101 protein-coding genes, 5 tRNA genes and 1 other annotated feature (2 of these 107 cut by a window edge) are annotated in these 115,343 nt (G+C 62.5%); of the genes, 91 read left to right on the plus strand and 15 right to left on the minus strand.

Going from position 1 to position 115,343, the window contains the following annotated elements; all coding sequences use genetic code 11:
- The 8 genes from mobF to Bravens_RS10845 all read left to right on the plus strand — a co-directional run.
- Positions 1-2,729 carry the 3' portion of a MobF family relaxase gene (gene mobF, locus Bravens_RS05280; protein WP_062022261.1) on the plus strand. The gene continues 817 nt to the left of window position 1, outside the view, so 2,729 of the gene's 3,546 nt are visible here — the last part of the coding sequence; its start codon lies off the left edge, out of view; its stop codon occupies positions 2,727-2,729.
- Between the two features lie 251 nt (positions 2,730-2,980).
- On the plus strand, positions 2,981-3,724 hold the full coding sequence (locus tag Bravens_RS05285; RefSeq protein ID WP_062021011.1) for a hypothetical protein: 744 nt from the start codon (positions 2,981-2,983) through the stop codon (positions 3,722-3,724).
- Positions 3,725-3,726: 2 nt separating this feature from the next.
- The gene (locus Bravens_RS05290; RefSeq protein WP_062021014.1) at positions 3,727-4,908 is read left to right on the plus strand and encodes a helix-turn-helix domain-containing protein; all 1,182 of its coding nucleotides are present in this window, start codon (positions 3,727-3,729) and stop codon (positions 4,906-4,908) included.
- An 18-nt stretch (positions 4,909-4,926) separates the two neighbouring features.
- On the plus strand, positions 4,927-5,166 hold the full coding sequence (locus Bravens_RS10905; protein WP_062021017.1) for a DUF2188 domain-containing protein: 240 nt from the start codon (positions 4,927-4,929) through the stop codon (positions 5,164-5,166).
- Positions 5,167-5,241: 75 nt separating this feature from the next.
- Complete coding sequence (locus Bravens_RS05300; RefSeq protein ID WP_062021020.1) at positions 5,242-6,852, plus strand: DUF6119 family protein; 1,611 nt, start codon at positions 5,242-5,244, stop codon at positions 6,850-6,852.
- A gap of 506 nt (positions 6,853-7,358) precedes the next feature.
- Entirely contained in the window at positions 7,359-8,114 is a 756-nt protein-coding gene (locus tag Bravens_RS10910) for a transposase (RefSeq protein WP_425304150.1), read from the plus strand.
- Positions 8,075-8,191: a sequence feature (AL1L pseudoknot), on the plus strand. Its footprint overlaps the gene before it by 40 nt.
- Positions 8,111-9,034, plus strand: coding sequence for an IS3 family transposase (locus Bravens_RS05315; protein WP_062021026.1), 924 nt, complete (start codon positions 8,111-8,113; stop codon positions 9,032-9,034). It overlaps the preceding feature by 81 nt. Before Bravens_RS10910 ends, Bravens_RS05315 begins: the two co-directional genes overlap by 4 nt.
- Before the next feature lie 63 nt (positions 9,035-9,097).
- A complete protein-coding gene (locus Bravens_RS10845) occupies positions 9,098-9,220 on the plus strand; it encodes a hypothetical protein (protein WP_280512871.1) in 123 nt (40 codons plus the stop codon).
- A 34-nt stretch (positions 9,221-9,254) separates the two neighbouring features.
- On the opposite strand, the gene Bravens_RS05320 is transcribed toward Bravens_RS10845, so the two are convergent.
- Complete coding sequence (locus Bravens_RS05320) at positions 9,255-10,718, minus strand: tryptophan-rich sensory protein (protein WP_062021029.1); 1,464 nt, start codon at positions 10,716-10,718, stop codon at positions 9,255-9,257.
- Positions 10,719-10,825: 107 nt separating this feature from the next.
- Between Bravens_RS05320 and Bravens_RS05325 the strand changes: the two genes are divergently transcribed.
- A complete protein-coding gene (locus Bravens_RS05325; RefSeq protein ID WP_082791049.1) occupies positions 10,826-11,485 on the plus strand; it encodes a CPBP family intramembrane glutamic endopeptidase in 660 nt (219 codons plus the stop codon).
- 342 nt (positions 11,486-11,827) lie between these two features.
- Here the strand turns inward: Bravens_RS05325 and Bravens_RS05330 are convergent, their stop codons facing one another.
- The gene (locus tag Bravens_RS05330) at positions 11,828-12,112 is read right to left on the minus strand and encodes a hypothetical protein (RefSeq protein ID WP_062021033.1); all 285 of its coding nucleotides are present in this window, start codon (positions 12,110-12,112) and stop codon (positions 11,828-11,830) included.
- Between the two features lie 117 nt (positions 12,113-12,229).
- On the opposite strand from Bravens_RS05330, the gene Bravens_RS05335 reads away from it, so the two are divergent.
- On the plus strand, positions 12,230-12,757 hold the full coding sequence (locus Bravens_RS05335; RefSeq protein ID WP_062021036.1) for a GNAT family N-acetyltransferase: 528 nt from the start codon (positions 12,230-12,232) through the stop codon (positions 12,755-12,757).
- 22 nt (positions 12,758-12,779) lie between these two features.
- On the opposite strand, the gene Bravens_RS05340 is transcribed toward Bravens_RS05335, so the two are convergent.
- The 3 genes from Bravens_RS05340 to Bravens_RS05350 all read right to left on the minus strand — a co-directional run bounded on the left by Bravens_RS05340 (position 12,780) and on the right by Bravens_RS05350 (position 15,863).
- Positions 12,780-14,051, minus strand: coding sequence for an ATP-binding protein (locus tag Bravens_RS05340; RefSeq protein WP_061943109.1), 1,272 nt, complete (start codon positions 14,049-14,051; stop codon positions 12,780-12,782).
- Positions 14,052-14,190: 139 nt separating this feature from the next.
- A complete protein-coding gene (locus Bravens_RS05345) occupies positions 14,191-15,195 on the minus strand; it encodes an isopenicillin N synthase family dioxygenase (protein WP_062021038.1) in 1,005 nt (334 codons plus the stop codon).
- A gap of 188 nt (positions 15,196-15,383) precedes the next feature.
- Complete coding sequence (locus Bravens_RS05350) at positions 15,384-15,863, minus strand: hypothetical protein (protein WP_062021041.1); 480 nt, start codon at positions 15,861-15,863, stop codon at positions 15,384-15,386.
- Positions 15,864-16,163: 300 nt separating this feature from the next.
- Between Bravens_RS05350 and Bravens_RS05355 the strand changes: the two genes are divergently transcribed.
- On the plus strand, positions 16,164-19,967 hold the full coding sequence (locus Bravens_RS05355) for a phosphodiester glycosidase family protein (RefSeq protein WP_062021044.1): 3,804 nt from the start codon (positions 16,164-16,166) through the stop codon (positions 19,965-19,967).
- 79 nt (positions 19,968-20,046) lie between these two features.
- Here the strand turns inward: Bravens_RS05355 and Bravens_RS05360 are convergent, their stop codons facing one another.
- From Bravens_RS05360 to Bravens_RS05370, 3 genes are all read right to left on the minus strand, one after another.
- Complete coding sequence (locus tag Bravens_RS05360; protein WP_062021047.1) at positions 20,047-20,586, minus strand: GNAT family N-acetyltransferase; 540 nt, start codon at positions 20,584-20,586, stop codon at positions 20,047-20,049.
- A 120-nt stretch (positions 20,587-20,706) separates the two neighbouring features.
- Positions 20,707-23,280: a hypothetical protein gene (locus Bravens_RS05365; RefSeq protein WP_062021050.1), complete on the minus strand. Its 2,574-nt coding sequence runs from the start codon at positions 23,278-23,280 to the stop codon at positions 20,707-20,709.
- 200 nt (positions 23,281-23,480) lie between these two features.
- Positions 23,481-24,329, minus strand: a complete 849-nt coding sequence (locus tag Bravens_RS05370; protein ID WP_062022264.1) for a DUF3097 domain-containing protein — start codon at positions 24,327-24,329, stop codon at positions 23,481-23,483.
- A 200-nt stretch (positions 24,330-24,529) separates the two neighbouring features.
- Here Bravens_RS05370 and hrcA point away from each other — a divergent pair, with 200 nt between their 5' ends.
- The 25 genes from hrcA to Bravens_RS05495 all read left to right on the plus strand — a co-directional run bounded on the left by hrcA (position 24,530) and on the right by Bravens_RS05495 (position 47,062).
- Positions 24,530-25,534, plus strand: coding sequence for a heat-inducible transcriptional repressor HrcA (hrcA, locus tag Bravens_RS05375; protein ID WP_062021052.1), 1,005 nt, complete (start codon positions 24,530-24,532; stop codon positions 25,532-25,534).
- A 96-nt stretch (positions 25,535-25,630) separates the two neighbouring features.
- Positions 25,631-26,737: a molecular chaperone DnaJ gene (dnaJ, locus tag Bravens_RS05380; RefSeq protein ID WP_062021055.1), complete on the plus strand. Its 1,107-nt coding sequence runs from the start codon at positions 25,631-25,633 to the stop codon at positions 26,735-26,737.
- Positions 26,734-27,507, plus strand: a complete 774-nt coding sequence (locus Bravens_RS05385) for a 16S rRNA (uracil(1498)-N(3))-methyltransferase (protein ID WP_062021058.1) — start codon at positions 26,734-26,736, stop codon at positions 27,505-27,507. The genes dnaJ and Bravens_RS05385 overlap by 4 nt, the downstream gene beginning before the upstream one ends.
- A gap of 34 nt (positions 27,508-27,541) precedes the next feature.
- Entirely contained in the window at positions 27,542-28,492 is a 951-nt protein-coding gene (locus tag Bravens_RS05390) for a PhoH family protein (RefSeq protein WP_239232623.1), read from the plus strand.
- Between the two features lie 13 nt (positions 28,493-28,505).
- On the plus strand, positions 28,506-28,982 hold the full coding sequence (gene ybeY, locus Bravens_RS05395; RefSeq protein ID WP_019175157.1) for an rRNA maturation RNase YbeY: 477 nt from the start codon (positions 28,506-28,508) through the stop codon (positions 28,980-28,982).
- Positions 28,983-30,242, plus strand: coding sequence for a hemolysin family protein (locus Bravens_RS05400; protein WP_062021063.1), 1,260 nt, complete (start codon positions 28,983-28,985; stop codon positions 30,240-30,242).
- On the plus strand, positions 30,239-31,174 hold the full coding sequence (era, locus tag Bravens_RS05405) for a GTPase Era (RefSeq protein ID WP_019175155.1): 936 nt from the start codon (positions 30,239-30,241) through the stop codon (positions 31,172-31,174). Before Bravens_RS05400 ends, era begins: the two co-directional genes overlap by 4 nt.
- Positions 31,175-31,230: 56 nt before the next feature.
- Positions 31,231-32,277 (plus strand): cell division protein ZapE, encoded by a 1,047-nt coding sequence (zapE, locus tag Bravens_RS05410; protein ID WP_062021066.1) that lies wholly within the window; start codon positions 31,231-31,233, stop codon positions 32,275-32,277.
- 138 nt (positions 32,278-32,415) lie between these two features.
- Positions 32,416-32,488 (plus strand) — tRNA-Gly (locus Bravens_RS05415).
- A gap of 29 nt (positions 32,489-32,517) precedes the next feature.
- Positions 32,518-32,588 (plus strand) — tRNA-Cys (locus tag Bravens_RS05420).
- 12 nt (positions 32,589-32,600) lie between these two features.
- Positions 32,601-32,672 (plus strand) — tRNA-Val (locus Bravens_RS05425).
- A gap of 34 nt (positions 32,673-32,706) precedes the next feature.
- Positions 32,707-32,778 (plus strand) — tRNA-Val (locus tag Bravens_RS05430).
- A 200-nt stretch (positions 32,779-32,978) separates the two neighbouring features.
- Positions 32,979-34,124: a DUF4190 domain-containing protein gene (locus tag Bravens_RS05435; protein ID WP_062021068.1), complete on the plus strand. Its 1,146-nt coding sequence runs from the start codon at positions 32,979-32,981 to the stop codon at positions 34,122-34,124.
- 249 nt (positions 34,125-34,373) lie between these two features.
- Positions 34,374-36,326 carry a threonine--tRNA ligase gene (thrS, locus tag Bravens_RS05440; RefSeq protein ID WP_425304154.1) on the plus strand — a complete coding sequence of 651 codons (1,953 nt, stop codon included), beginning with the start codon at positions 34,374-34,376 and terminating at the stop codon, positions 36,324-36,326.
- Complete coding sequence (locus Bravens_RS05445; protein WP_062021074.1) at positions 36,326-36,907, plus strand: HIT family protein; 582 nt, start codon at positions 36,326-36,328, stop codon at positions 36,905-36,907. Before thrS ends, Bravens_RS05445 begins: the two co-directional genes overlap by 1 nt.
- The gene (gene pgsA, locus Bravens_RS05450; protein WP_062022266.1) at positions 36,894-37,508 is read left to right on the plus strand and encodes a phosphatidylinositol phosphate synthase; all 615 of its coding nucleotides are present in this window, start codon (positions 36,894-36,896) and stop codon (positions 37,506-37,508) included. Before Bravens_RS05445 ends, pgsA begins: the two co-directional genes overlap by 14 nt.
- Positions 37,505-38,002 carry an NUDIX hydrolase gene (locus Bravens_RS05455; RefSeq protein ID WP_062021077.1) on the plus strand — a complete coding sequence of 166 codons (498 nt, stop codon included), beginning with the start codon at positions 37,505-37,507 and terminating at the stop codon, positions 38,000-38,002. The genes pgsA and Bravens_RS05455 overlap by 4 nt, the downstream gene beginning before the upstream one ends.
- Before the next feature lie 74 nt (positions 38,003-38,076).
- Positions 38,077-38,832, plus strand: a complete 756-nt coding sequence (locus tag Bravens_RS05460; protein ID WP_062021080.1) for a YebC/PmpR family DNA-binding transcriptional regulator — start codon at positions 38,077-38,079, stop codon at positions 38,830-38,832.
- Position 38,833: 1 nt separating this feature from the next.
- Positions 38,834-39,436, plus strand: coding sequence for a crossover junction endodeoxyribonuclease RuvC (ruvC, locus tag Bravens_RS05465; protein WP_019175146.1), 603 nt, complete (start codon positions 38,834-38,836; stop codon positions 39,434-39,436).
- Positions 39,437-39,488: 52 nt separating this feature from the next.
- Positions 39,489-40,088 (plus strand): Holliday junction branch migration protein RuvA, encoded by a 600-nt coding sequence (gene ruvA / locus Bravens_RS05470; protein WP_062021082.1) that lies wholly within the window; start codon positions 39,489-39,491, stop codon positions 40,086-40,088.
- Complete coding sequence (gene ruvB, locus Bravens_RS05475; RefSeq protein WP_062021084.1) at positions 40,085-41,155, plus strand: Holliday junction branch migration DNA helicase RuvB; 1,071 nt, start codon at positions 40,085-40,087, stop codon at positions 41,153-41,155. Before ruvA ends, ruvB begins: the two co-directional genes overlap by 4 nt.
- Before the next feature lie 105 nt (positions 41,156-41,260).
- The gene (gene yajC / locus Bravens_RS05480; protein ID WP_062021087.1) at positions 41,261-41,704 is read left to right on the plus strand and encodes a preprotein translocase subunit YajC; all 444 of its coding nucleotides are present in this window, start codon (positions 41,261-41,263) and stop codon (positions 41,702-41,704) included.
- A 20-nt stretch (positions 41,705-41,724) separates the two neighbouring features.
- A complete protein-coding gene (gene secD / locus Bravens_RS05485) occupies positions 41,725-43,647 on the plus strand; it encodes a protein translocase subunit SecD (protein ID WP_062021090.1) in 1,923 nt (640 codons plus the stop codon).
- The gene (secF, locus tag Bravens_RS05490; RefSeq protein ID WP_062021092.1) at positions 43,647-44,666 is read left to right on the plus strand and encodes a protein translocase subunit SecF; all 1,020 of its coding nucleotides are present in this window, start codon (positions 43,647-43,649) and stop codon (positions 44,664-44,666) included. The genes secD and secF overlap by 1 nt, the downstream gene beginning before the upstream one ends.
- A gap of 89 nt (positions 44,667-44,755) precedes the next feature.
- Positions 44,756-47,062 carry a RelA/SpoT family protein gene (locus Bravens_RS05495; RefSeq protein WP_062021095.1) on the plus strand — a complete coding sequence of 769 codons (2,307 nt, stop codon included), beginning with the start codon at positions 44,756-44,758 and terminating at the stop codon, positions 47,060-47,062.
- A 38-nt stretch (positions 47,063-47,100) separates the two neighbouring features.
- Here Bravens_RS05495 and Bravens_RS05500 read toward each other — a convergent pair whose 3' ends face one another.
- Both Bravens_RS05500 and Bravens_RS05505 read right to left on the minus strand, forming a co-directional pair.
- Positions 47,101-47,670 (minus strand): hypothetical protein, encoded by a 570-nt coding sequence (locus Bravens_RS05500; RefSeq protein WP_062021098.1) that lies wholly within the window; start codon positions 47,668-47,670, stop codon positions 47,101-47,103.
- Between the two features lie 101 nt (positions 47,671-47,771).
- On the minus strand, positions 47,772-49,118 hold the full coding sequence (locus Bravens_RS05505; RefSeq protein ID WP_062021101.1) for a DUF349 domain-containing protein: 1,347 nt from the start codon (positions 49,116-49,118) through the stop codon (positions 47,772-47,774).
- 221 nt (positions 49,119-49,339) lie between these two features.
- On the opposite strand from Bravens_RS05505, the gene Bravens_RS05510 reads away from it, so the two are divergent.
- From Bravens_RS05510 to pyk, 46 genes are all read left to right on the plus strand, one after another.
- Positions 49,340-49,990 carry an MBL fold metallo-hydrolase gene (locus Bravens_RS05510; protein WP_062021104.1) on the plus strand — a complete coding sequence of 217 codons (651 nt, stop codon included), beginning with the start codon at positions 49,340-49,342 and terminating at the stop codon, positions 49,988-49,990.
- 47 nt (positions 49,991-50,037) lie between these two features.
- Positions 50,038-51,381, plus strand: a complete 1,344-nt coding sequence (gene hisS, locus Bravens_RS05515; RefSeq protein WP_062021107.1) for a histidine--tRNA ligase — start codon at positions 50,038-50,040, stop codon at positions 51,379-51,381.
- A 64-nt stretch (positions 51,382-51,445) separates the two neighbouring features.
- Complete coding sequence (gene aspS / locus Bravens_RS05520; RefSeq protein WP_062021109.1) at positions 51,446-53,227, plus strand: aspartate--tRNA ligase; 1,782 nt, start codon at positions 51,446-51,448, stop codon at positions 53,225-53,227.
- A complete protein-coding gene (locus Bravens_RS05525; RefSeq protein ID WP_062021112.1) occupies positions 53,228-54,652 on the plus strand; it encodes a replication-associated recombination protein A in 1,425 nt (474 codons plus the stop codon). It abuts the gene before it with no gap.
- 225 nt (positions 54,653-54,877) lie between these two features.
- On the plus strand, positions 54,878-55,501 hold the full coding sequence (gene rpsD / locus Bravens_RS05530; RefSeq protein ID WP_019175133.1) for a 30S ribosomal protein S4: 624 nt from the start codon (positions 54,878-54,880) through the stop codon (positions 55,499-55,501).
- Between the two features lie 123 nt (positions 55,502-55,624).
- The gene (gene alaS / locus Bravens_RS05535) at positions 55,625-58,282 is read left to right on the plus strand and encodes an alanine--tRNA ligase (protein WP_062021115.1); all 2,658 of its coding nucleotides are present in this window, start codon (positions 55,625-55,627) and stop codon (positions 58,280-58,282) included.
- A complete protein-coding gene (gene ruvX / locus Bravens_RS05540; protein ID WP_019175131.1) occupies positions 58,279-58,755 on the plus strand; it encodes a Holliday junction resolvase RuvX in 477 nt (158 codons plus the stop codon). The genes alaS and ruvX overlap by 4 nt, the downstream gene beginning before the upstream one ends.
- Positions 58,752-59,885, plus strand: a complete 1,134-nt coding sequence (mltG, locus tag Bravens_RS05545) for an endolytic transglycosylase MltG (protein WP_062021118.1) — start codon at positions 58,752-58,754, stop codon at positions 59,883-59,885. Before ruvX ends, mltG begins: the two co-directional genes overlap by 4 nt.
- On the plus strand, positions 59,878-60,723 hold the full coding sequence (locus tag Bravens_RS05550; protein WP_062021121.1) for a shikimate dehydrogenase family protein: 846 nt from the start codon (positions 59,878-59,880) through the stop codon (positions 60,721-60,723). Before mltG ends, Bravens_RS05550 begins: the two co-directional genes overlap by 8 nt.
- Positions 60,720-61,469: an A24 family peptidase gene (locus Bravens_RS05555; protein ID WP_062021123.1), complete on the plus strand. Its 750-nt coding sequence runs from the start codon at positions 60,720-60,722 to the stop codon at positions 61,467-61,469. The genes Bravens_RS05550 and Bravens_RS05555 overlap by 4 nt, the downstream gene beginning before the upstream one ends.
- 10 nt (positions 61,470-61,479) lie before the next feature.
- On the plus strand, positions 61,480-62,664 hold the full coding sequence (gene aroC, locus Bravens_RS05560; RefSeq protein ID WP_062021126.1) for a chorismate synthase: 1,185 nt from the start codon (positions 61,480-61,482) through the stop codon (positions 62,662-62,664).
- Entirely contained in the window at positions 62,661-63,293 is a 633-nt protein-coding gene (locus tag Bravens_RS05565; RefSeq protein WP_019175126.1) for a shikimate kinase, read from the plus strand. Before aroC ends, Bravens_RS05565 begins: the two co-directional genes overlap by 4 nt.
- The gene (gene aroB / locus Bravens_RS05570; protein WP_062021129.1) at positions 63,290-64,393 is read left to right on the plus strand and encodes a 3-dehydroquinate synthase; all 1,104 of its coding nucleotides are present in this window, start codon (positions 63,290-63,292) and stop codon (positions 64,391-64,393) included. Before Bravens_RS05565 ends, aroB begins: the two co-directional genes overlap by 4 nt.
- A gap of 52 nt (positions 64,394-64,445) precedes the next feature.
- On the plus strand, positions 64,446-65,009 hold the full coding sequence (gene efp, locus Bravens_RS05575) for an elongation factor P (RefSeq protein WP_061943046.1): 564 nt from the start codon (positions 64,446-64,448) through the stop codon (positions 65,007-65,009).
- Positions 65,006-65,485 (plus strand): transcription antitermination factor NusB, encoded by a 480-nt coding sequence (gene nusB, locus Bravens_RS05580; protein WP_062021132.1) that lies wholly within the window; start codon positions 65,006-65,008, stop codon positions 65,483-65,485. Before efp ends, nusB begins: the two co-directional genes overlap by 4 nt.
- Before the next feature lie 70 nt (positions 65,486-65,555).
- Positions 65,556-66,116, plus strand: a complete 561-nt coding sequence (pyrR, locus tag Bravens_RS05585) for a bifunctional pyr operon transcriptional regulator/uracil phosphoribosyltransferase PyrR (RefSeq protein WP_061943042.1) — start codon at positions 65,556-65,558, stop codon at positions 66,114-66,116.
- Positions 66,116-67,096 (plus strand): aspartate carbamoyltransferase catalytic subunit, encoded by a 981-nt coding sequence (locus Bravens_RS05590; protein WP_062021136.1) that lies wholly within the window; start codon positions 66,116-66,118, stop codon positions 67,094-67,096. The genes pyrR and Bravens_RS05590 overlap by 1 nt, the downstream gene beginning before the upstream one ends.
- The gene (locus Bravens_RS05595) at positions 67,093-68,397 is read left to right on the plus strand and encodes a dihydroorotase (protein WP_062021139.1); all 1,305 of its coding nucleotides are present in this window, start codon (positions 67,093-67,095) and stop codon (positions 68,395-68,397) included. Before Bravens_RS05590 ends, Bravens_RS05595 begins: the two co-directional genes overlap by 4 nt.
- Positions 68,385-68,867: a PH-like domain-containing protein gene (locus Bravens_RS05600; protein ID WP_062021141.1), complete on the plus strand. Its 483-nt coding sequence runs from the start codon at positions 68,385-68,387 to the stop codon at positions 68,865-68,867. Before Bravens_RS05595 ends, Bravens_RS05600 begins: the two co-directional genes overlap by 13 nt.
- Positions 68,864-70,009, plus strand: a complete 1,146-nt coding sequence (gene carA / locus Bravens_RS05605) for a glutamine-hydrolyzing carbamoyl-phosphate synthase small subunit (protein ID WP_062021144.1) — start codon at positions 68,864-68,866, stop codon at positions 70,007-70,009. Before Bravens_RS05600 ends, carA begins: the two co-directional genes overlap by 4 nt.
- A complete protein-coding gene (gene carB / locus Bravens_RS05610) occupies positions 70,009-73,281 on the plus strand; it encodes a carbamoyl-phosphate synthase large subunit (RefSeq protein WP_062021147.1) in 3,273 nt (1,090 codons plus the stop codon). Before carA ends, carB begins: the two co-directional genes overlap by 1 nt.
- Positions 73,278-74,114, plus strand: a complete 837-nt coding sequence (gene pyrF, locus Bravens_RS05615) for an orotidine-5'-phosphate decarboxylase (RefSeq protein ID WP_062021150.1) — start codon at positions 73,278-73,280, stop codon at positions 74,112-74,114. Before carB ends, pyrF begins: the two co-directional genes overlap by 4 nt.
- 47 nt (positions 74,115-74,161) lie before the next feature.
- A complete protein-coding gene (gene mihF, locus Bravens_RS05620; RefSeq protein WP_062021152.1) occupies positions 74,162-74,473 on the plus strand; it encodes an integration host factor, actinobacterial type in 312 nt (103 codons plus the stop codon).
- Complete coding sequence (gene gmk, locus Bravens_RS05625) at positions 74,466-75,038, plus strand: guanylate kinase (protein WP_062021154.1); 573 nt, start codon at positions 74,466-74,468, stop codon at positions 75,036-75,038. The genes mihF and gmk overlap by 8 nt, the downstream gene beginning before the upstream one ends.
- A 15-nt stretch (positions 75,039-75,053) precedes the next feature.
- Positions 75,054-75,374, plus strand: a complete 321-nt coding sequence (rpoZ, locus tag Bravens_RS05630; RefSeq protein WP_082784754.1) for a DNA-directed RNA polymerase subunit omega — start codon at positions 75,054-75,056, stop codon at positions 75,372-75,374.
- Entirely contained in the window at positions 75,371-76,612 is a 1,242-nt protein-coding gene (coaBC, locus tag Bravens_RS05635) for a bifunctional phosphopantothenoylcysteine decarboxylase/phosphopantothenate--cysteine ligase CoaBC (protein WP_062021155.1), read from the plus strand. Before rpoZ ends, coaBC begins: the two co-directional genes overlap by 4 nt.
- 9 nt (positions 76,613-76,621) lie before the next feature.
- Positions 76,622-77,809, plus strand: a complete 1,188-nt coding sequence (metK, locus tag Bravens_RS05640; protein ID WP_062021158.1) for a methionine adenosyltransferase — start codon at positions 76,622-76,624, stop codon at positions 77,807-77,809.
- A gap of 5 nt (positions 77,810-77,814) precedes the next feature.
- Positions 77,815-79,920, plus strand: a complete 2,106-nt coding sequence (locus tag Bravens_RS05645; protein WP_062021160.1) for a primosomal protein N' family DNA-binding protein — start codon at positions 77,815-77,817, stop codon at positions 79,918-79,920.
- A gap of 27 nt (positions 79,921-79,947) precedes the next feature.
- Positions 79,948-80,862, plus strand: coding sequence for a methionyl-tRNA formyltransferase (locus Bravens_RS05650; protein ID WP_062021162.1), 915 nt, complete (start codon positions 79,948-79,950; stop codon positions 80,860-80,862).
- Entirely contained in the window at positions 80,859-82,268 is a 1,410-nt protein-coding gene (locus tag Bravens_RS05655) for an RsmB/NOP family class I SAM-dependent RNA methyltransferase (protein ID WP_062021165.1), read from the plus strand. The genes Bravens_RS05650 and Bravens_RS05655 overlap by 4 nt, the downstream gene beginning before the upstream one ends.
- A gap of 10 nt (positions 82,269-82,278) precedes the next feature.
- A complete protein-coding gene (gene rpe / locus Bravens_RS05660; protein ID WP_062021169.1) occupies positions 82,279-82,941 on the plus strand; it encodes a ribulose-phosphate 3-epimerase in 663 nt (220 codons plus the stop codon).
- Positions 82,935-83,606, plus strand: a complete 672-nt coding sequence (gene pnuC, locus Bravens_RS05665; protein WP_062021172.1) for a nicotinamide riboside transporter PnuC — start codon at positions 82,935-82,937, stop codon at positions 83,604-83,606. Before rpe ends, pnuC begins: the two co-directional genes overlap by 7 nt.
- A gap of 88 nt (positions 83,607-83,694) precedes the next feature.
- Complete coding sequence (locus Bravens_RS05670; protein ID WP_019175105.1) at positions 83,695-83,958, plus strand: phosphoribosyl-ATP diphosphatase; 264 nt, start codon at positions 83,695-83,697, stop codon at positions 83,956-83,958.
- An 11-nt stretch (positions 83,959-83,969) separates the two neighbouring features.
- Entirely contained in the window at positions 83,970-84,839 is an 870-nt protein-coding gene (hisG, locus tag Bravens_RS05675; RefSeq protein ID WP_062021174.1) for an ATP phosphoribosyltransferase, read from the plus strand.
- A gap of 51 nt (positions 84,840-84,890) precedes the next feature.
- Positions 84,891-86,084, plus strand: a complete 1,194-nt coding sequence (locus Bravens_RS05680) for a CaiB/BaiF CoA transferase family protein (RefSeq protein ID WP_062021177.1) — start codon at positions 84,891-84,893, stop codon at positions 86,082-86,084.
- Entirely contained in the window at positions 86,081-87,586 is a 1,506-nt protein-coding gene (locus Bravens_RS05685; RefSeq protein WP_062021180.1) for a carboxyl transferase domain-containing protein, read from the plus strand. The genes Bravens_RS05680 and Bravens_RS05685 overlap by 4 nt, the downstream gene beginning before the upstream one ends.
- Complete coding sequence (gene hisF, locus Bravens_RS05690) at positions 87,586-88,341, plus strand: imidazole glycerol phosphate synthase subunit HisF (RefSeq protein ID WP_062021183.1); 756 nt, start codon at positions 87,586-87,588, stop codon at positions 88,339-88,341. Before Bravens_RS05685 ends, hisF begins: the two co-directional genes overlap by 1 nt.
- Entirely contained in the window at positions 88,338-88,685 is a 348-nt protein-coding gene (gene hisI, locus Bravens_RS05695; RefSeq protein ID WP_061943002.1) for a phosphoribosyl-AMP cyclohydrolase, read from the plus strand. Before hisF ends, hisI begins: the two co-directional genes overlap by 4 nt.
- Positions 88,666-90,204, plus strand: coding sequence for an anthranilate synthase component I (locus Bravens_RS05700; RefSeq protein WP_062021186.1), 1,539 nt, complete (start codon positions 88,666-88,668; stop codon positions 90,202-90,204). Before hisI ends, Bravens_RS05700 begins: the two co-directional genes overlap by 20 nt.
- Positions 90,201-90,716: a Trp biosynthesis-associated membrane protein gene (locus Bravens_RS05705; RefSeq protein WP_061942998.1), complete on the plus strand. Its 516-nt coding sequence runs from the start codon at positions 90,201-90,203 to the stop codon at positions 90,714-90,716. Before Bravens_RS05700 ends, Bravens_RS05705 begins: the two co-directional genes overlap by 4 nt.
- 78 nt (positions 90,717-90,794) lie before the next feature.
- Positions 90,795-91,085, plus strand: a complete 291-nt coding sequence (locus Bravens_RS05710) for an HGxxPAAW family protein (protein ID WP_061942996.1) — start codon at positions 90,795-90,797, stop codon at positions 91,083-91,085.
- On the plus strand, positions 91,082-91,864 hold the full coding sequence (gene trpC, locus Bravens_RS05715; protein WP_062021189.1) for an indole-3-glycerol phosphate synthase TrpC: 783 nt from the start codon (positions 91,082-91,084) through the stop codon (positions 91,862-91,864). Before Bravens_RS05710 ends, trpC begins: the two co-directional genes overlap by 4 nt.
- 94 nt (positions 91,865-91,958) lie before the next feature.
- Positions 91,959-93,176 carry a tryptophan synthase subunit beta gene (trpB, locus tag Bravens_RS05720; protein ID WP_062021193.1) on the plus strand — a complete coding sequence of 406 codons (1,218 nt, stop codon included), beginning with the start codon at positions 91,959-91,961 and terminating at the stop codon, positions 93,174-93,176.
- Positions 93,173-93,952: a tryptophan synthase subunit alpha gene (gene trpA, locus Bravens_RS05725; RefSeq protein WP_062021220.1), complete on the plus strand. Its 780-nt coding sequence runs from the start codon at positions 93,173-93,175 to the stop codon at positions 93,950-93,952. Before trpB ends, trpA begins: the two co-directional genes overlap by 4 nt.
- Entirely contained in the window at positions 93,949-95,049 is a 1,101-nt protein-coding gene (lgt, locus tag Bravens_RS05730) for a prolipoprotein diacylglyceryl transferase (protein WP_062021223.1), read from the plus strand. The genes trpA and lgt overlap by 4 nt, the downstream gene beginning before the upstream one ends.
- Positions 95,050-95,101: 52 nt before the next feature.
- On the plus strand, positions 95,102-96,607 hold the full coding sequence (gene pyk, locus Bravens_RS05735) for a pyruvate kinase (protein WP_062021226.1): 1,506 nt from the start codon (positions 95,102-95,104) through the stop codon (positions 96,605-96,607).
- A 135-nt stretch (positions 96,608-96,742) separates the two neighbouring features.
- Here pyk and Bravens_RS05740 read toward each other — a convergent pair.
- Positions 96,743-96,824, minus strand: a tRNA-Leu gene (locus Bravens_RS05740).
- A gap of 29 nt (positions 96,825-96,853) precedes the next feature.
- Between Bravens_RS05740 and Bravens_RS05745 the strand changes: the two genes are divergently transcribed.
- On the plus strand, positions 96,854-97,549 hold the full coding sequence (locus Bravens_RS05745) for an ANTAR domain-containing response regulator (RefSeq protein WP_239232483.1): 696 nt from the start codon (positions 96,854-96,856) through the stop codon (positions 97,547-97,549).
- 101 nt (positions 97,550-97,650) lie between these two features.
- Here the strand turns inward: Bravens_RS05745 and Bravens_RS05750 are convergent, their stop codons facing one another.
- Positions 97,651-98,097 (minus strand): PaaI family thioesterase, encoded by a 447-nt coding sequence (locus Bravens_RS05750; RefSeq protein ID WP_062021228.1) that lies wholly within the window; start codon positions 98,095-98,097, stop codon positions 97,651-97,653.
- 75 nt (positions 98,098-98,172) lie between these two features.
- On the opposite strand from Bravens_RS05750, the gene polA reads away from it, so the two are divergent.
- Entirely contained in the window at positions 98,173-100,800 is a 2,628-nt protein-coding gene (polA, locus tag Bravens_RS05755) for a DNA polymerase I (protein ID WP_062021231.1), read from the plus strand.
- Between the two features lie 56 nt (positions 100,801-100,856).
- On the opposite strand, the gene Bravens_RS05760 is transcribed toward polA, so the two are convergent.
- A complete protein-coding gene (locus tag Bravens_RS05760) occupies positions 100,857-101,693 on the minus strand; it encodes a class I SAM-dependent methyltransferase (protein WP_061942970.1) in 837 nt (278 codons plus the stop codon).
- Positions 101,694-101,882: 189 nt separating this feature from the next.
- Here Bravens_RS05760 and rpsA point away from each other — a divergent pair, with 189 nt between their 5' ends.
- The 3 genes from rpsA to coaE all read left to right on the plus strand — a co-directional run bounded on the left by rpsA (position 101,883) and on the right by coaE (position 105,746).
- On the plus strand, positions 101,883-103,361 hold the full coding sequence (gene rpsA, locus Bravens_RS05765) for a 30S ribosomal protein S1 (protein WP_019175083.1): 1,479 nt from the start codon (positions 101,883-101,885) through the stop codon (positions 103,359-103,361).
- Between the two features lie 61 nt (positions 103,362-103,422).
- Positions 103,423-105,150: a hypothetical protein gene (locus Bravens_RS05770; protein WP_157452711.1), complete on the plus strand. Its 1,728-nt coding sequence runs from the start codon at positions 103,423-103,425 to the stop codon at positions 105,148-105,150.
- On the plus strand, positions 105,144-105,746 hold the full coding sequence (coaE, locus tag Bravens_RS05775; RefSeq protein ID WP_062021237.1) for a dephospho-CoA kinase: 603 nt from the start codon (positions 105,144-105,146) through the stop codon (positions 105,744-105,746). Before Bravens_RS05770 ends, coaE begins: the two co-directional genes overlap by 7 nt.
- 127 nt (positions 105,747-105,873) lie before the next feature.
- Here the strand turns inward: coaE and Bravens_RS05780 are convergent, their stop codons facing one another.
- On the minus strand, positions 105,874-106,302 hold the full coding sequence (locus Bravens_RS05780) for an OsmC family peroxiredoxin (protein WP_019175080.1): 429 nt from the start codon (positions 106,300-106,302) through the stop codon (positions 105,874-105,876).
- A gap of 92 nt (positions 106,303-106,394) precedes the next feature.
- Between Bravens_RS05780 and uvrB the strand changes: the two genes are divergently transcribed.
- Positions 106,395-108,539: an excinuclease ABC subunit UvrB gene (gene uvrB / locus Bravens_RS05785; RefSeq protein ID WP_062021240.1), complete on the plus strand. Its 2,145-nt coding sequence runs from the start codon at positions 106,395-106,397 to the stop codon at positions 108,537-108,539.
- A gap of 180 nt (positions 108,540-108,719) precedes the next feature.
- Positions 108,720-109,706, plus strand: a complete 987-nt coding sequence (locus Bravens_RS05790) for a TerC/Alx family metal homeostasis membrane protein (protein ID WP_062021242.1) — start codon at positions 108,720-108,722, stop codon at positions 109,704-109,706.
- A gap of 68 nt (positions 109,707-109,774) precedes the next feature.
- Here Bravens_RS05790 and Bravens_RS05795 read toward each other — a convergent pair whose 3' ends face one another.
- Positions 109,775-110,068 (minus strand): YciI family protein, encoded by a 294-nt coding sequence (locus Bravens_RS05795; RefSeq protein ID WP_062021245.1) that lies wholly within the window; start codon positions 110,066-110,068, stop codon positions 109,775-109,777.
- 52 nt (positions 110,069-110,120) lie between these two features.
- Between Bravens_RS05795 and Bravens_RS05800 the strand changes: the two genes are divergently transcribed.
- Together Bravens_RS05800 and uvrA are read left to right on the plus strand one after the other, a co-directional pair.
- Positions 110,121-112,649 (plus strand): DEAD/DEAH box helicase, encoded by a 2,529-nt coding sequence (locus Bravens_RS05800; RefSeq protein WP_062021247.1) that lies wholly within the window; start codon positions 110,121-110,123, stop codon positions 112,647-112,649.
- A gap of 3 nt (positions 112,650-112,652) precedes the next feature.
- A protein-coding gene (gene uvrA / locus Bravens_RS05805; protein WP_062021250.1) for an excinuclease ABC subunit UvrA crosses the window boundary here: on the plus strand, positions 112,653-115,343 show its 5' portion. The gene runs 207 nt beyond the window's last position; 2,691 of the gene's 2,898 nt are visible here — the first part of the coding sequence; the start codon lies at positions 112,653-112,655; the stop codon falls past the right edge of the window.

Consider the following 115,343-nt stretch of genomic DNA (forward strand, 5'->3'; position numbering starts at 1 on the left):
GGGAGCCGCGGGAGATGGGTCGGGACCGGAACCCGTCATGGGCGATCACTGACGTCCCCGAGGAACTGGTGGCGGAGTTCTCCACCCGGGCGCGACAGATCGAGGTGGAGAAGGACCAGCTGGTAGCTGAGTACGTGGCTACCCACGGACAGCAGCCATCGGATGCCACCGTGATCCGGTTGCGCGCCCAAGCCACGCTCGCGACCCGTCCAGAGAAGCAGGTCCGCTCGTTGACGGAGCTAACAGCCGAGTGGCGCACCCGCGCCAGCCAGCAGCTCGGCACGGATGCCACCGCGTGGGCGCGGACCGTCACTGCCGGGGAACGGCAGATGCTGTTGCGGGCTGATGATGTGCCGTTAGACCTGATCGAGCAGGTCGGGCGCTCGGTGGTCGAGGTGGTCGGTGAGAAGCGCTCGACGTGGCGGCGCTGGAACCTGATGGCCGAAGCCGCCCGCCAAACGATGGGGTGGCGGTTCGCCACCGTTGAGGACCGTGAAGCCATCACCGCCATGGTCGCCGACGCTGCCGAACACGCGTCCCTGCGCCTGACCCCACCCGAGCTAGCGGTGAGTCCGGTGGAGTTTCGCCGCCCGGACGGAACCAGCGTGTTCCGCCCGAAGCACTCGACCGTGTTCTCGTCCGACACCCTCCTCGCCGCAGAGGACCGCCTCCTGCAACGGGCCCGTGCCACGACTGGCCCGAGTATCGACCTGGCCACCGTCGAAACGATCACGAGCAAGCCTGACGCCGAGGGGCGGGTGCTCGGTCCCGACCAGGCTGAAGCCTTGGCGTCGGTTGCCGTCTCGGGCCGGGTGGTGGATGTGTTGGTGGGGCCGGCGGGTGCCGGCAAGACGACGGCAATGAATGCGCTGCGCCGGGCGTGGGAGACCTCGCATGGTGCTGGGTCGGTGGTGGGGTTGGCCCCGTCGGCGGTGGCGGCGCAAGTGCTGGCCGACGATCTGGGCATTCAGACGGAGAACACGGCGAAGTGGTGGACCACCCACCAACACACCGGCGCCACCTTCCAGCCCTGGCAGCTGGTCATCATCGACGAAGCCTCCTTCGCAGGCACCCTCTCCTTGGACCGGATCACGCAGGCAGCCGAGGAAGCGGGGGTGAAGGTGCTGCTGGTCGGTGACTACGCACAGCTCCAGTCTGTCGATGCCGGTGGTGCGTTCAGCCTGTTGATTCACGACCGCGACGATGCTCCCGAGCTGGTCGACGTCCACCGCTTCACCCACGACTGGGAGAAGACCGCATCCCTGGAACTGCGGCACGGCCGCACCCCAGTCATCGACACGTACCTGGCACATGACCGCATCCATGACGGTGACGCCGAGGCCATGACCGATGCCGCCTACACCGCCTGGCGCCACGACCGACAGTCGGGGTTGGTGTCGGTGCTGATCGCTGAAACCCGCGAGAACGTCACCGCCCTCAACGTCCGAGCCCGCGCCGACCTCATCCTCGACGGCACGCTGAAGCCCGGCCCCGAAATCACTCTGTCCGACGGATCGGCAGCGGGCGTGGGTGACACGATCATCACCCGCCGCAATGACCGTCGGCTGCGGAACCGGCACGGCTGGGTCCGCAACGGCCAAACTTGGACCATCACCGCCGTGCACGGCGATGGGTCGGTCACGATCCGACCTCCCGGTGCCCGGTTCGGCAACAGCATCGTCCTGCCCGCTGACTACGTGGCTGAGCACGTCGACCTCGGCTACGCCGTCACCGCCCACCGCGCCCAAGGCCTCACCACCGACTCCGCCCATGTGCTGGTGGAGCCCACCACCACTCGGGAGAACCTGTATGTCGCGATGACCCGCGGACGCGCATCGAATCAGGCCTACGTGATCCTTGACCGTTCCGACGACCACGCTGAGCCGCATCCGGGCGACAATCCCGATGCCACCGCCCGTACGGTCCTCTATGGCGTGCTCCAACACAGCGGTGCTGAGCTGTCGGCGCACGAGACCATCACCGCCGAACAGGAGCAGTGGGGCTCGATCGCCCAACTCGCCGCCGAATACGAAACCATCGCCGCTGCAGCCCAGCACGACCGCTGGACCACCTTGGTCCGCGGCTCCGGGCTCACCGACGAGCAAGCGCAAGCGGTCATCGACTCCGACGCCTTCGGCGCATTGACCGCGGAACTGCGCCGGGCCGAAGCCAACCACCACCACATCGACACCCTCCTACCACGCCTCATCAAGGCTCGCGGGTTCGCCGACGCCGACGACATCCCCTCCGTCATCCACCACCGCCTCACCCACGCCACCACCCGACCCGCCGGCTCCGGCCGCACCCGCCAGGCACCGCGTCTCATCGCCGGGCTGATCCCCGAAGCCACCGGCCCCATGACCCCCGACATGCAACAGGCCCTGACCGAGCGCCGCCACCTCATCGAAACCCGAGCAGAAGCAGTCCTCGACACCGCCCTGCAGACGCAAGAACCATGGGCTATGGCACTCGGTCCGATACCCGCCGGCGGTCGGGAGCGGCAGCAGTGGCGACGCCGCGCCCTGGTTGTAGCCGCTTACCGTGACCGGTACCAGATCAGCGACCCGGCCCCGCTCGGCGCCCAGCCCGAGGGCACGACGCAGAAGATCGACCGCGCCCGCGCGCGGGTCGCTGCGGAACGAGCGCAGGCGGCGGTGCCTCCGCGCAGCTCCAATACCGCTCCAAGATCAGTGACCGTCGAGAGGAAGCCCGTAGGTCCGACAATGTGATCGGCATCTCCGGCCGGGCTGCATGTCACGTGACCTGTTCTGGCCGCGGAGTCGAGCTGTACCCCGAGAACGCGGAGTCGGGCTCACTGGCGGCGCCCCAGGCGACACGAACGTGGAGCGAATTGACCTCGGGAGGTACGAAGCTCCTGCATTTACGAGCGATCAGATGGTCACGACACGCGTGAGAATGACGGATCTGTGCGCAAGGCTGAAGTTTGGGGTAGTCTGAACTCGCCATCGAGAGGAGTCCCATGACCGGGCAGCGCGAACGCCAGGACTGGCGCGGCGAGTTCACACGAGAGGAACTATGTGCAATCCGCCGGGATGTTCCGCATGCGATCCAGAGGAGTCAGGAGCGTTCCGCCCGAGCCCACACGGAGTACGACGACCCTGATGGCGACCAAGACGTGTACGGCGCCGGTATGTCCCGTGGTGTGCAGAAGGAACTCCGCACTCTTCTCGCCAACTTCTTCTCCTACCGCGAGGTGCAGATACCCAGGAGTCGCCGCACGCTGACTTTCCTCGGCAATGCACTGATTTTCCCGCTCCGGGTGGGCAAGCAGATGCCTCGAAACCACCGCCGCATCAGACTTAACTACCTCCCGGAGTCGCGTCGCGAACTCTTGGAGCAGACCAGCAACACCAAGTACGTCGACGCCGGACTGTTCGAGCTTGACGAGGCTTTCGGTGTCGAGCAGCCCGCCCGACTCAGCGACGCGCTCACCGTCCTCAGTGAAGGTGACACGCGCGCAACACTGTTCGTGCCGTACTACAGCAGCTCGCCCCAGGGGGTCGGCACGATTTACTTCGCTCCGGCACAGCTCAACGGCCGCTACCTGGGGTTCACCGACCCCGAACGCCTCACTTATCAGGTGCCTGTTGCGGGCGAGGCGCCCGCAGCCGTGCTCGCGCCTGTTGGCAGCTTCGCGGATGGTGATCGCCCCCGCACTACCGTGAGGCTTCGCCCTCGCCCGGCCGAGAAGGAAGGCAGTTAACGATGGGCGCCCCCCGTAGTCAGTCCACAGACGCGGCTGATGTTGCGAGACTTTTCGACCCCGCCCGACTTACCCAAGCTCGACGCATCAACAAGATGTCCAAGGCAGAGCTCCACCGCAAAGTCGGCGTCTCCGCCGCCGCTATCGGACAATACGAACGTGGGGAGGTTCGCCCTCGGGCCGAAACTGTAGCCGCGCTGGCCGACGCCCTTCGCGTTCCGCCGGGTTTCTTCGCCCTTGGGCGACCTCGCGCCCAGGTCGACATCGCTGAGGCTTCCTTCCGGCGTCTCCGCTCTACCAGCGTCGCTCAACAACAGCAGGCCACTGCTTACGTCGAGCAAGCCTGGGAACTGGCGTGCTACCTCGAAGAGAGCGTCGAGTTTCCGGAAGTCGACCTTCCGGAGTGGGCCAGCGTTGACTCCGCCGATGTTCCGGACCCCGTGACTGCGGCACAAGCCGTTCGGCGACACTGGTCCTTGGGGAACGAACCCATCCGGCATCTTGTGTACCAGATCGAACAGCACGGAATCCTGACGGTCTTCTTCTCCATGAAGCAGGACGACAGCTTGGACGAGAAGAGCCGCATTGACGCGTTCTCGACCACGGCACTCCCTCGCCCGATGATCGTGCTCACACCTGACAAGGCGAACGACGTGATGCGGCACCGCTTTTCAGCAGCGCACGAACTGGGGCACATCGTGCTACATCACGGTCGACATGGGACCGACAGTCAGTTGGAACGTCAAGCAGACATGTTCGCCGCCGAGTTCCTAACCCCGCGCGACGTGATCGCCAACGAGCTACCGAGGCGGGTCAACTTCAACCGCTACGAACAGATCAGCCAGCGGTGGGGTGTCTCAGTGGCATCGCTGCTCTATCGATCCCGTGAACTTGATCTCCTCTCCGAGTCCACGGTTCGCCGCGGCTACATCACGCTGAACAGCCTTCCGCGACGGCCGATGCCTATTGGTGACTTTCCTGGAGAGCGTCCGGAGCTGCTGAAGTCAGCGATCGACCTTCTTGATGGCTCTGGGACCAGCCTCGCCAAGATCGCAGCCGACCTTCAGATGACCCCCCGTCACGTGCGACGCCTGGCAGGCATTGACGATCCGCAGCCGAAATTGACTCTCGTGCCGAATCGGCCGAATGACCCGAACTCGGCACTCCCGCACGAGTTCATGTAGAAGAAGGGGAAGAGCATCATGGGAAAGCCCAACAAGCGCGTGGTGCAACAACGCGACAACGGCGACTGGGAGGTCCGGAAGCCAGGCGCTTCGCGGGCAAGTGCGGTCACGCCAACGCAGGCCGCCGGCATTGGCAGGGCGCGCACCATCCTCGGCAACGACGGGGGCGGCGAGCTACAGGTGCGTTCCAAGAAGGGGACCATCCGTGCACAGGACACTATCGCCCCTGGCAGCGATCCACGGTCTTCAAAGGGATGATTGCCGTGCCTGTCCGCGGAGCCCAATAGGCGATCTGGCTCCGCGGACAGCCCCGTCACCGCCGACAGGAGCATCATGAAATCGAGACGACTCACGTTCTACCTCCTACGAGAGGACATCGCCGACTTCGACGATGCTCTCGACCCGGACAAGCCAAGTGTGACCGTCGAGATCGACCCATCCACCGGTATCGACGGCCGTTTCTTCTACGTCAAGCCCCAGCCATCCGTGCCGGCATGGGTTAGCTTCGTGCAACCTCTACTGACGGACCAACTCAGTGGCATCCGCTCAGCTTCCACATCGGGACTGTTGCTCCTCCGGACGAGCGGCCGGATCTTCGCGCTCACCTTCGGATATGGACGATCATTGCTTGACCTCTCCAAGATCGAGTACCAATTCGGTCTACGCGTCGCGCTCAACCGCATCGATCCTCGTCAGATCCGCAGCCTCGACACCAAGACGTTCGAGGATCTTGTCGTGTCAACCAACACTCAAGTGAGCAAGAGTGCTGAGCTGCCGACCTTTGGTGTCGACATCTCCCGAGACATTCTGCGCGCGGTAACCGGCGAACCCCGCGACCAAACATTCTCCAAGAGAATCGCTGGAGCGGACTCACTGGTCATGGGTGTCACGACCCCATCGTTGGAACTTCCTGCCATCTGCGACGACCTTTTGACTGCTTTCGACGCAGACGACTACAAGACGGACTTCGGCTGGATCGACCAGCTCTCACTCGTGCGGGATGACGCGACCGTCGAAGCACTCAACAATCTTCTTGTAGCGCAGCTGCGGACTGGGTCAACTGGGGCGACACACCTCGCCATGCCAGAGACGATCGACTGGGAGGACATCGACGGATTCACGATCGCCGGAACTCGCAGCCACGTCTACGAAGACCTGGACCTCGATGATTATCTGAGCCGACTTGGTGACGACCGCGCCACAATCACGCTGAAGAACCTTAAGACTAGGTCTGTCTCCGTCCGGTTCGGGCGCTCGGGGAACTTCGACAAGCGGTGGAACCTCTATCAGTGCATCGTGACCGAACAGCGGCTCGATAGCCGCCTTCATGTCCTCATCGAAGGACGCTGGTTCGCTGTCAGCTCCACGCTCGTCGAGGAGGTAGACGCGTTTGCTGCTGGCCTACCAGACACGCACGTGGCCCTTCCGCCGGCACGTTCAGGTGAAATCGAAGCCGACTACAACACTCGCCTGGCGGCGTCCTCGCCACAGCACCTGCTGAAATTGGACGCACGCATCAAACGACCTGGCGGTGCTAGCAGTGGCATAGAGTTCTGTGACGTCCTCTCCGACCAGGGTGACCTGATCCACGTCAAACGGAAGTCCCGCTCCGCAACATTGAGCCACCTATTCGCGCAAGGAAGCGTCTCCGCCTCCACCTTCATCAACGACGGCGCGTTCCGAACCCAAGTCCGCCAGCTGATTGAAGACGAGGTCGCGGCGGAGTCACGCGAGACCTGGCTCCGGCTCGTGCCGAGAGTCGACGAGACGGTAGATAGATCGCGGTACCGCGTCACGTACGCAGTTATCGCGAACTCGACTCGCGAGGGACGCGACTGGCTCCCGTTCTTCAGCAAGCTGAACCTGATGCAGCAAGGCCGTCAACTCGTCACCATGGGGTTCAGCGTCGCCGTGGCCCGTGTACCGATCACTGACTCCGAGTAGAGCGACACTCGGGGTCCCTCTCCAACGCACTATTTCCTTCATCGATCACGGGCCTGCGAGCCCCGCAGAGTCACGCCGACCGCGAGCAAGTGGTTCCGAATCGTGCCAGCTGAGTACCCCAAGTCGTCACCAATGCGTTTTAGTGATTCGCCGGCCCGGTAGAGCCGGGCCATCTCTCGAACCTCTGCGGAAGAAGGAGACGCTCCGCGGATGCGGACGCCTCGCCCCCGAAGCAGTGACGCCAGTCGGTGACGGCTCAGCCCGACATCGTTCGCGATCGCGCGGAGCGCCTCGCCATCGTGATACCGCCGTTCCAGAGAGTCGAGTGCCTCGCTACCGATGCTGCGGTGCGGACTTACCGGTTCTGGCTCACGTTGGGTAGGCCGCTCCGCGCGACTGCGGATCGTTCGGTGCAGTGATCTCATGTAACCCACCGGTGGGGCGAGTTTCGACAAGCCTTCTGCTAGGTCCACGGAAGATGATAAGACCGAAACTCGCCCCGCCTGATGGCGGGGCAGTTTTGTTTCTGCGGTGATGTGCGCCGGGGTGTCGATGCTGGTGTGGGCGAGGACTTTCGCGGTGGTCTGCTCGGGTGTGTAGGTGGCGTTCTCTTCGTCGTCGATGGTGATGCGGGTGAACAGGGCGCGGTTGAGGGTGCGTCGTTTGGCTGGTTCGCGCTTGCTGTAGAGGTCGTTGAGGTCGACCAGGAGATCGGTGAGCTGGTCCAAGCCTGTTCGGGCCTCGGCGTAGGTGTCGGTGAGGTTGTCGAGTCGGGTGGTGATCTGGTCGAGGCTGGCGCGGATGCGGTCTTGTTCGCTTTTGAGGAGGTCGAGTGGTATCGCGTCGGCGTAGTGGGCTTGGACGAGTTTGAGGCGTTCGGCTTCGAGCTTGTCGCGCTGGGTGGTCAGGAGCTTGCGTTCGTCCTCGCTGGATCCTTCGAGCTGATCGAACACGTCGTTGAGGACCTTTCGGACGTGCTCCGCCTGGGCGTGGCTGAGGGAGTTGCGCTGGTAGGTGCGTTCGATCTCGGCTTCGGCGGGATCGGTCGTGTGGCAGCTGAGCTTGGTGTGAACAAAGAGACCTTGCGGGTGTGGGTGCGTAAGTACAAAGCCTCGGGTCGTAGCACGCCAGCAGAATCGATCGATTTTGAGACAGAGAACCGCAGGCTTCGGGCCGAGCTGGCCGAAGCTAAGAGGGCCAATGAGATCCTGCGCCGGGCTTCGGCTTTCTTCGCGGCGGAGCTCGACCACCCATCAAAGTGATCGTCACCTTCATTGATGAGAACAAACACGAGTTTGGAGTCGAGCCAATCGTGCGTGCCCTGAAAGGGATTGCTGCACGGATTGCTGTGAGCTCGTATTACGCTTACAAGAAGCGTCAGCCATCGGCCCGGGCCCGTCGGGACCAGGCGCTCATGGCCTGTATCCGGGACGTTTATGAGGCTAACTACTCCTGCTACGGGGTACGCAAGATGTGGCGGGCGATCAACCGCGAGCACGCCGACCAGTTCGGTCCTGTGGCTCGATGCACGGTGGAGCGGTGGATGCGCCAGTTAGGCATCGACGGGCTCCGGCGCAAGCGCAAGCGCCCCAAGACAGCCTCCGCCAGAGCTGAAGAATGCCCGGATGACCTGGTCGAACGCGAGTTCAAGGCACCGGCTCCAAACCGCTTGTGGGTGGCCGACATCACCTATGTGCCTACGCGGGCTGGGTGGGTATACACGACGTTCATTCTCGATGTGTTCAACCGCCAGATCGTTGGTTGGCAGGCGACGAACCATCTGCGTGAGTCCCTGGCCAGGGATGCTCTGACGATGGCTTTGGCGGCAAAGTATCGGGCTGGCGAAGACGTCCCGGGACTTGTCCACCACAGCGATCGCGCCGTTCAATTTCGGTCAATTCGCTATGGCCAAACCCTCGCAGAATCACAGATCATCGCGTCGGTCGGATCACGCGGGGACTCATACGATAACGCCATGGCCGAGGCTCTGAACTCAGTTTATAAAGCCGAACTAATAGACGGTCACGTCTGGTCAGGTTTGATCCAGGCGATAGCAGAAACCTCTCAATGGGTGGCCTGGTACAACCAAAGGCGGCTACATTCGGCAATCGACTACCGACCACCTAACGAGTTCCATTCAGCATGGATCAACCAGGCCACGCCACAACCCGCGGCAGCATAAAAAACCAACAATAACAGCCTCTACCAAACCCGGAGCTGAACAGGCCAGAATGCCCCGATCGCGGTGAACACCGTCCCCGCAACCCTGCCCACCCGCATGGCACCCGACGGAGTCAACGTTGCCTGGGGCTCTCAGTCAGAGGAGTTCTGGAAACTCTACCGGGAAGGCATCGACCTGCCCCGATAGGTCCTCTCAGGTCAAGAACCTGAGTGACCGGCCCCTACCTATTTTGCCTGCGAATTGCTCCGCTGAGAACCGTGGCGAAGGAAGTCCATGCGGCATAGGGAGCCAGAACGGCTCCGCGCTGCGGGGCGGATTTCCATGCTCGGCGTACCAAGTCAGCGGAGCTTAGGGCCAGGGCGCCAGACCACACTGTGGCCAGCCCCTTCTTCTTCGATCGGAAGAACACCCCGGGCCAGCCGGCATTTAGCAGAAGGTTGATTCCCAGTGCCACGCTGTTGCGGCGCTGGGCATTCTTATCGTTTTTATCGTCGGATTCCAGGTTGTCGGACAGGACTAACGAGTTCACCACAGCAATATCGGCGTACAACGCAGTCCAGACGACCGGGAAAATCCACGCCGGGGGCTGCCACGACGGCAGGTTCAAGCGGTGATATTCCTTGTTATTCGGATCGGCAAGGACGCTGCCCACGGTCGCGCATGCGGTAACCGCAGCTCCCACCGTTGCGAAAGTACGCAGCCAGCGACGCGTATCTACATGCTCCGTAGCAGCCAGGACAGCTTCTTCAAAGGACTGATTACCGCCCTCCGGAGTGCCGATGTAGGACTCCAGGTCGCGCTCCTTGACCACCGTGTCATGCATCAAACTCCCAATAAGAGGCTTCGCAATCTGAGCGTCAACGGGTGTGACCAGAGAGATCCAGTGCGCAGCGAGCTCGGGTGTTGCCACGGGAGCAGAGAAAATCACCCTCGGGCCAAGTCGGAGCGTAGCCGCGTATTCCTTCATCATGTCCGCATACCTGTGAGTATCCGGGCCTCCGACGTCGAAGGTGCGGTTGACCTCCTCGGGCAAGTCTGCGGCACCGGCGAGGTAGAAGACGACGTCTCGGACGGAAATAGGCGTGATTTTGTTTTGAATCCACTTAGGACCGATGGCACCCGGGAGGCGTTCGGAAAGATGCCTGAGCATCTCGAAAGATATCGACCCCGCACCGAGCACTACACCCGCCTGGAGCGCAGCCGTGGGAACGTCAGAGTTGAGGAATACCTCGCCAACTTTCACCCGGGAATCCAAATGCTCGGATAGTTCCTCACCGTCGGGGTGCAGACCGCCCAGGTAGACAATTCGTCCCACCTCGTGCTTCTCTGCGGCCTTGGCGAAATCCCTAGCCATGGCGACCTCTGTGTCTTTGAAATCGTCATCGCTGGACATAGAATGCACCAGATACCAGGCCACATCGATGTCCCTTAGGGCCTGGTCGAGGTCCTCGGGCCGCGATGCGTCACCTTCAAAGACCTCAACCTGGCCGGCACCAGCGGTGTCCCCCTCGTCAACGATATGGTCACCCCACTCCATGGACAGGGCCTTGTCACGGCTACGAGACAAGGTGCGCACGGCCCACCCCCTATCAATTAGCTCACGGGTGACGTTCCCACCGACGTAACCGGTAGCTCCGGTGACCAGGGCCAGACGTGGGGTGGATGTGGTGTTGTCTGTGTCCATGACAGACTTGTCCTCTCGTTGGCGATTGCCAAATACGCTATGTGGTCCCAGCATACGTACCCTTGCCAATTCGGCCACAGGTGTGCTTCTCGTGCCAGACTGGTCTTATGCCATCTTCAGTCCCCAACACTCTCATTGCACCAGCGATGGGCCGGATTGCCTTCAGGGTCCTTCTTCCTGCTGCGCTGGGGGCAATCGGCTTATTCGTCTCGGCCATTTCGGGAGCCGGGTCGGTCGGTTTCTATGCGGCGACATTTTTCACGGCAGCAGTATGGCTCGTCTCATGGCTACTGGCGGGGCAACGCGACGCGTTTACCGGCAACTACCTGCGGGAATCGGCTAGAGGCATGGCGCTGGGGCTCGGTCTCGTCGCCGTGTTCATCGTTGGCGCGATGGGAGTCCGTTTCGTCCCGACTTTGGCAGTCCCCGTCGCTGAGCTGCTCGCGAACATGGCAACCAGCACGGTGTGGCTGACACTCGTCACGTTGGTCGTCAACGGCATCGGTGAGGAAATGTTTTTCAGGGGCGTCGCCCAGAGCGAATTTGACCGAAGTTTGAAACCTTCGATGGCGATCATCTCTCAAATAGCTCTCTACATTGCAGTCACCGCGACGATGGGAGTCCCCCTTCTTTTCGTCGCCGCCCTCCTCATCGGAGGATTCGCGACTATGGAAGTAAAGAGGTCGAACAGACTAATCTCGGCAGCTGTAATGCATCTCACCTGGGGCGTAGGCATGGCGTTTCTGCTGCCGGTATTCATCCACTGAAAAATAATTCGCTAGATTCCCCAAGAAGCTGTCCAGGCAGAACTGGCTCGCCGCGCAGACCGGGGAACCTCCACCAGCCATCCGTTCGCGAACAAGATTAAATGCGCCGATTGCGGCGGCTGGTTCGGCCGGAAAGTCTGGCACTCCACCGCAGCATCCACCGCCCAGGGACACGCTAGGCTGATCAACCATTTGCACCCCCGCCGCAAATGCACTCACCCAGCGGCTTGTATCAAAATGAACGTGTAAGTAACGTTTCAGCCGCGGCATTGAATACATGCCGCGGCTGAAAAAAGGGGCCGAGGGGCGGAATCCGGTTAAACCCAACCCCGGGCACTTCCGTCAGTCGTCGTCTTCTTCGGACAGCGTGAGCGAAAGCCAGTCGGCAATTTCGTCGCTTAGCTGCTCATCAGTCGGCAGCGGGCCAAAGAGCATCAGCTTCAGCGTTTCGATCCAATAGGTGAATCTGCTGTTCGCCGCGACGTATGCACCCGAAGAGTACCCGCTGGGGAACTCTTCACTCGGGCAGGTCAGCCAATCCACGTGCTGTGTCCGTGGGGTAGCGACGACACGAAAGTGGTGCCCCTCGACTTCGAGGTAGGTGGTGCGGCGTCTGCGGAGCTTCATGGATCACGTTGTATCACAGGTGTCCAAAACGCGATAGATTCCAATCCTGGCTTTGATGCGGCGCAAAACGCACGAAGAAAACAGCACCCGGAACCAAGCCGCGAAAGGAAACTCGCGTTGACACCGATCCTCCGCCGACTGCGCACTTCCGATGTGACCGCTGTTTTGGACGCATTCTTGTCCGCCCCGGATATGGCCCGGCAAGGCGATGTGACAACCCTTGCGGATGCTGAGCGCTATGTCGGCAAACTGTGCGAAGCTTCTTCCCCCCACCGGCCGTGGGCAGTCTGCGACAGCGAGTCTCTTGTCGGTGTGGTCTGTGTGACCGTCGACGAAGAGAACCGTTCTGGCTGGTTCTGGTACTGGATGACTGCACGGGCCCGCGGCCGAGGCTGGACAAGCAGGGCAGCAGCCACCGAGGCAGATTGGGCACTCGACCACGAAGGCTTGGAACGGCTTGAACTCGGCCACCGGGTGAACAACCCTGCATCCGGACATGTGGCGCGATCCGCTGGCTTCATCAAAGAGGGCACCGAGCGAGCAAAGTTCCTCATTGACGGCCAGCGGATCGACGTTGACACCTACGGGAGGCTGACGACCGACCCGCACCCGACATACGACAGCATCCCTATGCGGATTGAATAATGACGGCTGTGAACCTGTGCCTTCAACACAGCAGTGCGAGTGGGACAACGGCCACACCGTCCGGTCTTCGGTAAGCATCTGTGCCCGTTGTGACCACGACCTTGTCCGCCAAGCGCGGACCGATGTGATCGCCCAACCAATGCAGGTGGCGAACGTCCCTGTCCGTGGGTGTTGGCTTCAACTTCACTTCGAAGGCAACGACCCTGCCGTCGTACCGTTCAAGAATCAGGTCGATCTCCTGTGCTCCGCCTTGTGTGCGCAGATGTGAGACCTTCGCCTCGGAAGCCTGTCCAGCCGCGCGAACAGTGAGAGTGACCAGCGATTCGAAGAGCTGGCCAAACAGCTCCCACGAGCCGGGCTCGCCGGAGGTAAGGATGTTCGGCGTAAGACCGAGCAGAGCGGCCGCAATGCCGGGATCAAATATCTGATGCTTCGGGGCAGCAGTGAGCTTTTTGAATGGGGAGGGGTTGGGGAACCATGCCGGTACCGGATCCAACAGCCATAGTTTGCTGAGGATGTCGCGGTAACCCAGAGCCGAATCTTTGGAGATTTTGGCAGCGTCACCCGGAGAGGCGGCGTTCAGAATTTTGGTGTACGAGGTGGTGGTTGAGGATGCCGCTGCGTATGCCGCCCACCATGCACGCAGCGATTCTGGTTTGCGCACCAGGAGTCCCTGCTCTGGAACGTCGCGGTCGATAACGCGCTGAACATAGGCGTCGATGAGCTGGCGACGAAGCCGGGCTGGCTGTCGGCAGACGCCCGGCAGTCCGGTAGCGGACAGTGCTTCAGCATAGTCTGTCAGCGAATAGTCTGTGTGGCCGGAGATTGTGGCTGTGCCTGTGAAGAGCTCAGCGATTTTGACCGTTGGTGAGGTGTCAGCGCGCTCAGACAGGGCGAGTGGTCGCATCCGTAGGCTGATCACACGTCCGGCGCCTGAGTGCGTATCGACGCCCTGCTTGGGTGTGGCGCTTCCGGTCAGCAGGTAGCGCGTGGTTACCTGCTTGTCTACATTCCTCCTCACCGCATCCCAAACTTGAGGCAAGTGCTGCCATTCATCGATGCACAGTGTGTCTTCGGCAACCAATAGGGCGTCCATGTCAGCTCGAAGGAGCTCCCGTTCGCTGTCACGGTCGAGGAAGTATGTTCGATTCGCTCGCCTTGTGGCCGTCTCGGACTTGCCCACTGCTTTTGGTCCGTCGATGGCGATGGCAGATGCCCCCGTCAGCTCGTCCAATTCAAGGTCGATGTAGCGCGGGAGATACGAGGGGCTGTCAGTCGGGTAGTCGATGGCCATAGTCTGAACAATAGCAGGCTAACCGCCGATTTATCGAGGAGATAACCGCCAACTTATCGCCTCGTTACCAGGCAGTTTATCGGCCTGTTAGCCGCTAATTTATCGGCCCGGTGCCTGAACAGACACTTCACCGCGCCCCTCACTGTGCTCCGGCGAGGTGGGGGTAGTGCTTCTCGGTCACATTGGGGTGGCTGCGCAGGCGGGAAGCGAAGGCGTTGTCGCCGTAGACGGTGTGCAGGACATCGAGTTCGTCGACCGAGACCCCGCGCGCCTTCGAGGCAAGCCCCGGCGGGAGAGTCACTGCCGGCAGCTGCGCGCTCAGTGCTGGGTTGTAGAAGAACGGCACCGAGATCCTGTCTTCACCGGGCTTAGTCGGCAGCACACGGTGGAGAGTGGCTTTGAGGTAGCCGTCGGTTGCGACTTCCAGCAGTTTGCCGATGTTGACGATGAAAGTGTTCTCAATCGGGTCAGCATCGATCCACCCGTCGGCTGTCAGCACCTGCAGTCCCGAAGTTCCCGGCTGTGGGTACAGCAGTGTGAGTGTTCCGGAGTCGCGGTGTTCGCCCACGCCCTGCGTGACCGAGTCATCCTCGGCTGCGGGGTAGCGGACGATCTTGATGAACGATTCGGGCTCATTCGCAAATGCGGGTGCGAAGTGATCAGCCGGCTGGCCCAGGCTCAGCGCCCATTCGCTCAGCAGCTTGTCGCCGACTTCTGTGAGCTGCTTAAACCAGCTGTCGGTGATGGTTTTGAGCTCCGGGAGTGACTCCGGGTACTGATTGGGGCCGCGTAGGTTGTCGTAATCGTGTTCCGGTTCGGCAATCGCGGGCCGGTCAGCACCGATGTCGATCTGTTCGCGCCAGTCGACAACACCTCGCGTGTGTTCGCCGCCGGTGCGGGTGTATCCGCGGAAGTGCTTGGAGTGAGTGTTCTCAATTGCGAGTTTCTCTTCTTCCGGCAGGTCGAAGAACTTCTGCGAGACTTCGAGAATCTGTGCGAAATCCTCAGCGGGAATTCCGTGACCTGTCAGGTAGAAGAACCCGATTTCGTGTGTCACCCGGCGCAGCTCTTCGCGGAACTGCTCGGCGGTTGCCGGGTCGTCGGCCAGGCTGAGATCAAGGATGGGCAGCTGTTTCGCGGTCATGGGCGCCTCTGCATTCTTCGGTGGAATTGCTCAACACCGCCGACGCTAGGCACGCACGAGGCGCCCTCGCGGCTCCACTGTCACGGCCGGAAAGATTCCGTCATCTTGGGGTGGTTTCTTTGACGCTCTGTGACAGACGATGACTGAAATGCCAGACCGGCTCCAGCCTTCAACCTCGGAGCCTGCGCTCAGAGCCCGCCGAAGGAAACCCCCGGCTCGGGGTGAGAAGTCACGAGGTGCGGAATCTGGGGGAGCGCTCCGTCATCGCGGATGAAGGTGCACAGCACTAGGGCGGCGTCATCGAGTCCCGCCTCTTCGCTGTTGCGGCCCTTCTTTGTGGGAAGCCCGTAGATGAGCGGTTCACTGTCAGTGAGCACTTCAGCCTGATAGCAGCGCTCACCCTTGTACAGCGCCTGAGCGCTCAACGCTGGGTCACCAGACTTCTGAACTGCGGCGAACGCCCATTCCTCCAGTCCCGCAAGTGCCGAGCGCACCTGGTCGAAGGATCCGATCGCAGTGGGATTCTCACCATCGATGAGCAGCTCCCAACCGTCAGGCGCCTGCGCCGCGAAATTAAAATCCACTGCGGGTACCGGGCTCGCGTCAGGGGAATCGCCAAGCGGAGCCGCCGCCGGCTCGCTGTGCTTCTTCTTGAAAAAGGAGAACATCGTGACCTCTCTGTCGTTAGGCAACCAGTGTTACATCGGCTAAGCCTTTGAGCAGGTGGTTTGGTCGCGCTTCCTCTCCTCCTTCACGGGGAGTTCACCTCGATATCACTCACGAGGTGCCGCCGGCACCCTTTCTCTGCCCGGTTTGCCGGGTGCTCACCTGGGTTCTCCTGCCATCATCGTTGCTGGTCAGATAGGCCGTGAGTGGTTACGCGATATTCATCTGCGAGTGATCTGAGTGACGCTTCGCCCTTTTACGGTTTCAGAGCACCCACACATTGTTTTCCCAGGAAGGCTTTGATGCGCTCTCCAGCTGCTGAGCACACAGACACTGCCCATCTCGGCTCTCTGAAGCACCAAACGATCCGCGCTCGCATTTTTGCGCTGCTTGCGGTCTTTGCGCTTCTCACACCGGGGCTGACCGCACTCGAAACATGGCAGGCCGCACCTGCTGCCGCAGAGGTCACCGACGAACAGCTGTCCAAGGGCGGCGTACTGCGGACCTCGGAAACCCAGCCGGTTGCTCCCGGCCTGGACCTGACCACTTTCTCCCGCCTCGAACAGCCCGGCTGGAACGAAGGCAGCGTTCTCACCGCTGATCTGGGCGAGTCGACACTTTCAACTGACCTGCGCGACACCGGGACGGTAACGGGACGCGCACCGCTGGACGATGTGATGCACCAGGGTCCGCGTGGAAAAGAAGCTGTTGCCGCAGTCAACGGCACCTTCTTCGACATCAACCACTCCGACGCCCCGATCTACACCTCGGTGAGCAGCGACGGCCTGCGTGCAGGAAATGCGAAGCCTCAGCCGTCCCTGACGATCGATCAGGGCCGTGCAGCAGTCCAGCAGCTTTCCGCGACGGGGACTGCAACACTGCCTGAAGGCAAGAAGCACGAACTTGCCGGCATGAACACCCCGCAGCTGGCCGTGGATGGAATCGGCGTCTACACCTCGGCGTGGGGTGACTATACCCTCGACCGCCCGGTGGGAGCGCCGGACAAGAAGGCTAAGAAGATCGCCGCGGCCGTTATCGAAGACGGCACCGTCACGGAAACCACCGACATTGTCGACAGCTTCGGCAAGCGCCGCGTGGCCGATGGCACCCAGGTGCTCATCGGCCGTGAAGCAGGCGCCGAGACCATCGCCCAGCTGGAAGAGGGCGACAAGGTTGAAATCGAAGTGGGACCGTCTGAAGACGTCGACCTCGGCATCGCAGGATCACACCAGATTCTCACCAACGGCACAGTGCCGAAGATGACCGACAGCCTGGCAACGGGCACCCACCCGCGCACCGCCGTCGGCATCAGCAAAGATGGAACCGAACTGTACGTCATGGTCCTCGACGGCCGCTCAAACAAGTCACGCGGTATGAACCTCACCGAAATCGGTGAGCTGCTGCGCGACATGGGTGCGCACAACGCGCTCAACCTCGACGGCGGTGGATCGTCCGCCATGTCCGCCCGCGTAGCAGGTGATGACGGTCCCAAGATCTGGAACACCCCCTCGGATGGACAGGTGCGCGAGGTGCCCAACGCCCTCGTCTTCTACTCCTCCGCAAAGTCCGACGACACCTCGGGCGTTCAGCTGAGCCTCGGTCTGAAAGGCGAGGGCGCGGTGTTCCCCGGCCTGACCCGCACCGTGAAGGGCACGGGACTGTCCTCCAACCTCTCCCCGGCTGAAGCCGCAGGAAAGTTCAGCGCAGACGCGCCCCTGAAGGTCGCGTCGACTGATAAGAACACAGCCCGCATTACCGGTGAAGAACGCGGAACCGGCACGGTCACCTACAGCGCGGGCGACAATAGCGACGAAACGAAGCTGCGGGTGCTCGGCAAAGCCATCGCCCTGCGCGCCTCGGAGAAGTCACTCAGCCTGCCCGATGCAGACGCCAGCGCGAAGATCACCCTCACCGGTCTTGACGCTGACGGCCAGCGGGCGCGCATCGAAACCTCCGACGTCAAGGTCAGCACCACCGGGGGAGTAGAAGTCGAAGACGACGGACTGGGCACCTGGACCGTTAAGGCGACAGGCGAAACACCCACGGGCAAGATCACCTTCACCGTCGGCGACCTCAGCACCACTGTGACAGTCGCCTACGGAACCAAGGACACTGCCGTGTGGGACTTCTCGGACCCCGAGAACTTCGAAACCGCGAATGCACGCGCGTCCGGCGAGATCGCCAAAGCAGAAGGCCGGGACGGCAAGCCTGCCATCGGCATGAAGTACGACTTCACCACCTCGGCAGCCACCCGCGGCTTCTACCTGGGCTCGAAGGAAACCGAACCCGTCGACGGCACAGCCATCGGCTTCAGCCTCGACGTGAAAAGTGATGGCACAGGCGCGTGGCCCCGTCTGCAGGTGACCGACGCCAATGGCACAGTTGCCAACCTCGACGGGGACCACCTCGAAGAAGAAGGCTGGCAGAAGGTCAGGTTCGCCGTCCCGAACGGCCTGGCGCAGCCTCTGACAGTTGACCGCATCCGCATCATGGAAACCCGACCGGAAGCCCAGTACAAGGGCGACATCGCGGTCTCCAACCTCCAGGTGACAACAGTGCCGACTGCGGAAGGCGAAAAGGACTCCGCAATCCACGACCCGGCACTGCTTGCCCACGGGACCACAGCAGACCGCCCCCAGCGGATCGCCGTGATGAGCGATGCGCAGTTCATCGCCGCTAAGCCAGACTCCGCCGCCGTTGAAGGCGCTCGCCGCACTTTGCGTGAAATCCGCGAAGCTAAGCCTGACCTGCTCATCATCGACGGTGACTTCGTGGACGAAGGGTCGAAGGAGGACTTCGCTCTTGCAAAGAAGATCCTCGACGAAGAGTGGGATAAGAGCATTCCGCACATCTACGTGCCCGGCAACCACGAAATCATGGGCAGCAAAGACATCGGCGTGTTCGAAAAGGAGATCGGCCCGGCAACAACTTCGCAGGACCTCGATGGCACCCGCGTGATCACGCTCAACACCGCTGGCGGTTCGCTGCGCAGTGGTGGAATCGACCAGATCGAAAAGCTTGAAAAGCAGATGGACGAAGTCGCGGCTGATGACAAGCTGACGGGTGTCACGGTGTTCTTCCACCACCCGCCGAACGATCCGCTGCCCACCAAGAGCAGCCAGCTGTCGGATCAGCGTGAAGCTCGTGCTTTTGAGAAGCTCATGGCTGATTTCAAGCGATCCTCGGGTAAGTCGGCTGCGGTCATCAACGGTCACGTCGGTGCTTTCCACGGTTCGGCTGTTGAGGGTGTGACCTATCTGATCAACGGAAACTCGGGTAAGAACCCGGCGGGAACACCGGAAACCGGCGGCTTCACCGGCTGGACGATGCTCGGAATCGACCCGGCCAAGGGCAAGGTCGGAAAGAACCCGTCACCTCAGGACCGCGTGAACTGGCTGGCCGCTGAAACCCGGCCCTGGGTTGACGAGGTGTCTCTCGAGGCCGCCGGTGTTGTTCCGCTCGGTGAGAGCAGCTCGGCTACCGCATCCTTTACGCAGGACGGCCGTACTGTTCCGGTGGCTTGGCCTGTTACCGCTCAGTGGGGCGGCGACGGCGTGCAGGTCGTCGATGGCGGCCAGCAGTTCGAGCGTGCGGCAGCTCAGGACGCTGTCATTCGATTCAATCCGTCCACCGGCGAGATCACAGCTCTTCGCCCGGGAACGGCAAAGCTGAGCGTGACAGTCAATGGCCGTACTGCCACCCAGCAGGTGACAGTTCCTGCAGCTGATAACGAACAGCCGGAGCCGGAAGCGCCGGAGAACCCTGATGAAGGTGACGGTGAAGAACCCGGTGAAGGTGAAGAACCGGGTGAGTCAGAGCCGGGCGGCTCGGACTCAGACGGTTCGGAAGGTGGAGAACCGGGTGACGCCGGCGATGGTCAGTCGGGTGGCGGCACCTCGGAAGACTCGACCGGCAGCGACACCGCAGAAGACAGCGGTTCCGGCAGCGGCACCTCGGCAGAGGGCGCGTCAGCTGGTTCAGGTTCGCAGTCTGGTGCGCTTCCGCGTACGGGAACCGAAGCGGCCGCGCTGGTCGTGCTTGCCCTGGTGGGCATCGGCACGGGCAGTGTGCTGCTGATGGGAACGAGGCGCAAAGCTAAGCACTGACGTGTGTGCCGATAGGCGCCCCTAATGGCAGGGCAGTCACCGCTGACGGTGACTGCCCTGCTGCATTGTGCGGTTGCGTTCAGGCTTCTTCTGGAACCGCGGAGTAAACCGCGAGGTCGCGAACATCGCCGCGAAGCACTTCGCCGTTGCGGCGGATGCCCTCGAATGTGAACCCCGCTTTCTCAGCAACTTTGCGTGACGCTGCATTGTCGGGGTGGACGCAGATTTCAACCCGCTGTGCGCCGCGCCCAAAGGCGAAATCCGTCACGGCTCGCACGGCCGCTGTCATGAGTCCTTTTCCGCGTGCCCACGGGGCGGACATGTAGCCCAACGACACGTAATGGTCGGCGTGGACGCGCACTTCAATCTGCCCCATGTAGCGGTCAGCGTGTTCTGTTGTCGGGGCGGTGATGACCCATGAAGGTTTTGGTGGGTTTGTGCACCAGTCAAGCGCCATGTCGCGGGTGTAGTGCTGGGGGACCCGCGTCCATTCGAGCACCGAGGGGTCGGTGCAGGTGGCCACGAGGTCGTCTGCGTCCTCCAGCCGGTACGGGCGGAGAGTCACAGTGCCGTCAGACAGTTCACTGGAATTGAGGAAAGGGTTCTCGCTGGGCGTCATCGGTCTAGAGTGCGGGGCGCGCTTGTAGAAGTCAATCGTGTACCTGCGGTTCGGAGCAAAGAGTTGGGGCCGCCACCATCGAAGGTGACGGCCCCATCATCGTTGCGGCTCAGTCTAGAATCAGCCCTTCATGCGGCGCACGCGCACCATCACGGCACCTGCCGCGACGAGAGCCGCACCTATGAGTGCGAGCGGAACAGCGGCCGCACCGGTTACCGGCATCGACTGCTTGCCCTTGCTCTTCGCCTTGTCTGCAGCGGAACCGTTGGTGTCGGAACCGGACGAGGTGCCAGTCGACGACCCGCCGGGACCGGACTGGCCGCCCTTATCGCCACCCTTGTCACCGCCGTCGGTGTCACCACCTTCTGAAGGCTGGCCGCTGTTGTCACCGTCGTTGTCGTTGCCCTTGTCGCCAGGGGTTTCCGGCTCTTCTTCGCTCGGTGCCGTGGCGGCGTCGAGAGCCTTCTGGGCATCACGGACAGCGTCCTTGGCCTTGTTCACCTCGGCCAGAGCGTCTTCGTAGGCCTTGGCGGGGGCCTTGAGACCATCGCGGGCAGCTTCAGCCCCTGCGAGAGCCTTCTTCGCATCCTCGAGAGCCTTTTCAGCATCCTCAACAGCCTGGGCCGCCCCCTCGGCCTTACCGTCAGCCTCAGCAAGAGCCGTCTTAGCAGCAGCAACCGCCGCGTCTGCCTTGTCAGCCTTGTCCTGTGCAGCGTCGGCAGCCTTCTTCAGGTCGTCAAGCTGCGGAGTGGCCTCAGCAAGGGCCTTCTGCGCGTCGCCAAGCTCAGACTGTGCCGTCGTCACAGCGCCATCGGCTTTGTCAGCGTCAGCCTGGGCTGTGTCAACTGCAGCGTCCTCGTCAGCCTTGGCCTTCTGAGCTTCCTCTGCTTCCTTCTTCGCTTCGTCGCTCTTGGCCGCGGCATCCTCAGCGGCCTTCGCAGCTGTTTCAGCGTTCGCCTTTTCGGAATCAAGGTCCTTCTGAGCTGCGGTCAGAGCGTCCTGAGCCTTCGTAAGTTCAGCCTCTGCGGTCTGGCATTCCTTAGAAGCAGAAGCCTGTGCGTTCTTCAGGGCCTGCTCGGCTGCCGTGACTTCAGCCTTAGCTTCGTTCAGCGCCTTCTGGGCTTCGTCGACTTCCTTCTTGCCTTCATCGAGGTACTTCTCGTGTTCGGAGATCAGCGCACTGTAGTCCGCAGTAGTGTACGAGGGGGCACTGCTGTCGGTGTACATGGGTGATTTGCGGTCAAACACCTGGCCATGGGCGATGCCATAAATGGTGTCGGATTTGTTGACGACAGCAAAGCCGGTCAGCTCAAAGTCGTCGTTCACTATGTTCTTGTAATGACCGGTGCCCTCCTTATGGCCAACGGGTTCCTGCTCGTAGAGAGCCTTTTCTCTTGTGTACCAACCATCAAATGGGTTGGTGCGACCCCAGGCAAGGTTTTCGTTGCCGACGATGTGCGTACGGTGAGCAAGCACTGTACTCGATGCGTTGGTCTGAATCTGTGAGGCCGCCATGAGCAGTGAATTGACCTTCAAGTCCGTTCGGCTTGGGAAGTGCTCGTCGTTCCCGCGCAGCTCATTGCCCTTGTCGATGTGTCCCAGCGATGCCTTGAAGTTCTTCAGCGTTGTGGCATCGCCTTCTTTGTTGAGCTGAGTTTGGGCAAAGAAATCGCCGTCTTCGTCCGTGAGCGTGCTGATGTCCTTCGTCTGGCCGTTTGAATCCGTGTATTTTCCGGTGGTCAGAAGGTTAAAGGCGCGCTTCGCATCGGCGTCGTTCTTTTCCTCGCCGAGCCAGCGGAAGAAGCCGGCAGTGCCCTGCTGTTCGTCCTTGAGGACCTGCTCGGCCTTCTTCTCAGCGTTGTCCAGCGCAGTCTGCTGTGCAGTCTGGTTCTTCCGGGCATTGTCGAGCTTCTGCTGCGCTTCCTTGACAGCAGGAGTGTCTTCAACAGCGGCGCACGCGGCGTCACGCTTTTCTTTCGCTGTGTTCAGAGCCTGCTGGGCCTTATCTACAGCCGTCTGCGCTTCGTCGCGCTTCTTTTCAGCCGCTGTCTTCTCGCCTGCTGCGTCGTCAGCGGCTTTTTTGGCGTCGTCAGCTTTCTTCTGTGCTGCGTCGGCAGCGGTTTTTGCTTCCGAAGCATCCTTCTTTGCCTCGTTGAGAGCATTCGCAGCGGTCTTTGCCTTGTCCTTAGCCGAGTCGAGAGCTTCCTGCTTTTTCTCGACATCGGCTTTCAGCTTGGCGATTTCTTCGTCGCTCGCGGCTTCTTCGACGGCATCGTCGTAGGCCTTCTGCGCGGCATCGCGCTCCTTTGCGGCCTTGTCGGCTGCGGCCTGCTTGTTGTCAAGGTCCTTCTGGGCCTTGTCCTGCGCCGACTTCGCCGCTTCGTTGGTCTTCTTCGCGTCGTCAAGAGCCTTCTGCGCGGCGTCAGCGTCAGCCTGAGCTGCGTCAACGTCCTTCTGTGCAGCCTCTAGAGCAGCTGGAGCGTCCGGGTCCTGCGCGGCGAGTTCTTCTTCCGCTTTTGCCAGCGCGTCCTTGGCCTTAGCCAGGTCTTCCTCGAGCTGATCAATATCGGACTTCTGCGTATCTGCGGCGGGCGCAGTATCAGCTGGGGCGGCAACTGCAATGCCGCCGAAGGTCATACCGCCAATGAGTGCACCGGCAGTGACAGCAGTCGCAAGACGTCGAACAATGGCCACGGTGGTTCCCTTCCGAGATGCTCGCATCGCCACCCGCTGAGTGCAGCAGATGGCGATGTTCAAACAGACAATGCCCTCCCAAAGACCTGTGCGCAGGGATTTCTGAAGAGCAACTCAGGACTTTACCAGATTCGCATGAATATAGGTACTTATTTCGAAAAAATGACTAGGTGTATCTCACGTGCAGATTACTGGTGCCATCAGTGCCTGCCTACGGTCACGAAGTCAATGAGCTCTTCTACCCGGCCCGACAGGGTCCAGTCGACATCCCCAATGGACTTCACTGAACCCAGAATCCGCTGCCAGGCTCTCGCCGTGTCGGTGTGGTCGGTGTGCGGCCAGCCGATTCGGCGCAAAACGCCCAGCTTCCAGTCTTCGCCGCGCGGCACCTGTGGCCATTCGGCAATCCCAACAACAGAGGGCTTCACTGCCTGCCAAATGTCGACGTACGGATGTCCCGTAACGCGCACGTGCTCAGCCCACGGCTGCCTGGCGACTTCGCTGACGATCCGCGTTTCCTTCGTGCCTTCAATCAGGTGGTCGGCAAGAACACCCACCCGGTGTTCGGCGTCCGGCTGAAATTCGACGAGTGCTTCCATGAGGTCATCCAGGCCGCCCAAGGGTTCGACGACAACGCCTTCGACCCGCAGGTCGTCACCCCAGATCTTCTCGACCAGCTCTGCATCGTGCTTTCCCTCAACCCAGATGCGGCTGCCCCGGGCAACCCGCGCCTTGGTCTGCACGGCACGGCTTCCCGAGGCGGTGCGCCCTGGCTGTTTCTGTGCTGCTGGCCGTGGGCGCACGAGCTCTACCGACTTGCCTTCTAACAGGTAGCCGAAGCCCAGGGGGAAGGCCTGCGTGCGACCGTGCCGGTCTTCAAGGTGGATGAGGAAACCGCCGTTGGTCTTCTCAAGCTTGACGATCGCCCCGACGTAGCCGGTCTCTACCTCTTCAACGACCATTCCGCGTTTGACCTCCACCTGCTGGGTCTTGGGTCGTTGGTGGGTGCGGCCAGAAGAGAGGACATCGCGTCCGTAGCGGTCAGACATGACGACCACGATAACCGCGTGCCAGTGCCGTCGGTCGCATTGTCGTGCGTGGTGTTGCTCGCAGAGCCGACATTCGCAGAGGCAGGGGGGTTTGTATAGATGTGCGCGCATCACTAGAATTGGCACTCTAAGACTGAGAGTGCCAAGACGGCGGAGCTGACACACACCGTCCGGTTGGGTGCAGATGGGAGCGATGCGGGATGAACGACGAGCGGCGCAGCAGAGTTCTGCGGGCCATCGTCGAAGACTATGTGGCCACCAACGAGCCGGTCGGCTCAAAAGCCCTTGTCGAACGCCACAAGCTCGGCGTTTCCTCGGCCACTATCCGCAACGACATGGCGGCACTTGAACAAGAAGGCCTCATCGCACAGCCCCACACGTCAGCCGGCCGCATCCCAACCGATGCGGGATATCGCGCTTTTGTGGACCGCATTGACGACGTCAAACCGCTCTCCAGTGCAGAAAAGCGGGCCATCTCGCAGATTCTGTCCAGCACCCAGAGCATTGACGACACTCTCGCGCAGACAGTCCGACTGCTCTCACGGCTGACTCACCAAGTGGCCCTCATTCAGTACCCGGTGCGAACACAGACCACCATCCGGCGCATCGAGTTGGTCCAGCTGAGCCCTGAGCGGATCCTTGTCATTCTCATCACCGACACCGGCGAAGTCGAACAGCGCATAGTCGAAGTGCTCGACCCGGTTGACGAAGACGATGTCCGGGGCATGCGGCGCGCCTTCAACGAGGTGCTGGAAGATACGCGGCTGGATGCTGTCGAAGACACCCTCAGCGGACTCGCGGTGCCCGCCGCACTCGCGCAGACAGCAACCGCAATCGCTGAACGGCTGGTGGAACTTGCCCGCAGCAAGAGGCAGGACCGGCTGATCATGGCAGGCGCCGCCAACCTCGCCCGAGCAGGCAGTGAGTTCGGCACCCACATGGGTCCGCTGCTCGAAGCAATCGAAGAACAGGTTGTGCTGCTGAAACTGCTCGCGGATATGCAGGCCGACGGAATTGCCGTGCAGATCGGCAGTGAGAACCGCTTCGAAGCCCTGGCCGGAGCATCCCTTATTGCAACCGGCTACGGAACAGAAGACACAACCGCCTCACTGGCAGTTCTTGGCCCCACCCGCATGGACTACCCAACAACAATGGCCGCCGTCAGAGCTGTAGCGAAATACGTGTCAACCATCCTGTCGGACTGACGGGCGCTCTGACCGGCTGATCGTCCGACCGAAGACCGCAAGCACACAACCGAACCCCGAACTTTTCACAGACGCATCCGAACGAAAGAAGAAGCAGTGAGCGATCACTACGAAACACTTGGCGTTGAACGCGACGCTTCCGCAGACGACATCAAAAAGGCCTACCGGAAGCTCGCCCGCAAGTACCACCCGGACGTCAATCCCGGCCACGAAGACGAATTCAAAAAAGTCTCCGTCGCCTACGAAACACTGTCCGACCCGGATAAGCGACGCCAGTACGACATGGGCGGATCCACTGGCGGTGCAGGCGGATTCGGCGGCTTCTCTGACCTGTTCGACACGTTCTTCGGCGGGGGAGGACCTCGCCATGCTGGCCCGCCGAACCAGCGCGTGCGCCCCGGCCGCGATGCCCTCGTGGAACTCACCATCGACCTCGAAACCGCTGTCTTCGGCGGAAAAGAGGACATTCGCGTGCAGACGGCCGTCACGTGCGAAACCTGCCACGGCGGCGGTGCCCGCGAAGGCACCAAACCCGAAACCTGCAGCCTGTGCCACGGAGCGGGCACCATTTCGGCTGTTCAGCGGACCATCCTGGGTGACATGCGCACCCAGCAGGTGTGCGGTAACTGCTCCGGCTACGGCGATGTCATCAAAGACCCCTGCAACAGCTGTGGCGGTGAAGGCCGCGTGCGCGAAGAGAAGACCCTCGCCGTCAAGATTCCCGCCGGTGTGCACGACGGCACCCGCATCCTCCTGTCCGGCCACGGTGAGGTCGGCCCCGGCGGCGGCCCGGCTGGTGACCTCCACATCGAAATCACCGTCCGCGAGCACGACGTCTTCACTCGTGACGGCGACAACCTGCGAGCTGAACTGTCTGTGCCCATGACCACCGCGGCTCTCGGCAGCACCGTCACACTCGAAACCTTCGACGGTCCGCGTGAACTCACGATCGAACCGGGCACCCAGACCGGCACCGTGGAAACACTGTCCGGACTCGGTGCGGGCCGCCTGCGCCGTGAAAGCCGCGGCGACCTGCTGGTGACGGTCGTCGTGCAGACGCCCACCAAACTCAGCGGTGAACAGAAGAAGCTCCTGCAGCAGCTCTCAGAAATGCGCGGCGAAGACTCTGCCGACCACGGTCTGCAGAAGAAGTCCAAGAGCCCCTTCAGCCGCTTCCGCGAAAGGTTCGCACACAGGTCGTGACTCTTCCGGTCTTCTACACTGACGCCCCGCTGGCGAATGCCAGCCCCGGCCAGAGCCTGCCGATCACCGGCCAGGCACACCACCACGCCGTGATCGTGCGGCGGATGAAAGCCGGCGAAGCCCTGGAGCTCACCGACGGGGCTGGCCTGCGGGTGCGCGGGGTTCTCGAATCGGCTTCTAAAGAAGCCGCTACCCTCATCATTCACGAGGTGGAGCGCGAGCATCCGCAGACCCCTCGGCTTGGTCTGATCCAGGCTTTGGCTAAGGGCGATCGCGATCTGGCGGCAGTGGAAACCGCGGTTGAAGTCGGCGTCGACGTGGTTGTTCCGTGGCAGGCGCAGCGCTCAATCGTGCAGTGGAAAGGTTCGAAGGCAGCCAAAGCACACGACAAATGGGCCAACCTCATCCAGGCGGCAGCCCTCCAGTCCCGGCGCGTGAACTTTCCACAGCTCGAGCAGCTGAGCTCCACCTCGTTCGCCGTCCAGAAAGCGCGCGAAGGCGCGCTCGTCATCGTTCTGCACGAAAGCGGAACCCGGCCCTTCGTGCAGACCCTGCGCAGTGAGCTCAGCCAGCGTGAAGCGCATGAAATCTACGTGGTCGTCGGCCCCGAGGGCGGTATCACGGACGCAGAACAACAGCAGATGCAAGAGGCTGGAGCCGTCACTGCAGTGCTCGGCCCTACGGTTCTGCGGGCATCTTCGGCAGGCCCAATCGCACTCGCCCTGGCCCAACAAGAACTGGGGCGCTGGGACCCGTCCGAAAACAGCTAGGCTGGTAGAAGACAACTGAGGAAAGGAAGCTCTCCTGGACACTGACCAGAGCACCGCACTGTCCGTTCCCGAATCCGTCGACCTCATCGCACTGTACGGACCGCAGGATCAGAACCTGCGGACAGTCGAAAAGCTGTTCCCCGACGTCAAAATCCATGTCCGCCAGCGCACCATCCAGCTGACCGGCGACCCCACGAGTGTGGCCCGCGTGACCGAAGTTTTCGGCCACATGCGCAAAATCATTGCTAGCGGCGGCCGCCTGGACCCCGAAGCCGTGTCCCGCGTGGCGGGAATGCTCGATGACGGGCAGGACTCGGCGAAGGTCATGACCGACAACATTCTCTCCACCCGCGGCAAGACCGTACGGCCGAAGACTTTCGGCCAGCACGAATACGTCACCTCGATCCGCGAGAACACCATCACGTTCGGCATCGGCCCGGCAGGTACCGGCAAGACCTACCTGGCAATCGCCATGGCTGTGCGCGCCCTGCAGAACCAGGAGGTCTCCCGCATCATCCTGGCCCGCCCAGCGGTCGAAGCGGGGGAGAAGCTCGGCTTCCTGCCCGGCACTCTTGACGAAAAGATCGACCCGTACGTGCGGCCGCTGTATGACGCGCTGCACGACATGATCGAAGCCGAGCGCATCTCATCGCTGCTGGACCAGGGGATCATCGAAGTGGCCCCACTGGCCTACATGCGCGGCCGCACACTCAACGACGCATTCATCATCCTCGACGAAGCACAGAACACCACGCCCGAGCAGATGAAGATGTTCCTGACCCGCCTGGGCTTCAATTCCCGCATGGTCGTCACCGGCGACACCAGCCAGATCGACCTGCCCGGCGGAACGAACTCTGGACTCAACGTGGTTCAGTCGATCCTCGGCAATGTCGACGACATCAAATTCCACCGGCTGACCGCGAAAGACGTCGTTCGACACTCACTCGTGACGAAGATCGTCCAAGCCTACGAAGAATGGGCGTAGAACAGCACCGACCATGAGCATAGAAATCCACAACGAAACACCCGCGGACGTCGACCTTGAAGCGGTGCGCGGCGTAGCTGCACTCGCGTTGGAACATCTGCAGATCCACCCGGATGTTGAACTGTCCATCCAGTTCATCGACACCGAACAGATGAGCCAGCTGCACGTGCAGTGGATGGACCTTGAAGGCCCCACCGACGTCATGTCCTTCCCCATGGACGAACTGCAGCCGGGCGCTCAGGCCGGCATGCTTGGTGACATCGTCATCTGCCCTGACGTCGCACAGCAGCAGGCAGAAGCCAACGGCCACAGCCAAGCTGACGAAATCCAGCTGCTCACCGTCCACGGTGTTCTCCATCTGGCCGGCTACGACCACGGAACGGCTGAAGAAAAGCAGGAGATGTTCGGCAAACAGGCCGATATTCTTCGCGCCTGGTTTGCCCGCACAGAACCCGAGCGAACGCGGCTGCCGATCCCCACGGAGTCCTAAGTGGAAATAGCCCTGAACTTCCTGCTGGCACTGCTGAGCCTCACCCTGGCGGCGGTGCTGGCAGCTGCTGACGCCGCGTTTTCCACAGTCAGCCATCACGAAGTCGAAGAAGCAGTCGAGGACGGCAAGCGCACAGCCCCGAAGGCTGAGCGGATCCTGAAAGACCTGCCCACGCACATCAACGTGCTGACCTTTGTGCGGCAGCTGTTTGAAACTGCTGCCGTCGTGTTCACCCTGCTGGGCTTTACAAGCTTCATCGACAGCATGCCCACAGCGCTCATTGTCACCGCCCTGACATCAGCTGTCGCCGTGTTCGTCATCGCAGGCGTTTCGCCCAGGACAATCGGGCGACGCAAAAACCTCACGGTTGTGCTTGCTTCGGCTCCGCTGGTCTCCGGCCTGCGCCAAGCGCTCGGCCCGGTGGCCCGCGTGCTCGTATGGCTGGGCAACATGCTCACCCCGGCAAAGGTGTTCCGCGATGGCCCGTTCGTGACAGAAGAGCAGCTGCGCGACCTCGTGGATCGGGCCAGCGCGGGCAACATCATCGAAGACGACGAACGCGACATGATCGAAAGCGTCTTCAACTTGGGCGACACCCGGGCGTACAAAGTCATGGTGCCCAGGCCCGACCTCGTGTACCTGCGCTCTGAAAGCACACTCGAACATGCCATGACGGTGTTCCTGCGCTCGGGCTTTTCGCGCATCCCGGTTGTGGGCAAGGATCTTGACGACGTCCGCGGCATCGTGTTCCTCAAGGACGTCGCCCGGCGCCTGCACACCCACCCTGAGGATCGCGACCAGCCGGCCCTCGACATCGCCCGCCCCGTGACTTTCGTGCCGGACACCAAAACGGTGGACTCGCTCCTGCGCTTCATGCAGGTCGAAGCGACTCACATGGTCATCATCGTCGACGAGTACGGCGGCACCGCCGGTCTGATCACAATTGAGGACATCGTCGAAGAGATCGTCGGGGAAATCGCCGATGAGTACGACCGCGATGAAGACGACATCGTTCCGCTCGAAGGCGGGGGAGCGCGCGTTGCTACCCGCACCGACATCGAGGACGTTGCAGAATACTTTGACGTGCGGATCGACGAGGAAGACGTCACCACCGTCGGCGGTCTGCTGGCAAGCGAACTGGGCGAGGTGCCGATCGCCGGCTCCGAGGCCGTCATCAGCGGGCTGCGGCTGGTTGCCGAGCCCGGTCAGGGTCGCCGCCACCGCATCAGCCACGTCATCATCACCCGGGAGGAAGAATGAGTCTGTTCCGCGAAGTTCCCGACGACTTCCGCGCTGGTTTTGCCTGCTTCGTCGGCCGCCCCAACGCTGGCAAGTCGACGCTGACGAATGCGCTGGTCGGCACGAAGATCGCCATCACATCGTCGAAGCCGCAGACCACGCGTCACACGATCCGCGGGATCGTCCACCGGGATGACCACCAGCTGGTTCTTGTCGACACCCCCGGTCTGCACCGTCCGCGCACCCTGCTGGGTTCACGCCTGAACGACCTTGTAGCCGACACTCTGCGCAGCGTTGACGTCATTGCGCTGTGCATCCCCGCAGATGAAAAGATCGGCCCCGGTGACCGCTACATCGCCGAACAGCTGGCTGATTCACGGGGCTCCACACCGGTCGTCTGCATTGTGACGAAAGCCGACAAGGTCGACCGTGCTGGCCTTGTTGAGGCTCTCACCGCCGCCGGTGAGCTCATGGACTTCGCGGACATCGTTCCGGTGTCCGCTGTTGATGACTTCCAGGTCGACACGGTCGACGAGGTTCTCGCCAAACACCTGCCGCTGAGTCCGCCGCTGTACCCGGACGGGGACATCACGGACGAACCCGAACGAGTCCTCATTGCGGAGTTCGTTCGCGAGGCCGCACTCGAAGACATTCGCGACGAACTGCCGCACTCCCTAGCGGTGCAGGTCGAAGAGATCCGCCCTCGTGAAGACCGGCCAGAAGACCGTCCCCTCATGGAGGTCTACGTCAACATGTACGTGGAGCGGCAGAGTCAGAAGGCCATCATCATCGGCCGAGGCGGATCTCGCCTGAAAGAGGTCGGTCGCAAGGCGCGCAAGCACATTGAGGGCATCCTCGGCACCCCTGTCTACCTGGACCTGCACGTGAAGGTTGCGAAGGACTGGCAGCGTGATCCGCGGGCTCTGGGTCGCCTGGGCTTCGAATTCGAATAGGCGTCGCTGCGGGCTGACGTCGGTGCCGTCCGGCGCATCCGGCTACACTTGCCGGCGTGACTCAAGCCGTTCATCTCACCGACCGTGACCCCCGCGTCAACCGCGACGAACTTCTCGCCGACTTCGTACCGCCTCCGCAGTTCGAAGGGGTGTCCTTCGACAGCTACCAACCGGACCCGGCCCAGCCGTCCCAGTCGCAGGCGCGAGACAGCCTGCAGGCTTTTGCGCAGGCCGGACGAGGTGGAAGAGGACTGTTCAAGAAGCTCTTCGGCAAGGGCGACAAGTTAGCTGAGAAGGGCATCTACCTAGACGGCGGCTACGGTGTCGGCAAAACCCACCTGCTGGCCTCAGCGTGGCACGCCTCTGAGAAGCCGGCCGCGTTCGGCACGTTCGTCGAATACACCAACCTCATCGGCGCTCTGGGCTTTCCCACTGCCAAAGCAGAGCTCGAAAAGATGAAGCTTGTCTGCATTGACGAGTTCGAACTCGATGATCCCGGCGACACCGTCATGATGTCGCGTCTGATGCGCGAACTGACCGATGCCGGCACGAAGATCGTCGCCACCTCAAACACTCTGCCCGGTGCTCTGGGGCAGGGACGCTTTGCCGCACAGGACTTCCTGCGTGAAATTCAGGCGCTGTCTGATCAGTTCGACGTGCTGCGAATCGACGGTGATGACTACCGCCACCGTGAAATCACCGAACCGCCGGAGCCCTTGGGCGATGAAGAGCTCGCAAGTGCCGAGGAGAAGGTTCTGAGTGATGGGCGAGTGCTTGCGACTGATGAGTTCCCCGAACTCGTTGAGCACCTGCAGCGAATCCACCCTTCGAAGTACCGCAGGCTCATTGATGGTGTGCAGTTTGCCTCGTGGCGGCAAGTTGAGCCGATCAGCAACGAAGGTGTCGCGCTGCGCTTTGTGGCTCTCGTCGACCGCCTGTACGACGCTGACATCGGGATAGTGAACTCCGGTATCCGCCTGGACAAGATCTTCTCTGACGAAATGCTCGGTGGGGGATACCGAAAGAAGTACATGCGCTGCCTTTCGCGCATGACAGCGCTGTCGTCGAAGTCTGTCGACGGCGCTGATGAGAGCGGAAGCTGACCGGATTTACGGGCTTTGCGAACTCTGATCGGCAGATGGTGACGAGGGTCACTGTCTGCCGATTTGGTTTTCTGCAAAAGGGTGTGTAATGTTTAGTCCTGTTGCACGGCACGAAGGGAAACCTTTAAAGTGCACCACGCGGATGTGGCTCAGTTGGTAGAGCATCACCTTGCCAAGGTGAGGGTCGCGGGTTCGAGTCCCGTCATCCGCTCTGGTTCGCCAGATATGGCGGTCGCCTCTGGTGGCGTGGCCGAGAGGCGAGGCAGCGGCCTGCAAAGCCGTATACACGGGTTCGAATCCCGTCGCCACCTCGAACAGGGCTGGCGCGATTGGCGCAGCGGTAGCGCGCTTCCTTCACACGGAAGAGGTCACTGGTTCGATCCCAGTATCGCGCACGGAGTTCGCTCCATAACTGAATAGCCTTTTTAGGCGCGATTGGCGCAGCGGTAGCGCGCTTCCCTGACACGGAAGAGGTCACTGGTTCGATCCCAGTATCGCGCACAGACAGCCGGGGGTTTAAGCCCCCGGCTTTTTTGTGTCTTGCGGCTGTGGTCTGCTGTATCTGGAGATTCCCGGTGAACGTGAAATGAAGTTCTCCTGGAAATTTCTGCCAGTATCGGCGTTATGCTTTGGGAAGTTCGAATGATCAGTGAAGATCATGCTCGATTGCACCTGAACGAACAAAAACAAAAGGAAACCGCATGAGCGAGAACCCCTCCGGGCATAACGGCTCGAACCCGCAGAACAGCCACTACGGCAACAATTACGACCCTTCGGGAAGCAGCTCCGGAAGCTACGGTCAGGGCAATTATGGCCAGGGAAACTACGGCCAGGGTGATTACGGGAGCCAGTACTCGCAGGCTGACTTCGGCAGCAGCTACGGGCAAGATGCTCAGCAGCCTGTTGGCAGCCAGGGCGGCTACGCCGACTACCAGCAGCCTGTCGGTAGCCAGGGCGGCTACGCCGACTACCAGCAAGACCCGCAGGCGTACGGCGGCAGTGACCTCTACGGGGCAGGCGGTCCCGGGGGCCCGGGTGGTCCATCGAGCACTGAAAAGAACAGTCTGGGCGTCATTTCACTGGTCTCCGGCATCGTTGGATTTTTCATCTGGCTCGCCGGAATTGTTGCGATCATCACGGGCTTTATGAGCCTCAAGGCCGTCAAAAACGGCCAGGCCAACAACAAGGGCGTTGGCCTGACCGGTCTTATCCTGGGCTTCTTCACGACTGTGGTCGGCTTGATCGTCACTGTGATCGTCGTGATCTTCGTCGTTATCGGCATAGGTTCGGCAAACCCAGCGCCCGCTCCGGATGATCCCGGCAGCGGCACTGAAGCCCCGGCAGAACCACAAGGCGACGGTGACCCGGACGAATCCGGCGACAAGGGCGAAGCTGCGGGCGACGGTGCTGCTGAAGGAGGCGACATCAACGCCGGATCTGACAAAGCCACGTTGATCGGAACGTACGAAGGCATTGAGATCCGTGCGTACATCACCAGCGGCAAACCTGATAAGTACTCGATTCCTGAAGCATTTGCCGGCCGTGAGGTTCTTGTCATCAAGTACTTCCTGAAGAACACGAGTGACAAAGACGCTCAGATTGGCTCCGCTCGCATCAACTGCATTGCCAACGGTCAGGACTGTTCTAAGAATGTGCACGGCAAGATCGGCGACAGGAACCTTGACGTCCCGACCCTCGACCTCGGTGCCAAACCCCTCAAAGCCGGTAAGGAACACGAGTTCCTTACAGCACAGGCAATCGAATACGATCGCGCTGGAGACGCCGAGATCTCGATTTCGATCATGAACAAGGACTGGAGTGACGAAGAGGAATTCAAGATCAAGTGACCCTGCTTGACACAGGCTGGTGAATGCGGGGTGGGAACAGGCGGTTCCCACCCCGCACAGTCTTTAAGTTGGCTGGTCACCAGATCCGGGCTCGTTCCCGTAAGAGCCAGCAGTTCCTGACTGCTGAATCGGACGTACGACCACACCTGCCAGCGGGTACAGTAGAAACGCTGAAACGACCACGTAAAAGGAGAAGCCGTGTCTGACACGCTGACCGTCGCCGGAGAAGAGATTCCCTACACCGAAGGGATGACGAGCACAGAGCTCTTTGCATCCGATCCGACGACAGTGGCCGTCTGGATCAACGGCGCTTCCTGCGACCTTCACCGTGAGCTGCAGCCCGGCGATGTCGTCGAGCCCATCAGCATCAGCAGTGAAGAGGGCCTCAACATTCTTCGCCACTCCACGGCGCACGTTGTCGCACAGGCCGTACAGGAACTGTTTCCGGGAACCAAGCTCGGCATCGGCCCCTACATCACTGACGGCTTCTACTACGACTTCCAGGTTGAAGAGCCGTTCACACCGCAGGACCTCAAAGCCATTGAGAAGCGCTGCCAGCGGATCGTGAAAGAAGGCCAGACCTTCCACCGCACCGAAGTCAGCGACGACGAAGCTCGCACCCGCCTGGCCGACGAGCCCTTCAAGCTCGAGCTCGTCGAAGACAAGGGCAAGGGTGCCGAAGGTGCCAGCGTTGAGGTCGGCGGCGACCAGCTGACCATCTACGAAAACCGCAACCGCAAGGGCGACATCGTGTGGGAAGACCTCTGCCGTGGTCCCCACCTGCCGTCTACCAAGCTCATCGGCAACGGCTTTGCCGTCACCAAATCCTCCGCAGCGTACTGGCGGGGCGACCAGTCCAACGCCAGCCTGCAGCGCGTCTATGGAACCGCGTGGCCCTCGAAGGATGAACTGCGCGCCTACCAGGAGCGCATCGCAGAGGCCGAGCGCCGTGACCACCGCAAGCTCGGTGCGGAACTCGACCTGTTCTCCTTCCCTGACGAACTCGGTTCGGGCCTTCCCGTCTTTCACCCCAAGGGCGGCGTCATCAAACGCGTTATGGAGGACTACGTCCGGCAGCGCCACATTGAAGAGGGCTTTGAGTACGTGGGCACCCCGCACATCTCCAAGGAGACCCTGTACTACACCTCGGGCCACCTGCCGTACTACGGCGAGAACATGTTCCCGCCCTTCACCGTCGACAAGCACGTTGCCGAAGACGGCACCGTCACCCACGAAGGCACGGACTACCGGCTGAAGGCAATGAATTGCCCGATGCACAACCTCATCTACCGATCTCGCGGCCGTTCCTACCGCGACCTCCCGCTGCGTCTGTTTGAATTCGGCACCGTGTACCGCGACGAACCGTCCGGTGTTATCCACGGCCTGACGCGCGTGCGCGGCTTCGCACAGGACGATTCGCACTCCTACGTGGCAGAAGAGGAAGCGGCAGCGGAAATCAAGCACCTGCTGGACTTCATGCTGTCGCTGCTGCGCGACTTCGGCCTGGACGATTTCTACCTCGAACTGTCCACCCGCGAAGTCGACGGTGCTAAGAAGGACAAGTTCATCGGCTCCGACGAACAGTGGGAAATCGCCACGAACACCCTGCGCGAAGTTGCCGAAGCCACGGGCCTTGAGCTCGTACCGGACCCGGGCGGTGCAGCCTTCTACGGTCCGAAGATCTCGGTGCAGGCGCGCGATGCCATCGGCCGCACCTGGCAGATGTCGACGGTGCAGATGGACTTCAACCAGCCGGAGCGCTTCGACCTTGAATACAGCGCTTCGGACGGCACCCGCCGTCGCCCCGTCATGATCCACTCGGCCAAGTTCGGTTCGATTGAGCGTTTCATCGGCGTGCTCACCGAGCACTATGCCGGAGCGTTCCCCGTGTGGCTCTCACCGGTCCAGGCGACGCTGGTTCCGGTGGCCGACGAATTCGACGACTACTGCCACGACATTGCCCAGAAGCTCAAGGCCAGGGGAGTGCGCGTGGAGGTCGACACCTCCGACGACCGCTTCCCCAAGAAGATCCGCAACGCATCGAAGTCCAAGGTGCCCTACACGCTCATCGCCGGCGGAGAGGACCGTGACGCAGGTGCTGTGTCCTTCCGCTTCCGCGACGGCAGCCAGGACAACGGCGTGCCGATCGACGAAGCCGTCGAACGGATCGTCAAGGCGATTGAGGAACGGGCACAGGTCTGATGGCGGGAATCCCCGAACCGGAAGCAGCCGCCGGGTTTCCCGGCGAACCCGACGGACTGCAGCGACTGTGGACACCCCATCGCTTCGCGTACGTCGGCGGGGAGGACAAGCCCGCCGACTCCAGCGAACAGTCCTGCCCGTTCTGCTCGGCACCTGAGCGCAGCGACGAGGACGGGCTCATCGTCGCCCGCGGTGAGCACGCCTTCGTGGTCCTTAACCTGTACCCGTACAACCCGGGTCACGTGCTCGTCTGCCCGTACCGCCACGTCGCCGACTACACGGATCTGACAGCTGAGGAAACCGTTGAAATCGCCCAGATGTCGCAGAAGATGATGCGCGTCATCCGGGCGGTGTCTTCGCCGCACGGGTTCAATCTGGGCATGAACCAGGGAGCCGTCGCGGGAGCGGGAATTGCCGCTCACCTGCACCAGCACATCGTGCCCCGGTGGGGAGGGGATGCGAACTTCTTCCCGATCATTGCCGAAACCAAGGCTCTGCCGCTGGTTCACGGGCAGGTGCAGAAGCTCTACAGCGAAGAATGGAACCGGCAGGAACCGCACGACGGCGATGCTGACCTCTAAGCTCCGCGGTGCGGCCGAGGTCTGTACGCGTCCCGTTGCGGCCGTGCTGGGCAGGCTGGGGCTGACACCGAACGCGATCACGGTCATCGGCACCGTCGGCACCGTCCTATCAGCCGCTGTTCTGTACCCGCTCCAGCACTATTTCTGGGGCACGCTTGCTGTGACGTTCTTCGTCCTGTTCGACATGCTGGATGGGACGCTCGCGCGCCTGCACGGCACCACCAGCCGGTGGGGAGCTTTTCTGGACTCGACACTCGATCGGGTTGCCGACGGGGCGGTGTTCGGCAGTCTTGCCGCCGCCGCTTTTCTCACCGACCGGCCGGTCACGGGTGGGCTGGCTCTGTTTGCCCTGGTCTTCGCCTTCACGGTGTCTTACACCCGTGCCCGAGGTGAAGCTGTCGGCGGGGACGGTTCGGGTGGTCTGATGGAGCGCACGGAGCGCTTGGTCGTGGTGCTGGTGGCCGCTGGTTGTGTTGGCCTCGGTGCGCCGTATAGTCTGCTCACTATTGCTCTTGCACTGGTTGCCGCCGGTGCCCTTGTGACTGTTTTTCAGAGAATGCGCTCAGTGTTCCTGAGCGTGAAATCGGAGGACGCGCTATGAAGGTCCGCTCGGCCGCCCGCGTGGTGCTTCTCAATGCCGAAGACGAAGTCTTCATGCTCCAGTGCCGCGACCTGGGCGATGACTCGAGGCGCTACTGGTTCACCGTCGGCGGCGGAGCCGAACTGGGGGAGACCTCGAAGCAGACCGCGGCACGCGAACTCGCCGAAGAGACCGGCATCGAGTGCGACCCCTCCGAGCTTCTGGGCCCGCTGGCCACACGCCGGGTCTCCATCCAGTTCTCCACCGGTGTCCTGGTGCAGGACGAGGTGTATTTCGGCATGCGCTGCACGGAAGACATCGATCTTGACGAGGCCATGTGGAGTGACAAAGAGAAAGCCGCTATCACCGGTTCGCGCTGGTGGTCCAAAGAGGAAGTCGAGAGCTCTTCCGAGGTGATTTACCCTCCTGAGCTTCCCTTGCTGATCGACCTTGTCAGCACGGGTGCCGAACCCGTGTCGCCGCTCTCCTTGGGCGTTCCCAGCGGTGTTGAGTAGACGGTCGGACTCTTAAGTCCGTGGGTGGTCTTACAATGTAGACCGGACATCAATCGAACGCGAGGAGAGAATTCGTGGCAGGTCACTCAAAATGGGCGACAACCAAACACAAAAAGGCCGCTATCGACGCTAAGCGCGGCAAACTCTTCGCGAAGCTCGTCAAGAACATCGAAGTGGCCGCCCGTGCCGGCGGCCCCGATGTTGAAGGCAACCCCACCCTGTTCGACGCCATTCAGAAGGCCAAGAAGAACTCGGTTCCCGCCGACAACATCGAACGCGCAGTCAAGCGCGGCGGCGGTCTTGACGGCGATGGTGTGGAGTATTTCCCCATCACCTACGAAGCCTACGGCCCCGGCGGTGTCGGCCTGCTCATCGAATGTCTGACCGACAACAAGAACCGCGCGGCTTCTGAGGTCCGCGTGGCAGTCAGCCGCAACAACGGCAACCTGGCTGATCCCGGTTCGGTCGCCTTCAACTTCGCCCGCAAGGGCGTCGTCGTGGTCAAGCAGTCCGCTGCTGACGACATGGCGATTCTTGAGGCGACCATGGACGCAGGTGCCGAAGAGGTCAAGGACCAGGGCGAAACATGGGAAGTCATTTCGGAAGCCACTGACCTTGTGCCGGTCCGCTCCGCTCTGCAGGAAGCGGGCATTGACTACGACAGTGCCGACCTGGCCTTCGTGCCGAACGTCGAAGTTCCGCTGTCGGTTGAAGATGCGCGTAAGCTCGCCACGCTCGTCGATGCGATCGAAGACCTCGACGACGTGCAGAACATCTACGACAACGCAGACATCTCGGACGAAGTAGCGGCTGCGCTGGCCGAAGACTGACATGCGTGTTCTCGGCGTCGACCCGGGGCTGACCCGCTGCGGTATCGGCGTGATCGACTCCGGGCGCGCATCCCGGCCGTCGCTTGTGGCCGTCGACGTCATCCGCACCGACGCCTACGGGGCCTCGGACGTTCGTCTGGGCCTCATTGCGGATGCCTTCGACCGTTTTCTTGACGACTGTCGACCGGACGTTGTCGCGATCGAACGGCCCTTCGCCCGTTCGGATGTTTCGACGATCATGGGGACCGCGCAGGCCTCAGGGCTGACGATGGGTCTTGCGGCCAGGCGCGGAATCCCCGTGGCCATGCACACGCCGTCGGAAATCAAGAAGGCCGTCTCCGGCAACGGCCGGGCCGACAAGAAGCAGGTGACGAACATGGTCACCCGCATTCTCCGACTCGATGAGCCTCCCAAACCCGCCGACGCGGCAGACGCCTTGGCAGTTGCCATATGCCACCTGTGGCGCGGTGCAGTGGGGGCCCAGTCGACTCCCGGTTCGACGAAGGACGTTCTGGCTCGCCGCGCTCAAGGTCTGCAGGGTTCCGGCATGACGAAGGCACAGGAACAGTGGGCCGCGGCGATTCGGACCGCCAAATCACGCTGACGAAGTGACATACTGTTTTCGTACGCCTGTTCTAAAAATCTGAGGGTTTTCTTTGATCAGCTTTATCCAGGGGAGCGTTGAGTCGATTCACGCTGACTCCGTTGTCATTCTCACCCACGGCATCGGCCGCAAGGTCTTTGTCAGCCCGTCACTTCTGAGCAGTGTTCGACACGGGCAGGACGTCGGGATCCACACGGAGCTGGTGGTTCGCGAAGACGCACTCACCCTGTTCGGCTTTTCTTCCCGCGATGAACGGGACACCTTTGTCACTCTGCAATCAGCCTCGGGCGTTGGGCCGAAGCTTGCGATGGCGGTCCTGGCAGTGCTCACCCCGGGCGAACTTGCCGCCGCTGTAGAAAACGGAGACACCAAGGCGCTCACTCGGGTTCCCGGCGTTGGGCCCAAGGTTGCGGGTCGCTTGGTGCTGGAACTGTCCGGAAAGATCACAGCCGCGCCCACGGGGGCAGAAACTGCTCCCCAGACGGGCGGCAAACAGGCAATCATCGCCGAAGTCGTGCAGGCACTCATCGGCCTGGGCTGGAAAGAAGCCAACGTACAGCCGGTCGTGGAAGCTGCGGCTGAAGATGACGCCAACAGCGAGGTCAGCAGTCTGCTCAAGGCCAGCCTGCGCGAACTCGGGAAGAAACGATGAGCGACAGCTACGAAATCGACTTCGGTGCAGACGAACCGACACCAGCTGAACTTGAACGGCTTATGAGCGCCGGTGCGGGTTCGGATGAACGCGCTGCCGAAGCTGCTCTGCGCCCCAAGGGCCTAGGTGATTTCACGGGGCAGCCGCAGGTACGCGAACAGCTCTCGCTCGTACTCGATGCCGCGCGAGCCCGGGGCAAAGCACCCGACCACGTGCTGTTGTCCGGCCCTCCGGGACTGGGCAAAACGACCTTGGCGATGATCATCGCCCACGAAATGAACTCGCAGATCCGCATCACCTCGGGCCCGGCCGTCCAGCACGCGGGTGACCTCGCTGCGATTCTGTCTTCTCTGGAAGAGGGCGAAGTCCTCTTCATTGACGAAGTGCACCGCATGGCCCGCGCCGCAGAGGAAATGCTCTACGTGGCCATGGAGGATTTCCGAGTCGACGTCATTGTGGGCAAAGGCCCCGGCGCCACAGCAATTCCCCTTGACCTGCCGCCCTTCACCATGGTGGGCGCAACCACGCGCAGCGGTCTGCTTCCAGCACCCCTGCGCGACAGGTTCGGCTTCACGGGGCATCTCGACTTCTATTCGCCAGAAGACCTGCTGATCGTGCTGCGCAGATCAGCGCGGATGCTCGGCATAGAAGCTGATTCTGACGGTCTGGCCGAAATCGCCGGCCGATCCCGCGGCACACCGCGCATTGCCAACCGCCTGCTGCGCCGCGTACGCGACTGGGCGCAGGTGCGCGGCAGCGGAATCATCGACCGCCACGCGGCCCAGGCCGCGCTGGAAGTCTACGAAGTCGACAGTCGAGGACTCGACCGGCTGGACCGCGCAGTGCTCGACACCCTGTGCCGTCGTTTCGGCGGGGGACCGGTGGGGCTGCAGACGCTTGCGGTTTCCGTCGGCGAAGAGTCCGAAACGGTTGAAGAGGTCGCCGAACCTTTCCTCGTGCGCGAAGGACTGCTTTCTCGCACGCCCCGGGGCCGGATCGCAACCGCGGAAGGCTGGGAGCACATCGGTTTGACACCGCCTGAAGGCGCTCTTTCCCAGATGTTCTGACCGGGTCTGCCGCCGGTCACACTCGCCGACGGTTTTCGCAGTGATTGACGACAACGGTAGAATGTCCGAGGTTTGTTCTGACCCCACATGCGAAAGAGGTTTCCGGTGAACCCCAATCTCCTCATCATGCTCGCCCTCGGCGCGCTGCTCATCTTCATGATGGTCAGCTCCCGCCGCAAGCAGAAAGCCCGCCAGGAGCAGATCTCGCGCGGCCTTGTGCCCGGAGCGCGCGTTATGACCGGTGCGGGCATCTTCGGCACCGTCGTCTCGGTTGACGAAGAAACCAACCAGGTGACGATCGAATCCGGTCCCGGAACCCAGCTCATCGTCCACCGTCAGGCCATCGGCCAGATCGAAGTCGATGAACCAGCCGCACCGGCTGCATCGGCCGAGCCCAGCACCAACCAGGGTCCCATCCAGCGTGACGATGCCGACGAAACCCCGCTGAAGAACTCCGAACCCAGCATCACCGACGCCGAACTCGACGCCCACAACGAAGCCAAGCGCGCCAAGGGCGACGACGTCGACGACTCTGACGACGCTAAGTAACATCAACCAGAAAGCAGACCGTGTCCGCTTCAGATAAAAAAGCTCGCCCGGGACGCAGCTTCGCAGTGCTGGGAATCTTCTCCGCACTGCTTGCTGGTCTTGTAGCCCTGGGAGTTGTGTTCTCCTCGGCGACCTGGGCCCCGAAGCTCGCCCTCGACCTCGAAGGCGGCACCTCGATCATCCTGGAACCCCAGATCGAAGATCAGCAGATCACCAAGGAGCAGCTGGAACAGGCTGTTGAGATCATCCGTCAGCGCGTCGACTCCACGGGTGTGTCGGAAGCTGAGATCTCAACGCAGGGTGACCGCAACATCGTTGTGAACCTGCCCGGCAACCCCGACGAGAAGACCCGCAACCTGGTCCGCTCCTCGGCTCAGCTGTCCTTCCGCCGTGTGGCCTTCGTCGGTCCGCCCGAATCCGCTGCTGCACAGGAAGAGCAGCAGAAGGAACAAGAGGACGCAAACAAGAAGAAGTCCGAGGGCCTGTCTGACGAAGACAAGAAGCGGATCGAGGACCTCATCGGTGACCAGGAGGGCGAACAGGAAGACGGCGACGCTCCCCAGGGAGGCGGAACTGCTTCTGCTCCCGCCGTCGGCGAAGACGCAAAGAAGCCAGCTGAAGGTGAAACCCCTGCCGCGCCCAAGGACGGCAAAGAAGATGCGGATAAGCACCCCCGCTTCGACCCGATGACCGACACCAGCTGGCAGTCGCAGAAGGTCATGAAGGAATTCACCGAACTCGACTGCACCGACCCCGCCAACCGCACCGGCGGAAAGCAGACGCCGGCAGATGAAGTCGTCGTCGAATGTGCGCAGGACGGTTCGGCGAAGTTCGTGCTCGGCCCGGTTGAGCTTTCCGGTGAGCACGTCAAGGACGCCTCCTACGGTTTTGAAACCTCGTCATCGGGCCAGCAGACCAACCGTCTGGCCGTGACGATGGAATTCGATGAGGTCGGCCGCAAGGTGTTCGGCGAAATCACGCAGACCATCACCGGCCAGCAGCAGCCGTACAACCAGTTCGCAATCGAACTTGACGGACTCGTGCTGTCCGCCCCGGCCTCGCAGTCAGCCGTGACCGACGGCCGCGCGCAGATCACCGGCAGCTTCTCCGAAGAAGAAGCGCAGACCCTGTCCAACCAGCTGAAGAACGGTGCTCTGCCGATCTCCTTCCAGGTGCAGTCCGAAGAGCAGATTTCGCCCACCCTCGGTGCTGACTACCTGCAGAAGGGCCTCATCGCCGGTGCTATCGGCCTGCTGCTCGTGGTTCTGTACTCGGTGCTGCAGTACCGTGCGCTGTCAACCGTGACGATCGCCAGCCTCGTGGCGGCGGGTATTCTCACCTACCTCCTGCTGCTGTTTGCGTCCTGGCGATACGGATACCGTCTGTCGCTGGCAGGTCTGGCCGGCATCATCATCGGCATCGGCATGACGGCCGACTCGTTCATCGTGTACTTCGAACGCATCCGAGACGAAATTCGCGACGGCCGTCGTCTGACGTCCGCGGTGGAAGTCGGCTGGGTGCGCGCACGCCAGACGATCTACGCCTCAAAGGCAGTCAACATGCTGGCGGCTGTCATCCTGTACATCCTCGCTGTCGGCTCGGTGCGAGGCTTCGCCTTCACCCTTGGTCTGACTGTGATCGTCGACGTCGTCATCGTCGTGTTCTTCACCCACCCGATGCTGCAGTTGCTGGCCCGCACGAAGTTCTTCGGCGAAGGCCACCCGATGTCCGGTATGGACCCCCGTCAGTTGGGTGTCAAGCCCTCCGCCTACCGCGGCGCCATGGGGCTTGACCTCGAAAAGGCGAAGCAGAAGACCACCGGCCGCTCCGCTGAGGAAGCTGAGAGGCGCGAAAGTGCGCGCAAGCGCAGGGAACGCGACACATCGTCATCGCTTGCCGCACGCAAAGCAGCAGCCGCCGCCGAAGAAGCAGGGGAAGACTGATGAAGAAGTTTTTTGATTTCGGCAACAAGCTGCATTCGGGCGAAGTTTCGATCCCGTTTGTGCGCAAGCGCAAGCTGTGGCTGGGACTTGCCGCGCTGCTCACCGTCCTGTCGCTCATGGTGCCCGTTGTCCGCGGCATGGCGGGTGCGGAGCCGTTCAACCTCGGGATTGCCTTCACCGGCGGTTCGGAATTCCAGGTCGACCACGTTGACTCGTCAGCCGAAGCGCAGGCCAACAAGGCCGTGACCGACGCCGTGCCCGGTGCTGAACCGCGCACTGTGCCGACCTCGAACGACTCGCTCAAAATCGAGACGCGTCAGCTCAATGACGATGAAATGCAGAAAGTGCGCGATTCGCTCATTGAGTCCTTCGAAGTCAGCGCGGAGAACGTGACATCGAACTTCGTGGGCCCGCTGTGGGGACAGAACATCACCAAGAAGATGACGCTCGCACTGGTCATCTACGTGGGTCTGGCGCTCATCATCATGGCGCTGTACTTCCGCACGTTCAAAATGTCGCTGGCAGCGATCGTCGGTCTGTTCTTCGTCATGGTGCTCACCACGGGCATCTACGCGGCAACCGGCTTTGAGATCACGCCCGAGGCGATCATCGGCTTCCTCACGGTTCTTTCGTTTTCGCTGTACGACACCGTGGTGGTGTTCGACAAGATCCGCGAGACCACAAAGGGCTTTGAGGACAACCGCAAACAGACGTTCTCGTCGCTGGTTGAGCTCGGTGTTAACCAGACGACCGTCCGTTCGATCAACACGACAGCCATCGGCGCCCTGCCGATCGGTGCGATTCTGTTCATCGGCGTGTTCCTGCTGGGCGCGGGAACTCTCACCGACATCGCGCTGTCGCTGTTCGTCGGAACGATCGTCGCCACGGTCTCCACGCTGTTCGTCGCTTCGCCCCTGTACGCAGTTCTGCGCGGCACAGAGGAAAAGGTGCGCGAGCAGGAGCGTCTGGTCCGCGAGACCGCGAAGCCTTCCGCCGAAAAGGAGCCGGTCGCATCGTGACCCCGTGACGGCACGGTCCGTGTTCTGATCCCGAAGGTGCTTCCCCACGCGTACAATGGGGAAGCACCTTCGGCGTTTCAGAGGGGAAGATGACTCAACAGCCACACTCAGGTTCCGGTCGACGCGGACTCAGCCGTCGCTTTGCTTTTTGGACGGCGCGCGCGCAGAACAGCCCACAGACGCCGAAAGTCCTGGCCCCGCTGCTGCAGATCGTCAAAGAAAACCATCCGAAGCTCGACACGGATGTGATCCTCCGGGCGTACCGTTTGGCTGACAAAGCCCACAAGGGGCAGATGCGCCGAAGCGGCGACCCCTACATCACGCACCCCGTAGCAGTGGCGACGATCCTTGCAGAGATCGGTATGCCGCCCATTACGCTCGCTGCAGCGCTGCTGCACGATGTCGTGGAAGACACCGACTATTCGCTTGACTATGTGCGCGAAGAATTCGGCGACGAAATCGCCGTCATGGTCGACGGCGTTACAAAGCTCGACAAGATCGAGTACGGGCAGGCCACCCAGGCCGAAACGGTGCGCAAAATGGTCATCGCCATGTCGCGCGATATCCGGGTGCTCGTCATCAAACTTGCCGACCGACTGCACAACGCGCGTACGTGGAAGTACGTTTCCCCTGAATCCTCATCGCGCAAGGCACGCGAAACCCTTGACATCTACGCACCCTTGGCTCACCGCCTGGGTATGAACACCATCAAGTGGGAGCTTGAGGACCTGTCCTTCCAGGTGCTCTACCCCAAGGTGTATTCCGAGGTTGTGCGCCTGGTGGCCGAACGCACTCCCGAACGCGACAAATACTTGGGCATCGTCGCCAAGGAACTCGGCGCTGAACTTGCTGAAGCACACATTGACGCCGACATCACCGGCAGGCCCAAGCACTACTACTCGATCTACCAGAAGATGGTCGTCCGCGGCCACGACTTCGAAGACATCTACGACCTCGTGGGTGTCCGTGTCCTGGTGGAGACCGTCCGCGAATGCTACGCGGTGCTGGGCCTTGTCCACTCGCACTGGAGTCCGGTTGCCGGCCGCTTCAAGGACTACATCGCGATGCCGAAGTTCAACATGTACCAAAGCCTGCACACGACTGTGATCGGTCCGTACGGCAAGCCTGTTGAAATTCAGATCCGCACCCGCGAAATGCACCGCAGGGCCGAATTCGGTGTTGCAGCCCACTGGAAGTACAAGAACCGGGGCGGCACTGCAGCGACTCTCGGGGCCGCCGGAGCCCGGACTGCGAAAGTCGGCGACGGCGGTGAAGTCGACCAGGTGGCGTGGCTGCGTCAGCTGATGGACTGGCAGAAGGACGTCCAGGACCCTGATGAATTCCTCGACAGCCTGCGCTACCAGGTCAATGCGCAGGACGTCTACGCCTTCACTCCGAAGGGCGACATCATTTCGCTGCCGTCCGGTGCGACACCGGTCGACTTCGCCTACACCGTCCACACCGAGGTGGGGCACAAGACAATCGGCGCCCGCGTCAACGGACGACTGCTGCCGCTGGACACCGCGCTGAAGAACGGCGACGTTGTTGAGATCCTCACCTCGAAGGACGAAAACGCAGGCCCCAGCCGCGATTGGCTGACCTTTGTCGCTTCGGCGCGTGCACGCAACAAGATCCGCCAGTGGTTCTCCAAGGAACGCCGGGAAGAGGCAATTGAAACCGGCCGCGAACAGCTGGCCCGGGCCATGCGCCGACACCACCTGTCTGCCGAAAGGCTCATGAGCGGCGAAGCGCTCGAAGCTGTCACCACGGGGCAGCACTTTGACGATGTTTCCGCTCTCTACGCGGCTATCGGCAACGGCACGATCTCTGCTGCTCACGTGGTTGATCTGCTGGCTCGGGAAGTCGAAAACGATACCGAAGACGTCGAAGAGACCTCACCCGTCCCGCCCTCGAACGCCTCCGGGCGTTCCCGCGGACACCATTCCTCCACCTCGGGTGTGCGGGTCAAGGGTGTCGACGACATCCTCATCAAGCTGGCTCGCTGCTGCACTCCCGTTCCCGGTGACGACATCATCGGCTGGGTGACCCGCGGTGACGGAGTATCGGTGCACAGGACTGACTGCCGCAACGTCGCTCAGCTGAAAGCCTCGCCCGAGCGCATCATCGACGTCGAGTGGGTTGACGATGCTCGCGGCGTCTACCTGGTGCAGATCCAGGTCGAAGCGCTTGACCGGGCGGGTCTGCTGTCCGACATCACCAAGGTTCTCACCGACAACCACGTCAACATCCTGTCCGCCACGATCGCCACGTCGAAGGCACGCGTTGCACAGTCGCGCTTCGTCTTCGAAATGGGGGACTCGGGCCACCTCGAAACGGTTCTCAACGCCGTGCGCAAGGTCGACGGCGTTTTCGACGTCTACCGCATCACCGGCTAGCCGCCGGGAAAACCGCCTTCCGCCAGAGCCTGTTCGGGTCACAGACCCGCGTGCGAGGCGGGGTCAATTGAACGCAGAAGCCTGCGGATCTCGACAACCCCGGGACGGCGAAAGGAATCTTCCGCCAGTGCTGCCAACGCCCTGCGCTGCTGTGGGGCCGTGGGAGCGAGCACCGAACGAGCGGCTCGTTTGCGCTGCGTGAGGTCCTCGATCGGCAGAATGCAGTCGACGACTATGTCGAACAGCGTTTTGAGCGGTTCCGTCACACGGCAGTCGCCGAACTCCCGGTACTGGTCACCGCCTAAGCTCCGTTCCCACACAGCGGTGCCTTCGGGTACGCGACGCACACGGCGTCTGACCAAAGTTGTGACGTCCAGAAGCGCGGGAGCCTGTGCGCTGCCCCACCACACCCAGTGCGCAGCCGCGTGGGAAAAGGCTGTCCCGTGAATCGGCGGGGCGCCGAGAGCGGCGGCGCGCAGCTTGGGCGTCAGCACCGCACCCGCGCGTATCCAAGAGGTTTCTGTCAGCTGTACCAGCAGGCCGTCGCGTCTGAGCGCATACAGCTGGAGTGCGCTCAGCGGCTTTCCTGTGCGAATGATCGTGTCCATGCATCCACTTTCCGCGGTGGATCCCGGTGAAACAAGAGGCCCCCGAAAGCTGTGGATAACTTTCGGGGGCCTGCTTCGGCTGAACGTACGGTCAGCGGATGTCAGCTGAAATCAGCGGCTGTGCGGCGCAGCTGTTCGAGCCACTGTTCCTTGGTTGCGAGCTCGTCACGCAGCTTGGCTGCCGTGGCTGAATCACCGTCAGCTTCGGCCTTGTCTGCTTTTTCCTTCAGCTGGGCAGTCTGCTGTTCCAGCTGTGCGAGCATGCCGGAGGCACGGTCCTGCTTGTCGGGGTCGGTGCGCTTCCATTCGGCCTGTTCGGCGTCTTCGATTGCGCGTTCGACTTCGCGCAGTCCGTTTTCCATGCGGCTGATGTCAGCACGGGGGACCGGACCGGCTTCTTCCCACTTGTCCTGGATGGTGCGCAGCTGCTGTTTGGCCTTCTTGTGGTCCTCAATCGGCAGAAGCGCCTTGGCCTGGGCCAGCAGCTCTTCCTTGACTTCGAGGTTGCCTCGGTACTCTTCGTCGCGTTCGGCCTGGTCGGCGCTGCGAGCTCCGAAGAATTTGTCCTGTGCGGAGCGGAAGCGCTCCCACAGTTTGTCGTCGTCCCCCCGCTGAGCGCGCGGCGAGGCCTTCCACCGGCTCATGAGTTCGCGGAAGCGGCTGCTGGTTTCGCGCCATGCGGTCGAATCGGCAAGCTGCTCGGCTTCTTCGACGATCTTCTCTTTGATCTTCTTGCCTTCGGCGCTGCGCTTGTCGAGTTCGGCGAAGAACTCGCGGCGCATCTTCTCAAAGGATCCGCGGGCCTTTTTGAAGCGCTCCCACAGTTCGGTGTCCTGGGCGCGGGGAATGCGGGGGAAGCTCTTCTGGATGTCCTTCCATTCGTCGAAGAGCTCGTTCATCTTCGCCGAGGTGTTCTTCCAGTGGATGCTGCCGGGAGCCTGGGCGATGAGCTCTTCTGCCCGCTCAATGACCGTCATGCGCTTCTGCACGCCTTCTTCGCGCGCCTTTTCGTGGTCTGCAGCCTGCTCTTTCGCGGCTTCCTTCGCACGCTTTTCGAGCTTGTCGAGGCGCTCCTTCAGGCCTTCGACATCGCCGACCACACGAGCTTCGTCAAGGTCGGTCCGCGCTTTTTCGACCGAGCGGATGATGTCATCGGCCTTTGTGCCGGCGGCCAGGCGCTCCTCCAGCAGGTCAACGGCCGATGCGTGCTCGAGGAAGCGGCGCGCGTAGAACTCAAGCGCCTGCTCTTTCGAGGCCGACGGGTATTGGCCGACAACAACCTCGCCTTTCGAGGTGGTCAGATACACATTGCCTTCGTCGTCTGCGCGTCCGCAGTTCATGGCCGCAATAAGCGCCTCTGAGCTGGGCTGAGCGGGTGCTGCTGCGGCGGCTGGGCGAGGAGCCGGCTTGGGGACGGGGCGCGGCTTGGGAGCGGGTGAGTCGGTCATCGTCTGCCTTCGGTTTTGTCTGCAATACGGCGCCCGCGGGCGCGAAACACTGCCAGCATAGCGATTCTTCGGCTTTTCTGTGCGGTTGTTGTGGACTGTTCGGCTGCTCGGACAGGGGTTTGCTCTGCCCGGTCGCCCCGGCAGGCGCTTTCATGCGAGCTCCAGCATTGGTGTCGGACCCGCTGTGCGGCCTGTCTTCAGTTGTCATTAGACTGTCGCCTATGCGCATCCTCAATTCAGAAGCCCCTTTTCTGGGCGTCAACTGCTACGCGGTGGCTGCGGACAGCAGCAGCGACTGCGTGCTCGTCGACGCCGGATACGGCAACACGGATGCTCTTGCCGCTGGACTGCAGCAACACGGCCTGACTCCCGTCGCTGTTCTGCTGACCCACGGTCACGTCGACCACGTGCTGGGTCTGCCCGACTACATGCAGCACTGGGACGTTCCCGTGTGGCTGCACGAAGCCGATGTCTACCGGCTCGATGACCCCGCCGCGACCATGTCGGCACAGTTCCAGCCCATGCTCGCCGATGTTCTGCAGGGGTGGGCACCACCGAAGCCCGAATCCTTTGCTGACGGCCATGAGTGGGATCTTGCCGGCCTGCAGATCTCTGCTCATCATCTTCCCGGTCATACGGAGGGCTCAACGGTCTTCTCCGTCACAGACGGTTCCGACAGGGTGTACTTCAGCGGTGATGTCCTGTTTGCCGGTTCCATCGGCCGGACGGACCTACCTGGGGGAGACCACGCCGCCATGCAGGAGTCCCTGGCTGCACTGCGGACATTCGCGGCAGCGCCCGTGTACCCGGGCCACGGCCCCGGCACAGAACTTTCCCACGAAGTCGCCACCAACCCCTTCCTGGTCGGCTGAGTCCGGCCTACTGTTTCCGAACTACGGATTTTTCAAGGAGCACTGTCATGTCCAAAGCCGCAAAGCTGTCGGGTTTCCCCGAATGGCTTCCGCAGGACCGGATCATCGAGGAGCGCGTCCTCGATCTGCTCAAGCACACCTTTGAACTCAACGGCTTCGCTGCGGTCAACGTGCGCGCTGTCGAACCGCTTTCGATCCTCGCCAAAGACGGTGAGATCGACAAAGAGATCTTCACCCTCGGGAGGCTTCACTCGGAGGGCAAAGAGCGCAACCCGCTGGGCCTGCACTTCGACCTGACCGTGCCGACCGCACGCTACGTGCTGGAGAACGCCGGTCACCTGAACTTCCCGTTCAAGCGCTACTCGATTCAGCCGGTGTGGCGCGGTGAGCGCCCGCAGGACGGTCGCTTCCGCGAATTCATTCAGGCAGACATCGACGTCATCGGCGATGAGGTCCTCGCCGACCACTTCGAAGTCGAAATCCCGCTGGTCATGGTGCAGGCGTTCGACGCTCTGCGCGAACTCGGTGTGCCCGAGGCCGGCATTGTTGCCAACAACCGCAAACTCCTCGAGGGCTTTGCCCGCGGACTGGGGCTGGACGACGTCACCTCGGTTCTGCGCGCCATCGACAAGCTCGACAAAATCGGCCCGGAAAAGGTCGAAGAGCTGCTGATTGAAACTGCCGGCGCCGACCAGACACAGGCCAAGCAGTGCCTCCGCCTGGCAGAGATCGAATCGGGAACTTCGGCATTTGCCGAAGACGTCATCGCCCTCGGTGTTGAGCACCCGCTGCTTAACGAGGGAATCGCGACTCTCGTCGCGCTTCTCGATTCGGCCAACCGTCTGCACCCGGGAGCAGTCAAAGCCCAGTTGAAGATCGCCCGCGGCCTCGACTACTACACCGGAACCGTGTACGAAACTTTCCTCAAAGGCCACGAATCCCTGGGCTCGGTTGCTTCCGGCGGCCGCTACGACGCACTGGCCAAAACCGATAAGAAGGTCTACCCCGGCGTGGGCATGTCGCTCGGGGTCTCCCGCCTCATGTCACGCCTTGTCGGAGCCAACCGGGCGCTTACAGCCACCCGCGGTGTGCCGACCGCAGTTCTTGTCGCCGTGACGGCAGAAGACCAGCGGCCAGAAGCTGATCAGATCGCCACGGCCCTGCGCCGGCGGGGCATTCCCGTCGACGTTTCCCCATCCGCGGACAAGTTCGGCAAGCAGATCCGCTTTGCCGAACGCCGGGGCATTCCCTTCGTATGGTTCCCATCGGCCGAAACCGGCAGCGAAGTCAAAGACATTCGGACCGGCGAACAGGTTTCAGCCGACCCGGACCTGTGGGCACCGCCCGAAGAGGACATCTGGCCCCGCGTGCTCCGCGTCGACGCCGAATGAACCCCGCCGCGATGGCTAAACTGAACACAGACACCCTCGAAACAACCTCCAAGGAGACCGCGCAGTGCTGAGAACCCGCGAAGCAGGATCCCTGCGTCTGACCGACAAGGGCCAGACCGTCACCCTCACCGGATGGGTCGACCGTCGCCGTGACCACGGCGGGGTTGCATTCATCGACCTCCGCGACGCCTCGGGCATTGTGCAGGTCGTCGTCCGCGAAGACGTCGCCGACCGCCTGCGCAGCGAATCCGTCATCAAGGTGACCGGAACCGTCGAAGCCCGCCCGGAAGGCAACGCCAACCCGCAGCTTCCCACCGGTGACATCGAAGTGGTAGACACCCAGGTCGAACTGCTCAGCCTGGCTGAAGCCCTCCCGTTCCAGGTGTCCGACCACGCAGAGGACTCCGGCCAGGTGGGTGAAGAAACCCGCCTGCGCTACCGCTACCTCGACCTGCGCCGTTCGGAACAGGCACAGCGCATGCGTCTGCGCTCCAACGCAAACCGCGCAGCCCGCCGCGTGCTCGACGACCACGGATTCATCGAAGTGGAAACCCCCACGCTCACCCGCTCCACCCCGGAAGGTGCGCGCGACTTCCTCGTGCCCGCTCGCCTTAAGCCCGGCTCCTGGTACGCACTGCCGCAGTCCCCGCAGCTGTTCAAGCAGCTGCTCCAGGTGGGCGGCATCGAGAAGTACTACCAGATTGCCCGCTGCTACCGCGACGAAGACTTCCGCGCTGACCGCCAGCCGGAATTCACCCAACTCGACATCGAAGCTTCCTTCGTCGAACAGGAAGACGTCATCGCAATTGCCGAAGACATCCTGCGCGAAGTGTGGGCTCTCATTGACGTGAAACTGCCCGCATCGATTCCGCACATGACCTACCACGAGGCCATGGCCCGCTACGGTTCGGACAAACCGGACCTGCGCTTCGGTCTCGAACTGACGGAACTGACGGAGTTCTTCAAGGACACGCCGTTCCGCGTTTTCCAAGCTCCCTACGTCGGTGCTGTCGTCTACCCGGGCGGTGCTTCGCTGCCGCGTCGCCAGCTGGATGCGTGGCAGGAGTGGGCCAAGCAGCACGGTGCCAAGGGTCTTGCCTATGTGCTCATCGGCGAAGACGGCGAACTCGGCGGTCCTGTCGCGAAGAACCTGTCGGATGCTGAACGCGCAGGCCTGCAGGAGGCCGTTGGCGCATCCAACGGTGACGCGATTTTCTTCGCAGCCGGCGAAAAGAACGCATCGCGTGCCCTGCTGGGTGCCGCCCGCGGAGAAATCGCTGAACGCACCGGCCTGATCAAGGACGGCGACTGGGCCTTCGTCTGGATTGTCGACGCACCCATGTTTGAATCGGCTGAAGAAGCCGAGGCTGCCGGCGATGTCGCTGTCGGCAGCGGACGCTGGACCGCAGTTCACCACGCCTTCACTGCACCGAAGCCGGATCACCTGGACACCTTCGACCAGGACCCCGCATCGGCGCTGACCAACGCCTACGACATCGTGTGCAACGGCAACGAAATCGGCGGCGGTTCGATCCGCATCCACCGCCGCGACATCCAGGAGCGCGTGTTCAAAGTCATGGGCCTGGACGAAGAAGAAGCCCAGGAGAAGTTCGGCTTCCTGCTCGAGGCCTTCAGCTACGGTGCACCCCCGCACGGCGGCATCGCCTTCGGTTGGGACCGCATTGTGGCCCTGCTGGCCGGCACAGACTCGATTCGCGACGTCATCGCCTTCCCGAAGACCGGCGCGGGCTACGACCCGCTGACGGCTGCCCCGGCGCCCATCACCGCGCAGCAGCGCAAGGATGCCGGCGTTGACGCCAAGCCGAAGGAATCAAAGGACGCCTGATTGGCTGACCTGTTCTCCGCGGAGCCCGAACCGAACGCCGGTTCGGGCTCCGTTTCTGCTCTTGACCCGCTTGCGGTGCGCATGCGCCCGCGCACAATGGACGAAATAGCGGGACAGAAGCACCTCACGTATCCCGGATCGCCGCTGCAGCAGCTGGCCACCTCGCAGGCTGGTTCGAAAGCCGGCCCCAGCTCGGTGATCTTGTTCGGCCCGCCCGGGGTCGGCAAAACCACGATCGCTCACGTTGTCTCGCACGCTCCCGACCGCTCCTTTGTCGAACTGTCGGCGATTTCGGCAACCGTGAAAGACGTCCGCCAGGTCATCGAGACCGCCCGCAATGACCGTGACCTCTACGGACGCACAACGGTTCTGTTCCTCGATGAGATCCACCGGTTCACAAAAGCCCAGCAGGACGCACTGCTGCCGGCAGTGGAAAACCGGCTCGTTGTGCTGGTTGCCGCAACAACGGAAAATCCGTCCTTTTCTGTCATCGCCCCGCTCGTGTCGCGCTCACTCGTGCTGCAGCTCGAACCTCTGAGCGAAGACGATATTCGTTCCCTTCTTGAGCGCGCCCTGCACTCACCACGAGGTCTGGCCGACGGCTATGAACTTGAGGAAGAAGCGCTTGAGCACATAGTGCAGACCGCATCCGGGGACGCGCGGAAGTCTCTGACCGTTCTCGAGGCGGCAGCCGGCATCGCTGAGGCCCGCACCGAGGGCGGGACTCCTGTCATCACGGAAGCCGAGGTGCTCGAAGCCGCCAACGAAGCCCGGGTTCGCTATGACAGGGCGGGGGATCAGCACTACGACGTCGTGTCCGCGTTCATCAAGTCGATTCGCGGTTCTGACCCGGACGCTGCACTGCACTACCTTGCGCGCATGATCTCAGCGGGGGAGGACCCTCGGTTCATCTGCCGCCGCATCGTGATTTCGGCTTCGGAGGACATCGGCATGGCCGACCCGCAGGCGCTGACCGTTGCAGTCTCTGCGCAGACCGCGGTCGAACGGATCGGGATGCCCGAAGGGCGGATCCCCATGGCCCAGGCAGTTGTATATCTGGCCTGCGCGCCGAAATCGAACGCGTCCTACAAGGCAATCGGGGAAGCTCTGGCCGACATCAAAAAGGGAAGCTTCGGCGAAGTCCCCAAACCGCTGCGCGATGCCCACTATCCCGGAGCAAAAGCACTCGGCCACGGAGTCGACTACCGCTACTCACACGACTACCCGTACTCCGTTTCACCCCAGGAGTACATGCCCGAACCGCTGCGCGGCAAGCGCTACTATCGGCCCACCGCCAACGGAGCCGAACGCACAATGGAAGACCGTCTGGCCGCCCTCGAAGCGCTGCGCACCGGCAGACCACAGCGCATAGACAGTGCCGAAAAAGGCGAGCCGACACAGACAGAAGGCAAACAGGAAGACTGACAGCGGCACCTCGTCAGGGGAGCGTGGGCGACGACACGCCAGCCCGCATTGTGCCCCGGGCTGTCAATGAACTAAACTGGACCGCTGTTGTGCCTCATATGAATAGGCGGTCGTGATCATTCGACCTCGCGATGATCACCTCTTTCCCACAGGGGGAAACAACAGCTTCTGATCCGACCGAGGCAAGTCGGCCGAAGCACAATACTCTGAAAATGAAAGGTGAACATGGCTCCGTCACGTTCACGCCGACAGGTCCGCCTGTCGCGCGCTCTCGGCATCCCGCTGACCCCGAAGGCTGAAAAGTACTTCGAACGCCGTCCCTACGCTCCCGGTGAGCACGGCCGTGCACGTCGCCGCAACGACAGCGACTACTCGGTCCGTCTGAAGGAAAAGCAGCGCCTCCGCGCTCAGTACGGCATCCGCGAAGCTCAGATGCTCAACCTGTTCAAGGAAGCAGCCCGCACCCCCGGTCTGACCGGTGAAACCCTGGTCGAGCTGCTCGAAATGCGCCTGGACGCCCTCGTCCTGCGCGCTGGCTTCGCCCGCACCATCGCTCAGGCACGCCAGTTCGTCGTTCACCGCCACATCATGGTGGACAATCAGCTGGTCGACCGTCCGTCCTACCGCGTCAAGCCGGGTCAGATGATCCGCGTGCGCGAACGTTCGGTCGGCATGGACCCGTTCCAGGTTGCCGCAGCCGGTGCACACCGCGACGTTCTTCCGACCGTTCCCGGTTACCTGACCGTGAACCTTGAGGCACTGCAGGCCACCCTGGCCCGCCGCCCCAAGCGCGAAGAAGTCCCCGTCACCTGTGACGTCCAGATGGTCGTCGAGTACTACTCGCGCTGATCTGCTTTATTCAAGTGCCCGGGCCGTGTCGGCCCGGGCACTTGTTGTTTGTAGGTGCACTAGACTCGACAAAGCACGCGTCCTGCCTGGCAGGCTGCCAACACCCAAACGGAAAGGCCCGGAATGAAAACTGCTGAGATCAAGCGCCGGTGGCTCGAGTTCTTCGAGTCGAAAGGGCACACCGTCGTTCCCTCGGCCTCGGTGATCAGCAACGACCCGTCGATCCTGTTCAACATCGCGGGCATGGTGCAGTTCATTCCGTACCTTTCCGGCGACGTCCCCGCCCCCTACCCGCGCGCCACGAGCGTGCAGAAGTGCGTGCGCACCGCAGACATCGAAGAGGTCGGCAAAACCACCCGCCACGGCACGTTCTTCCAGATGAACGGCAATTTCAGCTTCGGCGACTACTTCAAGCGCGAAGCCATCCAGTTCGCGTGGGAACTGCTCAGCACCCCCGAAGACAAGGGCGGTCTGGGCTTTGACCCCGAACGCCTGTGGGTCACCGTCCACCGCGAAGACGAAGCCTCGATCGAACTGTGGCTGGAAGAAACCGACATTCCGCGTGAGCGCATTCAGTCCCGCGGAAACGAAGACAACTTCTGGCACACCGGCCAGCCCGGGCCCGGCGGCTACTGCTCGGAAATCTACTTCGACCGCGGCCCCGACTACGGTGTGGAAGGCGGCCCGGAAGCCGATGAAGACCGCTACATCGAAATCTGGAACCTCGTGTTCATGGAGTTCGAGCTCTCCGAGGTTCGCTCGAAGACCGATTTCGACATCAAGGGCGAACTTCCCGCAAAGAACATCGACACCGGCATGGGCCTTGAGCGCGTTGCTTTCCTTAAGCAGGGCGTCGAGAACATGTACGAAGTCGACGAAGTCTTCCCGGTCATCAAGGCGGCCGCGGACATGGCAGGCATTTCCTACGGCGATGACGAAGAAGACGATGTCCGCCTGCGCGTCGTGGCCGACCACGTGCGTTCCGCGCTCGTCATCATCGGCGACGGTGTGCGTCCCGGTAACGAAGGCCGCGGGTACATTCTCCGGCGTCTGCTGCGCCGCTCGATTCGCGCTATGCGCCTGCTGGGTGTGAAGGACGAGGTCCTGCCCTCACTCCTGCCGGTGTCGCGCGATGCCATGAAGGAGTCCTACCCCGAACTCGAAAAGGACTTCAAGCGCATCTCGCAGGTTGCCTACGCAGAAGAGCGGGCGTTCCTGCGCACACTGGAATCCGGCACCCAGCTGCTGGAGAACTCTGTTGCAGAGATCAGCCGCGGCGGAACACTGTCCGGTGATGTCGCCTTTGCACTGCACGACACGCACGGCTTCCCAATTGACCTGACTATGGAAATGGCCGAAGAAGCCGGTGTGAAGGTCGACCGCGAAGGCTTCGAAGCGCTTATGAAGGAACAGCGCACCCGCGCAAAGGCCGATGCAAAGGCCAAGAAGGGCGGACTGCAGACCGACCTGAGCGCCTTTGCCGCTCTGCGCGAAGGCGGTCCCAGCGAGTTCGTCGGCTATGACGCGCTCGTGGCTGACTCCACTGTGCGCGGCCTGGTTGCAGACGGTGCCTCCGTTCCCGTGGCACGCGCTGGCGAAACCGTCGATGCCGTTCTTGACCTCACGCCGTTCTATGCCGAATCCGGTGGTCAGACGTCCGACATCGGCATCTTCGTGGGCGACGGCTTCAAGGCGCGGGTCCACGATGTGCAGAACCCGGTTGCCGGTCTTGCCGCCCACCGCATCGAGATCCTCGAGGGCGAACTTGAAGCGGGCGCCAGCCTGTCAGCGCAGGTCGACTCCGAACACCGCTACCAGGCTCAGCAGGCTCACTCGGCAACCCACATGATTCATGCCGCTCTGCGCGAAGTCCTGGGTGAAACCGCAACGCAGGCCGGTTCGCTCAACCAGCCCGGCTACCTGCGCTTCGACTACTCCTATCCGGAGGCCATGACCGCGCAGATGCGGGCTGAAGTCGAAGAAGCCGCAAACCTGGCAGTGCGCAACAACTTCGAAGTCGGCTACGAGTACATGTCCTACGAGGACGCCAAGAAGTCCGGTGCGACCGCACTGTTCGGCGAAAAGTATCCCGAGATCGTCCGTGTGGTCGACATCGGAGGTCTGTGGTCGCGCGAACTCTGCGGTGGTACGCATGTGAAGTCGACAGCTGAGATCGGCCCGATTTCGCTGTACTCCGAAAGCTCGGTCGGCTCCGGCACGCGCCGTGTGGAAGCCAGTGTCGGCCTTGACGCGATTCGCTCGCTGTCGAAGGAACGCGCCATCGTTCAGGCGCTGTCTGACCTGCTCAAGGTGCCCGGTCCGGAAGTCTTCGACCGTGTTGGCGGTCTGCTTGGGCGCATCAAGGAAGCCGAGAAGACCATTGCGCAGCTCGAACGCGACAAGGTGCTGGCCGGTGCGGGCGAGGCTGCGCAGGATGCGCAGACCGTGGGAGATGTGCGCTTTGTCGGCGTCAACCTCGGCGAAGCCGGCGGCGGTGACGTGCGCACCTTTGCACAGGACGTCAAGCAGCGCTTGGGCGACACTGCCTCCGTCGTTGCCGCATTCGGCGCTGCCGGCGGACGCCCCACGGTTGTCGTGGCGGTCAGCCCCGCAGCGCAGGAGCTCGGCTTCAAGGCCGGTGACCTCGTCAAGACCGCAACCGGTGTGCTTGGCGGCGGTGGCGGAGGAAAACCCGACCTCGCCCAGGGCGGCGGTCAAGACGCCTCCAAGATCGACGAGGCGATCGCGGCTGTCCGTCGTGAACTTCAGGAGCGCGGGTGACGTTTCGACGAGGACGACGCCTGGCGGTTGATGTCGGCACGGTCCGCGTGGGCGTTGCCGCGTGCGATCCCGACGGCATCCTCGCCAGCCCTGTCGGGACGCTCTATCGGCGCGAAGGCGACGAGGCCGTGCTGAAGCAGTTCGCACAGCTCATCGAAGAATACGAGCCGATCGAAATCATCAGCGGCAAACCCACGTCGCTCGACGGCAGGCAGCGGGCATCCGCGAAAAAAGCTCTGGCTTTCACGGAACAGCTGTCCCGTGCCGTGGGCATGCCCATCAAACTCATGGACGAGCGGTTCTCGACTTCGCAGGCGCACGCGCAGCTTGCCGAAGCGGGACGGAACTCAAAGCAGCGTCGCGAAATCGTGGACGCGCAGGCAGCCGTCATCATCTTGCAGAGCGCCCTCGAATACGAGCGCTCCAATGGGCCGCTGACGGAATCTGTCGGCGTCGGGGAGGAGCCCGCATGAACAGCCTCGTGGACGAATTCGGCACGGACACAATGACCCGTGCCGAACGCAGAGCACGGGAACGCCGCAAGAAGTTCCGCAGGCGCCGCCTGGTTGCGATCCTCGTCATCGCTGTGCTTCTGCTGGGCGGCGGGGCTGTCGTCGGAGTGCTCACAACGAAGAACTCTCTGGGCGATGCGCTGCTGAGCCGGGGTGACTACGAGGGTGAGGGCAAGGACGAGGTCAAAATCTCGATCGCTCCGGGCTCATCTGCTCGTCAGGTTGCCAATCAGCTGGTCGATGAGGGCGTCATCAAGGCAGCCGGTCCGTTCCTCAAGCAGATTGAGGAGCGCGAGATCGTCATTCAGGCGGGTACGTTCACTATGCGCCGCGAGATGAGCTCGAAAGCGGCAGCTGATGTTCTGGAAGCCGCTGAGGCGGCGAACAAGCTGACTTTGGCCGAGGGCAACACGATTAAGGTGCTCAAAAAGAAGCTTGCCGAGCACGAATTCTCCGAGGACGAGATCAACGCGGCCCTTGATGACAAAAAGCCGAAGGACTACGGGCTCGATGTCGATGCGCCGAGTCTCGAGGGTTATCTGCACCCGGCGACATATGAAATCCACGCTGATACGACGCCGGAAAAGCTTGTGCAGTCGATGGTCGACGGCACGAAGAATATGCTCAACGAGCAGGCCATCAGCAATGACGACGCCAACTACTTCATGACTTTGGCCAGCCTCGTGGAGATCGAAGCGACCGGTGATCCCGAGGTGCGCGCCAAGGTTGCTCGAGTGTTCATCAACCGTCTGTCCAAGGACTCCGAAACCCACGGCTACCTGCAGTCTGATGCGACCGTGGCCTATATCTTCGGAGCCCGCCAGGATCTGTCGACTACGGCCGAGCAGCGCAAATCCGACAGTCCATACAACACGTACAAGCACAAGGGCCTGCCGCCTGGACCGGTGAACTCGCCGTCCGACGGTGCCTTCGCCGCGGCAAAGAACCCGGCCGAGGGCAAGTGGGAGTACTTCGTGGCAACTGACCCGGATAAGGGCGAAGTGAAGTTCGCCGAGACCTATTCGGAGCACGAAAAGAACGTCAAGGAATACCAGAAGTGGCTCAGGGAGCACCGCGAAAAGAATGGCTGACACACAGCTTGCCGTCCTCGGTTCGCCGATAGCGCACTCACTGTCACCGGCTCTGCACGCTGCGGCATACCGCACCTTGGGCTGGGACTGGGAGTACGGGCGATTTGAAGTCGCCGAGGCGGATCTCGCCTCTTTTCTCGACGCTCACTCAGGCTGGGCTGGGTTTTCTTTGACCATGCCGCTCAAAACCGAGCTGGTTCGCTTGGCCGGGCAGCGCGGATGGGCCGTTGATGACACCGCCCGGCTGACCGGCGGGGGAAACACGTGGGTAGGCGGTCCGGTGCCAGGGGTCTTCAACATCGATGTATACGGCATTGAACAGGCTCTGCGTGAAGTGCGCGCGGACGTGTCCGCGTGCGCTGTTGTCGGCAGCGGAGCGACAGCGAAGTCGGCGGTGCTCGCCGCTGTGCACCTGGGCGCTGAACGGGTCGATGTGTACGCCCGGTCTGCGCACAAAGCCCAGGCCCTGGCCGATTTCGCCCAGTACCTCGGCGCACAGTCGCACACACAGGCAATAGGGGGGCTCCCCCTCGCCAGCTGCTCGACAGTCCTGTCGACCCTGCCCTCGGGGGTTCTGACCGAAGACTCCCTGGAGCTGCCGGAGAACTGCCAGACTACTGTCTTTGAGGCCGGCTATGCCCCCGGCGGCTTTTCGCTTGCCAGGGCCGCAGCCGAGCGCGGCGGAACAGCGGTGTCCGGGCAGCGCATGCTCATCCACCAGGCCATTCGCCAGATTGAGCTGTTCGGCATCGCCCAAGGACAGCTGGCAGGTCCATTCGACGCACAGACACTCACCGCTTTGGAAGAAACGATGACTCAGGAGGCGCAAACACTGTGAATGACACTCTGACGCTCGGCTTGGCGCTGCTCATAAGCTCAGCTCTCAGCGTCGGAACGAGTCTTGTCATCCGCTTCCGCTTCGCCGACATCATTCACGACGAAGCGGGACTGCGCCTGCTGATCGGCCAAGGCACTTGGCCGCACAAACCGCCGCGCTTCCTGGCGGTCGTGTTCACGGCTATCGCCTTCGTTCTGGCTTGGTTGGCCGCCTTCATCACCCCGGTTGTCTTCGGCGATGAACTGGGAACCCTCTTTCCCGTCTCCGCGCTGTCGCTTCTTGCCGGAGCCACCGGCTGGCTGTTCTGGATCGACAGCAGAATCCACCGCCTGCCGGACAGGCTCGTGCTTCCGCTGGGCGCAGCCATGTTCCTCGTGACCGCCGTCGGCCTGGTGGTGGGGTACTTCGAAACCGTCAAAGCCGCGCAGACTGCCGGCATCCGGGGTCTGATCGGCGCATTGATTGTCGTGGCGGTCTTCGGTGTTCTCAACCTCGTGGCCTACGTGGGCCGCTGGGACACTATCGGCTTAGGCGATGTGAAACTCGGCGCGCTCATCGGACTGGCCGTCGGGATGGTCAGCCTGTGGGGCCTCATAGTGGTCTTGGCAGTCGCCAACGCATCCGCTCTGGTGTACTGGATCAACACCAAGTTCATTAAACGCGCCAAGGCCACCCACATCGCTTTCGGACCACATCTGCTTATCGGCACGTGGACTGCCGTTCTGCTCACGCCGCTGGCTTTGTAGACTCTGAAGAATGTTGAGATGGTTGACCGCCGGCGAATCCCACGGCGAAGCTCTGACGGGCATTATCGAAGGCCTGCCCTCCCACGTCCCCGTGACGTCCGAGATGATTTCGGCCGCCCTGGCCAGACGCCGCCTGGGCTACGGTCGCGGGGCGCGAATGAAGTTCGAAGCAGATGCCGTTCGCGTGCTCGGCGGCGTTGTCCACGGACGCACCCTGGGTTCGCCGATCGCAATTGAGGTCGGCAACACCGAATGGCCCAAGTGGGAAAAGGTTATGAGCCCCGACCCGGTAGACCCGGCCGAACTCGAAGGCCAGGCCCGGGCTCAGGCTCTCACTCGTCCTCGTCCCGGCCATGCCGACCTGGTCGGCATGGAGAAATACCGCTTCGACGAGGCCCGTCCGATCCTCGAACGGGCATCCGCGCGCGAAACCGCCATGCGGGTTGCGCTGGGTGCCGTCGCACAGTCATTCCTGTCAGAACTCGGCATTACGCTGGTCTCGCACACCGTGTCGATCGGACCGGTTGAAGGTTCCCGCGTTGCGGCCCGCCCAACGGCTGACGATGTCGAAGCCCTCGATGCTGACCCCATGCGGTGCTTTGATCAGGAACTGTCGGCCCGCATGGTCGCAGAGGTCGACGACGCCAAGAAATCCGGCGATACCCTGGGCGGCGTCGTCGAGGTCGTTGCCTACGGACTGCCAGTCGGCTTGGGCTCTCACGTGCACTGGGACCGTCGCATTGACTCTCGCCTTGCGGGAGCCCTCATGGGCATTCAGGCCATCAAGGGTGTTGAAGTCGGCGACGGGTTCGAAACCGCGCGTCGCCGCGGATCGCAGGCACATGACGAAATCGGCCTCGACGGCGATAACGCCGTTCGCTCCAGCAACCGAGCCGGCGGAACGGAAGGCGGTATGACGACGGGCGAACCGCTCGTTGTGCGTGCAGCCATGAAGCCGATCGCCACCGTGCCGCGCGCCCTGGGCACAATCGATGTTCAGAAGAGGGAAGCCGCAAAAGCCCACCACCAGCGTTCAGATGTCTGCGCTGTTCCAGCCGCGGGCGTTGTCGCCGAAGCGATGGTGGCTCTCGTCATCGCCGAAAGCGTCACCGAGAAATTCGGTGGGGACTCGCTTGAAGAAACCAAGCGCAACTTCGATGCCTACGTGGCCCAACTGAACTTCCCGACGACATGACCGAACGGCCGCTGCCACGACCGGCCCCGCCCGTCGACCCCGTCCCGGCGGCCGGAGCGCGCATTGTCATGGTTGGCCCACCCGCGGCGGGAAAATCAACCATTGGGCGGCTGATCGCCGAACGGCTCGACATTCCCTTTGTCGACACCGACCACCGGATCGCCGAACTCTACGGGCCGATCCCGCAGATCTTCGCCGAGCGCGGTGAGGACCGCTTCAGGGAATACGAGCGCGCCGTTGTGCGCCGTGAACTGCGGCGCCTGCTGGAACGGCCGGGAGTCGTATCGCTCGGCGGCGGTGCGGTGCTCAACCCGGGCACGCGAGCTCAGCTCAAGCATCCTGCGATCAAGACGATCGCCATTGAGATCGACAGCACGACAGCCGTGCAGCGCCTCGGCGGTTCCAGACGACCGCTTCTGGATGACAGCGATGACCCCGGTGCCCGCTGGCAGCGGGTGTTCGACGAACGGCGCAGCCTATACGAAGATGCCGCAACGGCTGTCATCCAAGCCGATGACGGCCCGCCCTCGACAGCGGTCAACCGGATCATCGGGATCATCACCGGCCTGCAGCGGGCCGAAGAATACGAAAAATTCCGTGAAAGCAGCCAGGAACAGGAGTTGCAGTGACAGAAGCAGTCGTGCCGGTCAGCGCCGGGGGAGACTACGACGTCGTTATCGGACACAAGCTCATGCACCGACTGCCGGAGCTCATCGGCGGTCGCGCGCAGAAAGTGCTCATCATCTACCCGCGGGCACTGCGGACAACCGGTGACCTCGTCCGCGACGATCTCCAGGCGGCAGGCTACGAGGCTCTCGCGGCAGAGATTCCGGATGCTGAAGAGGCTAAGCACAGCCGTGTAGCCGAATTCTGCTGGAAGATCCTCGGACAGTCCGACTTCACCCGCACCGACGTCATCGTCAACGTCGGCGGGGGAGCGGTGACCGACCTCGGCGGCTTTGTCGCCGCCACGTGGCTGCGCGGCATCCGCTACATCAACATCCCCACGACGGTGCTCGGCATGGTTGATGCTGCAGTGGGAGGCAAAACCGGCATCAACACGGAAGAGGGCAAGAACCTGGTCGGCGCCTTCCACGCGCCAGCGGGTGTTCTGTGCGATCTGGAAACGCTGGGCACTCTGCCGCCGAACGAACTGTTCACGGGTCTTGCCGAAAGCGTCAAGTGCGGCTTCATTGCCGATCCGGAAATCCTCGACATCATCGAAAAGACGCCCAAGGATTCACTTACCGACCCCGAATCGCCGGAGCTGTTCGAGGTCATCCGGCGTTCCATTGCGGTCAAGGCGGCCATTGTGAGCGAAGACTTCCAGGAATCGGGCAAACGCGAATTCCTCAACTTCGGGCACACCCTGGGCCACGCTATCGAACGCCTGGAGCGCTACCAGTGGCGCCACGGGGCAGCGGTTGCCGTCGGCATGATGTTCGCCGCGGAGCTGTCGGTGCTCACCAAGAACCTGTCGGAGGAAAACGTCAACCGTCTGCGCGGCATTCTTGAGCACCTGGGTCTGCCCACCGGCTACCGCGGTGACAAATGGCCACAGCTGCTCGACACCATGCGGCGGGACAAAAAGGCCCGCGGTTCGCTGCTGCGGTTCGTCGTCCTTGAGGACATCGGCCGCCCGGCCGTGCTGGAGGCAACCGACACATCGCTGCCGTTCAGCGCGTACACCGCAATCGGAACAGATTCGCCCATCACGCGGCTGAGCTGAGCACTGATACAATCGACGGGGTTTTCGCCCATTCATTCAATGAAGGAGAAACGTGGCAACGACGAATGATCTGAAGAACGGCATGGTGCTGGTTCTCGACAACGAACTGTGGCAGGTGCTGGAGTTCCTGCACGTCAAACCCGGCAAGGGCCCGGCTTTCGTTCGCTCCAAGATCAAGAACGTTCTGTCAGGCAAGATCGTCGACCGCACGTTCAACGCGGGCACCAAGGTGGAGACAGCCACGGTTGACCGCCGCGACATGCAGTACCTGTACAACGACGGCACCGACTACGTCTTCATGGACGAAAAGGACTACGAGCAGGTGTCCATCGGCCCCGACCTCGTGGGCGACGCTGCCAACTTCATGCTGGAAAACCAGTCTCTGCAGATTGCCTTCCACGAAGGCAACCCGCTCTACGTTGAGCTCCCGCCGATCGTCGAACTGACGATTGCACACACCGAACCCGGTCTGCAGGGCGACCGCTCTTCCGGCGGCACCAAGCCGGCAACCCTGGACACCGGATACGAAATCCAGGTTCCGCTGTTCCTCGAAGAGGGCACCCCGGTGCGTGTGGACACCCGCTCCGGTGAGTACCTCGGGCGCGTTCGCGATTGAGCGCCCGCAGCCGCGCCCGCCGCAGGGCGCTTGAACTTCTTTTTGAAGCCGGGGAGCGCAAGCTGGATGAAAACGAACTCATCCAGCTGCGCTCCGGCGACCCCGAATACCCCATGAAGGAGTACGCGGTCGAAATCGTGCGCGGTGTTGTTGAACACCGCGACGACATCGACGCCACACTGCGTGAGTATTCGGAATGGAACGTCGACCAGCTCCCGAAGGTCGACGTGGCCCTGTTGCGCATGGGCCTGTGGGAAGTTCTCTACAACGACGAACTCGACGATCCCATTGCGATCGACGAAACCGTCAGCCTCGCCGCGGGCTATTCGACCGACGATTCGCCGGCCTTCATCAACGCGCTCCTAGACCGTGTGAGCAAGCAGGGGAAGAAGGACCGCGGCCCTTCAGGCCAGGCTGCGTCACAACCGCAGCCGGACTCAGCACAGTCCGACGAAGGCTCAGACGAACAGGACTGATCCGGGTTCGGCTATGCTGATGGAAATCACTCCTTTAATGACCGTCCAGTGAGGCGGGGAAGGGGGACCGATGCGCACAGCCGAAGTTTTCGACGCGAGTGAGATCTCGCGTGCGCTGACACGCATTGCCCACGAAATTCTCGAATCCAACAAGGGTGCCGAAGGGCTTCTGCTCTTGGGCATTCCCACGCGCGGTGTACCGCTGGCTCAGCGTTTGGCCCAGCGCATTTCCGCCATTGAACCGGGTGTGAGTGCTGACAAGATCGTCGGCAGCATCGATGCGACGATGCACCGGGACGATCTCAACACGGGCAAGCTCCGTCCGGCTCTGCCCACCCAGCTGCCCGAAAGCGGCATTGACGGCCGCACTGTCGTACTCGTCGATGACGTTCTGTACTCGGGGCGTACGGTGCGGGCTGCACTCGACGCGCTGCACGACTACGGCCGCCCGCAGGCGGTCCGCCTGGCTGTCCTCGTCGACCGCGGTCACCGCCAGCTGCCGATCCGCGCTGACTTTGTCGGCAAGAACCTGCCCACCTCCGCCGAGGAACGGGTTACGGTCTCGCTGTCCGAAACGGACGATGCGGATGACCGGGTCGTCATCACCTCCCCGGCGGGAGGTGACGAGTGATGCAGCACCTGCTTGGCACCTCGGACCTGGCGAAGGCCGACGCGGTCGACCTGCTCGACATTGCTGAAGCCATGACCGTCTCCGGCGGTCAGGCGGTCAAGAAGCTGCCCGCGCTGCGCGGGCGCACCGTCGTCAACCTGTTCTTCGAAGACTCCACCCGCACGCGCATTTCCTTCGAGGCAGCAGCCAAGCGGCTGAGCGCGGACGTCATCAACTTCTCGGCCAAGGGCTCGTCGGTCTCCAAGGGAGAAAGCCTGCAGGACACGGTGCAGACGCTCGGGGCCATGGGCATCGATGCAATCGTCATCCGCCACCCCGGTTCTGGCACACCGCACTTCCTGGCCGGCAGCGAATGGACTGACGCACACATCCTCAACGCCGGTGACGGCATGCACGAACATCCCACGCAGGCGCTGCTCGACGCTTTCACGCTGCGCCGCATCCTGTCGGACGAACCGGTTTCCGGTCCGGCTGAAGCGAGCTTCGGCAAGGACCTCGCAGGCATGAGGGTGGCCATCGTCGGCGATGTTCTGCACTCCCGCGTGGCGCGCTCAAATGTGCATCTGCTTGAGACGCTCGGGGCATCAGTTGTCCTCATCGCCCCGCCCACCCTGCTGCCATGGGGCGCAGAAAGCTGGCCGTGTGAAGTCCGCTATGACTTCGATGCCGCGCTCGAAGAGTTCTCCTTCGACGCCGTCATGATGCTTCGCGTGCAGCGTGAGCGCATGCACCAGGCGTTCTTCCCCGGACCGCGCGAATACACGCGCCTGTGGGGGCTCACGGAGGACCGCTACCGCCGTCTGCCCGAAACAGCCGCGATTCTGCACCCCGGGCCCATGAACCGCGGTTTTGAAATCTGTGCGGCCGCCGCCGATTCGCCCCGCGCCGCCGTCCTCGGACAGGTGGAAAACGGCGTCTACGTGCGCATGGCGGCCCTCTATCGCCTTCTGACCGGTCGCACTTCGGAGGACATGCAATGACATCCCTGCTCATCACCAACGCCCAGCTGCCCGACGGCAGCACAGGTTCGATTGCCGTTCGCGACGGCCGGATCGTCGAATCCGTCGACAGCCCCGACACCACGATCGACGCGACGGGGCTTGTGGCCCTGCCCGGTCTTGTCGACATGCACGTCCACCTGCGCGAACCCGGCAAAGAAGACGCTGAGACAGTTGCCACCGGTTCGGCCTCAGCCGCCCGCGGCGGCTTCACCGCCGTCAACGCCATGGCCAACACACAGCCTGTGGCTGACACCGCGGGTGTCGTTGAGCAGGTGTGGCACCTGGGCCGCGAGGTGGGGCTGACCGAGGTGGCTCCGATCGGCGCGGTCACCGTCGGCCAGGAGGGCACTCAGTTGGCAGAGCTGGGCGCCATGGCCGGCAGCGCAGCACAGGTGCGCATCTTCTCCGATGACGGCATGTGCGTGCACGATCCGCTCCTTATGCGCAGGGCTCTCGAATACGTCAAGACCTTTGACGGCATCATCGCCCAGCACGCGCAGGACCCTCGGCTGACCGAGGGAGCGCAGATGAACGAGGGCACCGTATCGGCCAAGCTCGGTCTGCCCGGCTGGCCGGCCGTTGCCGAAGAATCGATCATCGCCCGGGACATCCTGCTGGCCGAACACGTGGGTTCGCGCCTGCACGTGTGCCACCTGTCAACAGCCGGTTCGGTTGAACTGGTGCGCTGGGCGAAATCGCGCGGCGTCCGGGTCACTGCCGAGGTCACCCCGCACCACCTCATGCTCACCGACGAACTCGTCGAATCTTTCGATCCGGTGTACAAGGTCAACCCGCCGCTGCGCACCCGCCGCGACGTCGAAGCGGTCCGCGACGGCCTGGCCGACGGCACAATCGACATTGTGGCCACCGACCACGCACCGCACCCCGCAGAACACAAGTGCTGCGAATGGTCAGCTGCGGCCATGGGCATGGTCGGCATGGAATCGGCTCTGCCGATCGTGGTTGAAGCTATGCGCGACTACGATTTCGGCTGGGCAGACATCGCACGCGTCATGAGCACCAACCCGGCATCGATTGCCGGGCACACCGAACACGGCTCATTGGAAGTCGGAACGGGTGCGAACATCATTCTGGTCGACCCGAATGCTCCCGGTGTCGTCGAACCTGACACCCACGCGACCAAGGGCCGCAACAACCCCTTCCGCGGGCTCGAGACCAACACGCGGGTCGTGCACACCATCCTGTACGGCACCCACATCGTTGAAAACGGCGACATCGTTCGCAAGCACGAACTTCGGGAGGGCTCGTGGATCGGCTGATCCCGGTGCTCGTCCTCGCCGCCATCGCAGTGGGGATCCTCGTGCTCATGCGCTGGGGATGGAAAGCTCGACAGAAACGCCAGGCCGACATCCCCGCACCGCAGCCGGCCGCACCGACGGACAGCGGTTACGACGGCTACTACATTGCGACAACGCCGGCCGGCCAGCACCTCGAGAGGATCAACGTCCACGGTCTCGGTGTGCGAACAGGCGCCGGACTCGACGTCCAAGACGACGGGGTCGTGTTCAGCCTCGACGGGCGCGACGCGTTCCGGATCCCCGCCGAAGACATCGTGGATGTTTTCTTCGGCTCCGGCATGATCGGCAAGTTCACCGAAAAAGACGGAATCATCATCATCCGCTGGAACCTCGGAGACCACGAAGTCGACACCGGCTTCCGCCCCCGAGAACACAGTGCCAAGAAGACCATCGCCGCGGAAATCGACACACTCAAAGGTAGGAGACGATGAGCCTGCGCACACAGCCCGCCCAGCTCGTTCTGGAAGACGGCACGCACTACACGGGAGCCGGTTTCGGGGCCCTGGGCACAACGGTCGGCGAGGCGGTCTTCACCACCGCTATGACCGGCTACCAGGAGACCCTGACCGACCCTTCGTACCACCGGCAGATCGTGATTCACGCGTTCCCCCACATCGGCAACACCGGGGTCAACAGCGAAGACAGCGAATCACGCCGCTGCTGGGCAGCCGGCGTCGTCGTCCGCGACCCTTCCCGGATCACATCGAACTGGCGCGCAGAAGGTGACTACGAAGAACACCTGAAGTCCATCGGGCTGGTCGGCATCTGCGACGTCGACACTCGTGCGCTGACCCTGCACCTGCGGGACAAGGGCGCCATGCGGATGGGCATTTTCTCCGGTGATGACGCTCAGAAGCCAGTGGATGAGCTGCTTGAGATCGTCCGCCAGGCCCTGCAGATGGAGGGCGCGGACCTCGCCTCGGAAGTCACCTGCGATGCCCCCTACACGATTCCCGCTCAAACCGAGAAGCGCTTCTCGGTTGTGGCCTACGACCTCGGCGTGAAGAAGACAACGCTGGAGCAGCTGGCCCAGCGCGGCCTCGAAGTGACCGTGGTGCCGGCAAACACGACGGTTGAGGAACTCACCGAGCTTTCCCCCGACGGCGTGTTCTTCTCCAATGGTCCGGGCGACCCCTCTGCCATGAAGCAGCCGATCGCAGTGCTGCAGTACGTGCTGAAAGAGCGCATCCCGTTCTTCGGCATCTGCTTCGGCAACCAGCTGCTGGGCCGCGCCCTGGGCTTTGACACCTACAAACTGACCTTCGGCCACCGCGGATCGAACCAGCCGGTTCTCGACGTCGCGTCGGGCCGTGTCGAAATCACCACGCAGAATCACGGCTTCGCGGTCGATGCGCCGCTGGGTGAGCCGGTCACGGCACCGAACTCCGAGTACGGCAGGGTGCAGGTTTCGCACATCGGCATGAACGACAAGGTTGTCGAGGGGCTCAAGTGCCTCGACATCCCCGCATTCTCGGTGCAGTTCCACCCGGAATCAGCGGCGGGACCCCATGATTCGCGCACCCTTTTCGACACTTTCGTCCAGCTGCTGGCTGACAACGCCAAGGAGAACTGATGCCGCTGCGTACAGACATCAAGACCGTCATGGTCATCGGCTCGGGTCCGATCGTCATCGGCCAGGCTTGCGAATTCGACTACTCGGGAACCCAGGCGTGCCGCATTCTGCGCCGCGAAGGTCTGCGGGTTGTGCTCGTGAACTCCAACCCGGCGACCATCATGACCGACCCGGAGCTGGCCGACGCCACCTATGTCGAGCCGATCGACCCCGATGTGATCGAGAAGATCATCGAAAAAGAAAAGCCGGACGCGCTTCTGCCGACTCTCGGCGGGCAGACGGCGCTCAATGCGGCCATCAACCTGCACGAATCGGGAGTTCTTGCCAAGCACGGTGTTGAGCTCATCGGCGCTGACGTCGATGCGATCCAGCGCGGTGAAGACCGCCAGCAGTTCAAAGACGTCGTCGAACAGTGCGGTGCCGAAGTCGCCCGCTCCTACATTGCGAACACAATGGACGAAGTCCTCGACGGCGCTGAAAAGCTCGGCTACCCGCTCGTGGTGCGTCCGTCGTTCACAATGGGCGGCCTGGGCTCGGGCATGGCCTACTGCGAAGAGGACCTGCGCCGGATCGCCGGTGACGGCCTGCACGACTCGCTGACAAACGAGGTGCTGCTCGAAGAGAGCATTCTCGGGTGGAAGGAGTTCGAACTCGAACTCATTCGCGACAAGAACGACAACGTCATCGTCGTGTGCGCAATCGAGAACTTCGACCCCGTCGGCGTGCACACCGGTGATGCCATCACGGTGGCTCCGTCGCTGACCCTGACGGACGTCGAGTATCAGAAGCTGCGCGACATCGGCATTGCGATCATCCGCGGTGTCGGCGTGGAAACCGGCGGCTGCAACATCCAGTTCGCCATCCATCCTGATACCGGCCGCATCGTCGTCATCGAAATGAACCCCCGCGTGTCGCGCTCCTCGGCACTGGCCTCGAAGGCAACGGGCTTCCCGATTGCAAAGATCGCGGCGAAGCTCGCCGTGGGCTACACGCTCGACGAAATCCCGAACGACATCACGGCAACAACCCCGGCGGCGTTCGAACCCGCCCTGGACTACGTGGTGGCGAAGATTCCGCGCTTTGCCTTTGAGAAGTTCCCGGCCGCTGACCCGACCCTGACGACCACCATGAAGGCCGTCGGCGAAGTCATGGCGCTCGGCCGCAACTTCACGACCGCGCTGCAGAAGGCGCTGCGCAGCCTCGAGAAGAAGAACTCCGAGTTCTCCTTCGACGCTCCGTTCAACCTCGAAGACAGCAGTGTGCGCACTGATGTCGAAGCAAAGCTCGCACACGCAACCGAGGACCGCATCTACACGGTTCAGCGCGCCCTCATGTCGGGTATGAGCATTGACGACGTCTTCGAACACACGAAGATCGACCGCTGGTTCCTCGACCAGATTGCGCTCATCAACGAAGTTGCCGACTTCGTTCGCGAAGCCGAGGACCTGACTCCGGAGGCCCTGACGATCGCCAAGAAGCACGGCTTCTCGGACCGGCAGATAGCGCAGCTGCGCAACCTCGACCCGGCTGTTGTCATGGGGGTTCGCCATGCGCTGGGCGTTCGCCCGGTCTACAAGTCGGTCGACACGTGCGCCGGGGAATTCGAAGCGAAGACCCCGTATTACTACTCGAGCTACGACGCGACGAGCGAAGTCGCACCGCGGGAACGCGAAGCCGTCATCATCTTGGGCTCCGGTCCCAACCGCATCGGCCAGGGCATCGAATTCGACTACTCCTGCGTGCACGCGGCTATGGCGCTCGAATCTGCCGGATACGAAACCGTCATGGTCAACTGCAACCCGGAAACCGTGTCGACGGACTATGACACCGCCGACCGTCTGTACTTCGAGCCGCTGACGCTTGAGGACGTTCTCGAGGTGTACCACGCCGAGGCGCAGGCCGGTCCGGTTGCCGGTGTCATCTGTACCCTGGGCGGGCAGACCCCGCTGGGTCTGGCAACCGCTCTCAAGGATGCGGGCGTGCCGATTCTCGGCACCCAGCCCGAAGCGATCGACTTGGCGGAGGACCGCGGTGAGTTCGGCCGGATCATGGCCGAAGCCAACCTCGTGGCACCCAAGCACGGCACCGCCGTCACCTTTGATGAGGCTGTCGACATTGCCGAGGAGATCGGCTACCCGGTGCTCGTGCGCCCCTCCTATGTGCTGGGCGGTCGCGGCATGCAGATTGTGTACGACTCCGAGCAGCTGCGCTCCTACATGGAGACCGCAACAGAGGTGTCGTCCGACCGGCCGGTGCTCGTTGACAAGTTCCTCGACGATGCCGTGGAAATCGACGTCGACGCCCTGTACGACGGCGAAGAGCTCTACATCGGCGGAATTTCCGAGCACATCGAAGAGGCCGGTGTGCACTCCGGTGACTCGACGTCTGTTCTGCCTTCGATCAGCCTGGGTGAGAGCGTTCTGCAGCGCGTTCGCGAAGCAACGCTTGCGATTGCCCGCGGCACGGGTGTGCGCGGCCTGCTCAACATCCAGTTCGCGGTTGCAGCTGACATTCTGTACGTCATCGAGGCCAACCCGCGTGCTTCGCGCACCGTGCCGTTCGTGTCGAAGGCAACCCACCGCCAGCTGGCCAAGGCCGCGGCCCTCATTGCCGTCGGCAGCACCATCAGCCAGCTGCGCGGCACGATCCTCGCCGAAGAGTCCGACGGTTCGCACCTGCCGTTGGACCACCCGGTCACGGTGAAGGAAGTTGTTCTTCCGTTCCGCCGTTTCCGCACCCCGGAGGGCAAAGTCGTCGACTCGATCCTCGGCCCGGAAATGCGTTCGACCGGCGAAGTCATGGGCATTGCCCCGAACTTCCCGGAAGCATTCGCGAAAGCTCAGCTGGGCGCCTCGACCGCGCTGCCCACAGGCGGCCGCGTGTTCGTGTCGATTGCCGACCGCGACAAGCGCTCGATCGTCCTGCCGGTCAAGACCCTTGCCGACATGGGCTTTGAAATCGTCGCCACCGCCGGCACGGCAGATGTTCTGGCCCGCCACGGAGTGCCCAGCACGCGGATTGCCAAGCACTACGAAGCCGCTGACGGCGAGGACACGATTCTGCAGAAGATCGACCGGCGGGAAATCGACCTCGTGGTCAATGTTCCGTCTGGCCGCCAGGAGCGCTCCGACGGCTACGAGATCCGCGCGGCGGCCATTGCCGCGAACGTGCCGATTATGACCACGACGGCCGCTTTCTCATCGGCTGTCGGCGCCATCGACGTACGCCGTCGGGGAACTGCCGAAGTCCGTTCGCTCCAGGACTGGGCATGACGTTCAGGAACTGGCACGACGCCGCACAGGCAAGCCCCCTGTGCGTGGGAATTGATCCTCATCCCGAGCAGATCGCGCAGTGGGGTCTGCCGGACACCCCGGACGCGCTCGGCACTTTCGCACAGAATGTGCTGAGCGCGGCCACAGAACGGGCGAAGTTCATCAAGCCCCAGTCAGCTTTCTTTGAACGGCACGGCTCAGCCGGGATCGCGGTTCTCGAAGATCTGTTGGCGCAGGCTCGTGAAGCCGGCGTCATGTCGATCCTCGACGCCAAACGCGGCGACATCGGTTCGACTATGGCCGGCTACGCCGACGCCTACCTCAACCCTGCACGACCGCTGGCAGCTGACGCGCTGACCGTGTCGCCCTACCTGGGGGTCGGGTCACTGCGGCCGGCCATGGAGCTTGCGGCAGAACACGGCAAGGGCCTGTTTGTTCTCGCCCTGACTTCCAATCCGGAGGGCAGGGAAGTGCAGCACGCCCGAACCCAGGAGGGTAGGGCAGTAGCCGCCGAGGTGGTCCGGCACGCTGAGGAGGTCAACGGTCAGCTCGATGTGCCGCTGATCGGCCTGGTGGTCGGTGCGACTATCGGCACTGCCGCGGCTGATCTTGGAATTGATCTGCCGAGCTTTTCGGGGCCCGTGTTGTCGCCGGGTTTCGGTTCGCAGGGAGCCGGGGTCGCCGACCTCGAGGCGGTGTTCGGGGATGCCTACAGCGACGGGAGGGTGATCGTCAATGCCTCGCGTTCCCTTTCGCGTCGCGGTCCGGACAGTGCCGACATTGCGGATGAAATAACCACGGTTATCGAAGCTTTGAGGCCAAAAGGCCGATAGACTGCGAGTGTCCCGATCTATAAACGGATCTTGAGGAGGGGGACACATTGGTACTGACGCCGTTGACTGAGGAGCAGCGTTCAGCTGCCCTGCGCAAGGCCTTTGACGCTCGTGTCGAACGGGCGGAAGCCAAAGCAGATCTGAAATCAGGCAAGAAGACGCTCGCCCAGGTGCTCGCGGAAGCGGGTGACAGCGAGGCGCTGCAGAAAATGAAGGTCTATGACCTCCTGCGCGCAATCCCCAAGGTGGGGGACAGACGTGCAGAGGCCATTATGGAAGAAGTCGGCATCGCCATGTCTCGTCGTATCAGAGGCTTGGGTGTACACCAGCGAGCCGCGCTATTGGAGAAATTTGAGTGAACCAGTTCTGACCGTGCTCACCGGCCCTTCCGCGGTCGGCAAGGGCACCGTCGTCCAGCATGCCAAGAACAGCGCTGACCGCATGTGGCTGTCGGTGTCCGCAACAACACGCGATCCTCGCCCGGGCGAAGTCGACGGAGTGCACTATCGCTTTGTGACTGACGCCGAGTTCGACGACCTCATTGATGCGGGCAAAATGCTCGAATACGCGGTCGTCCACGGTCATCACCGCTACGGAACGCCGTCGGACCCTGTCGAGCAGGCTCTGGCCGATGGCCTGGCGCCGCTTCTGGAAATCGACCTCGACGGGGCGCGCCAAGTGCGTGAGCACGCACCGAATGCGCGTTTCGTGTTCATGGCTCCACCCAGCTGGGACGAACTCGTCCGCCGACTCACCGGCCGCGGCACCGAAACGCCCGAACAGATTGCCCGTCGCCTTGAGACCGCGCGCACTGAACTGGCGGCACAGGACGAATTCGACCACGTGATCGTCAACACCGATGTTTCAGCAGCGGCTGCCGAACTAGTAGACTTGATGGGACTGTCATCAGACACCCCTAGGTGAATGTGGAGAAATTTCTTGACTGCTAACCCCGAAGGCATCACCAACCCGCCGATCGACGATCTGCTCAATGTGACGCCGTCGAAGTACGAACTCGTCATCGAGGCCGCACGTCGCGCCCGCCAGATCAACTCGTACTACGCACAGCTGCAGGACGGACTGCTGGAAAACGTCGGTCCGCTCGTGACTCCGGAAGCCGGCGAAAAGCCGCTGTCGATTGCCCTGCGCGAAATCAACGAAGGCAAGCTTGTCAGCCGTGAGGCCACTGCAGAAGAGCTCGCTCAGGAAGAAGCTCTCGCAGAAGAGTTCGACTTCAGCTTGGACCCCGACGCACTGTGAACATCGTTCTCGGCGTCACCGGGGGCATTGCCGCGTACAAAGCGGCTCACGTAGTCAGACTTCTGAAAGAAGCGGGACACAGCGTCCGCGTTGTTCCCACCGAAAGCGCTCTGCGCTTTGTCGGCGCACCCACGTGGGAAGCGCTTTCTGGTCAGCCGGTGCAGACGGACGTCTTCACTCGCGTCGAAGAGGTCGAACACGTTCTCATCGGCCAGCAGGCCGACCTCGTGCTGATCGCCCCGGCAACGGCGGACAGCCTGGCGCGCATTCGCGCTGGCATGGCCGATGATCTTCTGACTGCCACGGTGCTCACCACGACGGCGCCTGTCGTGGTTGCTCCCGCCATGCACACCGAGATGTGGTTCAACCCGGCCACCGTCGACAACGTCGCGGTTCTGCGGGCACGTGGTGTGCACGTCCTCGAACCCGCATCGGGTCGTCTGACCGGTGCTGATTCCGGGCCGGGACGTCTGCCCGAACCGCAGGACATCGTGGACTTCGCTCTGTCGGTTCTCCGTGAGGCATCGCCTCGTACAGACAGGTCTGACAGTGGACTGCTTGCCGGCCGCCGGGTGTTCATCAGCGCCGGCGGCACGCGCGAACCGCTTGATCCGGTTCGCTTCCTCGGCAACCGCTCATCGGGTAAACAGGGTGCGGCTCTTGCTGCGGCCGCTCACCGTTTTGGAGCCGAGGTTGTTCTGGCTGCGGCGAATGTCGATTCTGCGATTCTTGAGACCCTGCCGTCGGGCATTGACATTCGCGAAGTCGAAACCACCGCCCAGTTGGAAAGCGTGTGCCGTGAACAGGCAGCAGAAGCTGACATCGTCATCATGGCTGCCGCTGTTTCTGACTACCGTCCAGCTCAGGCAGCCGGCCACAAAATGAAGAAGGACGGCGACGCCGGACTGACAATCGAGCTTGTGCAGAATCCCGACATCCTCGCCGGTCTTGTTGCCGACCGCCGTGAGGGCCAGACGATCGTCGGATTCGCCGCTGAAACGGGAAGTCCCGAGACCCCGGCGGACGAACTGGCCAGGCAGAAGATCGTGCGCAAGGGCTGCGACATCCTCGTATTCAACGACGTGTCCGACGGCAAGACCTTCGGCCACGACACCACGCACGTCGAAGTGCTCGCCCTGACGGGTACGGGCGTTGTGGGACTCGGCGTATTCACCGGAGAAAAAGCCGATGTGTCGGTTTCTGTCATGGAAACGATCGCGAAACACGCGGTCGAATAGGATTGAAGCGTGTCTGAACTTCGTCAATTCACCTCTGAATCCGTAACCGAGGGCCACCCGGACAAGATCTGCGACCAGATCAGCGATGCCGTGCTTGACGCCCTCCTCGAACAGGACCGTCGCGCCCGCGTTGCTGTCGAAACGATGGTCACGACCGGTCTTGTGCACGTCGCCGGCGAGGTAACGACCTCCGGCTATGCCGACATCGCACAGCTGGTGCGCGATGTCATCACCGACATCGGCTACGACTCTTCGTCCAAGGGCTTCGACGGCCACACCTGCGGCGTTTCGCTGTCGATCGGCGCTCAGTCGAACGACATCTCCGAGGGCGTGACCCGTTCGCTGGAGGCCCGCTCCGGTACGACCGATCTTTACAGCTCCCTGGGTGCTGGCGATCAGGGTCTCATGTTCGGGTATGCGGACAATTCGACTGCGACCCTCATGCCCACGCCGATCTACTGGTCGCACAGGCTGACTGAAAGGCTCACCGCAGTTCGCAAGTCCGGCACCCTGCCGTACCTGCGCCCTGACGGTAAGTCGCAGGTGACGGTGGGCTATGACGGCGACAAGGCTGTGACGGTTGAAGCTGTTGTTCTTTCCACGCAGCACGACGAGACCGTGACCCACGCTGAGCTCGCCCAAGACATCCGCGCCCACGTGGTCGACCCGGTGTTGGAAGAGTCCGGGCTTGACACCTCGCGAACCAACTACTTCATCAACCCCGCGGGTCCGTTCATCACGGGCGGACCGATGGGCGATGCCGGTCTGACCGGCCGGAAGATCATCGTCGACACCTACGGCGGTTTTGCCCGTCACGGCGGCGGCGCTTTCTCCGGCAAGGACCCGTCGAAGGTTGACCGTTCGGGCGCCTACGCAACTCGCTGGGTGGCCAAGAACATCGTCGCCGCGGGCCTTGCTGAGCGTGCAGAAGTCCAGGTGGCCTATGCGATTGGCGCTGCCAGCCCCGTCGGCCTTTACGTCGAAACCTTCGGCACCAGCGAAGTCGATCCGGTGAAGCTGGCCGGAGCGGTGCGCGAGGTCTTTGACCTTCGCCCCGCGGCGATCATCGCCGAGCTCGACCTCAATCGTCCCATTTACCGCAAGACTTCGACCTACGGCCACTTCGGCCGCGAAGACTCTGATTTCACGTGGGAGAACACTGACCGCGCCGATGCGCTGAAGTCCTATTTCAGCTGAGAACCGTGGACGACGCTCAGCTGTTTGCAGACGCTGAGGAGCCTCGCCTGAGGATCCGCGGCGGTGCACAGCCTGCTGAGGACCGTCCCGTGGCGCGCGTCCTGCTGGAGTCCCCGCTTCCGCACCTGGATCGTCTGTTCGACTACGCCGTAACGCAGGAGCAGGCTGATGAGGCGGTCATCGGAGCTCGCGTCCGGGTTCGCTTTTCAGGGCGGAAGCTTTCCGGTTTTATCGTCGAGCGCACGGATACGACCGATGTCGATGGTGAACTCGCACCCCTTGCCTCTGTCGTTTCGCCGCTTCCCGTGCTGGGTGAGGAACTGTACGGTCTCTGTCAGGCTGTTGCTGCGCGCTTTGCCGGGACGACGGCGGATGTTGTCAGGCTGGGTGTACCCGCACGCCACGCCCGCGGTGAAAAGAACGTTCTGAAGTCTGCACCCGGTGATCCTGACGGGGCAGCTGAGGCTGCCCGCGCTGTGCTTGAGGCCCCACCGGCCGACCTTGTCCCAGCCGCCGAAGCCGATTACCTCGCGGCCCTGAAGTCGTGGGCTGAGAACGCGAACTCATCTGAACGGTCAGAGCCCGAAGCTGGACCTAGGGGCGCCTACACGGTTCTGCCGGGAGATTCCGGTGGTGTCGACTGGGTGCGCTTCGGGTTTGAGGCAGCCGCGCGGGTCATCGCCGAGGGGCGGACCGTGCTGTGGCTGGTGCCCGACTATCGGGAACTCGAGGCAGTCAAACGCCAGCTGGGCGCTCTTGGTGAGTTCACCTCCGTGCTCAGTGCGGACCAGGGACCGGAAGCGCGATGGGCCGCGTGGGTTCGGGTGCTGACCGGACGGTCGCGCTTGGTGTTGGGGATGCAGGCTGCAGCTTTTGCCCCGATGCAGAGCCTCGGACTCATTCTGATGTTCGATGATGGCAATGACTCCTATCTCTTCGGCCGAGCACCGTATGCGCACGCCCGCTTCGTTCTGCAGGAGCGTGTTCGCCGAACGGGTGCGGCTCTTCTGTTTCTTGACCGCACGCGCACGGTCGACGTGCAGTTCCTGATCGGCGCCGGCTGGGTGGGGGAGCTGCGCACCTCCCGCCAGGAGCGGCGCGAGTCAGCCCCCGTCGTGTTCCGCCCGCAGACAGAGCGCAGCATCAGCGATCTGACACAGCTGCCCGAGGCTGTGTTCAGCGTGATCCGGGGTGCCCTGGGGCGAGCGAAAAGCGAGGCCGCCGTCGGCCCGGTTCTCGTGCAGGTTCCGCGCACCGGCTATTCGACGTTTCTGACCTGCTCGGGGTGCAGCAATCCTGCGCTCTGCCCGTCGTGCGAAGCGCCGTTGAGCGCCGCCGGGCCGGAAGGCCCCTTTGCGTGTGCGCGGTGCGGATGGCACATCGAGCAGCTGGCGTGCCGCAGCTGCCGAAGTAGGCGCTTCAGCTTCCGCAGTGCGGGACTCGACGGAATTCACGCACAGCTGGGGCGCGCGTTTCCCGGCTTCACGGTTGTGCGCTCCGGCGGCAGCAAGATCTTCTCCAGGCTGGATGATCCAGCGGACATCGTCGTTGCCTCAACGGGTGCTGAACCCTATGTGGACGGCGGCTATGCGGCTGCGGTTCTGCTCGACACTCTGTGGCCTGGCCCCGTGCTCAGAGCAACTGACAGGGCAATTGCCAGGCGCATGCGGGCGGCAGCCATGGTCCGCCCCTCCCGTGTCGGCGGCCGTGTTCTCATCTTGGATGATGACCCGGACGTCGTCCGCACCCTGACCCGCTGGGATCCGGAAGTCTACGCCGCGGGAGAACTCGCGGATCGTACGGAAGCGGGGTTCCCGCCGGCTTGGCGAACAGCTGAGGTCACGGGTGCACGCCAAGCGGTCGAAGACGTTGCGGAAGGCTGCTGTGAAGACTTCGACGCGCGGCTGTACGAACTGCGCGACGGCCCGCCCCGGTCGCGCTTCACCCGCCCCGGCGACGAGGTCGATGAATCCGTCGTCACGGCGGTTCTCGGCATTCCCGCTTCGACTGGCAGCACGCTCTCAGAGCACTTGGCGGCCGAAACCGCCAGCCGGTCAATGCGCGGCGACGTGCAGATTCGCGTCCGCATGGACGATCCCGACGCCCTGTGACAGCAGCCGCCCACTAGACTGAACTGCGTGAGAATCCTGTTTGCCGGCACTCCGGAACCCGCCGTTCCCTCCTTGCGCGCCGTCGCCTCGCAGCACAGCGTGGCAGCTGTGCTCACCCGACCCGATGCGCCGGTCGGACGTAAGCGCGTTCTGACGCCCAGTCCGGTGAAGATGGCAGCGCAGGAACTCGGTCTTCCCGTCATTGAGGCCAGCCGTCTGGTCGGTGATGTCGTGACACAGATCGAAGAGCTTAAGGTCGATGCCGTTGCGGTCGTGGCCTACGGGGCGCTGGCCGGACCGCGGTCACTCGCGGCCGCCCGCCTGGGCTGGTACAACCTCCACTTCTCGCTTCTTCCCGATTATCGAGGTGCCGCTCCTGTCCAGCGCGCCCTCATCGACGGGCACACCACGTCTGGTGTGACCGTGTTCCGACTTGATGAGGGGATGGACACCGGCGACATCGTCAGCGCACTCGAACTGCCGCTTGACCACGTCGACGCAGGCGCGGCTCTTGCCGACTATGCCGACAAGGGCGCGGCTGTTCTCGCGGATGCTCTCAGCGCGGTAGAAAACGGCACGGCACAGTTCACTCGGCAGCCGACCGAGGGGACACTCGCACCCAAGATCACCGCCGCTGATGCGCACCTGGACTTCCAGCAGCCAGCCGAACAGCTCATCGCCCGCTCGCGCGGCACCTCGCCGGCCCCTGGACCGTGGAGCACAATCGACGGCAAGCGCACTAAGCTTGGCCCGCTCGCACCAGCCGAGGGTTCGCTTGAACCGGGCCACACCGCCAGTGCCGATGGCGGAATGCTGATCGGCACGGGAAGCCATCCGGTATTCATCGAGACAATCCAGCCGTTCGGCAAGCAGCGCATGGCCGCCGCGGACTTCCTGCGCGGCAACCCCGGCGTCAGCTTTGACCTGGGTGAGGGCGCATGAGCCGGCCTGACGCTCGTCGCAGTCGGGGCCGGAACAACCCGCAGAAAGCCAATCTCGCCCGCATCCTCGCGTGGGAGGTGCTCGTCGCGGTTGATGAAGACGACGCCTATGCCAACCTTCTGCTGCCGCGCAAGATCGCGCGCACGCGCCTGCGCGCTGATGATGCGGCACTGGCAACCGAACTGACCTACGGAACGCTGCGCGCCCGCGGTCTCTACGACGCGATCATCGCCGAAGCGGCGTCCCGCAAAGTCGACACCCTGGAAATCCCGGTGCTTAATGCCATGCGGATGGGAGCGCACCAGCTGCTGGCCATGCGCATTCCCGACCACGCGGCAGTCGGCGAAACAGTAGCCGTCATCAAGCAGTCGCTGCCGCGCGCATCCGGGATCGTCAACGCCGTCCTGCGCCGGATCGGTGAACGCAGCTATGACGACTGGCTGGCACTCATGACAGCCGGTCTGCCCGAAGACCAGGCGAAGTCCCTGCGGTACTCGCACCCGGCCTGGATCGTCAGCGCCCTGCGGGAGGCCCTCGAAGCTCACGGGCGCAGTTCGGCGGAAATCGATTTGCTGCTGCAGTCCCACAACGATCCTGCTCCCGTCGTGCTCACGGCACTGCCGGGACTGGACCGCAGCGAACTTCCCGGAACTCCCACCGAGCTGTCACCCCTGGGTGTGATTCTCGACCGCGGTGACCCGGGGAATCTCGAGGCGGTGCGAACGGGACGTGCGCGGGTGCAGGACGAAGGCTCCCAGCTGACAGCACTCACCCTGCTGGAGGCAGAAGCTCCCGAGGGCGAATGGCTCGACATGTGCGCCGGCCCCGGCGGCAAAACCGCAATTCTGGCCGCCACGGCAGCCGAGCGGGGTGTGCCCGTGACAGCCCTCGATGCGTCAGGTCACCGAGCTGACCTCGTGGTCGACAGCACGCGCGCTTTTGCCGACACCGTCGAAGTGTTCAAAGGTGACGGACGCGAATTCGCCGAAGCGTATCCCGGTGAATTCACCCGGGTGCTCGTGGACGTTCCCTGCTCAGGTTTGGGTGCGCTGCGGCGCAGGCCGGAAGCGCGCTGGCGGCGCAGCTCCGAAGACGTGCGCACACTGCGCCCGCTGCAGGACGGCCTACTTCGTGCCGCATGGCAGGCGTGTGCGCCCGGCGGCGTCATCGCCTACTCCACGTGCTCACCGCACAAACACGAAACCCTCGACGTGGTCCGCGCCTTCGCAGCAGACACCCCCGCGGTGCAGATTCTCAACACACCCGACCACCTGGCCCGGGTGACGGGACAGCCAGCCGAAAGCTTCGCCTCGTCCGCCGTGGGTGACGGTGCCGCTGCTCAGCTGTGGTCCCACGTTCACGAAACCGACGGCATGTTCATCTGCCTCATCCGCTGCCCAGCCTGAGAGGACACTCGTGTCGATTTCCATCAACCCCAGCATCCTGTCCTGTGACTTTGCGCAGTTCGACCGCGAACTGGCAAAAATCGCCGACGCCGACATGGCGCACGTCGACATCATGGACAACCACTTCGTGCCCAACCTCACGTTCGGCCCGCCCGTTGTTGAGCGAATCAAGGCTGTCTCGCCCATCCCGCTGGACATGCACCTCATGATCTCTGAAGCCGACCGGCACGCACCGGTCTATGCCGAAATGGGCTGCGAGTCAGTGACCTTCCACCTGGAGGCCTCGGCCGCTCCGGTGCGCACAGCGCGTGAACTGCGCCGCCTGGGTGCAAAGGCCTCCGTCGCGGTCAAACCGGCGACCCCCGTCGAACCGCTCATTGACCTGCTTGGCGAATTCGACCAGGTGCTCATCATGACCGTCGAACCTGGCTTCGGCGGACAGAAGTTCCTCGACGTGTGCCTGCCGAAGGTCCGCCGGATCCGCGAAGCGATCTCGGCTGCCAATCTCGAGCTGACCGTCCAGGTGGACGGGGGGATCTCCGAGGACACGATCGGTCGCGCAGCAGAGGCCGGCGCCGACGTCTTTGTGGCAGGCTCCGCTGTCTACGGAGCTGACAATCCTGCCGCGCAGATTACGCGGCTGCGTGAACTCGCAGGAGAACACGCTTGCTGACCGACCTTTTCGGAATCCTCAACACCCCGGCTTTCTGGCTGGCGGGCAAACCGGTCCCGTGGTCAGACCTCATCGGCAACATCTTCGCCCTGCTGACGGTGGGACTCGCACTCAAACGCAGTGTGTGGTCGTGGCCCGTGCAGATTCTGGGCTCCATCCTGCTGCTGAGCGCGTCCCTGTCCGCCCACCTGGGCGGCAACGCCAGCCGACAGGTGGTCATCATCGCCGCCGCCGTGTGGGGGTGGAGCACGTGGCAGAAATCGAAGAGCGAAACCGGCTCGATCGAGGTTCGCTGGGCCACCTGGAAAGAGCGCGCCGTTCTGCTGGCTGCTCTCATTGTGGGCACCGCCGTATTCGGCACTGTTCTGAAACTGGGGGACTGGTCGTGGAACCCCTACCCGGACGCGTATATCTTCATCGGCTCACTCGTTGCGATGTACGCCCAGGGCAAGGCGATCGTCGAATTCTGGTTCGTGTGGCTGGCGGTTGACCTTGTGGGCATCCCGCTGGCAGTCATGGGCGGCCTGCTGTTCTCCGGAATCGTCTACTTCATCTTCCTCATCATGGTTCTCATGGGCATGCGCGACTGGGCCAAGAGATCGCGCCAGACGATTTCCTCACCGTCCTCAGCCGCCGCCACGATCCACGGTGAGGAAACAGCCTGAGCAGCCGGCACCTCGTGCGTGATCAGTTGAGATTCCCACAACGTGAGCCGCGATACATCGCGCTTGAGCCGTGTACTAATCTGGCACCGTGAAGACCTTTGACGAGCTTTTTGCCGAATTGAAGACCAAAGCGGAGACCCGCCCGGAAGGGTCGTCGACCGTCGCCGAACTTGACGCCGGAGTGCATCAGATCGGAAAGAAGATTGTCGAAGAGGCCGCTGAGGTCTGGATGGCTGCCGAATACCAGTCGGACAGCGAACTGGCCGAAGAGATCTCCCAGGCGATCTACCACCTGCAGGTCATGATGCTCGCACGCGGACTGACCCCCGAAGACATCTACCGGTACCTGTAAGAAAGGCCCCTGTGCTCAGAGTCGCCGTTCCCAACAAGGGATCACTGTCAGAAAAAGCCACGGAGATGCTCCGCGCCGCCGGCTACTCGCTGCGGCCCAACGCGAAGACGCTGGCCCACACCGACAACGTCAACGAAATCGAGTTCTTCTACCTGCGCCCGCGCGACATCGCGGTGTACATCGGGCGGGGAATCCTCGACATCGGGATCACCGGTCGCGACCTTCTGCTCGAATCCGGTGCGGAAGCCAAAGAGATCATGTCCCTGGGCTTCGGAGCTTCACGATTCCACTACGCCGGTCCCGCCGGCGCTTTTGCCGACCCGAGTGAGCTCAGCGGCAAGAGCATTGCGACCTCCTACCCGGAACTCGTCCAGCAGGATCTTAAGCAGCGTGGGATGAGCGCATCAATCGTGCCGCTGGACGGGGCTGTTGAAGTGTCCATCCAGCTGGGCGTTGCCGACGCTATCGCGGACGTCGTCGAAACCGGCACCACCCTGCGCGCCGCGGGACTGGAGACAATCGGCGAGCCGATTCTGCGCTCGGAGGGCGTTCTCATCGGCCGTGACGGTCCGCCGCGCGAAGCCGAAGACCCCAAGCAGATCGAGCTCAGGACTGACATCCTGCTGCGCCGCCTGGAAAGCGTCATCGTCGCCCGCGACTACGTGCTCATCGACTACGACGTTGCCGAAGAGAACCTCGAAGCGGCGATCGCCATCACCCCGGGCTTTGAAAGCCCGACCGTGTCAACCCTGCACGATCGCGGCTGGTTTGCCGTCCGGGCCATGGTGCCCTCAGCCGACCAGCACACACTCATGGACAAGCTCTACAGCGTCGGCGCGCGGGCAATCCTCGTCAGCCGCATCGACGCCTGCCGCATCTGACACCGGCCGCCAGCACCGACGCCGGCGGCTGCCACACCAGGAAGGACTGACATGTCGCAAGGACCACTCAACGGCTACACCGTCGTCGACCTCTCCCGCGCTCTCGCCGGCCCTCACGCAGGCCAGATCTTCGGCGACCTCGGTGCGCGGGTCATCAAAGTAGAAAATCCCACCAGCGGTGACGACACGCGCAGCTGGGGCCCGCAGTACGTGGGGCCGGAAGACCAGAAGCAGGCCACGTACTTCCTGGCGTGCAACCGCAACAAGGAATCCATCGCGCTGGATCTCAAGAGCGAGGACGGCAAGCACGTTCTCGAAGAGCTCATCAAGCGCGCAGACGTGGTCATCGAGAACTTCCGCACCGGCGTTATGGACCGCCTGGGCTTTTCCACGCAGCGCTGCCTGGAGCTCAACCCGCGCTTGGTGATCCTGTCGATCACCGGCTTCGGCCACGACGGTCCAGAGGGCGGTCGTGCCGGCTACGACCAGATCGCCCAGGGCGAGGCGGGGCTCATGTCGGTCACGGGTTCGGGCCCGGACGACTTCCAGCGGGTCGGCGTGCCGATTGCCGACCTCCTGGGCGGTATCAACGGAACCCTCGGTGTTCTTGCGGCTCTCCTTGAACGCGAACGCACCGGCAAGGGCAAGATCGTTCGCACCTCGCTCATCGCCGGCATTGTCGGCGTGCACGCCTTCCAGGCCACCTCGCAACTCGTCGGCGGTGTGACGCCTAAGCCCAATGGCAACCACCACCCGGCGCTGTCGCCCTACGGTCTTTTCCGCTGCAAGGGCGGCGAAGGCGGTGCGGTCCAGATGTCGGTGGGCAACCAGTCGCTGTGGCAGAAGTTCTGTAATGCCTTCGGACTCGACCCCGAAGCTGATGGCATGGCCGACAACGACGCGCGCGTGAAGAACCGCGAAGCAGTCACTGCTGCTGTCGAAGGTGCTTTTGCCGACCTCGATTCCGAAGAAGTGCTGGCCAAGCTCAGCGAAGCCGGCATTCCGGCCGGTGTTGTCCGCACGCTCGACGAAGTCTACGAATGGGATCAGGCACTCTCGCAGGGCCTCAAGATCACGGTGGACCACCCCGTTGTCGGCGACATGGACCTCGCCGGCCCGGTTCTGCGCTTCTTCGACGGCGGTGAAGAAGGCGAAGTAGAAACGACATTCTCCGAACACAAGGCACCCCCTGTTCTCAACGCAGACTCTGAGGCCATCCGCGCCTGGTTGGACGGTGAAGCATGACCAAGCGGTACTCCGCCCGCGAACTCATCGACCTCGTCGTTGATGAGGGCACGTTTGAGTCTTGGGACACTGAACCGATCACACCGGCGGCAGGAATCTCGGAGGAATACGCTGCAGAACTTGCGGCAGCCCGCGAAAAGTCTGGTGCCGACGAAGCGATTCTTACGGGCGAAGGCCGAGTGCGGGGACGTCGTGTTGCCATTGTGGCCAGCGAGTTCCGCTTCCTCGCAGGCTCGATCGGCATTGCCGCGGCAGAGCGTCTGACGTCCGCCATTGAACGCGCAACCGCGGAAGGGCTGCCGCTGCTGGCCGGCCCAGCATCAGGCGGCACCCGCATGCAGGAGGGCACGGTCGCCTTCCTGTCGATGGTCAAGATCACGGCAGCCGTCAACGACCACCGCAAGGCCGGTCTGCCGATCCTCGTCTACCTGCGCCACCCCACCACCGGCGGAGTGTTCGCCTCGTGGGGCTCGCTCGGCCACTTCTCCGTTGCCGAACCGGGCGCGCTCGTGGGCTTCCTCGGTCCACGCGTGTACGAAGAGCTCTACGGCGAGCCCTTCCCAACCAATGTGCAGACCGGAGACAACCTCCACCGTCGCGGCCTCGTCGACGCCGTTATGGGCCCCGAACGTCTGGGGGAGACCGCAGCGAAGGCGCTCGACGTCCTCATGGGCGCACTCGAGGTGCCGGCGCCCGTCGACAATCCCGACACCTCGCCGAACCCCATGCCAAGCGGCACGAACGCGTGGGACATCATCACCGCCTCGCGCGATGAAAAGCGGCCCGGAGTGCGCGAACTGCTGCGCTACGGGGCCCGCAATGTGCTGCCGCTCAACGGCACGGGACAGGGTGAAAAAGACCGCGGCATGATCCTTGCCCTGGCCACGTTCGGCTCTGCGCCGTGCATTGTGCTCGGCCAAGACCGCCGCGGACAGCGCAAGTACGAACCGATGGGTCCTGCTGCCCTGCGCGAAGCCCGCCGCGGGATGCGCTTGGCCGACGAACTGCACATCCCGTTGGTCACCGTCATCGACACCCCGGGTGCGGCCCTTTCCAAGGACGCCGAAGAGGGCGGACTTGCCGGTGAAATCGCCCGCTCCCTGTCTGACCTCATTGCGCTGAAGGCACCGACGGTGTCGGTCATCCTCGGTGAGGGCTCAGGAGGCGGAGCTCTCGCGCTCATTCCCGCCGACCGTGTGCTCAGTGCCGAAAACGGCTGGCTGTCGCCGCTGCCGCCAGAGGGCGCATCGGCAATCGTGCATCGGACGAGAGACCGCGCCGCCGAAATGGCGCAGGCCCAGCAGGTGCACTGCGAAAAGCTCGTCGAACATGGAATCGTGGATCGGGTCATTGCGGAAAAGCCGAACGCGGCCCAAGAACCGCGCGAATTCTCCGAACGTGTGGCGCAGACCCTGGAATACGAAATCATCGACCTCATGCGCGTCCACCCGTCGCGCCGCCGCTACCAGCGGATTGACCGCTACCGAAAGCTGGGTATCTGATGCCTGCCGTGCGAATCATCCCATGTCTCGACGTTGACGGCGGGCGCGTAGTCAAAGGCGTGAACTTCAAGGGGCTGAAAGACGTCGGCGACCCCGTTGAACTCGCCGAGCGCTACGGCGCCGGCGGGGCTGACGAACTGACGTTCCTCGACATCGGCGCCTCCAGTGGGAACCGCGAAACCCTGTACGACGTGGTGAAGAAGACCGCAGAGCAGGTTTTCATCCCCCTGACAGTCGGCGGGGGAGTCCGCACCGCTGACGACGTCGACCGGCTGCTGCGCGCAGGTGCCGACAAAGCGTCGATCAACACCGCCGCCATCGCCCGCCCGGAAGTCATCGGCGAAATCGTCGACCGCTTCGGTTCGCAGGTCCTCGTGCTCTCCGCCGATGTGCGTCGCGGAGATACCGCCTCCGGCTATGAGGTGACCACGCACGGCGGCAAGAGGGGCACCGGCCTGGACGCTCTCGAATGGGTGCGTGAAGCTCAGGAACGGGGCGTCGGCGAGGTCCTCCTGAACTCCATGGACGCTGACGGCACCAAGGAGGGATTCGACCTCGAGCTGATCCGCGACGTTCGCCCGCACATCGCGGTTCCGCTCATCGCATCCGGCGGCGCCGGCAAACTTGAGCACTTCGCACCGGCTGTGCGCGCTGGCGCCGATGCTGTGCTGGCCGCCTCCGTCTTCCACTATGGGACGTTCACGATCGCCGATGTGAAAGACGCTCTGCGCTCTGAGGGCATCGAAGTTCGATGACTGAGATTCTTCGCCCCGAGGACTTGCGCTACGGTGCTGACGGTCTGCTGCCGGCTGTCGTCCAGGAGTACGACACTCGCGAGGTGCTCATGCTCGCCTGGGTTGACGCCGAGGCGGTGCGCCGCACGCTCGACACGCGCAAGGCCACGTACTGGTCGCGTTCACGTGGTGAGTACTGGGTGAAGGGCGAAACTTCCGGGCACGCGCAGCAGGTCATGCGGGTCAGCCACGACTGTGACGGTGACACCGTCCTGTACGAGGTGCGCCAGACCGGTCCGGCTTGCCACACGAACACGCCGTCGTGCTTTTCCGACAGGAGGATGGATGATCACTCCGCTCAGTGAGTTCCGCGAACTCGGCAAACACCACCGGGTTGTTCCAGTCACGGCCACGGTTCTCGGCGACGGGGAAACTCCGATGTCGATCTACCGCGCCATTGCTCACGGTCGTCCGGGAGCGTTTCTGTTGGAGTCGGCTTCGCAGGGTTCCTGGCAGCGATACTCCTTTGTGGGTCGCAACCCGCTCTCAACGCTGAGCGCACAGCGCGGTGGAGAACTCACGTGGCAGGGAACAGTGCCCGCGGGTGCGCCGACCGGCGGCGATCCGTTGGAGGGCGTTTCGCAGGTTCTCAGCCTGCTCAAGAGCCCTCCGCCGGTGGATCTTCCCCCGATGACGTCGTCGCTCGTGGGCTACATCGGCTGGGATGCGGTTCGCCGCTTTGAGAAGCTCGGCGCTGGCCCCGACGCTGTGTCGAACATCCCGGAGATCCACCTGTCGATCCCCGGCGATGTCGTAGTGTTCGACCACTACACGGCTGAACTCACCCTGGTCGCAAACGTGCTCAACGCCGATGGATCACCAGAGCGCATCGAACAGGCCTATGAGAACGGCCGCAAGCGGATCGACGCCATGCTGCGCGACCTCAATGAGCGGCGTAAACCCGTCATTTCGACGCTCGATTGGCCGGCACCGACGGTGCGGTCCCACACGGAGCACGAAGACTTCCTCGCGACCGTTGAAACCGCGAAAGAGCACATTCGCCGCGGTGACGTGTTTCAGGTGGTTCCGGGACAGCGGTTCGAAAGCGACACCTCGGCTTCGGCTCTCGACATCTACCGTGTCCTGCGGCGCACGAACCCGAGCTCGTACATGTACCTGCTCGAGGTGGAAAACTCCGAAGGCGAGCCCTTCAGCATCATCGGCTCCTCTCCTGAAGCACTCGTGACGGTGAAAGACCGCGAGGTCCTCACTCACCCGATTGCCGGTTCGCGGCCACGCGGCAATACTGAGGTTGAAGACCGCCGGCTTGCGGAAGAACTCATCGGCGATGCGAAAGAGCGCTCCGAGCACATCATGTTGGTTGACCTGGCGCGCAACGACCTGGCGAAAGTGTGCCAACCGGGCACCGTGGACGTCGCTGAGTTCATGGAGGTCGCCCGCTACAGCCACATCATGCACATTGAATCTACTGTCACGGGCACTCTGCGCGACGACGTCGACGGCATGGACGTCATCCGCGCTGCGTTCCCGGCGGGTACGCTTTCGGGCGCACCGAAGCCGCGGGCCCTGCAGCTGATCGACGAACTCGAACCAATTGGCCGCGGACTGTACGGCGGTGTTGTCGGCTACCTGTCGTTTGCCGGTGATCTCGACATGGCGATTGCCATTCGCACGGGTGTGCTCAAAGACGGTGTTGTGGCCGTCTATGCCGGTGCCGGTGTTGTTGCAGACTCCGTGCCCGAATCCGAATACCAGGAAACCCGCACCAAGGCGGCGTCGGTGCTCAATTCTGCTGCTGCCGCGCAGACGCTGCGAGCAGCGGTGTCGGCAGATGACCTCGAAGAGCCGGGTGAGCGCAAATGACCCGCGGACGGTCCGTTCTGCTCCTCCTAGCGGCAGCGGGAATCCTGTGGTTCGTCTCGACACGTGAACTCGTGACGATGACGGGTGCGGTCAACACCGGCCCGGCAGGTGTTGCTGACGCCGCCCCCGGAGCATCGGGCGGCGGAGGCTCGCCTGTTCTCACGGCACAGGCGGCTGCGTTTGCCGTGACGGCTCTGCTGCTGGCGATGCTCGGAACCGCAGGCCGAAGAATCACCGGCGTACTCATGGTCCTGCTGGGGTTCGGCTACTTCGGCACCGGCCTCGGCATCGCCCTGGGCCAAGACGCCACACCCTGGGCGTGGATCGCAGCTGCAGCCGGCCTTGTGGCAGCCGTTGCCGCTGGTCTTGCCGGATTCGGACGTACTCAGTGGCGCACCAGCCAGAAGTTCGAACGCGCTGACATCGTGGAGGGCGAAGCAGATCCCGACGACGACCCGGCTGCCGCCTGGGACGCGCTTTCGCGCGGCGAAGACCCCGACGACATCAGATGATTCGCCTCTCATGGCGAGCCGATTGCCAGCAACTCAGTCTTTCGTGAGAGAATCCTGACAGCAGAATGAAGGAGCACAATGTCTAAGACCAAGTACCGCAACGGACCCTCTGACCTCGACAAGTCGAGCATCGACTACGAGGCAATCCAGGACCCCGGCCACATGCACTCTGTCGGTGCGTGGATCGGCGTCATCCTCGTGTTCGTCGGCGTTGCTGTTGCCAGCATCGGCACCCTGATCGTCAACAACAGCGGCTGGACGCTGTTCTTCGTCGGCTGCGGAATCGTCGTGCTCGGCGCAATCGTCGGCCCCATCCTGGTCAAGGCAGGCCTGGGCCCGAAGATTCACCGCAACACCCTGCAGCGTTGACAGTTCTCGGCGAGATCATTGACGGGGTCCGCGAAGACCTCGAACAGCGCCGCGCTCGTGTCGACCTCGAGCAGATGAAAGAGCGCGCAGTGGCAGCAGCCCCTGCGCGCTCCTTCACACCCGAACAGTTCGGGCTGATCTGCGAAGTCAAGCGTTCGTCACCTTCCAAGGGAGCGCTGGCCGATATCGCAGACCCGGCTGAACTCGCCGCCGCCTACGAGGCCGGAGGTGCGGCAGCAATTTCGGTGCTCACGGAGGAGCGACGCTTCGGCGGCAGCCTGGAAGACTTCGCGGCCGTCCGAGCCCGCGTGGACGTCCCGCTGCTGCGCAAGGACTTCACGGTCGACGAATACCAGGTGTACGAAGCCCGCGCCTACGGGGCGGACATCATCCTGCTGATCGTCGCGGCTCTCGACGACGAGCAGATGCGCAGCCTCTACGAGCTTGCCCACGAACTCGGCATGGCAGTCCTCGTCGAAGCTCACACCAGCGAAGAGATCACGCGTGCGGCGAAGCTCGGGGCGAAGATCCTCGGTGTGAACACCCGCAACCTCAAGGACCTGTCGGTTGATCCCGCGCGCTTTGCGCCCCTGGCCGCTGAAGCGACGGGGCACACCCACCTGGTCGCTGAAAGCGGTGTCGCAACAAGCGCCGAAGTCGAACTCTACGCGGCGGCCGGCGCAGACCTCGTGCTCGTCGGCGAAGCACTCGTGAAGCACGGCGACCCGCAGACCGCGGTTGCCGAGTTCACCCGCGCAGGCCGCGCACAGCGGCCCTAGCGACCCAATCGCAGCGCACACCCACAGCAAGCCGCCCGCGTACAGGCGCCTCGTGCTCTAACATCCCGAGCCGCCCACACAGAACGGAAGTGACATGCCTGAAATCCCAGCAGCAGAAGCCGGCCCGTACTTCGGCGAGTTCGGCGGCCGGTTCTTCCCGGAAGCCCTCGTGCCCGCCCTCGACCAGATCGAGGAAGCGTGGCGCAAAGCAATGGTCGATCCCGAGTTCGCCGAAGAGCTCACCCGTCTGCAGCTTGAATATACGGGCCGTCCCAGTCTGCTGACGGAAGCGCCGCGCTTTGCTGAACACTGCGGAGGCGCACGCGTCTTCCTCAAGCGCGAAGACCTCAACCACACGGGCTCGCACAAGATCAACAACGTGCTCGGGCAGGCTCTTCTCACGGTGCGCATGGGCAAGACCCGTGTCATTGCCGAAACCGGTGCCGGCCAGCACGGCGTTGCAGCAGCGACCGCCGCAGCTCTTTTCGGCCTTGAGTGCACCGTGTACATGGGTGAAGAAGACACTCAGCGGCAGTCGCTCAACGTGGCCCGCATGCGCCTGCTGGGCGCCGAAGTCGTTCCTGTGCGCACCGGCACTCGCACCCTGAAAGACGCCATGAACGAAGCCATGCGCGACTGGGTGGCGAACGTTGAGACAACGCACTACATGATCGGCACGGTCGCCGGACCCCACCCGTTCCCGGCTATGGTGCGCAGCTTCCAGCGCGTCATGTCGGACGAAGCGCGCGAACAGATCCAGCAGAAGGCCGGCCGTCTGCCTGACGCCGTGTGCGCCTGTGTGGGCGGCGGTTCGAACGCCATGGGAATCTTCGCGGCGTTCATCGGCGATGAGAACGTCCGCCTGTACGGTTTCGAAGCCGGCGGCGACGGCGTTGACACCGGCCGTCACGCTGCACGATTCTCCGGCGGGCGCCCCGGTGTTCTCCACGGTTCGGCCACCTACATCCTGCAGGACGAAGACGGCCAGACCCTGCCGTCGCACTCGGTGTCCGCAGGCCTGGACTACCCGTCGGTCGGCCCCGAACACTCCTACCTCAATGACTCCGGACGGGCTGAGTACCGTCCGATCGTCGACGACGAGGCCATGGAGGCCTTCCGCCTGTTGGCCCGCACCGAGGGAATCATCCCGGCTATCGAAAGCTCGCACGCTCTTGCCGGTGCCATGAAGGTCGGCAGGGAGCTCGGAGAAGACGCTGTTATCCTCGTGAGCCTGTCCGGGCGCGGCGACAAGGACATGACGACCGCCGCCCGGTGGTTTGACTACATCGACGAAGGAGCGGTCCAGGTATGAGCACGGCTGAAGTCCTCACACAGACCAAGAACGACGGGCGTGCCGCCCTCGTGGGCTACCTGCCCGTCGGCTTCCCCGATGTTCCCGGCTCCCTCGACGCGATGGCAGAACTGGCCCGCGGCGGCGCTGACATCATCGAAGTCGGCATCCCGTACACCGACCCCGGCATGGACGGTCCCGTCATCCAGCGGGCGGCCGATGCTGCTCTGCAGGCCGGCGTGCGCGTTGCCGATTCGCTGCGCGCTGTTGAAGCCGCAGCGAACGCGGGAGCTGTTCCCGTTGTCATGAGCTACTGGAACCTCATCCTCCAGTACGGCGTCGAAGCCTACGCCCGCGACCTCGCGTCCGCCGGTGGTCACGGCATCATCACGCCGGACCTGCTGCCGGACGACTGCGCCGCGTGGGATGCAGCCTCGGACGCTCACGACCTCGACAGGATCTTCCTGGCCGCACCGTCATCAACGCCCGAGCGCCTCGCTCTCATCAGCTCGCGTTCTCGCGGCTTCGTCTATGCCGCCTCGACAATGGGTGTCACAGGCACCCGCGACCAGGTGGACTCGCACGCGGAAGACCTCGTAGGTCGTGTGCGCGACGCTGGTGCTGAGCACGTGTGCGTGGGGCTCGGAGTCTCGAACCGCGAACAGGCGCGCGAAGTCGCCGCCTACGCCGATGGTGTCATTGTCGGCTCCGCTCTGGTGCGGGCTCTTGACGAGGACGGTCCCGCCGCGGTCGGCCGACTCGCGGAAGAGCTGCGCGAAGGAACGGTTCGCTCGTGACGTACCAGGCGGCGATTCCCTCACCGACCTGGCAGGGCTTTTCGCTCGGCCCGCTGACCATCCACGCCTACGCGCTGTGCATCATCACAGGCATCTTTGTGGCCCTGTGGCTGACGAATCGCAGGTGGACAGCACGAGGCGGAGATTCCGATGATCTGTGGACGATCGCCATGTGGACGATCCCCGCTGGCATCATCGGCGGTCGGCTCTACCACGTGTTCTCTACACCCGCCCCGTACTTTGGGGAGGGAGGAAACCCGGTTGCGGCTTTCTACATCTGGAACGGCGGACTCGGCATTTGGGGTGCTGTCGCCCTGGGTGTTCTGGTGGCGTACTTCGTGGCGCGCAAGCTCGACATTCGCTTCGGCGCTTTTCTCGACGCTGCCGCTCCCGGTCTGCTGCTGGCGCAGGGGATCGGCCGCTGGGGCAACTGGTTCAATCAGGAGCTGTTCGGCGCGCCGACCACACTTCCGTGGGGTCTGCACATCGACCAGGTGATCAACGGCCGCCTCAACCCCAACTGGCCCGACCCCTCGATTCCCGAAGGCACGCTGTTCCATCCAACGTTCCTGTATGAATCAATCTGGAACATCCTTGGGGCACTGCTGCTCATCTGGCTGGGCAAACGGTTCCGGCTGGATCACGGCCAGGTGTTCTTCTCATACATCTGCTATTACACACTGGGACGGGTGTGGATCGAAGCGCTGCGCATCGACACGGCGGAGCACATTCTTGGTCTGCGGCTCAACGTGTGGACGTCGATCCTGGTGTTCATCCTCGGTGCTGTCCTGCTCGTGGTATCGCGTATCCGGTACCCCAAGTTCAACCCGGACATCACACTGAGCGGATCACGGGGTGACGAACGCACTCAGGCAAGCGGCACCTCGGCAGAAACCTCCGCTCTGCCCCGGCAGTCGGACAGGGGAGAGGAGATCGGCTTCGGTCCTGTCACACAGGCGCTGCCCGTGATCGCTGATCCCGAAACTTCGGAACTTCCGGTGTCAGGACGGTCATTCGGATATTTCGGTGCGGTGACATCGACGATCTCGATCGTTCCGCAGGTGAGCAAACACGAAGACGGCAAGCACGACGGCTGATTGATCCGCGGCGGGTCTCTCACCGGGGACAACATTCGACTAGGGTGGAACTATGCGGCTAGCCAAGATCGTTGCAACCCTCGGACCTGCTCAGAAATCCTACGAAGACATCCGTGCCATCATCGATGCCGGAGTCGATGTTCTTCGCTTCAACTTCTCCCACGGCACCCACGCTGATCACAAGCGCCTGTACGGATGGGCGCGCGAAGCGGCCAACGACACCGGCCGTCCCGTTGCGGTCCTCATGGACCTGCAGGGGCCCAAGATTCGGCTGGGCACGTTCGCTGACGGCAAGAAGCACTACTTCGAACGCGGTCAGCAATTCACGATCACAACCGACGACGTCGAAGGAACGGTCGAGCGCATCTCAACCACCTACCCGGGTCTGCCCGGCGATGTCAGCGTCGGCGACCCGCTGCTGGTCGATGACGGTCGCGTGCGCCTGCGGGCAGTAGAAGTCGACGAAACCGACATTCTGGTTGAGGTCGAAGTTCCGGGCTACCTGTCCGACCACAAGGGCGTCAACCTACCCGGCGTAGCAGTCTCAGTGCCGGCGATGACCGAAAAGGACATCGCCGACCTCCGCTTCGGGCTGCGCATGGGTGTGGACTGGGTGGCGCTGTCCTTCGTGCGCGATGCTGCAGATGCTGAGCTTATTCGCTCGATCATGGACGACGAGGGCATCCACATCCCCGTCATCGCGAAACTGGAGAAACCGCAGGCTGTCGAAAAGCTCGACGAAATCGTCGATGCCTTCGACGGGCTCATGGTTGCCCGCGGCGACCTTGGCGTCGAAGTTCCGCTGGAACAGGTTCCCCTCGTGCAGAAGCGCGCGATCGCCAAGTGCCGGCGCGAAGCCAAGCCTGTCATTGTGGCCACCCAGATGCTCGAATCGATGATCGAAGAGCCACGGCCCACCCGCGCTGAAGCTTCCGACTGCGCCAACGCAGTGTTCGACGGCGCGGATGCGCTCATGCTCTCCGGTGAAACCTCGGTCGGTCAGCACTGGCTCGATGCGGTGCGCACAATGGCCCGCATCATCGAATCCTCCGAACAACAGGGCCTGCACCTTGTTCCCGAACTGGGCAGCGAGCCGAAGACCCGCGGCGGTGCAATCACCGCGGCTGCCGTGCAGGTCGCCCACGACCTCGACATCGACCACATGTGCGTGTTCACGCAGACGGGTGACTCGGTGCGCCGCATGTCGCGGCTGCGTGCGCCTCGTCGACTTCTTGCATTCACGCCTGACGTCAAGGTGCGTCACCAGCTTGCACTCACCTGGGGTGTTGAAACGATCCTCGTGAACGAAGTCAGCCACACCGACCAGATGGCCCGGCAGACCGATGAAATCCTGCTGGGCGAGGGAATGGCCGATGAAGGTGAATACTGCGTCATCGTGGCCGGATCGCCCCCGGGACTGCCCGGGTCGACCAACGCCCTGCGCGTGCACAAACTCGGTGACGCCATCAAGGGCCTGGCGCCGGCATACCGGGATGACAACCAGATCTTCAGCCACCCGGAAGCAGGCTACGGAAAGATCACCGAACCGAACTTCTGACCGGTGACCGGCGCCTCGTGAGGTAACCGGCAGAACCTGCCGGCCGCCTCGTGTGCTTCACCAGCGGTGCCGCGCAGGCTGCCCCAAACAGAAAATCTCGGGACATCGTTTCTACGATGTCCCGAGATTGTTTCGTACCGGATGCGGGACTCGAACCCGCACATCTTGCGATAGAGCATTTTGAGTGCTCCGCGTCTACCAATTCCGCCAATCCGGCATCAGGGCAATCGTAGTGCACGCGCTCAGATGCACAAAACAGGTGTCACCGGCGTGGTCTTTCACGCCCAGACCCGGCCTGCCATACCGTTTGCGCGCTGGGGCGACTACGATGGAGGCGTGTCTAACCCAGATCAAGAACTTCAGCCCGTACGCCGAGTCATCGTCGCCGAAGACGAATCCGTTATCCGACTCGACATTGTGGAAATGCTCCGGGAAGTCGGCTACGACGTCGTAGGCGAAGCGGGCGACGGCGAATCAGCCGTCCGCCTTGCCGAAGAGCTCCGTCCCGACCTTGTGGTCATGGACATCAAAATGCCGAAGCTCGACGGCATTTCCGCAGCCGAGAAGATCGCTCGGGCCAGCATTGCCCCCGTCGTGCTGCTCACTGCGTTCTCGCAGAAGGAACTCGTTGAGCGCGCCCGCGATGCCGGTGCCATGGCCTATGTGGTCAAGCCGTTCACGGCTGCCGACCTGGTTCCCGCCTTGGAAATCGCCCAGTCGCGCTACCAGGAGATCCAGGCACTGGAATCTGAGATTGCGGATATGACCGACCGCTTCGAAACCCGGAAGCTGGTCGAACGAGCCAAGGGTCTGCTCATCTCCAACATGGGGCTGACCGAACCCGAAGCGTTCCGCTGGATTCAGAAGACGTCAATGGACCGTCGTCTGACAATGCGCGAAGTCGCCGAAACTGTTCTCAACCAGCTCGATTCGAAAGACTGAGCTTTCGCTGAAGGCGGTCCTGACCCGTTAGCGGGCGGGGCCGCCTTTGCTGTGCGCGGGTGGCTGGTGGTTCGGTTCGCAGGTCGGTACAGACAGCGTCATCATCGCTGCGGCTGGAGCACCAGGTTGGTGATCCGCACAATCGACAGGAGCTTGCCGTTGTCGTCCGTCATGCGAACCTCGTGGTTGATGATGGTGCGTCCAGCGTGGATGACTTCAGCGCGTCCCCAAACCCGTCCGCTGCGAGCGGCTTTCAGGTGGGTGGCGTTGAGGTCAACGCCGACGACGTTCGTCCCGGCGCGCATGAAAGAGTGCAGCGAAGCCAGGGATTCTGCAAGCGCCACGTGTGCGCCGCCGTGGAAAAGGCCCGCGGGCTGCTTATTGCCCTCAACCGGCACGCTGCCCGTCAGGAATTCGTAGCCCAGGGTGTCCACCGACATGTTCATAGCGGCCATGAGGGTGTCGTCGTCAAACTTCTGGTAGTCGGCGAGGATTGCCGCGTATTCTTCTTCGCTCAATCCCTTCGCCAGTGGTGTGATCTGCTTCATGTTCCTCCTTGTGGGGTCACTGTAGTCGATTGAATCCGCCCCGCCTTGCCGCAGCTTTGCCGGTAGTGTTGAGGTGTGAGCACGAAGCGACTTCTTCTGATTGACGGCCATTCCCTTGCCTACCGGGCGTACTACGCTCTGCCGCCGGAGAACTTCTCGACGGCTGACGGGCAGACCACGAACGCTGTTTTCGGTTTCGCCCGGATGCTGTTGACGGCGGTCAACACGCTTGAGCCCACGCATGTGGCCGTGGCTTTCGATTTGGGCCGGCAGACCTTCCGGCTCGAGGAGTACCCGGAGTACAAGGCCGGACGCGCCAAGACGCCGGAGGACTTCCACGGCCAGGTCGACCTCATCAAGGACATGCTTGCCGCCTTCGGCGTTCCGGTCATCACCCGGGAGGGGTACGAGGCGGATGATCTGTTGGCCTCGCTTGCTCGCCGGGGTGCGGGGGAGGGCTATGACACCCTCATCGCCTCGGGTGACAAAGACTCCTTCCAGCTGGCCGACGACAACATCACGATCATGTATCCCAAGAGGGGCTTCACCGACCTGCAGCACATGACGCCGCAGGCGGTGGAAGACAAATACGGCGTCAGCCCTGCCAACTACCGAGGCCTTGCTGCTCTCGTGGGCGAAAAGGCCGACAACCTGCCCGGGGTTCCGGGAGTCGGCGAAAAGACCGCCGCAAAATGGCTGACGAAGTACGGTGATCTGCCGGCTATCATCGACAACGCGGAGGACATCGGAGGCAAAGTCGGGCAGAGCCTGCGCGACCACCTTGCCGATGTCGAGCGGAATTACCGTCTTAACCGTCTTATCGACGATCTCGACATTCCGCTGGAACTGGGCGATGCAGCGCTGGGACGCGGCAGCGCCGAGGCGATCGGCGAACTGTTCGATGTTCTCGAGTTCCGCCAGCTCTCAGCTGAGATCGGCCCATTCCTCGGTGGTGCTGAGATTCAGGCGCCGGCGGGAAGCGAAGTGCCCGCACCGCAGAAGACTGACGATGTGGCGGCTGTTGTCGCTGCCGCCGAGGGTGAAGTTTTGGGTGTCGACGTCGACCTCGAAACACCGGACGTGCTCGGCTTTGCCGCCGGTGACAGCGCGTGGCTTATCGACATGACCGCACTTGGCCCGGAAGCCGAAAAACAGGTCGCCAGCCTGCTTGCAGAGCATCCGCAGATCACCATGCACGACGCTAAGCCGCAGATCAAAGCGCTTGCCGACAACGGCCTGCGGGTGCGCGTGTGGACTGACACGGAGCTTGCCGCCTATCTGCTGATGCCGGATGCGCGCGGCTACGATCTCGAAGAGCTCGCTCAGAGCCGTGCCGGAATCGCAGCCGCGCAGCCTGACGAGAACGCCGGCACCCTGCTTGAGAACACGGATGACGAGGCTGCGGGCAGGAGAGCCTACCTCGCCTCGCGACTGGCACCGCTGCTGCGAGAACAGCTGGACGAATACAGCCAGCTGGCGGTCCTTGATGACATTGAAATGCCCACACAGGCTGTTCTTGCTCAGATGGAGCTCGTCGGCATCAATATCGATTCCTCGCAGCTGCAGAAGCTCATTGACGAGTTCGGGCGTGAAGCCGACCAGAGCGCAGAAGACGCGTACGCGGCTATCGGCCACACCGTCAACCTCGGTTCGCCAAAACAGCTGCAGACCGTGCTGTTCGATGAACTCGACATGCCGAAGACCAAGAAGACGAAAACGGGCTACACCACGAATGCGGATGCGCTCAACGATCTGTTCCGCAAAACGCAGCACCCTTTCTTGGAGCACCTGCTGGCTCACCGAGAGCGCACCAAGCTCAAGCAGACGGTTGTCGGTCTGAAGAAGGAAATCTCCGACGACGGGCGGATTCACACCACCTATCTGCAGACGATGACGGCTACAGGCAGGCTCAGCTCAAAAGACCCAAACCTGCAGAACATCCCGGTCCGCACGGACTCGGGAAGGCGCATCCGCGGTGTTTTCACCGCAGACGCGGACGCCGGATTCACGGACTTGATGAGCGCTGACTATTCGCAGATCGAAATGCGGATCATGGCCCACCTTTCCGGGGACGAAGCGCTCATTGATGCGTTTCGCGACGGTGAGGACCTGCACTCCTTCGTCGCCGGCCAGGTGTTCCAGATTCCAGTGGAGGAGGTCAGCCGCCCGCAGCGCGAAAAGGTCAAGGCCATGTCCTACGGCCTGGTCTACGGTTTGTCTGCCTACGGTCTGTCGAATCAGCTGGGCATCAGCCCGAACGAAGCCTCGGAGCTCATGGCCGAGTACTTCTCGCGCTTCGGCGCGGTGAAGGAATACCTCGACGGTTCCGTCGAAGAAGCACGGAAGATGGGCTACACGCAGACGATGTACGGTCGTCGCCGCTATCTGCCGGCCCTGCAGTCGGATAGCCGTCCGCAGCGTGAAATGGCCGAACGCGCAGCTCTCAACAGCCCTATTCAGGGCACCGCGGCAGACATCATGAAGATCGCCATGTGCAGGATTGCCGACGCATTGGCCGAGGCGGAGCTCAAGTCCCGCATTCTTCTGCAGGTGCACGATGAAGTGATCGTCGAGTGCGCTGCGGGTGAGTTCGACAGCGTCGAGAAGATTGTGGTCGACACGATGAGCAGCGCGGCTGAGCTCAGTGTTCCCCTGGACGTCAATGTGGGACGCGGCCCGGACTGGCAGTCAGCGGCTCACTGACAGACCGTACAGATGAGTGTGGCCCCGCCCGGCGGCGGGGCCACACTCATCTGTGGTTAGTCAGCCAGTCGCGTTGAGAAGATCGCGGTGCCCGGCATCAGCTTGCCGCGCAGGGGAGACCAGCCGCCCCACGAAGTGTCGTTGTCTTCGGGCCATTCAGGTTCCGTGAGCTTTTCCAGGACGAAACCGGCACCGTGGATGAGTGAAATCCAGTCGCCCAGCGTTCGGTGGTGCTCGGCGTAGACCGGGTTGCCCTGTTCGTCGAGTTCGACGTAGGGAGTGCGGTCGAAGTAGGAGTATTCGACGCACAGGCCGTCTTCACCCGGAACATCCGGGAAGATCCACCGCAGCGGGTGGGTTACGGAGAACACCCAGCGGCCCCCGGGCCGAAGAACCCGGGCAGTTTCGGCCAGAACCTTTTCAGCGTCCTTCACGAAGGGCAGAGCGCCGTAAGACGAAAAGGCGATGTCAAAGGAACCCGAAGGGAAGGGCAGCTGGCGAGCATCGGCCAGCAGGAAGGTGGGCGGAGTGGCGGATTCGCTCAGCGGGTTCTCCCTGGACAGACGCGCAGCCTGTTCCAGCATGCCGGACGAAACATCGCACCCGGTGACAATGCCGCCCTGTTCGGCAACCCAGCGCGAACACTGGCCCGCGCCACAGCCGATTTCGAGCACCTGCCGGCGCGCAACATCGCCGAGCAGGTTGACGTCGTCTTCGTTAACCCCCTCTGGACACCAGATGAATTCTTTAGCGCCGAGGAATGAGCCGTGTTCGGCCAGATAGTCTTCCGCCGAATTGTCCCAATAGGTGCGATTTGCCCTGACAGAGGCCTCTTCGTCGATCGGAAAGTATCCGCCGGAGATGATGCTGGGGTAGCCGTCAGACGTGCTCATACACTTCCATTCCTATTGAACAGCGGGTTGTCTATTCTAAACCGCCTCAATGGATGTTACGATTATCCACTGTGTAATGCTTGCGCTGATAACGCGCCCGCGTACACAGAATATCTGTCCATATCAACACGAGCTCCGGACCGAGCAGCCCGCCCGGACCGGATAATCCAAATCGGAGTCCCTAACTTTATGACCACTAGCACGCCGGACGCGGCGAACACCAAGCAGATCGCTGTCGACGACATCGGATCTGCGGAAGATTTCCTCGCGGCAGTCGACGAAACCATCAAGTACTTCAACGACGGAGACATCGTTGAGGGCACAGTCGTCAAGGTCGACCGCGACGAAGTCCTGGTCGACATCGGATACAAGACGGAAGGTGTCATCCTTTCGCGCGAACTGTCGATCAAGCACGACGTCGACCCCTCTGAGGTTGTCGAAGTCGGGGATCCGATCGAAGCCCTCGTGCTGACGAAGGAAGACAAAGACGGTCGCCTGATGCTCTCGAAGAAGCGCGCACAGTACGAGCGCGCTTGGGGCGACATCGAAAAGATCAAGGAAGACGACGGCGTCGTCACCGGTTCGGTCATCGAGGTTGTCAAGGGCGGCCTCATCGTAGACATCGGACTGCGCGGCTTCCTGCCCGCTTCGCTTGTTGAAATGCGCCGCGTGCGCGACCTCACGCCGTACATCGGCCAGGAAGTCGAAGCCAAGATCATCGAGCTCGACAAGAACCGCAACAACGTTGTTCTGTCGCGCCGCGCATGGCTGGAAGAAACCCAGTCGGCCGTTCGCCACGACTTCCTGCAGACCCTGCAGAAGGGCCAGGTGCGCCCCGGTGTCGTGTCGTCGATCGTCAACTTCGGTGCCTTCGTGGACCTGGGCGGAGTCGACGGGCTCGTCCACGTGTCCGAACTGTCCTGGAAGCACATCGACCACCCGTCCGAGGTCGTCGCAGTCGGCGACGAAGTCACAGTCGAGGTTCTCGACGTCGACATGGACCGCGAACGCGTCTCCCTGTCGCTCAAGGCAACCCAGGAAGACCCGTGGCAGCACTTCGCTCGCACCCACGTCATCGGCCAGATCGTGCCCGGTAAGGTCACCAAGCTCGTTCCGTTCGGTGCGTTCGTTCGCGTCGAAGACGGCATCGAGGGCCTCGTGCACATCTCCGAACTCGCTGTCCGCCACATCGACCTGCCCGAACAGGTCGTGTCGGTCGACGAAACCATCTACGTCAAGGTCATCGACATCGACCTGGACCGCCGCCGCATCTCGCTGTCGCTCAAGCAGGCCAACGAAGGTGTAGACCCGGACGCCGAGGAATTCCTCGACCCGGCCCTCTACGGCATGCTCCAGGAGTACGACGAAGACGGCAACTACAAGTACCCCGAAGGCTTCGACCCCGAAACCCAGGAATGGATGGAAGGCTACGAAGCACAGCGCGAAGAATGGGAGCAGCAGTACGCAGCCGCCCAGGAACGCTGGGAAGAGCACAAGAAGCAGGTTGCTCGCGCAATCGCCGCCGACGCAGAAGCCGCCGCTCAGGCTGGCGACGACGCAGCCGGTGCGGGCGCTTCGTTCAGCACGGAAGAATCCGCTGAAGACGAAGGCACCCTGGCTTCCGACGAAGCTCTCGCCGCTCTGCGCGAAAAGCTCGCTGGCAGCTGACCTTCTCTGAAGTTAGGCCGTGGCCGCTCCCTCCGGAGTGGCCACGGCCTCTTCTTTTGGCATGAAGAAGATTGTTCCCTGGCTGATCTACGCAGCGGCGCTCCTATGCCTGTCCGCTTGTGTCTACGCTGAGCTCTTGGCTGATTTCGATGGCAGGGTCTTTGCCGACAACGACGATTCCTCGCTTTTCATCTGGTGGATTGCACATACGGCCGATGTCGTCGCGGGATGGTTCGGCAGGACCACCGGCGGCGGTTCATTGCTGTACACCACTGCGATGAACGCTCCCGTGGGAGTCAACGGAGCGTGGAACACGTCCCTGGTCGGCATTGGCCTCCCGCTTGTTCCGGTGACATGGGTATTCGGGCCCGTCGTCAGCTACAACCTTGCGATCGTGTGCGCCCCGGTAGTGTCTGCTCTGACGGCAGCGCTGCTCATTCGCCGTTTCACCCGTCTAGTGCCGGCGTTCTTCGGCGGTGCTCTCTACGGTTTCTCGACCTACACGATCGCGCAGTCATCGGGTCACCTCAACCTGGCATGGGCGGTGTTCCCACCTTTAGTCGTGCTCATGATGGTTCTTGTCGCACACGACCGCCGGTGGACTGTCCCGTTCGGCATTGTTCTGGGCTGGCAGTTCTATATTTCGACAGAGCTGCTGGCAGGCACCTTCCTCGCGGTTCTCGTATTCTCTGCGGGTGCGTGTCTGACAGCGTGGCCACACGTTCGGCCATTCATTTCTGCGCTTCTCCTGCGCGGCTCAGCCGCGGCCGGGATCGCCCTTGTCATCGCCTCACCTCTGCTGTTCACCATGTGGCTGAAGGCAAACGGTCCGCGCGATTCTATTCGTCCGCACGGAGTGTGGAACACAGACGTGCTGGACGTCATGACGCCGGGCCCGTACACGCGGATAGGCACCGGGCGTGAACTGTCCCGCGTCGAACCGATTGACCCGTCTGAATTAGGCGGCTACCTCAGCATCCTGTGGCTCGTTGTGTGTCTCGCTGCCGTAGTACTCCTGTGGAACCGCAGTCCGGCTGCCCGCACCGCAGCGTGTACTGGCTTCGGCATGTGGGTGCTGTCCCTGGGCTCGCCCATCTTCTTAGGCGGTGAGCAGCTGCTGCCCTACGGACCGTTCCGCCTGGTAGAGCTGATCCCGGTGCTCAGCAATATCCTCCCGATGCGGCTCATGGTCCACGTGGTCCTGGCCTGCTCTGTCCTGTCTGCGCTTTTGCTGAACAGCGCCAGACGAGTTTCGTCACGCGCGCTTATCGGCACTGCTCTGAGCGGAGTCCTCGTTCTGACCTCTGCGGCTCCTGTCCCAGCCCGCGATCTGCACATCCCAGAGTTCTACACCGATCAGGTACGGGATGCGATTCCCGCAGGTGCACTCGTCAAAACACTTCCCAGACCCCGGGCCTGGGCCTACCCTCGGGCGGACGAGGCGATGCTCTGGCAGGCGGTGTCCGGCATGCACTACCGGGAAACCGGGGGCTATTTCATCGGCGGACGCGACGACGCACCCGTCACCTACGCGGCTGCCGCCGATTCGCTCGATATTCTCCTAGAAGAACACCGTGACTCTCCGGTGCCGCGCGCCGAAGACCTGAGGGACGGAGTTCGGGAACTGTGCCGCGGGGGAGTGGACTACATCCTCATCGCAGATGACGGCTTCTACCTGCCGCAGCCGGCCCCGGACATCGCCCGCGCTGTCGGAGCCGCTGCTGGTGTATCACCCCAGCACACCGGAGGGGTGTGGACGATCAAACTGAGCAAGGAGCAAGGATGCTGAAAATCGGTCTGACCGGCGGTATCGGAGCCGGCAAATCAACTGCTGCGGCACTTTTCACCGCGCGCGGCATTCCCGTCATCGATTCGGATGTCGTCGCTCGCGAAATCGTCGAGCCCGGTCAGCCGGCTTTGGAAGCTCTGCGGGAGCGCTTCGGCGAATCGGTTCTCAAGGACGGTGAACTTGACCGCGCGGAACTGGCACGCCTTGCCTTTGCCGACGCCCAATCCACCCGGGCTCTCAACGACATCATGCACCCGGCTATTGCACAGCGGACACGGGAGCTGTTTGCCGAACATGCCGACGCGCCGATTGTCGTCCACGATGTTCCGCTGCTGGCCGAAAACGGCCTGGAGGACGACTACGACCTGGTTGTTGTTGTCGATGTCCCCGCGGAAGTGCGCCTGCAGCGCCTGGTTGAACTTCGCGGTATGGACGAAGCTGACGCCCGTCAGCGGATCCTCCGCCAGGCCTCTGATGACCAGCGTCAGGCCATTGCGGATGTCGTACTCGACAATTCAGGCACTCCCGAAGAATTCGAGGAGCGCTTCGCAGACGCCTTCCAGAACGTGATCGAACCGGCAGCGCGCAAAGCCTGAGCACACCCTCCGGAAACTGACAGATCTGCGGAAGCTCCGCCTCGTGAGTCAGCTGTCCAGCAGATCCACACGGACAAAAGGAAACAGCGCCGTCAATGACGGCGCTGTTCTCATGTCTGCGGGCAGATCAGGCCATTGTGGCGCTGAGCGTGATCTTCACACCTGAGAGAGCTTTTGCAGCGGGGCAGGTCTTCTTGGCCCGCTCGGCAAGGGTCTGGAAGGTCTTCTGTTCGATGCCTTCCGCACGACCCACGGTCACGAGGTGGATTTCCTGGATTCCCTTGACCGGGTCGAAGGTGATGTCAGCACCCGTCGTGATCTGTTCGGGAGTGGCTCCCTCTTCTGCGACGATGTTGGCCAGCGCCATCGAGAAACACGATGCCAGGCCGGCACCGATCAGCTCTTCGGGGTTGGTGACCTTGTCGACCTGGGATTCTGCTCGGTTCGTCCAGTTGACGGTGAACGGGCCTAAACCTGAACTTTCCAGCGAAGCGGAACCTTCGCCGTCAGCCAGGTGGCCCTTCCAGGTGGCCTGTGCTTTTGTTACGCGGCTCATTTTGCCTCCTCAGATTGGGGTTCACTCCAACTCTATGCGCTTTGGCCACTCCGGCGCTCGTGGAGCGCTGTCGTGCAGAGTAGCCTGGGAGCATGGCGCAGCAGTCTCTTCCCGTTCCCAAGATCGGTCACCGGCCGGAAGTCACCCGCTCGGTGGCCCCGTTCGAGGTCGTCAGCGAGTACAAGCCGTCTGGCGATCAGCCCACGGCCATTGCCGAAATGGCCGAGCGGCTGCGGGCGGGCGAAAAAGACGTCGTGCTGATGGGTGCTACGGGTACGGGTAAGTCAGCGACAACAGCGTGGCTGATCGAAGAAGTGCAGCGGCCCACGCTCATCATGGCGCACAACAAAACCCTGGCCGCTCAGCTGGCCAATGAGTTCCGGCAGCTGCTGCCGAACAATGCAGTCGAATACTTTGTGTCCTACTACGACTACTACCAGCCGGAAGCCTATGTGCCGCAGACGGACACATTCATCGAAAAGGACTCGTCGATCAATGACGAGGTTGAGCGTCTGCGCCACTCCGCAACGAACGCACTGCTGACCCGCAGGGATGTCGTCGTCGTGTCAACGGTGTCCTGCATTTACGGTCTGGGAACTCCGGAAGAGTACGTGGACCGCATGGTGTCACTCGAAGTGGGTGAAGAGGTCGACCGTGATGCGCTGCTCAAACAGTTCGTCACAATGCAGTACACCCGCAACGACGTGGCATTCACCCGCGGTACGTTTCGCGTGCGCGGTGACACGGTCGAAATCATCCCGCAGTACGAAGAGCTCGCCATCCGCATTGAGTTCTTCGGCGACGAAATCGAAGCTCTCTACACCCTGCACCCGCTGACCGGCGAAATCATTCGCGAAGAAGAGGTCATCCACATCTTCCCGGCGTCGCACTATGTGGCTGGTGAAGACCGCATGGCTCGGGCAATTGCAGATATCGAGGCGGAACTGCAGGAACGACTGGCCGAACTCGAGGGCCAGAACAAGCTGCTGGAAGCCCAGCGTCTGAAGATGCGCACCACCTACGACCTCGAAATGATGCAGTCGATGGGCTTCACGTCCGGGATTGAGAACTACTCGCGGCACATCGACGGTCGTGCGGCCGGCACCGCGCCGAACTGTCTGTTGGACTACTTCCCGGAGGACTTCCTACTGGTGGTCGACGAATCGCACGTCACAATCCCGCAGATCGGCGGTATGTACGAAGGCGACATGTCGCGCAAGCGGACACTCGTTGAGCACGGCTTCCGCCTGCCGAGCGCCCTGGACAACAGGCCGCTGCGGTTCTCGGAGTTCCAGGATCGGATCGGCCAGACCGTCTACCTGTCCGCTACACCCGGTGACTATGAGCTCGAGCGCTCCAACGGCGTTGTCGAACAGATCATTCGCCCCACCGGCCTGGTGGACCCGAAGGTCATCGTCAAACCCACGCGCGGTCAGATTGACGACCTGCTGGATGAAATCAACCTGCGGGTGGAGCGCAACGAGCGGGTGCTCGTGACGACGCTGACGAAGAAGATGGCCGAAGACCTGACGGACTATCTGCTCAACCACAACGTACGGGTTGAATACCTCCACTCGGATGTTGACACCCTCCGCCGTGTTGAGCTGCTGAGCGAACTGCGCTCCGGTGTTTTCGATGTGCTGGTCGGCATCAACCTGCTGCGTGAGGGTCTCGACCTGCCCGAGGTGTCGCTCGTGTCGATCCTCGATGCGGACAAGGAGGGATTCCTGCGATCCACCACCTCGCTCATTCAGACCATCGGCCGTGCTGCCCGAAACGTCAACGGCGAAGTGCACATGTACGCAGATACCCGCACGGAGTCCATGCAGAAGGCCATTGAGGAAACCGAGCGCCGCCGCGAAAAGCAGATCGCGTTCAACAAAGAGCACGGAATCGATCCGAAGCCGCTGGTCAAGAAGATCGCGGACATCACAGAACGGCTCAAGCGCGACAACGAAGACACCGCGGAGCTTCTCAACGACTTCGACTACGGCAAGGGCAAACGCGGCTACAACTCGGCCCAAACCGATGAGCAGCGCGCCCGTTCTGCCGGTCAGGAGACAGGGCAGCCGACATCGGTGCGCCCACCGACGACCGACCTGCCTGAGCTCATTGCTGAACTGACCGAACAGATGAACCAGGCGGCAGCCGACCTGCAGTTTGAACTCGCGGCACGTCTGCGCGACGAACTGCAGGAGCTCAAACGTGATCTGCGTCAGATCCAGCGCGAAAGCTGAGCAGTCGGTCCTCGCTGTGCTCTAGACTGGATAGCCGGTGAAGGGGAGTATCCTCATGTGCTGATTCGTCAACACGAAACCGTCCGGCGGCCAGCCGGGTCGGGTTCCGGGTCAGCAGCGCGCAGCAGCGGCGCAGGAAAGACTTTCACGGACGTCATCGACCCCTAAGAAAGAACTCTCGTGCACCACGAATCAGCCAGCGGCCTTTCGCTGACCTTTGAATTCATCGTCCTCGGCGCACTCTGTGTGCTTCTCCTGGCAGACCTGCTGCTCATCCTCAAACGCCCACACCGGCCTTCCAACCGCGAAGCCGGCCTGTGGGTCGGCTTCTACGTCGCACTCGCCCTGATCTTCGCGGGCGTGCTGTATCTCTTCGGCAATAAGCAGGCCAGCGGCGAGTTTCTCGCCGGATGGCTCATGGAGTATTCGCTGTCAATCGACAACGTCTTCGTGTTCATCATCGTGCTGTCTGCCTTCAAGGTGCCGCCCCGGTATCAGCAGGAAGTCCTCATGGTTGGCATCATCATTTCGCTGGTCTTCCGGGGCATCTTCATCCTCGCGGGCGTGTGGGTCATCGAGAAGTTCATCTGGGTGTTCTTCATCTTCGGCGCGTTCCTCCTGTGGACCGCGTGGAAGCAGGCCACGGAGAAAGACGACGACGACGGCGGTGACAACCTGCTCGTCCGCATGGTGAAGAAGCGGTTTCCGTTCACGGACGATTACCACGACAACAAGATCTTCGTGAAGATCGACGGCAAGCGGTTTGCCACACCGATGCTTCTGGTGTTCATCGCGATCGGCACCACGGACATCATGTTCGCACTCGACTCGATCCCTGCGATTATGGCGGTCACCCGTTCGGCGTTCATCATCTTCACCGCAAACCTGTTCGCACTCATGGGTCTGCGCCAGCTGTACTTCCTGCTGGAGAACATGGCCGACAACCTGCAGTACCTCAAGTACGGAATCGCCGTCATCCTCGGCTACATCGGCTTCAAACTCATCTACACGGCAGCCCGCGAAACCTTCGCCCACCAGCTTCCGGAAATCCCTCTGGCAGTCTCACTCGGCGTCATCGTGGTCTCCATGACGGTTGCCGTCATCGCCAGCCTCGTCAAGCGCCGGCGCGACTACCGGCACTTCCGCAGCGAGCACCTCGGCAGCTGAGGTCAGCCGACCGAACAGCACAAAAAGGGCGGACGCATGTGCGTCCGCCCTTGTCGTTGAAGATCAGATCAGCGTGCCTGTCCGAAACCTCCGATGACGATGTCCCATTCGTCGATCGTGGTCTCGGTGATGACCCGAGCTTCTGCGAAGGGATCGTTCGTCAGGAGGTCTTCGACATTGGCCTTGTCGTCGGCTTGGAATATCAGGAGGGCACCCGGCTGTTGAACATTGGCGAGAGGACCCGACGCCATGAGCATGCCGGCATCAGCCAGTTTGGCCAGCCACTCCCGGTGCGTGGGACGCACCTCCAGTCGCGTCTGTTCATCGTCGCTGTAGCGATAGGTGACCGCATAGAAAGCCATGGCGTTCCTCTCATGGGGAATAATGGGTAGTCCCAGTCAGTCTAGTTCAGGAATGGGTAATCGCTTCGTGAGTGCACTTGAGCAGATACCGGAAGAATTCGCCTCTGCCGACACCGTGTACGAAGCATTCGAAGACTATGTGAGCGGTTTGGGCCTGAGCTTGTACGACGCTCAGCAGGAAGCGATACTCGCAGTTCTCGCAGGCGACAACACGATCGTCGCAACACCCACCGGCTCCGGAAAGTCGATGGTGGCCCTCGCCGGCGCCTACTGGGGTGTCAGCACCGGGGTGCGGGTCTACTACACCGCTCCGATCAAGGCTCTCGTATCTGAAAAGTTCTTTGACTTAAGCGAGCGCTTGGGTGCCGACAACGTCGGCATGGTCACCGGTGACAGTTCGGTCAACGCGGACGCTCCCGTCATCTGCGCCACGGCGGAGATCCTCGCCAACCAGGCGCTGCGTGAAGGCCCAATGCTGGACGTGGGAATCGTCATCATGGACGAGTTCCACTACTTCGGCGATCCCCAGCGCGGCTGGGCGTGGCAGGTGCCGCTGCTGACGCTGCCGCAGTCGCAGTTCGTCCTCATGTCCGCAACCCTCGGCGACACTACCGCTATCGCCAAGGGCATGGAGGAGCTCACCGGACGGTCCACGTCCTATGTGACGGGTGCGCAGAGACCGGTGCCGCTGGAATTCAGCTACTCGGAAGAACCGCTGCAGGAAACCCTTCACGCCCTCGTCCGCCACGATCAGGCTCCCGTCTACGTTGTGTCGTTTTCCCAGCGGCAGGCAGCAGAGCTGGCCGGGTCGATTGTGAGCGCCAATCTCGCCACCCGAGAGGAGCGCGAGGCGATCGCCGATGAGATTCGCGGCTTCGGCTTTCAGAAGGGCTTCGGAACGACGCTCAAGCGGCTTCTGCTGCACGGCATCGGCGTCCACCATGCCGGGATGCTGCCCAAATACCGACGCCTTGTTGAACACTTGGCTGGCAAGGGGCTGCTCAAAGTCATTTCGGGCACGGACACGCTCGGCATCGGCATCAACGTGCCCATCCGAACAGTTCTGCTGACAGCGCTGACGAAGTTCGACGGTTCGAAGATGCGCAGGCTCACAGTCCGCGAATTCCAGCAGATCGCCGGCCGCGCCGGCCGTGCGGGCTTCGACACCGTCGGTTTTGTGGTCGCGCAGGCACCCGAACACGAAATCGAAAACAAGAAGGCGGCGGATAAGGCCGCCAACAGCAATAAGAAGCGCAAACCGGCTAAGAAGCAGCCGCCGGCGGGCTTCGTGGGCTGGTCACAGGATACTTTCGAGAACCTGCGCGACAGCGAAGTCGAAGAGCTCCGCTCGCGCATGAAGATCACCCACTCGACTGTCATCAACCTCGCCGCCCGCGGGGGAGATGTCGTGAAGACCGTGCGCGACTTCATTGCCTCGACTCACGAAACTCCGTCGCGCAAACTCGACATGCAGCTGCGCGCGCTGCGCATCGGCCGAGCATTGCTCAATGCGGACGTCCTCGTGCGCACAGAAGAGGACGGCAGGGTGCGCTTCGAACTCGCCGAGGACTTCGGTCCGCAGTTCGCACTCAACCAGCCGCTCTCACCTTTCGCTTTGGCTGCCTTGGAGCTTTTTGACCCCGAAGCAGACGACTGGGCGGACAACGTCCTCAGCGTCATCGAGGCGACGACAGAAGTCCCGTACCACGTTCTGCGTGGACAGCTGGATCGGCTCAAGGGTGAAGAGATCCAGGCGCTCAAGTCTGAGGGTGTGCCCTATGACGAGCGCATGGCGATTATCGACGAAATGGAGCTGCCCCGCCCCAACGGGGACGTGCTGGATGAGGCCTTTGAGGCGTTCACGGAGCACGCTCCGTGGTTGCGCGAGATCGGCATTGAGCCAAAAGCCGTTGTGGCCGACATGATCAGCCAGGCCATGAACTTCTCGCAGTTCGTCATGTACTACAAGCTGGCTCGCGTTGAGGGCGGACTGCTGCGCTATCTGACGGATGTCTATCGCGCGCTCGTCCAGACAGTGCCGGAAGACCTTGTGACGGAACCGCTGCAGAACATCATCGACTGGCTGGGTGATCTCGTGCTGCGCGTTGATTCCTCCCTCGTGCAGGAATGGGAGGCTCTGCGCAGGGCCGGTGCTGAAGAGACCGATACCCTTCCCCTGGAGCACGCAGCCCGTAAGCTCACCGACGATGAGCGCGCTTTCACGATACTTGTCCGCAACGCCCTGTTCCACCGTGTGCTTCTGGCCGAGCGCGCCGCTTACCGGGCCCTGGGTGAGCTCGACGGTGAGGACGGATGGGACCACCGGCAGTGGGAGGATGCGATCGAAGCCTTCTACGACGAATACGGTGACCTCGGAGTCGGCGCCGATGCGCGTTCGGCTGCTTTCGTGCACATCCGCCGTGACGGCAGAACCTGGATGGTCGACCAGATACTCGACGACCCTGAAGGCGACAGGGATTGGGCCATTCGCGCCCAAGTCGATCTAGACGCCTCGGATGATCTTGGAGAACCTGCGGTGACGATCATCGACGTCGCCCCACGTTCGGAAATGGAGAGCTGATACATGACCGCATACGAATCCCAGATTCACAGGCCCGCCGGCGGGGGAGTGTCTCACCTCGACACGATCATCGTGCAGGGCGCCCGGGCACACAACCTCAAAAACATCGATGTCGAGGTGCCGCGGGACAGTCTCGTTGTGTTCTCCGGTCTTTCTGGCTCCGGCAAATCCTCACTCGCCTTCGACACGATCTTCGCCGAAGGGCAGCGCCGCTACGTTGAATCGCTGTCGTCTTATGCCCGCATGTTCCTCGGCCAGATGGACAAACCCGACGTTGACATGATCGAGGGGCTCTCCCCGGCGGTGTCGATCGACCAGAAGTCCACCTCGCGCAACCCGCGTTCGACAGTCGGCACCATCACCGAGGTCTATGACTTCATGCGCCTTCTGTGGGCGCGCATCGGCGTTCCCCACTGCCCGCAGTGCGGTGAGGAGATCTCCAGCCAAACACCCCAGCAGATCGTCGATCAGCTGCTGACCCTGCCGGAGCGCACCAAGTTCATCGTCATGGCACCGGTAGTCAGGCAGCGCAAGGGTGAGTTCGCCGAGCTGTTCCAACAGCTCCAGAGCCAGGGCTTTTCACGAGCCTGGGTTGACGGGGAACAGATCAGCCTGAGCGAGCCGCCCACGCTGAAGAAACAGTACAAGCACGACATTTCGGTGGTCGTCGACCGCCTCATTAGCAAGGACGGCATCCGCCAGCGGCTCACGGACTCGGTCGAAACAGCGCTGCGCACAGCTGACGGTCGCCTCGACGTTCTGCTTGTCGACTCAGACGAGATCCGCACGTTTTCCGAACACATGTCGTGCCCCAACGACCACCCGCTGACCACCGATACGATCGAGCCGCGCACTTTTTCGTTCAACTCGCCCTTCGGCGCCTGCCCCGTGTGCGACGGAATCGGAGTGCGCCTGCAGGTTGACGAGCACCTCGTCGTCCCGGATGACGAACTGACCCTCGCCGAGGGCGCCATCGCCGCGTGGTCGCACGGCAAGTCGACCATGAAGTACTTCAACCGCCTGCTCAAAGGCCTGGGCGACGAAATCGGCTTCGATCTGAAGACCCCGTGGAAAGATCTGCCGAAGAAGGTCCGCACCGCGATTCTTGAGGGCAAGGACTACAAAGTCCACGTCAAGTACCGCAACCGCTTCGGCCGTGAGCGCACCTACTCGACGGGCTTCGAAGGCGTTTTCAACTACATCCTGCGCAAGCACGGCGAAACCGAATCAGACACCGCCCGTGACCGCTACGAGGCGTACATGCGCGAAGTCCCCTGCGCGTCCTGTGACGGAACCCGCCTGAAACCGGAGGCGCTTGCCGTCACGGTGGCGGGCACCTCGATTGCGGATGTCAGCCGGATGGCGATTGATCAGGCGGCAGAGTTCCTCGGCGGCCTCGAACTGAGCGCACGTGACGCACGTATTGCCGACCAGGTGATGAAAGAGATTCGGGCGCGTCTGCAGTTCCTGCTGGACGTTGGCCTGGAATACCTGTCACTCGACCGGGCCGCCGGAACGCTGTCCGGCGGTGAGGCACAGCGGATCCGGCTTGCCACGCAGATCGGCTCCGGACTGGTCGGCGTTCTGTACGTTCTCGACGAACCGTCCATCGGCCTGCACCAGCGGGACAACCGCCGGCTCATCGACACCCTCATCAAGCTGCGGGACCTCGGCAACACCCTCATCGTCGTCGAACACGACGAAGAGACGATCGATGCGGCGGACTGGATTGTCGATATCGGCCCGGGCGCTGGTGAACACGGTGGTCAGGTTGTCTACTCCGGGCCCGTTAAGGGTCTGCCAGAGGCAGACGGTTCGGCAACCGGTGATTACCTTGCCGGACGTAAGAAGGTCGGCGTGCCTGATGTGCGCAGGCCGGTCGACCGCAAGCGGATGCTCGGTGTCGAGCGGGCTCGGGCGAACAACCTCAAGGACATTTCGGTCAAGTTCCCGCTGTCAGTTCTCACCGCCGTCACGGGTGTGTCCGGTTCCGGCAAGTCGACGCTGGTCAACGACATCCTGTACAGCGAGCTGGCCAACAAGCTCAACAACGCCAAGCGCGTACCCGGCCTGCATAAGCGGGTGACGGGTGTTGAAGAGCTCGACAAGGTCATCCACGTCGACCAGTCGCCCATTGGCCGCACACCCAGGTCGAATCCGGCCACCTACACGGGTGTTTTCGACCACGTGCGCCGGCTGTTCGCAGAGACTGAGACGGCACGCATGCGCGGCTATCAGCCGGGCCGCTTCTCCTTCAACGTCAAGGGCGGTCGCTGCGAGAACTGCTCCGGTGACGGCACCATCAAGATCGAAATGAACTTCCTGCCGGACGTCTACGTGCCCTGTGAAGTGTGCGGGGGAGCGCGGTACAACCGCGAAACGCTCGAAGTGAAGTTCAAGGGCAAGTCGATTGCCGAGGTACTCGACATGCCGATCGAAGAGGCGGCCGAATTCTTCGAAGCGGTTCCGGCAATTTCGCGTCACCTCAACACGCTCGTCAAGGTGGGCTTGGGCTATGTGCGCCTGGGCCAGCCGGCAACCACGCTGTCCGGCGGTGAGGCCCAGCGCGTCAAGCTCGCAGCTGAACTGCAGAAGCGCACGCGCGGTCGCGCCGTCTATGTGCTCGATGAACCGACCACGGGCCTGCACTTTGAGGACATCCGCAAGCTGCTGCTGGTGCTGCAGGGGCTGGTC

Origin of the sequence: Brevibacterium ravenspurgense, assembly GCF_001584615.1 — a bacterium.
Taxonomy (GTDB): domain Bacteria; phylum Actinomycetota; class Actinomycetes; order Actinomycetales; family Brevibacteriaceae; genus Brevibacterium; species Brevibacterium ravenspurgense.

What these genes read in the sequence shown, in the direction of transcription:
- Bravens_RS05285 (WP_062021011.1), top strand. Translation starts at nt 2,981, where the DNA reads ATGACCGGGCAGCGCGAACGCCAGGACTGGCGCGGCGAGTTCACACGA.
- Bravens_RS05290 (WP_062021014.1), top strand. Translation starts at nt 3,727, where the DNA reads ATGGGCGCCCCCCGTAGTCAGTCCACAGACGCGGCTGATGTTGCGAGA.
- Bravens_RS10905 (WP_062021017.1), top strand. Translation starts at nt 4,927, where the DNA reads ATGGGAAAGCCCAACAAGCGCGTGGTGCAACAACGCGACAACGGCGAC.
- Bravens_RS05300 (WP_062021020.1), top strand. Translation starts at nt 5,242, where the DNA reads ATGAAATCGAGACGACTCACGTTCTACCTCCTACGAGAGGACATCGCC.
- Bravens_RS10910 (WP_425304150.1), top strand. Translation starts at nt 7,359, where the DNA reads ATGGCGGGGCAGTTTTGTTTCTGCGGTGATGTGCGCCGGGGTGTCGAT.
- Bravens_RS05320 (WP_062021029.1), bottom strand. Translation starts at nt 10,718, where the DNA reads ATGGACACAGACAACACCACATCCACCCCACGTCTGGCCCTGGTCACC.
- Bravens_RS05325 (WP_082791049.1), top strand. Translation starts at nt 10,826, where the DNA reads ATGCCATCTTCAGTCCCCAACACTCTCATTGCACCAGCGATGGGCCGG.
- Bravens_RS05330 (WP_062021033.1), bottom strand. Translation starts at nt 12,112, where the DNA reads ATGAAGCTCCGCAGACGCCGCACCACCTACCTCGAAGTCGAGGGGCAC.
- Bravens_RS05340 (WP_061943109.1), bottom strand. Translation starts at nt 14,051, where the DNA reads ATGGCCATCGACTACCCGACTGACAGCCCCTCGTATCTCCCGCGCTAC.
- Bravens_RS05345 (WP_062021038.1), bottom strand. Translation starts at nt 15,195, where the DNA reads ATGACCGCGAAACAGCTGCCCATCCTTGATCTCAGCCTGGCCGACGAC.
- Bravens_RS05350 (WP_062021041.1), bottom strand. Translation starts at nt 15,863, where the DNA reads ATGTTCTCCTTTTTCAAGAAGAAGCACAGCGAGCCGGCGGCGGCTCCG.
- Bravens_RS05355 (WP_062021044.1), top strand. Translation starts at nt 16,164, where the DNA reads ATGCGCTCTCCAGCTGCTGAGCACACAGACACTGCCCATCTCGGCTCT.
- Bravens_RS05360 (WP_062021047.1), bottom strand. Translation starts at nt 20,586, where the DNA reads ATGACGCCCAGCGAGAACCCTTTCCTCAATTCCAGTGAACTGTCTGAC.
- Bravens_RS05370 (WP_062022264.1), bottom strand. Translation starts at nt 24,329, where the DNA reads ATGTCTGACCGCTACGGACGCGATGTCCTCTCTTCTGGCCGCACCCAC.
- hrcA (WP_062021052.1), top strand. Translation starts at nt 24,530, where the DNA reads ATGAACGACGAGCGGCGCAGCAGAGTTCTGCGGGCCATCGTCGAAGAC.
- ybeY (WP_019175157.1), top strand. Translation starts at nt 28,506, where the DNA reads ATGAGCATAGAAATCCACAACGAAACACCCGCGGACGTCGACCTTGAA.
- era (WP_019175155.1), top strand. Translation starts at nt 30,239, where the DNA reads ATGAGTCTGTTCCGCGAAGTTCCCGACGACTTCCGCGCTGGTTTTGCC.
- Bravens_RS05435 (WP_062021068.1), top strand. Translation starts at nt 32,979, where the DNA reads ATGAGCGAGAACCCCTCCGGGCATAACGGCTCGAACCCGCAGAACAGC.
- thrS (WP_425304154.1), top strand. Translation starts at nt 34,374, where the DNA reads ATGACGAGCACAGAGCTCTTTGCATCCGATCCGACGACAGTGGCCGTC.
- Bravens_RS05445 (WP_062021074.1), top strand. Translation starts at nt 36,326, where the DNA reads ATGGCGGGAATCCCCGAACCGGAAGCAGCCGCCGGGTTTCCCGGCGAA.
- pgsA (WP_062022266.1), top strand. Translation starts at nt 36,894, where the DNA reads ATGCTGACCTCTAAGCTCCGCGGTGCGGCCGAGGTCTGTACGCGTCCC.
- Bravens_RS05455 (WP_062021077.1), top strand. Translation starts at nt 37,505, where the DNA reads ATGAAGGTCCGCTCGGCCGCCCGCGTGGTGCTTCTCAATGCCGAAGAC.
- ruvC (WP_019175146.1), top strand. Translation starts at nt 38,834, where the DNA reads ATGCGTGTTCTCGGCGTCGACCCGGGGCTGACCCGCTGCGGTATCGGC.
- ruvB (WP_062021084.1), top strand. Translation starts at nt 40,085, where the DNA reads ATGAGCGACAGCTACGAAATCGACTTCGGTGCAGACGAACCGACACCA.
- secF (WP_062021092.1), top strand. Translation starts at nt 43,647, where the DNA reads ATGAAGAAGTTTTTTGATTTCGGCAACAAGCTGCATTCGGGCGAAGTT.
- Bravens_RS05495 (WP_062021095.1), top strand. Translation starts at nt 44,756, where the DNA reads ATGACTCAACAGCCACACTCAGGTTCCGGTCGACGCGGACTCAGCCGT.
- Bravens_RS05500 (WP_062021098.1), bottom strand. Translation starts at nt 47,670, where the DNA reads ATGGACACGATCATTCGCACAGGAAAGCCGCTGAGCGCACTCCAGCTG.
- Bravens_RS05505 (WP_062021101.1), bottom strand. Translation starts at nt 49,118, where the DNA reads ATGACCGACTCACCCGCTCCCAAGCCGCGCCCCGTCCCCAAGCCGGCT.
- Bravens_RS05510 (WP_062021104.1), top strand. Translation starts at nt 49,340, where the DNA reads ATGCGCATCCTCAATTCAGAAGCCCCTTTTCTGGGCGTCAACTGCTAC.
- hisS (WP_062021107.1), top strand. Translation starts at nt 50,038, where the DNA reads ATGTCCAAAGCCGCAAAGCTGTCGGGTTTCCCCGAATGGCTTCCGCAG.
- rpsD (WP_019175133.1), top strand. Translation starts at nt 54,878, where the DNA reads ATGGCTCCGTCACGTTCACGCCGACAGGTCCGCCTGTCGCGCGCTCTC.
- alaS (WP_062021115.1), top strand. Translation starts at nt 55,625, where the DNA reads ATGAAAACTGCTGAGATCAAGCGCCGGTGGCTCGAGTTCTTCGAGTCG.
- mltG (WP_062021118.1), top strand. Translation starts at nt 58,752, where the DNA reads ATGAACAGCCTCGTGGACGAATTCGGCACGGACACAATGACCCGTGCC.
- Bravens_RS05550 (WP_062021121.1), top strand. Translation starts at nt 59,878, where the DNA reads ATGGCTGACACACAGCTTGCCGTCCTCGGTTCGCCGATAGCGCACTCA.
- aroC (WP_062021126.1), top strand. Translation starts at nt 61,480, where the DNA reads ATGTTGAGATGGTTGACCGCCGGCGAATCCCACGGCGAAGCTCTGACG.
- Bravens_RS05565 (WP_019175126.1), top strand. Translation starts at nt 62,661, where the DNA reads ATGACCGAACGGCCGCTGCCACGACCGGCCCCGCCCGTCGACCCCGTC.
- pyrR (WP_061943042.1), top strand. Translation starts at nt 65,556, where the DNA reads ATGCGCACAGCCGAAGTTTTCGACGCGAGTGAGATCTCGCGTGCGCTG.
- Bravens_RS05590 (WP_062021136.1), top strand. Translation starts at nt 66,116, where the DNA reads ATGCAGCACCTGCTTGGCACCTCGGACCTGGCGAAGGCCGACGCGGTC.
- Bravens_RS05595 (WP_062021139.1), top strand. Translation starts at nt 67,093, where the DNA reads ATGACATCCCTGCTCATCACCAACGCCCAGCTGCCCGACGGCAGCACA.
- carA (WP_062021144.1), top strand. Translation starts at nt 68,864, where the DNA reads ATGAGCCTGCGCACACAGCCCGCCCAGCTCGTTCTGGAAGACGGCACG.
- carB (WP_062021147.1), top strand. Translation starts at nt 70,009, where the DNA reads ATGCCGCTGCGTACAGACATCAAGACCGTCATGGTCATCGGCTCGGGT.
- pyrF (WP_062021150.1), top strand. Translation starts at nt 73,278, where the DNA reads ATGACGTTCAGGAACTGGCACGACGCCGCACAGGCAAGCCCCCTGTGC.
- Bravens_RS05655 (WP_062021165.1), top strand. Translation starts at nt 80,859, where the DNA reads ATGAGCCGGCCTGACGCTCGTCGCAGTCGGGGCCGGAACAACCCGCAG.
- Bravens_RS05680 (WP_062021177.1), top strand. Translation starts at nt 84,891, where the DNA reads ATGTCGCAAGGACCACTCAACGGCTACACCGTCGTCGACCTCTCCCGC.
- Bravens_RS05685 (WP_062021180.1), top strand. Translation starts at nt 86,081, where the DNA reads ATGACCAAGCGGTACTCCGCCCGCGAACTCATCGACCTCGTCGTTGAT.
- hisF (WP_062021183.1), top strand. Translation starts at nt 87,586, where the DNA reads ATGCCTGCCGTGCGAATCATCCCATGTCTCGACGTTGACGGCGGGCGC.
- hisI (WP_061943002.1), top strand. Translation starts at nt 88,338, where the DNA reads ATGACTGAGATTCTTCGCCCCGAGGACTTGCGCTACGGTGCTGACGGT.
- Bravens_RS05700 (WP_062021186.1), top strand. Translation starts at nt 88,666, where the DNA reads ATGATCACTCCGCTCAGTGAGTTCCGCGAACTCGGCAAACACCACCGG.
- Bravens_RS05705 (WP_061942998.1), top strand. Translation starts at nt 90,201, where the DNA reads ATGACCCGCGGACGGTCCGTTCTGCTCCTCCTAGCGGCAGCGGGAATC.
- Bravens_RS05710 (WP_061942996.1), top strand. Translation starts at nt 90,795, where the DNA reads ATGTCTAAGACCAAGTACCGCAACGGACCCTCTGACCTCGACAAGTCG.
- trpB (WP_062021193.1), top strand. Translation starts at nt 91,959, where the DNA reads ATGCCTGAAATCCCAGCAGCAGAAGCCGGCCCGTACTTCGGCGAGTTC.
- trpA (WP_062021220.1), top strand. Translation starts at nt 93,173, where the DNA reads ATGAGCACGGCTGAAGTCCTCACACAGACCAAGAACGACGGGCGTGCC.
- pyk (WP_062021226.1), top strand. Translation starts at nt 95,102, where the DNA reads ATGCGGCTAGCCAAGATCGTTGCAACCCTCGGACCTGCTCAGAAATCC.
- Bravens_RS05745 (WP_239232483.1), top strand. Translation starts at nt 96,854, where the DNA reads ATGCACAAAACAGGTGTCACCGGCGTGGTCTTTCACGCCCAGACCCGG.
- Bravens_RS05750 (WP_062021228.1), bottom strand. Translation starts at nt 98,097, where the DNA reads ATGAAGCAGATCACACCACTGGCGAAGGGATTGAGCGAAGAAGAATAC.
- Bravens_RS05760 (WP_061942970.1), bottom strand. Translation starts at nt 101,693, where the DNA reads ATGAGCACGTCTGACGGCTACCCCAGCATCATCTCCGGCGGATACTTT.
- rpsA (WP_019175083.1), top strand. Translation starts at nt 101,883, where the DNA reads ATGACCACTAGCACGCCGGACGCGGCGAACACCAAGCAGATCGCTGTC.
- Bravens_RS05770 (WP_157452711.1), top strand. Translation starts at nt 103,423, where the DNA reads ATGAAGAAGATTGTTCCCTGGCTGATCTACGCAGCGGCGCTCCTATGC.
- coaE (WP_062021237.1), top strand. Translation starts at nt 105,144, where the DNA reads ATGCTGAAAATCGGTCTGACCGGCGGTATCGGAGCCGGCAAATCAACT.
- Bravens_RS05780 (WP_019175080.1), bottom strand. Translation starts at nt 106,302, where the DNA reads ATGAGCCGCGTAACAAAAGCACAGGCCACCTGGAAGGGCCACCTGGCT.
- uvrB (WP_062021240.1), top strand. Translation starts at nt 106,395, where the DNA reads ATGGCGCAGCAGTCTCTTCCCGTTCCCAAGATCGGTCACCGGCCGGAA.
- Bravens_RS05795 (WP_062021245.1), bottom strand. Translation starts at nt 110,068, where the DNA reads ATGGCTTTCTATGCGGTCACCTATCGCTACAGCGACGATGAACAGACG.
- Bravens_RS05800 (WP_062021247.1), top strand. Translation starts at nt 110,121, where the DNA reads ATGGGTAATCGCTTCGTGAGTGCACTTGAGCAGATACCGGAAGAATTC.